Genomic DNA, 102,354 nt, shown 5'->3' with positions numbered 1-102,354 from the left:
GTCATTGTGTCACCTGTTAACTTCTGAGGTGATGATATCACCTCTAATCAGGTGGCCAAATTAACTATGCCACTACATCCTGAGCTTAACCCGATAGAGCAGGTATGGAGTTGGTTAAGACAACGCTGTTTAGCCAATCAAAGTTTCAGAGATTATGACGATATTGTTGATAAGGTTTGCGCGGCATGGAACCAATTTCTGCAATGCACTCAGCGAGTCAAAAAGATGTGCTCGCGGCAATGGATTGACCTGACCAGTTAATTTTCCAGAATGGTATGATACGCTGATGTCGGCGGCTGGAACGCCAGCCCGGTCGCTCCGTCATCCCCTGCCAAATATAAAGCCTCGTCATCAGGCGGGGTTTCTATGCCTCAATTTCACTCACAGGCCTATGTTAGGGCTTGGAGTGAACCTCACTTCCCTTTTAGACGCAATAGGCAATTCATCCGCCTATCCACGCTGAAGCAACTGAAATCCAACGAAGCAAGCAAATAGGCTCAGAGATAAGTTCAGCATAATATTTAAGCCAGCTTTGATATAGGCGCCTTGCTGGAGCAGTATCAGGTTATCCATCGAAAATGTGGAAAAAGTTGTTAAAGCACCCAGCATACCGATGCCAATCAATGGGCGCCAAGGTGTAGCTTCTATCATGCCCTGGTTAAGTGCTGAGCTCAGCATACCCATAATCAAAGAGCCTGTGATGTTGACGGCCAGTGTCCCGTACGGAAATCCCTTGCCTAATAAAATCACAGAGAGCTCGGCAATCAGGTAGCGTGAACAGGCCCCGAGCGCCCCGCCCATAGCAACATAGCCCAGAATAATCAGTTGGTTCATAGAAAGCCCTGATGGTGACAAAGTTATTACATGCTATTGTGAAAAAGGCATGAGTAAATCCTGCTGCCACAGAGTGACTTGCTTTTTCACGTGAAGGTTTACATTGTGCACTAATCCTAGCAGGAGTAGAGGTGATTATGGGTATGTACCATACCATTTTACTGGCAATCAACCCTGATGATTTGAATGTAAAACAGTTGGTTGCAAAAGCAGGCGTGATTGCAGAGCAAAATAATGCGGATCTGCATCTGGCATATGTAGAACCTGGTGTAGGGAATGTCAGCTTTCTGGATATCGATTTACAACTCGACGAGGCGCATAACGAGCAGGAGCTGAAAAGAATGGCTCAGTTGTCCGCTCTGGCAAAACACTCACCGCATCCGATTGCGGCTATCCATCTGGCCGATGGTGATGTTGCCAAACATCTGATTGCGCTGGGGAAGACGATCAAAGTCGATTTAGTGATCACGGGTAACTACAAACCCGGAATACATTGGCTGGGTGATTTACGTTATGAACTGGCGCAACACCTGAAGTGTGATGTGCTGATCTGCCAGCAGAAAACGCTGTAGTGATGTGGGGATGAAAAAGACGACTTGCTGAGAGGGTGATGCTTCCTTATACTCTTTGACTGAAACTTGTCGGAGTGCCAACTGGCTGAGACCGCATTGCGGGATCCGTTGAACCTGATCAGATTAGTATCTGCGAAGGGAACAAGAGTAAATCATCTGCCTAGCTGTACCATATTTGTACTGCTGCTGTATCAGACGATGCGACACGCCCTACATGTGTCCGCCTCTTGTTTACGCGCCCATCCGTCAAGCAACTTCCCTAACTTTGAAAAAGGAAATTGCTATGTCGAGTCGCAAACAAGCGAGACTGGAAGCGAAACAATTCATTGATTCACTCACCACCCAAGCCTACCCTAATTCACGGAAAGTCTATGTCACCGGCAGCCGGGATGATATCCGTGTTGGTATGCGTGAAATCGCTCAGGCCGATTCCCTGGTCGGTGGCGATAAGAACAACCCTATCTTTGAGCCTAATGAACCGATTCGCGTTTATGACACCTCAGGCTTTTATACCGATCCTGACCAATCTATTGATATCTATAACGGGTTGCCAAAACTGCGTGAAAGCTGGATCGAGGAGCGCGGCGATACCGAACTGCTTGATGAACTGAGCTCTGCCTATACCAAAGAGCGTCTGGCCGACGATACACTTGAAGATCTGCGTTTTGCTCACCGAGCCCGTGTACGCCGTGCTCAAGCTGGCCAATGTGTGACTCAGATGCACTATGCCCGGCAGGGCATTATCACCCCGGAAATGGAATATATCGCGATCCGGGAAAACATGGGCCGCGCTCAATACCGTGATGAGGTGCTAAACCAGCAGCACCCGGGACACAGCTTCGGTGCCAATCTGCCCAAAGACATCACAGCCGAGTTTGTGCGCAGGGAAGTGGCTGAAGGCCGCGCGATTATTCCGTCGAACATCAACCACCCGGAATCCGAGCCGATGATCATTGGCCGCAACTTCCTGGTGAAAGTGAATGCCAATATTGGTAACTCGGCCGTGAGCTCTTCAATTGAAGAAGAAGTAGAAAAACTGGTGTGGTCGACCCGCTGGGGCGGCGATACCGTGATGGATTTGTCGACGGGCCGAAATATTCATGAAACCCGCGAATGGATCATCCGCAACAGCCCGGTGCCCATCGGGACTGTCCCTATGTATCAGGCGCTGGAGAAGGTGAACGGTGTTGCTGAGAACCTGACCTGGGAAGTCTTTCGAGACACCTTGCTGGAGCAAGCGGAGCAGGGCGTTGACTATTTTACCATCCACGCCGGTGTGCTGCTGCGCTTTGTCCCTATGACCGCCAAGCGGGTAACCGGGATTGTTTCCCGCGGTGGTTCTATCATGGCGAAATGGTGCCTGGCGCACCACAAAGAAAGCTTTCTGTATGAGCATTTTCGCGAGATTTGCGAGATCTGTGCCCAATACGATATCTCCCTGTCGCTGGGTGACGGCCTGCGTCCCGGCTCGGTCGCTGATGCCAATGATGAAGCCCAGTTCAGTGAGCTGCGGACTTTAGGTGAACTGACCAAGGTAGCCTGGGAGTACGATGTCCAGGTGATGATTGAAGGCCCGGGACATGTGCCGATGCACCTGATCAAAGAGAACATGGATGAGCAGCTCAAGCACTGCCATGAAGCACCTTTTTATACCTTAGGCCCGCTGACCACCGACATTGCCCCTGGCTATGATCACATTACCTCAGGTATAGGCGCGGCGATGATTGGCTGGTTTGGCTGCGCCATGCTGTGCTATGTCACGCCGAAAGAGCATTTAGGTCTGCCGAACAAAGACGATGTTAAAACCGGTCTGATCACCTACAAGCTGTGTGCCCACGCCGCTGATCTGGCCAAAGGACATCCGGGCGCACAGGTGCGTGATAATGCCCTGTCCAAAGCCCGTTTCGAATTCCGCTGGGAAGATCAATTCAACCTGGGGCTGGACCCGGATACCGCTCGGGCTTTCCATGATGAAACCTTGCCACAGGAATCGGGCAAAGTAGCCCACTTCTGCTCAATGTGCGGACCGAAATTCTGTTCCATGAAGATCTCTCAGGAAGTGCGGGACTACGCTAAAGCGCAAGAAGACGCCCAGGTGATTCAAATGCTTGATGATCCGCTGGAAGGGATGCGCCAGAAAGCGGAGGAGTTTCGTGACAAGGGCAGCGAGCTCTACCATCAGGCAAAAAGCCATGAGGAAGAGCAGGCATGAGTGATGTGATGCAAGCGTCATTTCCTGTTATGGAGGGCGGCATCGGGCCGCTCTATCCTGTTGTTGACCATGTCCGCTGGATTGCCAGGTTGCTGCCACTGGGGGTGAAAACCGTTCAGCTGCGGATCAAAGATCCGGCCCATCCTGAGTTGGAAGCGCAGATTATTGAAGCGATTCGTCTGGGCCGGGAGCACAACGCCCAGGTGTTTATTAACGACTACTGGCAACTGGCACTCAGGCACGGTGCTTACGGCGTACATTTGGGGCAGGAAGATCTGGATATCGCGGATCTTGATGCGCTGCGCCAGGCCGATATCCGGCTGGGGGTGTCAACCCGAACAGCAGCTGAGCTGCAACGCGGTCTGGCACTGGCACCCAGCTATGTGGCGATCGGCCATATTTTCCCGACCCCAACCAAAGACATGCCGACTCCGCCACAGGGTGTCGCCCAGTTAAAAGAGCACCTGAATACTGTGGCTGGCCGTTACCCGACCGTTGCCATTGGTGGTATTGATCTCACCAATGTTGCGGATGTCTGGCAGACAGGCGTGTCCTGTGTGGCAGTGGTGCGTGCCGTTACAGCCGCTGAGGATACCGAGCAGGCACTGGCGGCATTTGCTGACAAGCTGGTGAGGTAGTCATGCTGACAGACGAGTCTTTTTTGCGCTATCAGCGCCAGGTACAGCTACCGGAAATCGGAGAGCAGGGCCAGCAGGCCCTGCAACAAGCCAGAGTGCTGATTATCGGTGCAGGCGGGCTTGGTGCGCCGGCGGCCTTATATCTGGCGGCGGCGGGCGTTGGCAGTCTGGTGATTGCCGATGGCGATCGTGTCGAGCGTTCTAACCTCCAGCGCCAGATTATCTACCGTGATGATAATCAGGGTGAGAGCAAAGCGCAGGCCGCCGTGGCGCAGGTCAAAGCGCTCAATCCGCTGATCCGTGCCCGCGCAGTGACGGCCAGACTGGTCAAGCTGCAACTGGCGATGGAAATCAGTCTGGCTGATGTGGTGCTTGATTGCACCGATAACTTTGTCAGCCGGCATGCCATTAATCAGGCCTGCTTTGAACACGGCAAGCGGCTGATCTCTGCCGCGGCGATTCGCTGGCAGGGACAGCTGATGAGCTTTGATTTTCGCGCACAGCAGGGGCCTTGCTACCACTGCTTATTTCCTCAGGGGGAAATGCAAGCACCGCAAAATTGCAGTGAGACAGGTATTGCCGGGCCTGTTGTCGGCATTATGGGAACCTTTCAGGCGCTGCAGGCGGTGAAAGCCATCACCGACAGCGGTGATCTCTGTGTCCGCCAGTTCCGCCAGTTCGACGGCCTCAGCCTGCAATGGCAGCAGTTTACCTTGCCAGCCAACCCTCAATGTCCTGTATGCAGTAAGGAATCTTTATGACCACAATAACCGTTCTGGTGAACGATAAAGCCATGCAGCTGGCGGCGGAAAGCTCGCTGCAACAGTTGCTGGAGCAACTGACCATGCCGCTGGATGCGACGGCCGTTGCACTCAATCAGGCCATTTTGGGTCGCGAGTTCTGGGCCGATCAGCGGCTCAATGACGGCGATGAAATCGCCTTGTTTCAAGCGATAGCAGGAGGCTGACATGCTGACCATTGCCGATAAAACCTTTTCATCCCGACTTTTTACCGGTACGGGCAAATATGCCGGCCGGGACATAATGGCACAGTCAATTCTAGCATCCGGTTCTGAGCTGGTGACCATGGCACTGAAACGGGTGGATATTGATAACCGTGATGACGACATTCTTGCCCCGCTGCGCGAAGCGGGGGTCAACCTGCTGCCAAATACTTCGGGGGCCAAGAATGCGAAAGAAGCGATCTTTGCCGCGCAGCTGGCCCGTGAAGCTTTGGGAACAAACTGGCTGAAACTGGAAATCCATCCAGACCCGAAATACCTGATGCCGGATCCTATTGAAACGCTGGCGGCAGCCGAAGCGCTCGTCAAACAAGGCTTCATTGTGCTGCCCTACTGCCATGCTGACCCTGTGTTGTGTAAGCGGCTGGAGGAAGTGGGCTGTGCAGCCGTGATGCCTCTTGGCGCACCGATAGGTTCAAATAAAGGACTGGCATCGCGTGATTTTCTCGACATCATTATCGATCAGGCCCGGGTGCCTGTGATTGTGGATGCCGGGATCGGCGCCCCTTCACATGCGGCTGAAGCCATGGAACGCGGTGCAGATGCTGTGCTGGTGAATACGGCGATTGCGGCAGCGGCGGATCCGGTTGCGATGGGGCTGGCCTTTAAACTGGCAGTGGAGAGCGGCCGGATGGCGTACGAAGCCGGCCTGGCCGGTAAAGTCAGCCATGCCGTGGCGTCCAGCCCGTTAACTGCGTTTTTAGACGCCAGCGCGTAAGGAGACGCCATGAGTTATGTGGATGTATGGCGGCAGCTGGACTGGGATGATGTCCGGATGTCTATCTACAGTAAAACAGCTGCAGATGTCGAGCGGGCACTCAGTAGACGAAAGCGCGATCTGGAAGATTTCAAAGCACTGATTTCGCCTGCGGCGGAACCGTATCTCGAGCAGATGGCGCAGCAGTCTGCCGCGCTGACGCGGCAGCGTTTTGGCCGGACAATCGGGTTTTATGTCCCTTTGTACCTGTCGAACCTCTGTGCCAACAGCTGCACCTATTGCGGTTTTACCATGGAAAACAAGATCAAGCGACGGACGTTAAATCTTGACGAGATTGAGCGGGAATGTGCAGCGATCAAGGCATTAAACTTCGATAATGTGCTGTTGGTCACCGGTGAGCACGAGCGCAAGGTCGGCATGGCCTATTTCCGCGAATGTGTACCGGCGATTAAACGCCACTTCAGTTATCTGTCGATGGAAGTCCAGCCGCTGGATCAGCACGAGTATGCTGAGCTGAAAACCCTGGGGCTGGATGCGGTCATGGTGTATCAGGAAACTTACAGTGCTCCGACGTACGCCAAGCATCATCTGCGCGGCAATAAAATGGATTTTGAATACAGGTTGGCAACGCCGGATCGGCTGGCACGCGCCGGGATCGACAAAATCGGTATTGGTGCCCTGATAGGCCTGGAGGAGTGGCGCACAGATTGCTTTTTTACCGCCAGTCATCTGGATTATCTCGAACGCACTTACTGGCAGAGCCGTTATTCGATTTCCTTTCCGCGCCTGCGCCCCTGCACGGGGGGGCTGGAGCCGAAGTCAGTGATGAGCGACCGCCAGCTGGTGCAGCTGATTTGTGCCTACCGGCTGTTTAATTCTGAAGTCGAGTTGTCCATGTCGACCCGGGAGTCGCCGCATTTTCGCGATAATGTGTTGCCACTAGGGATCACCAGTATGTCGGCGGGCTCCAAAACCCAGCCTGGCGGCTATGCCGATGATGAACCTGAGCTGGAGCAGTTTGCTATCAGTGATGAGCGTGCCGTGGCTGATGTTGCCGATGCAGTGAAACAGCACGGTTTTGAGGTGGTGTGGAAAGACTGGCATCACGCCTATTCCGGACTGCCGCTCTAAGTTGGCACTCGGGTTTGTGTTGATGACAAAATCAGGCTGATGAATGATATCAGCCTGATTTTTTACGTTACTTATTCAGTAAAGACAGCATTGACTTTGGCGTCATAGCGGGCGGTGATATTGGAGGAGTAATGACGGGCAGTCAGCTCCACCTTCAACTTCTGCACTTCAACCGGCTGGTCAAAAAAGACAGACAAATTCCCGGATGGATATTTCAGGTAACTGGGATAAATACGTTCATTGTTCTCGTTGTAGAAGAAGGCCACGACAGACTGATTACGCGCATTGGCTGTGGTATCTACGATCAATTCCAGTGACTTCACTTTTTTATTGTTGTAGGGCGTAATTTCCAGCCATTTGGTCACAGGTGTGCCAAAACTGGCATAGATTGAGGTGCCTGCGGTCAGTGTCTCATCAAAATCGATCACCGGATCGTGATCCGGGAAGCTGGCGGCATCGTTGGGTTTACTGTTACCGAAATATTCCTGCATCAGAGTGAAGCCGTCACCATCGTAGTCGGTATAGGCATCCAGCCCGACAACCTCATAGGTTTTTTTCCACCAGGTAGGCAGGCGATCATTGTCTATGCTGCTGCTTTCGCCAAAGTTAAAGCGGAAGTTACCGTCAAAGCGCTGGCTCGGCTTACTGAAGTTGGCGTTATAGAGGGAAATAACGGCGCGGTAGCCATTCTGATAATACTCGTTTGGCGTATCAAAATGTAATTCTCCCCAGCCCGGACGACAGTCGAGATAATGCAGTCTCTGGCTGGCGGCATTGTAAATACTGATTGTACAGTCCATAGCGCTGGGTTGATTGTTATCAAAACCCAGCGTGACCAGATGGCGTCGGTCAGCAGGCGGCAGGGAAAAGTTAACGGTAAAGTTGACACGCTGGCCTTTGCTTAATGTCTGGCTGACCGATTTGGTATAGCTTTCCAGGTGCGGATTAGTATTGGCGAAGGCGGCAAAAGATAAGCAGCCTAACGCATAGAGAACATATTTTTTCATAGCATAACCTTATGAATTCTAGTGAGTATAATTTCATTGGGGATGCTAACGGCATTATTATGTTGTGAAAACAATCAATAGTGGTGGTTGTTACTAGTGTTCTGGCTTTTATGTGTTTGATTAACTGAAGTGTGGGCCTGACAGTGATAAAAAAGCCCAGCGCATACATGGCCGGGCTGAGAGTGTGAAGATCAATAGATTTCAGTGTTAACGACTGAGCGGTGCCGTGGCTTGCTGCAGCCAGCTCAGATCCTCACCCTGCAGAGAAGGGCTGATGACATCGAACACGGTTTGATGGTAACGGTTCAGCCAGTCGAGCTCTGTCTCTGTCATCAAGCTGAGATCCACCAGGCGGCGGTCAATCGGGGCACGGGTCAGCGACTCGAAGCCCAGTACTGTCATGTCGCCCTCGGTTGCCACTTCTACCACCAGCTCCAGGTTTTCGATACGGATACCAAAAGCATCGGCACGGTAGTAACCCGGTTCGTTGGACAGCACCATACCCGGCAGCAGGGCGGTCGGATTCGGTGCTTTTGAAATACGCTGCGGCCCTTCATGCACGTTCAGGAAATGGCCGACACCGTGGCCGGTACCGTGGTCGAAATCAAAGCCATGGGCCCACAGGTGCTGGCGCGCCAGGGCATCGAGCTGAGATCCTGTCGTGCCGCGGGGAAAGCGGGCGGTCGCCAGAGCGATATGCCCCTTCAGAACCAGAGTGAAGGTTTGCTTCACTTCGGCATCAGGATTGCCAATGGCAATGGTGCGGGTGATATCTGTGGTGCCGTCGGGGTACTGACCGCCTGAATCGACCAGATAGACATTGTCCATTTGCAGAACGCCCGGCTCAGGCTGGTTGTTGTGGTTGTAGTGACACATGGCAGCGTTGCCGCCGGCCGCGGAAATGGTGTCAAAGCTGACGTCAGTGCAGCTCGGATCCTGGATGCGGAACTGCCACAACTGATCGGCCAGTGTTGCTTCGTCCAGCAGGTTGCCGGCCGCCACCTGACGGTCGACCCAGGCCAGGAATCTGGACACGGCGACACCATCGCGGATGTGACTGGCTTTCATACCGGCCACTTCGGTGAGGTTTTTCGCGGCTTTTGGCAGCATACAGGGATCAGCCCCTTCGATAATAACCGCGCCGGCGTCGCGCAGTGTCTGCCCAGCCCAGGCATTGCTGGTGGCCGGATCAAGCAGCACCCGCTTGCCGCTCAGGACTGTCAGGCTATTTTTCAGGGTTTCAGGGGCCTGAACGCGGACACCTTCACCAACATGCGCCGCAAACTCAGCAGGCAGGCGGGCCTGATCGATAAAGAAATCGACGCTGGCATCCTGATGCACAATCGCTGCTGACAGCAGTACCGGCAGGCAATGCACATCGCTGCCGCGCACGTTGAGCAGCCAGGCGATGCTGTCGAGCTGGGTCAGCAGTACGGCATCGGCTTTTTGTTTCTGCAGGCTGGTCGCAATGCCGGCACGTTTGTCCTGGCTGCTCTGGCCGACAAAATCCAGGCCCATCAGTCTGGCATCGGACAGAGTCGGGGCCGGACGGTCGTGCCACAGGTCGTCGATCGGATTACTGCTGATCAGCACCAGCTGCTGATCTTTGTCGAGATGTTGCTGGACGCGTGCCAGCCAGGCACCGCTGTGCAGCCGGGGATCAACTGCGATTTTACTGCCAGCAGGCAAATGCTCCTGCACCCAGTGCATTGGTGGCTCTTCGATCAGATGACGGTATTCAAACACATCGCCCGGCACTTGCTTGCGAACCTGAACCACATAGCGGCCATCGACGAACATAGCCGCTTTGTCACGGCCGATCACCGCTGCGCCGGCAGAACCGGTAAATCCGGTGGCCCATAACAGGCGCTCGTTGTGTTCGGGAATGTATTCGCCCAGGTATTCGTCTTCATGCGGAATCACCAGGGCGTCAAGCTGTTCCGCTTCCAGCCACTGGCGAATCTGTGCCACGCGTTGTGAGATCACTGATTGCATCTGTCTATATTCCTTTCTGTTGTTGTCATCCGAATGGGGATGCTCTAAACCTGCCCCTTGGTCACCCTGACGGCAGCAGCAGGCCGATCCGGTAACGGTAGCGCTTTTAATGAGAGGCTGCAATTATCGACTGGACAATTCGCGGCATCCGTTAATGATTATCTGGCGTAACCAGCAATGGCCAGGATCATTCTCTTGATGTTGTGGCCAGAACAGGGTGTAGGCCATTGCCGGCAGCGGTGTGGGCAGCGGCAGCACCACCAGGTTGAGCTGAGCGGCGACATAGTCGGCAAAATGGCTCGGTGCCGTAAAAATCAGATCCGTATGGGTACACAAGCTGGCGGCACTATTAAAGTCTGGCACATACATGGCGATGTCGCGCTGCAAGCCTTGTTCCGCCAGCTTGTAATCCAGCAGCCAGCGGTCATCGCGCCCGCAGCGCACCTGAATATGGCGCTGCAGCAGATAGTTGGCCTGAGTCCACTCGCCCTGCTCAATCAGCGCCAGCACTGGGTGGCCGGGGCGAACAATACAGCGCTGGGTATCGCGGTGAAGTTCCTGAAAAATGATCCCTTTGGGCGGCATCAGGGTGAGCTGGGCGTCGTGTGGATTGAGATCCTTGCCGGTAATGCCGAAGTCGATTTCCCCGCGCAGCATCTTGTCGAAGGTGTCCGGCTCCCAGGCATGGGTATCGAGCAGTATGTTGGGTCCCTGACTGAAGATTTCGCCGAGAAAACGCGGCATTAACAGCGGATAGGCACTCTCTACCAGCGACATTTTGAAGTGGCGGTGGCTGTTTTGCGGTACAAACTCAGTCGGTTCGGTCAGGTTTTCAATATCCTGAAGCAGTTTTTCCAGCACTGGCTGCAGCACTTTGGCGCGCGGGGTGGGCAGCAGGCCGTGGGCACTGCGGACAAACAGTGCGTCATCGAATTGCTCGCGCAGCCTGGCCAGGCTTTTGCTCACCGCCGACTGGCTGAGAAATAAACGCTGGGCTGCCCGGGTCACGCTGCATTCCTGCAGCAGGACATGGAGGCAAACCAGCAGGTTGAGATCGAGGCGGGCTAATTTATCAACAGTCATAATAAGTCCGTTACTTTAGCAGTGATATTCTGATATGGAATTTTAGTAGTGAATATAAACCATTTTGATTCATATCACTAAGGCCGTAGACTGGCGCCGTCTTCTGATAGGAAACCGAGTGAATGAAGCCTGAAACGACAACGTCTCACCGCCGTATTGTGGCGTTAATGGTCCTGCTGGTGCTGTTCAGCCCGCTGGCCATCGATATTTATCTGCCTGCTTTGCCTGCTATGGCTGACAGTTTTGCCGTCGACCCGACTCTGGTGCAGGATACCGTCACCTGGTTCATGTTCAGTTTAGGACTGGGACAGGTTTTTGCCGGGCCGCTGGCAGACCGTTTCGGCCGTCGCCCGATTGCGCTGATCGGTGTCACCGTGTACGCCTTCAGCTCGGCACTGGCTTATACCGCCCAGTCGCTGGATATCATGCTGCTCGCGCGTTTTCTGCAGGGCTTCGGCGCTTGCGCCACTTCAGTGGCAGCGTTTGCGGCAGCCCGTGACAGCTTTGGTCCTGAACGCAGTGGCCGGATGATCAGCTATCTGAACGGGGCGATTTGTTTTATTCCGGCACTGGCACCTTTATTGGGTTCCTGGCTGACCCATGAGTTTGGCTGGCGCGCTAACTTCAGCTTTATGGCCGGGTTTGCGCTGGTGGCCGGTGGCCTGCTGAGTGTGTTTTTCCGTGAAACCCGTCCGGCGGAGACCTTTGTCAGCGGCGCGATGTTCAGTCCGTCACGTTACTTTTCTGTCCTGCGTGAGCCGGTTTTTGTCTTCCATGCCTCAATGTCTATGCTGGCAATGGCGGTAATTCTGGCTTATGTGACCTCTGCGCCTATGTGGCTGATGGTGCATCTGGGTCTGGATATGGGACAGTTTACGGCCTGGTTTGGTGTCAATGCGGTGCTGAACATTATTGCCTGCATGGTAGCGCCGAAATGTATGGATAAGATGGGTACCCGCCGCACCCTGATGTCGGGGCTGGCGATGCTGGTGATCTCTGGCGTTATGATGCTGGCACTGAAAGATATCTCAGCGGCATGGGCCTTTATGGTGCCCATATTTATGAGCTCATTTGGTTTTGCCTTCGTGCTCGGTTCGGCGGCCGGTAAAGCGCTGGCACCATTCGGTGACAGAGCGGGTACCGCAGCGGCAATGCTGGGTCTGTTCCAGATGAGCGGTGCCGGCCTGATGGTCAGTCTGACCCAGCGGATGGAGTTGTCCCCGCCATTATTGCTGACCTTTCAGATGTTGCTGCTGTTACCCGGACTGCTGATTTTGTTATCACGTAAAGGCCGCCAGTGGCATCCGGCACCAGCGCAGGATTAACCGTATGCGTCAGATTTTTAGCTCATAACTAGACGCCTGAAAAAGGCGCTGGGTCTCGACAACCCTTTTGAACTCTCGCTTGGCCTGTCACTGCTGTGACAGGCTTTTTTTCGTTTGCAGATAATCAGCAGGAGGCGCTGGCGTCGTTGGCTTTGGCTTTGCCCCGCCATTGCTGGATCAGCAGGCCTATGATGATCATCACCAGCCCGACCAGGGTCGCCGGATGAATGGTTTCACCGATAATGGTTGCCAGCAGGATCAGCGAGATAAAAGGTGACAGGAAAATAAGATTGCTCAGTTTGGCGGTATTGCGAGTCAGCTTCATGGCATTGAGCCAGAGCACAAAGGTGATTCCCATTTCAAACAGGCCGACATAACTGACCGCCAGCCAGCCTTGCCACGGAATGGGCTGCCAGCCGCCCATGTACAAGCTCAAACCGATGGAGAAAGGCAGCGACAGCACGAAGCCCAGCAACACACTGACCACGGGATCGGCCTGGTTTTTGGTGTTGATAATCCAGAACAGCGCCCACAGCAGGGTGGACACCAGCGCCAGTGCCACACCCAGCGGGCTGTCGAACTGCAAGGCCATGATGTCGCCTTTGGTGGCAATCACCACCACACCCAGGTAACCGCATAAGCAGGCCACCCAGTCCTGCGGGCGAATTTTCTGGCCGAGGAACAGGGCGGCCATCAGTGTCAGCGTGATGGCCCAACTGTAGTTAAGCGGCTGGGCCTGAGAGGCCGGCAGTAAATCATAGGCTTTAAACAGCACCAGATAATAGATACAGGGATTGATCCATCCGAGCATCAGGTAATACAGCGGTCGGGTGCGCAGGGTAGGTAACAGCTGATTCAGTTTGCCCTGATAACCGGCGATGGCGAGCAAGGCGATGGCTGATACCGAACTGGCCGCCGCCACCATCTGGATCGGCGAAAAGTAATCGAGGGTAATCTTGAAGGCGGTGGCGACGGTCGACCATAAGAGCACGGCGGCGAGGCCGAACCCGATCGCTTTCTTTTCCTGCATACTGCGGCTTCCTGCTGCTGGTGTCAGTGTGACTGGCAGGGTGAAGCGCTGCCCGTCATAAAGGGGCCAGTTTATGCCATTTGCGCTTACTCAGCCAGTCTGAAATTCGGTATCAGCGTGCCTTAATTGATGACAATATCTGGACATTTATCCAGTATCTTTTTAGCCTTATTGTATAAATACAAAAGCATGCAGGAAACAGATCTATGATGGGTGAATGGCTCAGTGATAACGGCCAGTGGCTGGCGGCAGCGATTGCCGGTGCGACGACCGCCGGCGGTGCCACGGCCCTGTGGTTTCAGGGACGTTTACGGCAGCAGGCGGCGATCTGGCAGCAGCAATTGGCAGCAGAAACCCGGCTGGCCCAGCAGCAGGAGCTGCAACTCCGTCACGATCTGCAAGAGCAGCAACAGGAACTCGATAGCCTGGATGTCGAGCGTGATCGCCTCAGTAATGAACTGCGGCAGATGCACGCCCGGCTGGCGGCGGCGGTAGAAAAACTGCGTTACCTGGAAACGTTAAGGCAGGAAAACCTGAAACTGACTGAGCGCCTGGAGGCAACCCGCCAGGCGGAATCCGGCCTGGCTGCCGATTTGCGTGAGCTGCAAACCCGTTACCGTGAAGAGCAAAAGGCCGCGCAGGAAAAAATTACCCTGCTGGAAAATGCCGAGAACCGGCTTCAGCAGCAGTTTGAAAGTCTGGCCAACCGGCTGTTCGAACAAAAAAGCCGCAGCGTGGACGCGCAGAACAAGCTGAGTCTGGATGGCCTGCTCAGTCCGCTCAAGGAGCAACTGGAAGGTTTTCGCAAGCAGATCAACGACAGTTTCAGCAATGAGGCCAGAGAGCGGCATACGCTGGTCCATGAAATCAACAGTCTGAAGCAGCTGAATGAACAGATGGCTCGTGAGGCCGTCAATCTGACCCAAGCGCTGAAAGGTGATAACAAAGCGCAGGGTAACTGGGGCGAAGTGGTGCTGGCGCGGGTGCTGAGTGAGTCCGGTCTGCGGGAAGGCCACGAATACCACACTCAGGTGAATCTGGAAGACAACAGCGGTAAGCGCTATCAGCCGGATGTGGTAGTACACCTGCCGCAGGATAAAGACGTAGTGGTCGACGCCAAAATGTCGCTGGTCGCCTATGAGCGTTATTTTCATGCCCCAAGCCAGGAGGAGCGCGACAAGGCCCTCAGCGACCATCTGGTCTCTTTGCGCAGCCATATCCGTGGTCTGAGCCGCAAAGATTACCATCAACTGGACGGCGTCCGCAGTCTGGATTATGTGCTGATGTTCATACCGGTTGAGCCGGCGTTCCAGACCGCAGTAGAAGCTGACTCTACGCTTATCCGCGATGCCATGGACAGCAATATTATGCTGGTCAGTCCGACCACATTGCTGGTGGCTTTGCGCACCATCAATAACTTGTGGCGCAATGAAAGGCAAAATCAGAATGCCAAACAGATAGCGGAACGGGCCAGCAAGCTGTACGACAAGCTGAGGCTGTTTGTGGCCGACATGGACAATGTCGGCTCGGCGTTGGAGAAAGCCAGCCAGAGCTATCAGGGGGCAATGAACAAGCTGGCGACCGGACGGGGCAATATTATCCGTCAGGCTGAAAGCTTTAAGCAACTGGGCGTTGAAGTGAAACGGGATTTACCCCAGGCGCTGACCGAGCAGGCCCAGCGTGACAGTGATACTGCCCACAGGCTGACCGAGACGGTGAATGACACACCTTAGCGCTTCAAGTAAACTACGGCAATTAGATGAGAATTGATGGAACGAGCATGACTGAACCCACAAATACCACTGATTTTGGCTACCGCGAGGTCGCTAAAGATGAGAAAGCACAGCTGGTCGCGGAAGTGTTTCACTCGGTTGCGGACAAATACGATCTGATGAACGACCTGATGTCTATGGGTATCCATCGTATCTGGAAGCGTTTCACTGTGGACTGTAGCGGCGTACGCCGGGGTCAGCGGGTGCTGGATCTGGGTGGCGGTACTGGCGATTTGACGGCCAAGTTCTCGCGTATGGTCGGTGAAGACGGTCAGGTCGTGCTGGCTGACATCAATAACTCTATGCTCAAAGTGGGCCGCAGCAAGCTGCGCGATCGCGGTATCGTCGGTAACGTGGCCTATGTGCAGGCCAATGCCGAAGAGCTGCCGTTCCCGGATAACTACTTTGACTGCATTACCATCAGTTTCTGTCTGCGCAACGTCACCGACAAAGACAAAGCACTGCGTTCGATGTTTCGCGTGCTCAAGCCAGGCGGTCGCCTGCTGGTGCTGGAATTCTCCAAGCCAGTGATAGAGCCGCTGTCAAAAGTTTATGACGCCTATTCGTTCTATGTTTTGCCTCGAGTAGGAGAAATGGTAGTGGGTGATGCTGACAGCTACCGCTATCTGGCCGAATCTATCCGCATGCACCCGGATCAGGCCACACTGGAAACTATGATGCAGGAAGCCGGTTTCGAGCAAACCCGCTTCCATAACCTGACGGGCGGCATTGTTGCCCTGCACCGTGGTTATAAATTCTGAGGTCCGGATGCCAGTTGATGCTTTAGTCACCGCAGTGGTGGAAACCGCCCTGAATGCTTTGCTGAAAGATGAAGAGGCCAGTCAGCGTCGTCTGGCGCGTCTGCGTGGCAAAGTGATCAGCGTGCAGATAAATGATTTCGGCAAGCAGCTGTTCTTTGTGTTCAGTCAGCAAATAGATGTGCTGGCCGCCTATGAAGGCGAGGCGGACTGCCGCCTGGCCCTGAGTCTGGCCGCGCTGCCTGAACTGCGTGAGCAGGCCAATCTCACCCAGCTGATCAAAGCCGATAAACTGGCACTGGAAGGGGATATTCAGCTCGCCCAGCAGTTTTCCGCACTGCTCAGTGGCCTGAAGCCGGATGTGGCGGAACGTTTATCTCGTTACAGCGGGGATGTGGTTGCCCATACAGTCGTGAGCGGTGCCCGGCACAAGCTGGCGGGACTGCAGCACCTGCTGGGTGAGCGCCGCCGCGATCTGGGCGAAATCGTCACTGAAGAATGGCGACTGGCGCCGCCGGCGCTGGAAATTGCCCATTTTGCCGACCAGGTCGACGAAGCCGCCTCACAACTGGCCCGTCTCGAAGCCCGGATTCACAAGCTGGCTGAACGGCTGGCGCAACCCACTAGCCCGTCCTGATAGCCCATGAGCCGTTTTTCCGAAATTAAGCGCCTATACCAGATTACTGCCGTCCAGCTGCGATACGGGCTGGATGATTTATTGCCGGACGATCCGCGTACCCGGCTGCCGAAACTGATGCGAAAAAGCCTGTTCTGGATCCGTAACCAGCATCCGGACAAACCTTTGGGTGAGCGTTTGCGGCTGGCGTTACAAACGCTGGGGCCGGTGTGGGTGAAGTTCGGTCAGATGATGTCGACCCGACGTGACCTGTTTCCGCCGCACATTGCTGATCAGCTGGCGTTGCTGCAAGACAGGGTAGCCCCTTTTGACGGCGCCCTGGCCCGAAAGCAGATTGAAAAATCGTTAGGCGGGCCGCTGGATACCTGGTTTGCCGATTTCGACCAGACGCCGCTGGCCTCGGCATCCATTGCTCAGGTCCACACTGCTACACTGAAAGAGAGCGGCCGGGAAGTGGTGCTCAAGGTGATCCGCCCGGACATCCTGCCTGTGATTCAGGCCGACATCAAACTCATGTATCGCATGGCCCGTTTGCTGTCTCGCTTTATGCCCGAGGCGCGTCGCCTGCGACCGGTGGAAGTGATCCGGGAATATGAAAAAACCTTGCTCGATGAGTTGGATCTGATGCGTGAAGCGGCTAATGCCATTCAGCTAAGACGCAACTTCGAGGGCAGCGATTCACTCTATGTACCTGAAGTGTTTACCGATTATTCGCACAGTAATCTTCTTGTCATGGAACGTATCTATGGTATCCAGGTGTCTGATGTCGAGGCACTGAAAGCCAACGGCACAGACATGAAGCTGCTGTCGGAAAAAGCCGTGAATGTGTTCTTCACTCAGGTCTTTCGTGACAGTTTCTTTCATGCGGATATGCATCCGGGCAACATTTTTGTGTCGCACAAGAATCCGGTTGATCCACAGTGGATTGCGTTGGATTTTGGTATCGTGGGTACCCTGAATCGTGAAGATAAGCGCTATCTGGCGGAAAACCTGCTGGCGTTTTTTAACCGGGATTACCGCAAAGTGGCTGAGCTGCATGTGGATTCAGGCTGGGTGCCGCCCGATACCAATGTCGACGAATTTGAATTTGCGATTCGTACCGTGTGTGAGCCAATTTTCGAGAAACCGCTGGCAGATATCTCCTTTGGCCACGTGCTGCTGAACCTGTTCAATACGGCACGACGCTTTAATATGGAAGTCCAGCCTCAGCTGGTGCTGCTGCAAAAAACCTTGCTGTATGTTGAAGGGTTAGGAAGGCAGTTGTATCCGCAGCTGGATCTCTGGGATACCGCTAAGCCGTTTCTGGAAGACTGGATGTCGCGTCAGGTCGGGCCGCAGGCCATTATTGGTGCGGTACGGGACAAGGCGCCTTTCTGGGCCGAGAAATTACCTGAATTGCCGGAACTTCTATATGACAGTTTGCGCCAGGGCAAGGTGATGAATCAGCGGATTGATAAACTGTACGACAATTTCATGACCAGCCGTCGTCAGCAAGCCCAGGCCAGGTTCTGTTTTGGGGTTGGGGCGACGCTGATTATATGCTCTGCCATACTTTTTAGTAATCAGGTGGATGTTTATCCGGTCGTATCGGCCACAGCTGGTGCGATGTGCTGGCTGTTTGGCTGGCGGGCTTACACAAAATAACGGCTGTGCTGCTGTGTGGCACCGCGTTTTATGAATCTTATTGAGGAAAGGTAAACATGGGTGGAATCAGTATCTGGCAACTCTTAATCGTTGCCCTGATCATCGTCTTATTATTCGGGACCAAAAAGTTACGCTCAATGGGCGGTGACTTAGGGTCGGCGGTCAAAGGTTTTAAAAAAGCCCTGAGTGACGACGACGAAGCGAAAAATAAGGCCGATGCCGATTTTGAGCAAAAGTCGCTGGCGGATAAAAAAGAGGCCGCTGAGCCACAGAAAAACCCAAAAGATAAAGAGCAGGTTTAACGCGTGTTTGATATCGGGTTCTGGGAGCTGATATTAATTGCCATAGTCGGTCTGGTCGTTCTTGGACCGGAGCGGCTGCCTGTGGCGATACGTTCAGTCTCGCAGTGGGTCAATGCGGCCAGAAACATGGCCAGTGCGGTGAAGACTGAGCTGTCTCAGGAACTGAAAATTCACGAACTGCAGCAGGACTTGAAAAAGGCCGAGCAGGCGGGCATGAAAGATCTGTCTCCTGAGCTGCAAAAGTCAGTCGACGAGCTGAAAGAGGCCGCGGCATCGGTGCAACGCCCTTACGCTAAGGCGGACTCTGAGCCTCAGATCACGCCTGAAAGTGCGGCGGCAGATGACCGTCCGCCGGCGGATTATCATCAGGATGACCCGGTGCAGCCGCATCCAACTTCATCGCAAAAACAGGATTAATTACGCCTCATGTCGAGTGTGGAAGACACCCAGCCCTTGTTCAGTCATCTACTGGAACTGCGTAACCGGCTGCTCCGTTCTATCCTGAGTGTCCTGGTGGTGTTTCTCTGCCTGGTGTGGTTTGCCAATGACATTTACAGTCTGCTGGCGGCCCCGTTGGTGGAGAGACTGCCGGAAGGCACCAGCATGATTGCCACTGATGTGGCCTCTCCTTTCTTTACGCCGATCAAGCTGACGCTGGTCGCCTCTGTGTTTCTGGCCGTGCCTCTGATCCTGTATCAAATCTGGGCGTTTGTCGCGCCGGGTTTATACAAGCACGAGCGCCGGCTGGTAATGCCGCTGCTGTTTTCCAGCTCTCTGCTGTTCTATTGCGGTGTGGCCTTTGCGTATTTTGTGGTGTTCCCGCTGGTGTTCGGCTTTTTTACCAGCATAGCCCCGGAAGGGGTGCAGGTGGCGACCGATATCGCCAGTTACCTGGACTTTGTCCTGGCGCTGTTCCTGGCGTTTGGTATCGCCTTTGAAATTCCGGTGGCGATTATTCTGCTGTGCTGGACCGGCGCGACCGATCCGCAGAGCCTGCGCCAGAAGCGGCCCTATATCATAGTGGCGGCGTTTGTTGTGGGTATGCTGCTGACCCCGCCGGACATTATTTCCCAGACCTTGCTGGCGATTCCTATGTGCCTGCTGTTTGAGGTCGGCTTGTTCTTCTCGCGCTTCTATATTCGCGCCAATGAGCAGGCGCCGTCCGAAGAAGATTAAGTCGCTTTTTGCTGACTGATTGCTGAAAAACAGCCGCCCGGTGCGGCTGTTTTTGTTTCCGCGGTTTTTCTTTGTCACCACCCGGTGTGTAGAATGGGGTTCTTTTTCTGCGGATAGCACAGTGATGATAGATATTGGCGTCAACCTGACCAACAGCCGTTTTGATAAAGACAGGGAAGCTGTCATCGCCCGTTCGCAGCAGGCTGGTGTTACCGCCCTGATCCTGACCGGCACCAGTGAAGATGAGAGCCGGCAGGCGCTGGCGATGGCGCATCAGTGGCCGGGCTACTGCTTCAGTACCGCTGGTGTGCACCCGCACGATGCCAAATCGGTGTCGGACTTCTCTCTGCCCGCGATTCGCGAACTGGCGGCCGATCCGGCTGTGGTCGCGCTTGGCGAATGCGGTCTGGATTTCAACCGTGATTTTTCGCCCCGCCCACAGCAGGAAGCTGTTTTTGAGGCGCATTTGGTGCTGGCGGCTGAGCTGAAAAAGCCGGTGTTCATGCATTGCCGGGATGCTCATGAGCGCTTTCTGGCGATACTCAAACCCTGGCGCGATAAACTGCCGGCGGCGGTGCTGCATTGCTTTACCGGCAGTGAGCAGGAGCTGAAAGATTGCCTGGCGCTGGATCTGCACATTGGTATCACCGGCTGGATCTGCGACGAGCGCCGGGGCACCGAGTTGCGCAATATCGTGCGGCATATTCCGGGCAACCGGCTGATGATAGAAACGGACTGTCCTTATCTGCTGCCGCGCGATCTGCGGCCCAAGCCCAAGTCCAGCCGCAATGAACCGGCGTATTTACCCCATATCGCACAAGCGGTGGCAGCGTGCCGGCAACAGTCGCCCGAGGAGTGCATGGCGGCGGCTTTTTCAACAACCCGGGCATTTTTTCAGATCGAGCCAGCGTAAACCTTTGTTCGATGATAATATGAAGCGCAACTGTGATTGACTGCGGTACGCGTTGCCGCATAACCAACAAGGAGTGAGCAGTGTCTGTATCTATTCAGGGGGCATTTCCGGCCCGTCGTATGCGCCGTGTGCGCAAGCAAGATTTCAGCCGCCGACTGACGGCAGAAAATCAGATTTCAGTAAACGACCTGATCTATCCCATGTTTATCCTGCTGGGTAAAAACCGCCGTGAGCCGGTGGAATCCATGCCGGGTGTGGAGCGTCTGTCAATTGATCTGATGCTGCTGGAAGCTGAGTACCTGTCCAAGCTGGGTGTGCCGGCCATTGCCTTGTTCCCTGTGGTGTCGCAGGACTTCAAGAGTGTTTGCGCCGCCGAGGCCTATAACCCTGAAGGCCTGGTACAGCGCGCGGTGCGTCTGCTGAAAGAGCATGTACCCCAGATGGGAGTGATCACGGATGTGGCACTGGACCCGTTCACCACCCACGGTCAGGACGGCATCATTGATGACAACGGCTATGTGATCAACGATGAAACGACGCAAGTACTGGTCAAGCAGGCCTTGTCACACGCTGAAGCCGGTGCGGACGTCGTGGCACCGTCTGATATGATGGATGGCCGTATCGGCGCCATCCGCGAAGCGTTAGAAGAAGCCGGCTATATCCATACTCAAATCATGGCGTATTCAGCCAAGTACGCGTCTAACTATTACGGCCCGTTTCGTGATGCGGTCGGCTCGGCGAGCAACCTCAAAGGCGGCGATAAGAAAACCTACCAGATGGATCCGGCCAACATCGATGAAGCATTGCATGAAGTGGCGATGGATGTGCAGGAAGGAGCGGACATGGTGATGGTGAAACCAGGTATGCCTTATCTGGATGTGGTGCGTCGGGTGAAGACAGAACTGCAGGTGCCGACGTTTGCCTATCAGGTCTCAGGGGAGTATGCCATGCACATGGCGGCGATCCAGAATGGCTGGCTGAAAGAAAAAGAAACCGTGATGGAATCTCTGCTGTGCTTCAAGCGTGCCGGTGCTGACGGTATTCTGACTTACTTTGCCAAGTCGGTGGCCGAATGGCTGGCGGCGGAAGCTGCAGAACGTCAGGCCAGTGTGGCCGACAGAAAGTAAACGCCTCAGAAAAGCGAGCCCGGCTCGCTTTTTTCTTGCCTGATGATCAGGGCTTAACGTTGCGATTGATCGGGTTTTGCAGCGAGATCAGGGTTTCTGTCGATTGCACTTCATCAATGGCCTGGAGCTTGTCAATGAGCACATACTGCAGCTCTTCAATCGAGCGGCACATCAGCTTGACGAATATATTGTAGGCCCCTGTGGTGTAGTAGGCTTCCACCACTTCGTCGAGTTCATTGAGTTTTGCCAGAGCGGAATGATAATCTCTGGCCGCATTCAGATTGATACCAATAAAGCAGCAGACGTCATATCCCAGAAGCTTAGGGTTGATAATCACTTCAGTTCCAGTAATGATGTTGGCGGCGCGCATTTTTTCGACACGGACATGGACGGTGGCCGGGCTGACATTGAAGCGCTTGGCCATTTCGGCATACGGGATCCGGGCATCGTGCATCAGGGCATTCAGAATATCTCGGTCTAAATCATCAAGACGAGGTAGCGGGGTCATGGCATCTTTCCGTGGTAGTTCGCAACTACTGCATCATATACTGGCTCGACTCATGACGCACGGATTAGGATCGGATCACAATCACGGCATAAATAAAGGATATCACTGTCTCTTCATGCGCTTAGTTCTCTTGCTACTGGTACTTGTCATACCCAGATTGGCGCTGGCTGAAGCTAATGTGCTGGTGATTCATTCCTATCATCAAGGTATGCAATGGACGGATGCCCAACAGGCTGGGCTGGAAGCCGCCCTGCGTTCTGAATCGGTGCGTCTGCAGGTCGATTATATGGACAGCAAACGCTACCAGTCGCCCTGGTATCTGGATCAGCTGGTGGATGTATACCGTGCCAAACTCAGCAGTGAAAAGTTTGATGCCATCCTGGTGACCGACGATAACGCCTTGTGGCTGGTCAATCAGCTGTCAGATGAAATCGGCCCGACGCCTGTGCTGATGTCGGGCATCAATACCTACAAGCCCGCCAAGCATGCCAATCTGACCCGGATTGGTGGTGTACTGGAAGCCAATGATGTGTCGGCCAATATTAATTTAATTCAGACCATTCAGCCCGATGTCCGGCAGTATTATTTTATTACCGATCACACCGCAACCGGGCGTGAGCTCTGGCAGGATGCCCAGCGCTATCTCAGCCAGCATCCTGAGTTGGATTACACCTATCTCAGTCCGCAGTCGTTTGCCGACTTGTTTGAGGTAGTCGGCCAGTTACCGCCTGATTCTGCGATTATTTTCCTCAGTTATTTTGTTGATGGTAACGGGGTGTATATGTCGGGCCGTGAGCTGATGCAGACCCTGACCCGCAAGGCCAGCGTGCCTGTGTATGTGTCCTACCGTTTTCTGTTGGAGGACGGCGCACTGGGTGGGGTGGTCAGCCGCGGTTACGATCAGGGCATGATACTGGGGCAGTTGTTAAAGCAGGTGCTGAACGATACGAATACTCATTATCCAGTGTTCCGGAACAGTCCCCGCCAGGTAATGTTTAATTACCCGGCCATGCAACGCTGGAATGTGACTGTGGACAAGGAGCAGGTGTCGCTGGTGAACCGGCCGCTGAGCTGGTTTGACAAGTACGCCGGTCAGGTCAGGCTGTTCAGTCTGGTGCTGGCGGTGATGCTCTCGGTGATCCTGCTGCTGATTGTGATTATCCGGCGCCTGCGGCGCAGTGAAAGAAAACTGACCCAAAGCCGGACAATGTTCGAAGGGGTGTTTGACCAGAGTTTCCAGTTCATTGCCATCTTGCACCCGAGCGGTCAGCTGCAATCGGCCAATCTGGCGCTGCAGGATTTGCTCGGCCGCTCAGTGATCAAATATGACCGCCCATTCTGGGACTGGGGCTGCTGGGAGCGGACCAGCACAGAGCAGCTAAAACAGTCTTTCCTTTCGGCGACCAGCAGCCAGCTGGTGAGATTTGAAACCGGTATCAACAGCAGTGAAGACGGCACGCGGATACTGGATATCTCCATCAAACCCCTGCCCCATACTGACGGTGTCGAGGGGCAGTTACTGCTTGAAGCCCGGGATGTGACTTCCCGCCATCATATGGAAGAAAAACTGCGGGAACGGGAAATCAGCTACCGCCTGCTCTACGAACAGCAGCCGGTGATCTTGCTGGCGATCAATCAGCACGGCCGCATTCAGTCTGTGAATCAGTTTGCCACTGAGTTACTGGGCTACAGCAAGCGGGAAATGCTGGGCCATAAAGTGACCGACTTTTACCTGGACGATGAAGAGATCCCCCAGCATTTTATTTCGGCCCATCAGGGCAAAGATGACCAGAACGTCTGGCGGCGCCAGCTGCGCTATACCAGTGCCAGCGGCAAAGCGGTCTGGATTCGGGAAACCATACGATCTTCCGTATCTCAGCATCAGTTGCTGCTGGTCGGTGAAGACATTACCAGTACCCGCGAGCTGGAAGCCAAACTCGAATACCAGGCAAATCATGACTACCTGACCAGTTTGTTCAACCGCAGCTATTTCGAGCGCCAGCTTGACGTGTCGTTATCCGAAGCCAGAGACAAAGGTGCCCGTCATGCCATGCTCTATCTGGATCTCGATCAGTTTAAAGTCATTAATGATACGGCAGGCCACGAAGCCGGCGATGAAGCGCTCAAGCAAGTGGCCTGGCTGCTGCGGGGGATTATGCCGCATAAGGCGACGCTGGCACGGCTGGGCGGCGATGAATTTGCCATCATTCTCAGCCACTGTGAAGTGGAAGGAGCGCTGCGTCTGGGCGCGGAAATCCTGCATCTGCTGGAAGAAAGCGAGTTCTACTGGCAGAACACCCGTTTCAGCCTGAGTGCCTCGATCGGCATCCGGTTGATTGATGATACTGCCGGTTCCCCTCAGCAGGTGCATGCCCAGGCCGATACGGCGTGTTATGCCGCCAAAGATGAAGGCCGCAACCGCCTGCATTTGTACCGTCCGGATGATGAAGAATTGCAACGGCGCGAGCGGGAAATGGCGTACGTCAACCATATCCGGCGTGCGCTTGATGAACAGCGGTTTGAACTCTATGCTCAGGCGATTGCACCGCTGGCAACGGCGTCCGCCGGTCATCACTATGAAATTCTGATCCGGATGCGCAGCAGCGACGGGGCAATGGTACCGCCCGGGCTGTTTATGCCAGCAGCTGAACGCTACAACCTGGCACATCTGATCGACCGGTATGTGGTTAACGCGGTTCTCCTTTGGCTGGAAGCACACCCGGAAGCCGTTGCGTCGCTCAAGCTGTGTTCGGTTAACCTGTCCGGACAGTCGATGGGCAATCCTGATTTTGTCGATTTTCTGCTGGCGCGTATTAGCCAATCCAGTGTGCCGGCCAGTAAGCTGTGTCTGGAAATTACCGAAACCGCCGCGATCGGCAACATGAGTGAAGCCATTGAGTTATTCACTCAGCTGAAAGCGCTGGGGTGCCTGATTTCGCTGGATGATTTCGGCGCCGGTCTGTCATCCTTTGGTTACCTGAAACGCCTGCCCGTTGATCTGATCAAAATTGACGGTATGTTCGTCCGTGACATTGCCGATGATGAAGTCGATTTTGCCATGGTGAAAGCCATTAACGATCTGGCCAAGAAAATGGGTAAGCAGACAGTTGCTGAGTTTGTCGAAAACGAAGCCATTTTGCGGCGTCTGGAGCTGCTGGGGGTGGATTATGCGCAGGGTTACCAATTTGGTAAACCTATGCCTTTGGCCCGGCTGGTGGAGAGTTTAACCCTTTCTTCAGCAGCAGAGACGATCCTGTAAATCCCTCTTGATAGTTGGTATCGCGTGTTCAAGGGGAGTGCTACTTTATCCGCTGCCTTGTTGCCGCTTGTCTTCCTTGTCAAAAAGTAGACCAATAACCGATCCCGATTGGGTATAATCCGCCACAATATATGGATTCCTGTCTGCCAGCCCCGTGCCGGGCGGACATTGTTTTGCGGAGACACCCGTGCAAATCGCTTTACTTTGTGAGCAACCTGAACGTCACGCCGAGCTGGCTGAACTGGCTGCCCGTTGGGGACTGGAGCATAATGCTCAAGCGCAGTTTGCGCTGTCTTTGACGGCAGAGCGTCTGGAATTGCTCAAGCAGGATGAACCCAAGCTAGGGGCGGTTTTTGTCGATCTGGCCGGTGGCGCCGCCGCGCACAGACGCAAGTTTGGCGGCGGGCGTGGTCAGGCTATCGCCAAAGCCGTGGGCCTGAAAAGCGGTGTCACACCGACTGTACTGGATGCCACGGCGGGGCTGGGCCGTGATGCGTTTGTGCTGGCATCTCTGGGTTGCCGGGTACAGATGGTTGAGCGCCATCCTGTGGTGGCGGCATTGCTGGAAGACGGTTTGCGCCGCGCTTGCGCCGATGCGGAAATCGGCGGCTGGGTGAGTGAACGTATGAGCCTGTTACATGCTACCAGCCAGGATGCGCTCACTGGATTGGCGGCAGATCCTGACTATGTGTTACCGGATGTGGTGTATTTAGATCCTATGTTTCCCCACAAAAAGAAATCGGCTCTGGTAAAGAAAGAAATGCGCGTGTTCCAGAGTCTGGTCGGTGCTGATATGGATGCCGATCAGCTGTTGACGCCGGCGCTGACATTGGCGAACAAACGTGTAGTGGTCAAGCGTCCTGACTATGCCCCCTGGTTGGATGGTCAATCGCCGTCAACCGTGATCAATACCAAGAAGAACCGCTTTGATGTGTATGTCAAAGCGGCTATGAAGTAGCCGCTGACGGCTGTTGGCTGTTGCAGGTTGGAGAAAGCCGAAATGTCCAGGTCATTGTGCAAGTACCGTCGTTCAGAGATCAGCGAGAAGATTGCGTCAATTGCTGAGTTGGTGAGTGCGCCCCAGTATTTTTGCCGTAGCTGTGCCAGGGTCGCCAATGGTAAATCTTCTCTCTGCAAACCGGGTCGCTTACCCGTGCAGGGCCAGAAGAGGGTGCCAGCGACGATCCCATCGGTCACTGCGGCATCTGTGATGGCCCCGTCGCCTGTCTCAGGTCAGGAGCCGGCGTTGCCGCCTGTGGGTGAGCGATTGGAAAGCGGTGCCATGGTGGGGGTGCCGGTGGGTTTGCTGAGCGTGTCGGTCAAGAAACTGGATAAGAAGCTGCGCAAGCTGGCTAAAAAGAAACGTAAACGCCTCAAGAAAACCGACAAGTACCTGAAGAAGGCGGAAAAGTACCGGAAGAAATCTGAGCAGATACAGCGAAAATTCGACAAGCTGATCTATAAAGCCAGTGCCTGATCATTGCCTGCAGCCCGGTAAATAAAAGAAGCCTCCGTTAACGGAGGCTTCTTGGTTTCAGGGGGAACTGAATCAATCAGGATTCTTTAATCAGCACAGCTGTCATCAGGCAAGTGATTACCGCAACAATAATGCCAGAAACAATTAACCAAGGGAGCATAGCCTTACTTCCATCTATAGCGCTAAAAGAGGCCACATTGAATAGTTTTTAAATACTTCCATCAATAGCAAATATATATGATGAAATGGCTATTAACAGATGGATACAAAAGCGGATTAAATCTCGTTAATGCAATGTTAAATAGAACAAAAAAGCGCCTGTTACGGCGCTTTTTTACATTTGGTAACAGGTATGTCTGTCAGGTCAGATTTTGGCCGGCAGGGCCAGGGTTAAGCCTTCTTTTGATAAGCGGGCCGCGGCAGCTTTATCGTTCAGGGTTTCCAGTACCTCGACCAGGTAGCCGTAATCAGCGACAGTCGGGTGCAGTTCAATTGCCCGCTCAAGGTGCGTGCGGGCTTCTTTGGCTTTACCGTCACGCAGATACAATTGTCCCAGCGCACTGTGGGTGGCTGCATTGTTACTGTCGTATTTCAGCAAATCCTGCAGTGTCACAATGGCGGGGTGATAATCGGTCAGTTTCAGCGTCGGCATCAGGCTGATCAGACGGGAATCAACCTTCTTGCGCAGTGCTTCGCGTAGTATGGTATAGCCTTCGCTGTCGGCGTTGCGGGCACACATCTCACGGACAAAGCAGGCGACCAGCTCCGGATTCTGTTTGGCTTTACGGCTCAGGCTGTTCCAGTGTCCCATCAGGCCATCACTGCCACTGTGCAGGCTGATCTGCGCCATCAAGCCGCACTCGGCCTGTTCCTCTAATTTATCCAGCTGCTCGCCGCTCAGGCTGCCGTACTTTTTCAGCGGGGCAATAAGGCCCAGCAGAGCTGGCCAGTCTTCCAGCTGTACATAGCATTGCTTCAGCAGTTCCAGTAACAGCGGATTACGCGGATGGCTGCTTTTCATCTCCTGCAGAGTGGCGACAGCTTCTTCATATTGATGCTGCTGGCACTGCAGTCTGGCGCGGGTCAGTGCTACCGCCAGGCTGTCGTTGTCCTGTTCGGCCGCCAGACGCAGGTATTCGTCACGCTGATGCAACTGCCCCTGTCCCTGCGCGGCTTCCGCTGCGGCAAGATAGTTCAGTAACGGGGTTTCGCTGTGATTCGCCGATTTGACGACCAGCTTTTCCGCTTGTTTCCAGTCACCTTCCAGTACTTTGACCAGGCCGCTGGAAGTCAGCTCACGTGCTTTGCGGGTTTTACGGCCGGAGAACCAGCCGCGGGTGACACTGCTCAGTGACAGCAGCCACTTCAGCAGATGCTCAAGCAGAAAAAACGCACCGAAAAGTACAATAACCAGTAAGAGCAGCGTGGTCAGGCTCATTTCCAGTGTCTGGTTGGCGGCGGAGATCAGCACATAGCCCTGGTTGCCGGCCAGCATGGGACCGACAACGATGCCGGCAATCAGCGCGGCGACCAGCAGGAGAAGTTTAATCATGCCGGATCCTCCTCAGTCTTAATGGGAGCGATTTGTTGCCGCAGGCGCTGGTTCACCAGATCCGCTAACAGCGAGGGTGATTTCAGCTGCTCAGGGTAGCTGGCTTCAATATTCTGGCCGGCCATCTCATTGAGGCCTTTAATGAAGCTCTGCGTTTTAACATCGTCAGTGTTGTAGAACTGGCTGGCCCAGTCTTTGGCCATGGTCAGGGACTGGGTGTACAGCTCACCCTGTTCGCGATACACAGCTTTAATGGCGGTTTCCAGCTTGGATTTGATGTTTTCCTGCAGGTAGAAATCCTGTTCCGGGGACAAGAGCGGAATGACATTGCCATCGCGCTTACGGTAAGTCACAAAGTGTTCGCTGAACTGCTTCAGGGAAGTCATCAGGTTGGACTGCCAGTCGGACACCGACTCGCTGACCGTTTCACTTTGTGGCTGTTCCAGTGACTCAGGCACGATCGCGTTGGCCAGCGGCAAATTGGCGACCATCTGCTGCAGGCTGGTCAGGCGTAATACGATACCGTCACGGTCAACACGGGCCACGGCTTTGAGGCTGGCAATGTCGTCGTTCATGGCACTGCGCAGTGCCGTCAGGCTCGGATCATTGAGCTGGGCAAGGCGGTTATCGGCAGTTTCCAGTAATACGGTGGCACTGGCCACATCGTGCTCCAGCCAGAGTTTGCGCCCCGCCATACGGGTCAGGTAATCCGCTTCGGCCAGTAACCAGTCATTCGGGCGACGGCCTTTGACTTCCGACATCGCCAGCTGCAGGCCTTTAATGTCATTGTTCTGCTGCTCCAGCTTGCCTGAGGCGCTGAGTAAGCGCTGATCAACCTCACTTCTGACATCCTGGGTATTTTTAGCCAGCTCGCTTTTCAGGGTATTGAGCTGGGCTTGCAGCGCATTCACCTGTGCCAGCTGGTCACGGTTTTGCTGGTGGCCGTGATAATACAGGCCAGCACCCAACAGGATAACCAGAGCAATGGCGACCCAGCCGGTTTTGCTGCCTTTGCCTGACTCGGCGGGGGCAGCAGGCTGGCTGGCGGCAGACGACTTGGGTGGCGTGCCGGCAGTGTGTGGCGTTTCCTTGGCCTTGGAAGAGGCATCAGACTGCTTGTCTGTCTTAGGGGTATCGTTATTGGTTTTCTTCTCAGTCATCCGTTTATCCCGTTGTGCCTGTTGTACTTAGTGTAGCAAGCAGTGTGGCATTGCTGGCACTGCCCACAGTCGTTATATGGCAAAAGCCAATGTCCCTGGCTTGACGGGCAATTCGCTTGCTGGGTACCAGCAAGTGGCATGTCATCAGCCATGGCTTTGCCTGCGCCGGCATCAGTCGGTACAGGTATTCCAGTTGCTGACCACTGGTGACCACCAGTGAGTCCACACCCTGTTGTTGCCACTGCTGGCTCAAAACAGCGCCATTGAGTGCCAGCCAGTGTCGGGCATAAGTTTCACAGTAGGAAACATTGGCCTGACGTTCAGCCAGTGTCTCGAAAATCAGTTCGCGGCCGCCGTTGCCGCGCAGTATCAGTACATTGCGCCCTGCCGGTGTCATCAGTGCTGGCAGGGCCAGCAGCCCCTCACTGTCTTCCTGCTGCGGTGCATCGACATGCTGACCGCAGGCGTTTGCCAGTGTGGCGGCGGTTTGCTGGCCGACGGCGATATAATGAAGGCTATCGGGCCAGCAAATCTCTTTTTCGGTCAGGTAAGTATGTGCCATTTTTACCGCGTGGGGGCTGACAGCAATAAGACAATCGCCTTTTTTCAGTGTGGCGAGCTGATCACCCAGAGTCAGCAGGCCGGCACCGGGGGCTATGGTCAGCAGTGGCTGAACCAGTGCCTTGATGCCTTGAGCGGCCAATGCTTGTGCCAGTGCCTCGCCGTGCGGGGCCGGTCGGGTGATCAGGACTGTCATTCGGCCTCGTCGTACAGTCGGGTCAGTATCTCGCGAGCCCCGCGTTCGAGCAGCTCTTCGGCCAGTTGAGTGCCCAGGTTTTCCGCCTCCGCAATCGGTCCGCGAATTTCACCGGCGACAATTTTGCTGCCATCCGGCTCACCCACCAGAGCGCGTAACCAGATTTGATCGCCTTCCAGTTCAGCATAGCTGCCGATAGGCACCTGACAGCCGCCTTCCAGCCGGTTGTTCATCGCCCGCTCACATAAAACGCGGGTGGTGGTGGTGGTGTCACTTAAGGCCTCCAGCAAGCCGCGGATACGGGTATCGTCCAGACGGCATTCAATGCCTACGGCGCCCTGGCCGACAGCCGGCAGGCTGACTTCAGGGGCAAGGGCACAGCGGATGCGGTCGTCCATTTTCAGGCGCTTCAGACCGGCACAGGCCAGCACTATGGCGTCGTACTCGCCTTCATCCAATTTCCGCAGACGGGTCGCTACGTTGCCGCGCAGGGTTTTAATCTGCAGATCCGGGCGGCTGGCCAGCAGCTGGCACTGGCGACGCAGGCTGGAGGTGCCAACTATGGCGCCTTGTGGCAGCGCGTCCAGATCGGCGTAGTGATTGGACACGAACGCATCGCGCGGGTCTTCACGCTCACAGATAGTGACCAGTCCCAGACCGTCGGGGAATTCGACCGGCACATCTTTCATGGAGTGGACTGCAATATCAGCGCGACCTTCCAGCATCGCCTGTTCCAGCTCTTTGACAAACAAACCTTTACCACCCACTTTGGCCAGCGGGGTATCAAGAATGATGTCGCCTTTGGTGACCATAGGAACCAGTTCGACAATAATGCCTGGGTGGGCCTGCTCCAGTGCGGCCTTAACATATTCCGCCTGCCATAGGGCGAGTGGGCTTTTTCGGGTTGCGATCCGGATTGGCATCTCAGTCATAGCTTGGGGGTCCATCTAATTGCTCTAAATATACTAATCGTACCACTCCGATACGGGTAAGGTAATGTAGATGTTGTTGCCGGTGCGGTGAAGCGCATTTGTCCGGTTCTGTGATATCGCTTATGGGAGATATGTCACATTACTGAGTGTGATCTGGCTTCCAAAGTCCAAGGTGCTGGCGATTTCGAGTCATTGTACTATTTTGTGGTGATACAGAATGGAATTGAGCATCACGAAGCAGGTTTCCGCTTGATTGACCGTGCAGACTTTACGGAATGCCTGAAAACTGTTAGATTGATCACGTTTTTGCTCACGAATGGCTCACAGAGTCCCCTAACGATGACAAGATTCGGGCCGCTCTGGATGCTGGTAGCTCTTGGAAGAGTAATTTGCAAAATTATATTAATACCTTAATTGGCAGGTTGGATAAGCATAACCACCGTCGGGTTGAACGTGCGCGTCTTGCCATGAACGCACAATCTGAGCAGGTGTTCAGTGTGCTGCCTGTGCTGTTGCATGTTAACCATCCCGCATTGCCTGGCTACCAGGATGCCGAAGTACCGCAAGGTATTGCGTCATTTGTTCCTACATCACGTCAGTCGACGCTGATCCGTGAGCATTTTGCTTTCGATCTTCCCGCTTCTTTTTTTCATGACTCACCGGATGGTGACATTCTGGGTTTATACGCGATGGGCAGCACCTCGTCGCTGGGCCAGAGCCTGACCAGTGATCTGGATATCTGGGTTTGTATCCGCACCCGTATGCCGTTAGATGAGCGTGAAGCGCTGCTTACCAAGTGTAAAGCCGTGTCCGGCTGGGCGCAGACACAGGGCGTGGAAGCCAACTTTTTCCTGATCGATGATAACCGTTTCCGCCATAACCGTTCGGAAGCCCTGAGTGGCGATAACTGTGGTTCCAGTCAGCATTTGCTGTTGCTGGACGAGTTTTACCGCTCGGCCGTGCATTTGGCAGGACAGCGCTTCCTGTGGTATCTGGTACCGCCGGAAATGGAAGAGTGTTATGACGATTACGTCGCTTATCTGGCGGCCAATGGTTATATCAACCGCGATGAGTGGATTGATTTTGGCGGCCTGTGCCGCATTCCGGCTGAAGAATATTTCGGTTCCAGCCTGTGGCATCTGTACAAAAGTATCGACTCTCCCTATAAATCGGTGCTGAAAGCCATTTTGCTGGAAGCTTATTCCTGCGAGTATCCCCACACGCAACTCCTGAGCGTGGACGGCAAGCGGCGCTTTTTCTCCGAGCAGTCGTCGCACTACGCGATGGATGCCTACTACCTGATGCTGGAAAAAGTGACCCGTTATCTGGAGCGGATTAACGATCATCGCCGTCTGGATCTGGTGCGTCGCTGTTTCTATCTGAAAACCCACGAAAAACTGACTCGTGAGCCCGGTATTGGCTCAGTTGCCTGGCGTCGTGAGGTACTGGCTGAGCTGACCTCTGAGTGGCAATGGTCCCGTGAGGTCATTGAAGAGCTGGATAACCGCCGCAACTGGAAGGTGGAGCAGGTCAAGCGGGCTCACAACGAGCTGCTTGACGCCCTGATGCTCAGTTATCGAAACCTGATCCTGTTTGCGCGCCGTAACGACATTACCTCGTCCATCAGCCCGGAAGATATCAGTATTCTGGCCCGTAAGCTGTATGCGGCCTTTGAGGTACTGCCCGGCAAAGTGACCCTGCTCAACCCGCAGGTGTCGCCAGACTTGCACGAAGGGGATCTGACCTTTATTCAGGTGCCTGCCGGCCGGACTAACACCGCGGGCTGGTACCTGTACAAGCAGCCGCTGGATCCGTACGCCATTCTGGGCCAGCCGTCGTTAGAGCATAACCGCTACCTGAGCAAACTGGTGGCCTGGGCGTATTTCAACGGCCTGCTGACCGAAACGACCAACCTGCACACTGTGGTGCGCGATTCGGCCATGGATATCGACAAGCTGTACCAGATGGTGAGCGATATCCGCAATACCTTTTCGATCCGCCGTCCCAAGCCAGGCCTGAAAGCCCTGTCCAGCCCGTGTGAAATCCGCCAGTTAGGGATTTTCATCAATCTGGAGCAGGACCCGACGGAAGAAATGAAAAGCCGGGCGGTGAAGTTTGATTTCAAAAATACCGATATCTTCAGCTTTGGCCCTGAACAGACCTGTCTGGTCGGCAGCGTTGATCTGGTTTACCGTAACTCATGGAATGAAGTGCGTACCCTGAACTTCAAGGGTGAAAACGCCATGATGGATGCACTGAAAACCATTTTGAGCAAGATGCATCAGGATGCCATTTCGCCCGAATCGGTCGATGTGTTTTGCTACAGCAAACACATGCGCGGGATGATCCGCAACCTGGTGTATCAGCTGGTGGCCGAGTGTATTGAGATGCGTCTGATGCCGGTGGAGCAGCAGGAGAAGCAGCGCCGTTTTAAAGCGATCCGCATTGGCAGCCAGACACATGGTTTGTTCTTTGAGCGTCGCGGGGTCTCGGTGCAGAAGCTGGAAAACTCGGTCGACTTCTACCGCTGTATTTCCAGTAATAAGCTGCTGGGCAGTGCTAGCGTGGTGATGGGGAAAACCGATGAGCCGCATCCGCCGTCCATTGTCGATGCTTACGCCAGTGAAGGCCTGATCCAGTTCTTCTTTGAAGACTGTGAAAACCACGGTTTCAATATTTATATCCTGGACGAAACCAACCGGATTGAAGTTTATCGCCAGTGCAGCGGCAACATGGATGAAATGGTCCATGGCGTGAACCGTTTTTATACCTCGGCGCAGGACAGGTTCAGTTACAGTTCGAATTTCATCAATTTTAACCTGCCTCAGTTCTACCATATTGTGTATGGCCAGGAGGGTGAGTGTCAGGTGTTACCTTACAAGAGCGGGTATCAGGCTGAGCGTCGGCTGGCGGCCGATAACCAGGCCAATATGGATGAAGCCGGCAAAGGCGGGCAGATGAGTCTGTCTTAAAGCTGTTTTGTCATATTGGGTGCCAGATTGCCGGCGCAGCAGAGAGTGTTATCTGCTGCGCCGGCATTGTTTTTACCAGTCGACACTTTCTTGCGCGTGAACCGAGCACTCGCGCTTAATCAGTGAAATCAGCTCTTCGCCGCTGCGGGTGCAGAGCCAGATCCCGTCGTTATATTTGAAGTGATAGCCGCCTGATTTGGATGCCACCCAGATTTCATGCAGCGGTTCCTGACGGTTGATGACGATCTGGCTGCGGTTTTCAAACTCCAGTGTCAGCACGTTGCCTGTTGTCTCATATTCGATGTCTGCGCCGGACTGATCGATGCCTTCCTCGATATGCATAAGTACCTGATCAGCCAGTTTATGAAATTCAGTATCGTTCATCCTGTAAGTCCTATTGCTTTTCCTAGTGTGGGTGCGATTATAGAGGGCATTGCAATCATTATCACTGGCTTTAAAAATGCGTACAGGTTTAATAGCAACATTTATTCTGACAGTACTGACATTGGCAGGCTGCGGCCAGAGTGGTCCGCTGTATATGCCAGCCGATGACACCGAACAGACAGAGCAAACCGAATAACCGCGGCCATAACAGGGAAGAGACCACATTGGATTATTTTAATTATCAGCAAGACGGCCAGCTTTACGCTGAAGATATCGCAGTAACTGACCTGGCTGAACGTTTTGGCACGCCGCTCTATGTATACTCCCGCGCGACCCTGGAACGCCACTGGCGTGCGTTTGACAGTGCGGTAGCTGATCATCCGCATCTGATCTGCTACGCGGTGAAAGCAAACTCAAACCTCGGGGTACTGAATGTGCTGGCCCGACTGGGTTCAGGGTTTGATATTGTCTCTGTCGGCGAGCTGGAACGCGTTATTGCCGCAGGCGGTGATGCCGGGAAAGTTGTTTTCTCCGGTGTCGGTAAAACCGCCGCAGAAATGCGCCGGGCGCTTGAACTGGACATCAAGTGTTTTAATGTTGAATCAGAGCCTGAGCTGGAGCGCCTGAATCAGGTTGCCGCTGAGATGGGCAAAGTGGCGTCTGTGTCGCTGCGCATCAACCCGGATGTGGATGCCAAGACGCACCCGTATATTTCCACCGGCCTGCGTGACAACAAGTTCGGCATTGCCTTTGACCGTGCCCCGGAAGTGTACCGTCTGGCACACAGCCTGCCGAATCTCAATGTGATTGGCATGGACTGCCATATCGGTTCACAGCTGACAGAGCTGACGCCCTTCATTGATGCCACAGATCGCCTGCTGGCCCTGATTGATACCCTGAAAGCAGAAGGCATAGTGATCCGCCATCTGGATGTCGGCGGTGGTCTGGGTGTGACCTACAATGATGAGCAGCCGCCACTGCCATCTGATTACGCGAAAGCACTGCTGGAGCGTCTGGAAAATCACATGGATCTGGAGCTGATTTTTGAGCCGGGCCGTGCGATTGCCGCCAATGCCGGTGTACTGGTGACCCGTGTTGAGTACCTCAAGCATACTGAGCACAAAAACTTCGCCATCGTTGATGCCGCCATGAACGATCTGATCCGCCCGACCCTGTATCATGCCTGGCAGGCGATAGTGCCGGTTGTTCCGCGTGACGGCGAGCCGCTGGAATACGACTTTGTCGGCCCGATCTGTGAAACCGGCGACTACATTGGTAAAGAGCGCCTGCTGAAGCTGGAGCAGGGCGATCTGGTCGCCGTGCGTTCTGCCGGTGCCTACGGGTTTGTGATGTCATCCAACTACAACACCCGTCCGCGTGTGGCGGAAATCATGGTAGATGGCGATCAGGCTCACGTGGTGCGTGAACGTGAAACACTGAGTCAGTTGTGGCAGTCTGAGAGCCTGTTGCCTTAACCCATAAGCGAGAGAACGCCGATGCAGTTTCAATTTTCTAAGATGCATGGTTTGGGCAATGATTTCATGGTCGTCGACTGTGTGACCCAGAACATCTTCTTCTCCCCGGACGCCATCAGGCGTCTGGCGGATCGGCATCGCGGGGTGGGTTTTGATCAGCTTCTGGTCGTAGAGCCGCCTTATGATCCCGAGACGGATTTTCACTATCGCATTTTTAATGCCGATGGCAGCGAAGTGTCGCAGTGCGGTAACGGGGCCCGTTGTTTTGCCCGCTTTGTCTCTATGAAAGGGCTGACCAATAAGTACCGGATCGCGGTCAGTACCAAGTCAGGCAAGATGGTGCTGCAGCTGGAGAACGACAACCAGGTGACGGTCAACATGGGCATCCCTGAGTTCACGCCGGAAAAAATTCCGTTCAAGGCCAAACAGGAAGAAAAAACCTACATACTGCGCGCGGAAGATAGCACCGTATTCTGCGGTGCCGCCAGTATGGGCAATCCGCACTGTGTGACCGTGGTGGATAATGTGGATACGGCGGATGTCGAGACGCTCGGCCCGCTGCTGGAAAGCCATGAACGTTTTCCTGAGCGGGTTAATGTCGGCTTTATGCAGGTAGTGTCGCGCGCTGCCGTCCGCCTGCGGGTCTACGAACGCGGTGCGGGCGAAACCCAGGCGTGTGGCAGCGGAGCCTGCGCTGCTGTCGCTATCGGTCAGCGCCAGGGCTTGCTGGACAGCAATGTGACCGTCAGCCTGCCCGGTGGCGATCTGCATATTCGCTGGGCTGGCGATGGTCAGCCTCTGTATATGACCGGGCCTGTTGCTCATGTGTTCGATGGCCAAATCACGCTCTGAAGTGTGGCAAATGGCAAGTTGCCGGTGGGGCTGTCTGGCCCCATTGAGCCTAACCAAATCTGCAAGTGATGACTGAGATGACCCAACTGAACCAACGCCCTGCGGATGATGAGGGTGCAGCGCTCAACCCGCAGGCGATCGCGGCTTTTTTAACTGCCAATCCTGACTTTTTTATCCAGCAGCCCGAGCTGCTGGAGCAGCTCAGGCTGCCCCATACCGAGCGCGGATCGGTTTCGCTGGTGGAGCGCCAGATGGAGCGGCTGCGCCATAAAGTGGCGGAACTGGAAAAGCAGATCGATGGCATGATGTCTGTCGCGGCCAGTAACAGCGCGTTATTTGCTGCCTTTGCTCGTGCCCAGCAGCAATTGTTTCAGACTCACAATATTTACCAGGCGCTGAGTGTGCTGACTGCACTGGCGACGGAACTGGATTTACGGGTCAGTGTACGGTTGTTTGACAGCATGGACGCCGAACTGTCGCTGAGCCGGCAGGCGTTTGAAGGGTTTCGACGCGCCCGGCTCAACCCGCAGGATGTTTATCTTGGCCGACTGCGCAGTGCCGAAAGCGAAATGCTGTTCGAACAGCCCCCTCAGCTGGGCTCATTCATCGTGCTCAAGCTGGGTGAATCGGAACGGCCTGACGGTGTACTGTGTTTTGCCAGCCGGGATGGCGGCCATTTTCAACCCGGGATGGACACCCTGTTTGTGACTCAGTTGGCCGACGTGCTGGGACGCTTGATCCGCCACTGGGAATACAGCCGTGAGGTTATTGAATGAGTTTGCCGGCCAGTCTGACCCGCTCACTTGACCGCTTTTACGAGTATCTGCGCAGTGAGCGGGAGCTGAGTCTGCATACCCAGCAGAACTACAAGCGCCAGCTGACCACAGTGGCTGAGCAGTTGCTCGAACTGGGGGTCTCCGACTGGCACACCTTAGATGCTGCCTGGGTTCGTCAGGTGGCGAGCAAAGGCATGCGGGACGGCCTCAAGGCCAGCAGCCTGGCGATGCGATTATCCGCGTTGCGCAGCTTTCTGGATTATCTGGTCCATCAGGGAGAGCTGAAGGCCAATCCGGCCAAAGGGGTATCAGCACCGCGTAAATCCCGGCCTCTCCCCAAAAACCTCGATGTCGATGAGATGGATCAGCTGCTCAGTGTTGATGAGAATGATCCCTTGTCGGTCCGGGATCGCGCCATGATGGAACTTATGTATGGCGCGGGCCTGCGCTTGTCGGAACTGGTTGGGCTGAACGTGAAAGACATCAGCCTGAGCAAGGGCGATCTGCGGGTGATAGGTAAAGGCGACAAAGAACGCATTGTCCCTTTTGCCGGCCTGGCCCGGGAATGGGTGGGGATCTGGCTGAAAATGCGCGGACAACTGGCCGCTCCCGGTGAACCGGCATTGTTTGTGTCCAAGCTGGGCCAGCGCATCTCCAACCGTAACGTGCAGAAACGTATGGCGGAATGGGGACAAAAGCAAGCGGTGTCCAGTCATATTAATCCACACAAACTGCGTCACAGTTTTGCCACTCATATGCTGGAGTCCAGCGGTGATCTTCGCGCGGTGCAGGAGCTGCTGGGCCACGCCAATCTCAGTACCACACAAATCTACACCCATTTAGACTTTCAGCATTTAGCCAAGGTGTATGATCAGGCACATCCGCGTGCCAAGAAGACCAAATAAGGAGCCGGTATCATGCAGTTTTACCGCAGTTTTCGTTCTCCCAAAGCACTCACCTTTGATCTGGACGATACCCTGTACGATAACCATCCGGTGATTCTGCGTGCCGAGCAGGCGATGTATGACTGGCTGGCCGCCGCGCATCCGGCTTCACATGCATTGACGCCCGCAGATTGGCAGCGGCTCAAATACCAATTGGCAAAGGACAATCCTATGTTGCGCCACGATGTCACCGAGTGGCGCCGGGTTATGCTGCGTACCGGTCTGATCCGGCTCGGCTATTCGCAGACCCAGGCCGCTGAGGCGACGGAAGAAGGGCTGCACATAGTATTAACCGTCAGAAATCAGGTCGATGTGCCTGATATGACCCATGCCGTGCTCAGCGAACTGGCCACGCGGGTGCCGCTGCTGGCGATCACTAACGGCAATGTGGACGCGGATAAAATCGGCCTGGGCCAGTATTTCTCCCGGGTATTGGTGGCAGGCCGTGACGGCTTGTCCAAACCGGCGCCGGATTTATTTATCCAGGCTCAGGCACTGTTGGGAGTGTCAGCAGCGGATATTCTTCATGTCGGCGATCACCTGATCAGCGATGTGGCCGGCGCCCGTCGCAGCGGTTTTCAGGCCTGCTGGTTTAATGATCAGTCACGTCAGATGCATCAGGAGTCTAAAGCGACATGGCTGCCGGATGTTGAAATCCACACTCTGGATCAGCTGCTGTTATTGGTGTGAGCCTATTCCAGTAAGCGGCTGGGCCGTCGCGCCAGGCCGGACAGATGATCCAGCGACACCAGCCCCGCGCCCCAGAATACATTCACCAGCAGCATCATGCCCCACAGCTGGTGGTCAAAAAAGCCTTTCTCCCACAGCAGCGGATAGGACACCACGGCTATGATGTTGAAGACAAACAGTAGCAGTGCCATCGGCCGGGTCAGCAAGCCCAGTACCAGAAACACAGGCACTATCAGCTCAGTTGCCGTGCCCAGATAGGCCGCTATCCGCCAGGGCAGCAGCGGAACCTGATATTCATATTCAAACAGATACAGGGTGCTGTCCCAGCTCTGGTATTTGATCATACCTGAGTTGAAAAAGACCCAGGCCACCCACAAACGGGTGAATAACAACAGCAGGGGGATCAGCGGCGCCAGCAGACGGCTGAACCGGGTATCTGTGTCTTTAATAAGGTAGAGCATGTCAGCCTCCTGGACTGCAGGCGAGCCACTTTGATCGAGTAGTGAAACCAAAGTGGCAAAAAAGGTGATTACATCTCATCAGCATAGAGAATATCGCTAAAAACCTGTGCAGCAATCAGCTCCCCCAGCACCGCCAGCATGTCCTGGCTGGCTTGTCCCAGTGGTTGATGTTGGCGCGCCAGCTGCACCAGTGCGGTTCCCGCCTGAGTGGTGGCGATCACGGCCGGTCCGGGCAGCACTATGGCGGATTCACTCGTCCGGATGGTCAATCCGTCCAGCTGTTCATCGCGTATCGCCAGCCACAGCGACGCAACTGCATAGTCGCTGTCCAGCAACCAGCAGGCAGGCTGAGGGATCAATCTGGCTTCAGCCAGACGCTGCTCTGTCAGCCCCTGCAGTTTTTCCAGCGGAAACGCCGCCAGGGCCGCATTGCACATAGACGCCCGGTCGACCAGCCACTCTAAGGCCGCCAGATCGGCCAGATAAGGCACAGCATCGGTAAGTGTTGCCTGAGCACAAATCGTCTGGTCAAAACCGCCGCCATAATGGCTGACATCGCCCTGCTCCAATGGTGTGGTCAGAATATGCTGGCGGGCCAGCGCGGAAAAACACTCGTCACCCACCACGGCTTTGACTGCCGGATAGGTCGCTTCCAGCACTTCGCTCAGGCTGATCACAAAGTTGTTGCGGTAGATTTGCAGCCGCTGTTCGGCGCTGAAAAGGTTATCGGTGATCAGGCCGGCGACATCGCTTGGCCGGTATTGTAAGGCCTGGGCAAAACTCGTCTGCAGGGTGGCCAGATCAGGCGCATCATCTTTCATGATCGCCTCCGCCAGGGTGGGTGGCTCGCAGGATCTGCCGGGCCTTGTCGGCTTCGCCCAGCAGCACTGCCAGCGGGGGAATGTCGAGGTCCCATTCGATCAGGGTCGGCACTGAGCCGTGCGCTTGCACCCAGTCCCGGTACAGTTGCCAGACGGGATCACTGACCGGGCGGCTGTGAGTATCAATCCAGATTTCACCCTCATCAAGTTGTTTGACCGTAAAGCCAGCCAGGTGGATTTCTTTGACGGCGTTAGGGTTCAGCGCCGCCAGATAGGTGGCACAGTCAAAGCCGTGATTGAAACTGCTGACGTAGATGTTATTGAGATCCAGCAGCAGGCCGCAGCCGGTGCGCTGCTGGACAAGATCCAGAAAATCCCACTCGGTATACGTGGCATGGTGGAAGCTCAGGTAGCTGGACGGGTTCTCGAGCAGTAGCTGGCGTCCCAGCGTCTCCTGCACCTGACTGATTTTAGTGCAAACCACATTCAGTGCTTGTTCCGTGTAGGGAATGGGCAGCAGATCGTTGAAATACTGGCCGCTGATCGAACTCCAGCTTAAATGGTCGGATACGGCCAGGGGCTGAATGTCGTCGATCAGGCGTTTGAGCTGAGCCAGGTGGCGGACATCCAGCGGATCGGCAGAGCCCAGTGACAGGCCGATACCGTGGCAGCTGATGGGAGTATGGTCAGCGATGGTGTTGAGACTGCGGCGTGCCGGGCTGTCGGAGTTGAAATAGTTTTCGCTGTGAATCTCCAGCCAACCGACTTCAGGCGGGTTCATCGCGGCAAACAGACTCAGGTGGGGCGCACGCAGGCCAACCCCCACCTGTTCAAAGGCATGATCACGCATCATGATTAACTGCTTTGCGTGCTGCCGCCTGCCAGACGGTCACACAGACCTTTGGGCACCATGATAAAGGCGTCTTTCTGAGCATCGGTTTTGGCGGTACCGGCACAGGAGCCGGTTTTGGTGGCGCAGTCATTTTTACCGGCTTTGGCAACGCCGTAGCATTTTTCTTTGGCCTCGGCGGCAATAGCAGGTGCAGAAAGTGTACCGGCCAGAATTAACAGACCGGAGACGGCGGAGGCTAAGGCTAAGTGGCTCTTGTTCATTATCATTCCTCTTTCAGTAAACAGTGAGATGTTGCGGTGAACGAACGTCCGTCTTGCAGTACCTGGCCACCACTGAGTGGCTCATTTGCAGACTAGACCCTCTTATAAAGACTAGAAAGGCTGGCGGGCGGATAAATTTCAATCAGGTGTGATTTTTTGCTGAAAAGTGATTGTGGGTCGGTGACGGGGGCAGAAAGAAGCCGGCGACAGGGCAGGCATTCTCTGGCTGAGCTGTTATAATCACCGCCAGTGTATAAATAACCAGTAGAAAGGCGATGGACGTTTCACTCTTGTTAGATGGTCTTAATGACAAACAACGCGAAGCGGTGGCGGCACCGCTGGGGAATCACTTGGTACTGGCCGGCGCCGGCAGTGGTAAAACACGGGTGCTGGTGCACCGGATCGCCTGGTTGCTGCGGGTAGAAGAAGCCTCGCCTTTCTCACTGATGTCGGTGACATTCACCAACAAAGCTGCGGCAGAGATGCGCGGACGCATCAATGCGCTGATGCAGGGCAACTGTGCCGGGATGTGGAACGGCACCTTTCACGGCCTGAGCCACCGCATGCTGCGCGCCCATTATCTCGACGCCAAATTGCCGGAAGATTTCAACATCATCGATTCTGATGATCAGATGCGCCTGCTGCGCCGCCTGATCAAAGCCCAGAACCTGGATGAAAAGCAGTGGCCGGCCCGTCAGGCGGCCTGGTATATCAACGGCAAGAAAGATGAGGGGCTGCGCCCGGCGCATGTCGAAACCTTTAATGACCCGGTTGAACAGACCTGGCTCAGGCTCTATAGCGCCTATCAGGAAGCCTGCGATCGCGCCGGTCTGGTTGATTTTGCCGAATTGCTGCTGCGTGCTTTTGAGCTGCTGAAGTACAACAAGCATATCCGCGAGCACTACCAGGCGCGCTTCAAGCACATACTGGTGGATGAGTTTCAGGATACCAACAACATCCAGTTTGCCTGGCTGCGCCTGATGGCCGGCCCGGAATGCCATGTGATGATAGTCGGTGACGATGACCAGTCTATCTATGGCTGGCGGGGTGCCAAGGTTGAAAATATCCAGCGCTTCCTGCGCGAGTTTGCCAATACTTCCAGTATTTTTCTGGAGCAGAATTATCGCTCGACCGGCAACATTCTTCAGGCCGCCAACGCCCTGATTGCCCATAACAATGAACGTATGGGCAAGAATCTGTGGACCGACGGCAGCGAAGGGGAAAAGATTTCCGTTTACTCGGCCTTTAACGAGCTGGATGAAGCCCGTTTTGTGGTGGGTAAGATTAAAAGCTGGCAGGACAGCGGCGGCGCGCTTAATGACACGGCCATGCTGTATCGCAGCAATGCCCAGTCGCGGGTGCTGGAAGAAGCCCTGATCCAGGCCGGTATGCCGTACCGGATTTATGGCGGCATGCGTTTCTTCGAGCGTCAGGAAATCAAAGATGCGCTGTCGTACCTGCGTCTGATCTCGAACCGCAATGATGACGCCTCGTTTGAGCGGGTGGTCAATACCCCGGCCAGGGGCTTGGGTGAGCGCACTCTGGATACCATACGCATGGCGGCCCGCGATCGCGGTATCACTATGTGGCGGGCCAGTGTTGAACTGCTGGACGAAAAAGTCCTGGCAGGGCGCGCGGCCAATTCACTGCGCCGCTTTGTTGAGCTGGTGAATGCGCTGGAAGACGATACCCGCGACTTGCCGCTGTATCAGCAGACCGACGAGGCTATTCGTGCATCGGGTCTGCGGGCCATGTACGAGCAGGAAAAAGGCGAGAAAGCCCAGGCCAGGATTGAAAACCTGGAAGAGCTGGTGACCGCCACCCGTCAGTTTGAAGTGCCGGAAGAAGCCCAGGAAATGAGCCCGCTGGCAGCCTTTCTGTCGCATGCCGCGCTGGAGGCCGGCGAAGGCCAGGCCGATGAATACGATGATGCCGTTCAGCTGATGACCTTGCACAGCGCCAAAGGGCTGGAATTCCCTGTGGTCTTTATGGTGGGAGTCGAAGAAGGTATGTTCCCGAGCTTTCGCACCTCCGAAGAGCATGGCCGCCTCGAAGAAGAGCGCCGCCTGTGCTATGTGGGTATGACCCGGGCGATGGAAAAGCTGTTTATCACCCATGCCGAAATGCGGCGTTTGTACGGCAAAGACAATTTCCATAAAGTGTCGCGTTTTGTCCGGGAAATCCCGGAAGAGTTTATCGAAGAAGTGCGGATGAAAGCGCAGGTGTCGCGTCCGTCAACGGGCGGCCGTTTCAGCCAGACCCAGGTCAATGATAACTTTAATCAGACCGGTTTTAATCTGGGCCAGCGGGTACAGCATCCCAAATTCGGGGAAGGCACCATCATCAATTTTGAAGGCAGCGGCACCCAGAGCCGGGTTCAGGTGGCTTTCAACGGGGAAGGCATCAAGTGGCTGGTGACTCAGTACGCCAAGCTGGAAGCGATGTGAGTCATTGCTTACTTCGCTAATCAAAACGCGCCGTATCCGCCAGGTTACGGCGCGTTTGTATTGAATGTCTTACCAATTACCGGGCGACCACTTTCCCTTCACGGCGCGGGTCGGCGGCCCCATTGAGCTGACCACGGAACAGGCCGATTGCCTGGACCCCTGAGTTGAGCGGCTTGATCTGGACCTCAAACCCCAGTTTTTCCAGCTCCGGCGCCCAGTGCTCAGCACTGGTGCCCTGCTCCAGCTCGAACGGACCGAAGCGATTGTTCATGTTGGGCAGATCGATCGCTTGCTGCAGGCTCAATCCCCAGTCGAGGTGAGCGATCAGGGTTTTGGCGACATAACCGATGATCTGACTGCCACCTGGCGAGCCTATCGCCAGCACCGGCTGGTCATCTTTCAGCACTATGGTCGGCGCCATGGATGAACGCGGACGTTTGCCGGGTTCGACCCGGTTGGCAATCGGCATGCCATTGTCGTGGGTGCTGAATGAGAAGTCGGTCAGCTCATTGTTGAGCAGGAAACCGCGCACCATCAGGCGGGAGCCAAAACCGTTCTCTATGGTGGTGGTCATCGACAGCACGTTTCTGTCTTTATCGACAATCACCAGATGGCTGGTGGAAGGCAGTTCAAGCGCATTATCCTGACCGTAATTTACGGCGTGTGACCAGGGCGGCAGCCCCGCGCTGACTTCTTGCAATGCCTGACTGCTTTTCAGCAGGCCGGCACGCTGGCTGAGGTAATCTTTGTCTAGCAGCCCCGCGGTCGGCATAGGGACATAGTCGCTGTCCGCCATATAGCGGCCACGGTCAGCAAACGCCAACCGGGACGCATCGCCGATCAAATGCCAGCTCAGCGCTTTTTGCGGCCCCAGCTCTTTCATCGGAAAATGGCTCAGCATGCCCAGGATCTGACCCAGTGTCAGCGCCCCGGAACTGGGCGGCCCCATGCCACAGACTTCATACTGGCGATACGGCGCGCAGACCGCCGGACGTTCTTTGACCTGATAGGTAGCCAGATCCATGGTGTTGAGCACCCCGGGATTACCTTCGGCGCTGCGCACGGTTTTGACTATGTCTTTGGCAATATCACCGTGATAAAAGGCACTGGCGCCGCGCTCAGCAACTTGCTGCAGGGTATCGGTATAGGCCGGGTTTTTGAGCGTATCCCCGGCTTTCAGCGGCTGACCGTTGGGGAAAAAGTAGGCTTTGGTGGCTGGCCAGCGCTGCAGGCGTTCGCTGTCTTGCTGAACCAGTTGCGCCAGTCGCGGACTGACGGTAAAGCCGTCGCGTGCCAGCGTTATCGCGGGTTCAAACAGATCCTTCCAGGGGAGCTTGCCCAAACGCTGGTGGGTATGCCACATCAGTTTGACTGTGCCTGGGGTGCCGACAGAGCGACCACCGACCACGGCATCATAGAAAGACAGAGGCGTGCCCTTGTCGTCCTGGAATAATTGTGGCGTGACTTCGGCCGGGGCCGTTTCACGACCGTCGAAGGTGGTCAGGGCTGCTTCTTTGCTGTCCCAGTACACCAGAAATGCGCCCCCTCCCAAACCGGATGATTGCGGCTCGGTCAGGCCCAGCACCAGCTGCGCGGCAATCATGGCATCAATGGCATTACCGCCTTTGGCCAGAATGGCGGCCCCGGCATCACTGGCATACGGATTGGCGGTGGCAATCATCCACTCTTTGCCTGTGACCTGCGCGTTCCGCTGAAAGCCCGTTGCCCCTTCCGGGGCGATGAGATCTGTGGCTTGTTCGCTGTAGGCCGAGACGGAGAGCAATGCGCAGGTCAGAGCCAGCGCAAGGGAGGTCCTTTTCATGGCTTATCCTTCTGAAAATTGTTTTGAATCAGTCAATAAGATTAGGTGTTTTTAACACAGATTGCCCGCGAGTGTGAGCAATCTGTGTGCTGAGTAGCAAGGGGCGGGCAGTGTCAGGCGATTTGGGCTTTCTTGCGGCTCTGGCGGTGTCCCTTGATGCCATCGTAGCTGAACAACACCAGCGCGACCCAGATGCAGGCAAACGTCAGGCTCTTGTCGGCACTGAATTCTTCACCGTACACGGCGACGGCCAGCAGGAACATCAGGCTGGGACCTATGTACTGGAAAAAGCCCAGCGTCGACAGCTTGAGTTTGGTGGCCGCGCCGGTAAAGCACAGCAAGGGCAAGGTGGTGACTATCCCTGCCGCCATCAGCAGTAAGTTGGTGTCTATGCTGTTCAGCGTCCAGTCTGAGGTCGGGCTGCTGGCGAACAGCCACACATAACCCAGTGCCAATGGCAGCAGAATACTGGTTTCCATCAACAGGCCGGTCTGGGCATCCAGATTGACTTTTTTACGCAGCAGGCCGTAGACGCCAAAACTGGCGGCCAGTACCAGCGCGACCCAGGGCAGAGAGCCGAAATGAATTAACTGCACCAGTACGCCGCCAGCGGCCAGTGCCACGGCCAGCCACTGCAGCGGGCGCAGGCGCTCGCCCAGAAACACCATGCCCAGCAGCACGTTCAGCAGCGGATTGATGAAATAGCCCAGGCTGGCATCCAGCATGTAGTTGCTGTTGACCGCCCAGATAAAGATCAGCCAGTTAGCACCTATGATGACAGAGCTGGCCAGCAGCATCAGCAGAACTTTAGGCTGTTTGAGTACCTGTCGGACTTTGCCCCAGCCCTTGCCAATAAAGATTAATCCCGCCAGAAAAAAGAAAGACCAAATAATGCGGTGGCTGAGGATTTCCATCGGACTGACGCTTTGCAGCATCTTAAAATAAATTGGTGCAATACCCCACATGGTGTAGGCGGCGATAGCCAGTATGACCCCACGTTGGATCGTTTTTGCTTGCTCGTCCATGCTATTCCAGTACGTTATGGTAAATATTGAGAGGAAGGTATGGGCATTGCGCTAGATATGCCCGAATGGGCAGTATAATGCCAGCCTGTTCAAAATGACCAGCGACTTCTTTTGCTGATCCGGTTGCGGTGAGGCTGGCGCTCCCATCCGGGATCTGAATGGTATAGAATAGCCGGCTGTGTCAATCAAGAGTGAAGTCATGTCCGCCTCAACCCCTGATCTCAGCCGTGCCGTTTCATCCGCCAACAGTGAGCAGATTCTGCAGCAGGTGTTTGGCTATCAATCTTTCCGGCCCGGCCAACAGGCGGTTATCGAAGCTGTGGCGTCAGGTCGTGATTGCCTGGTGATTTTACCGACCGGTGGCGGCAAGTCGCTCTGTTATCAGATTCCCGCTCTCGTACGCGAAGGGCTGACACTGGTCATTTCCCCGTTGATCTCACTGATGAAAGATCAGGTCGACCAATTGCAAGCCAATGGTGTAGCGGCAGGTTGCCTCAATTCAACCATGCCACCGGAAGCGATACAGGCTACCTGGCAGGGGATGGCAGACGGAACCTTGAAGCTGGTTTACGTGTCGCCGGAGCGGGTGGTGAGCCGGGATTTCATTGACCGGCTCAGTGGTTTGCCGGTCAGCCTGCTGGCCGTGGATGAAGCGCACTGTGTGTCCCAGTGGGGGCACGATTTTCGGCCTGAGTATGCGTCTTTGGGTATGCTCAAGCAACACTTCCCCGCCATGCCTGTCATTGCTCTGACCGCCACGGCCGATGACACCACCCGGCAGGACATCATAAGCCGGCTGGCGCTGGATGACCCTTTTACCCACCTGGGCAGCTTTGACCGCCCCAATATCCGCTATACCCTGCAGGAAAAGTACAAGCCGATGGCGCAACTGGTGCGCTTTTTAGCCAGCGTGCGGGGCCAGAGCGGTATTATTTACTGCAACAGCCGCAAAAAAGTGGAGCAGGTGGCGGAGAAGCTCGCTGAGCAGGGGGTACGTGCGGCGGCCTACCATGCCGGGCTGGAACACGACGAGCGAATCCGGGTGCAGGAAGGGTTCCAGCGCGATGACATTCAGGTTGTTGCCGCTACTGTGGCCTTCGGTATGGGGATCAACAAACCCAATGTCCGCTTCGTGGTGCATTTTGATATTCCGCGCAATATCGAATCTTATTACCAGGAAACCGGCCGTGCCGGGCGTGATGGCCTGCCTGCCGAAGCCGTGATGTTTTACGATCCGGCGGATCTGGCCTGGTTGCGCCGCTGTCTGGATGAGAAAGAGGAAGGCCCGCAAAAGCAGGTCGAAAGCCATAAGCTCAATGCCATGGGGGCGTTTGCCGAGGCGCAGACCTGTCGCCGCCAGGTGCTGTTGCATTACTTTGGCGAGCACAGTGAACACGCCTGCGGCAACTGCGATATCTGTATTGATCCGCCTCAGCATTTTGAGGCACTGGAAATGGCGCAGAAGGCGCTGTCCTGTGTCTACCGGGTGAATCAGCGCTTTGGGGTTCACCATGTGGTTGATGTACTGCGCGGCCTGCAAAACGCCAAAGTCAGGGAGCAGGGGCATGACAAGCTCAGCACCTACGGTATTGGCCGTGAGCACAGCCATGAATTCTGGGTCAGTATTGTGCGCCAGCTGATCCACCGCGGCTTCCTGACTCAGAACATAGTCAACAGTTCCACCCTGCAGCTGACCGAGAAAGCGCGCTCTGTGCTGCGCGGTGAGATCAGCCTCCAGCTCGCGGTACCGCGGATTGACAGCAGCTCGCGCGGCAATGCCCGTCAGGACAACCGGCTTAAACGCCAGTACGACAAGAAGCTGTTTTCTAAACTGCGGATGGTACGTAAAGCGATTGCCGACGAAGAATCGCTGCCGCCTTATGTGGTGTTCAATGATGCCAGCCTGATGGAAATGGCCGAGCGTTTACCGACTTCTGAAGGTGAATTGCTGGCCGTCAACGGTGTGGGTCAGCGGAAGCTGGAAAAATACGGCAAGGTCTTTTTATCGGTGATCGAAGAGCATTTGCTGGCTGCTGCTGAGTATCAAGCGGGCTGAGCCGGAGGCAAAAAAATACCGGACAATCGTCGATTATCCGGCAGAGAGTGTAGCAGAAACAAAATCCAGGATTTTGTTTACTACAAAACAGCTTGCGTATTGGGGTGAGAATGCAATTCATCACCTCAGTGTTACCCGGCTAGGCCTCCTGGCCGTCAAGGCAACCGGGCGATAAGACCACGAATCCCCGTTCATTGCTATGCCTTGCTTATGCTTTGATACGTTAATACACACTTACTTACACCATAACTGCCCGGCAGCACCGGAGACTGGAAGGACACCCAATGACTTATCCGACTGACATCCGTTTTGGCGTTCGCGAACTGGACAACGCGCAAGGCTGTTTGCATCTGCAGACCCCGGATTTTGACTACGACAGCTTTGCCGATGTCGCGCAGGCACTGGTCACTGTGCTGGGGGCGAGCGTGGTAGAAAAAGAGGCCAATGCCGATTTACATATCTGGCTGATCGATTTTGAAGGCTGCCGGATGATGCTGAAAGGCGAGCATTACAGTTCAGCGATGTGGCTGGAATTACTCAGCCGGGATGACGGCGACACGCTGGCTTTTCTGGCTGGTTGGCTCAAAAACTTGACTCAGTAATCAATTTTTAACAGCAAACGTTTGCCAAACCCTGTGGTGTCTTGGCAGTCGGATTGGTTACTGTATAATCAGCGCCTTTGGTGACAGCACTGTACATAAAATGTGCTGTTGGTGTGTTTGGGTTCCCTCGCCCCCATTTGACAAAAAGGTCTGTTGATGACGACTTCTCCTTTCTCGCCGGCCCAGCAGCGTCAGGCTCTGTGGATTCTGGTCTTGTTCCACCTGGTGATCATTGCCTCCAGCAACTATCTGGTTCAGATCCCCTTCACCCTGTTTGGTGTCCACACCACCTGGGGCGCTTTTACCTTCCCGTTTATTTTTCTGGCCACTGATCTGACGGTACGTATTTACGGCGCCGCCATGGCGCGTAAGATCATTACCCGGGTCATGCTGCCGGCTCTGGCGGTGTCTTATCTCCTCTCCGTGGTTTTCTATCAGGGCGCTTTTCAGGGGCTCGCGCCGCTGGGTGAGTTCAACCTCTTTGTGGCCCGGATCGCGATAGCCAGCTTTATGGCTTATCTGCTGGGGCAGATTCTGGATGTTTCTGTGTTTAATCGCCTGCGCCAGTGCAAGCAGTGGTGGATAGCGCCAACCTGCTCGACGGTATTCGGTAATGCCCTTGATACTATTGCTTTTTTCGCCATCGCCTTTTATCAGAGCCCGGATGCCTTCATGGCCGAACACTGGGTGGAAATTGCCCTGGTGGATTATGGCGTCAAACTGATCATCAGCCTGGGCCTGTTTGTGCCTATGTACGGCGTATTGCTCAATTATCTGGTGAAGCGTCTGACTGGTATTCGTTCCCAGCTTGAGCCCTCGCAGGGGCTGTCATAAACTCAAAGCCGGCAAGCGCCGGCTTTTTTGTCGGCGGCATCTGAGTTGGGGGCTGTGATGAAAATACGTGAAGCCAGTCTGGCTGAGGCGGCCAGCGTGCTGGCCAGAATCAAAGAATTTGATCACCCTGAGACAGAGCACAGTCTGGCAACCAGAGTGCGTGGACGTTGTCCTTTGATTCTGGTAGCAGAAAAAGAAGGAAAGCTGGTGGGCGTGAAAATTGGCTACAGCCTGTCGGAAACCTGTTATTACAGCTGGCTTGGTGGCGTGGTCGCCGAAGGTCGTCACAATGGGGTGGCTCAGGCTCTGATGAGCACTCAGGAAGCCTGGGTAAAAGAGCAGGGCTATCTGGAGCTGAGAGTCAAATCCCGTAACCGTTACCCTTCGATGCTGAGATTGTTGTTGAGAAACGGTTATCAGATAGAGCATATGGAGAAGAAAGACGGCATAGAGGATTATCGGCTGCATTTCGTGAAAAGTTGGGATAAACAGGGTAAATGAAAATTATTCGCAAATAATGCTTGATCAATAAATGAGAATGGTTATTATTAACTTGCTTTCAGCGAGAAACGAACAGCAAGGCGTTTCTGGTCTGTCAGCACGACATTGCTCACATTGCTTCCAGTGTACTTTAGCGAAGGCAGATATTGAGTGTAGGGCTGAATATGTTGTCGACTTTTGCTTAGCGGTGCTTGTTTTCAAGCACCGCTTTTTCTTTTTTGTCTGTCAGAGAATGGGTAAAGCAAGCAATAAACAGGCGAAGGTATTGAATTTATTAATGAATGAAAATTATTATCAATTAACGCTTGCAAAGGTAATGAGAATGGTTATTATTAACTTGCACTCAGCGGGAAATAAGCAGTAACAGTTTCCGTATGAAGGCACGACATTGCTCACATTGCTTCCAGTAATACAGCTTGGTCAGGTTTTTGGTGTAGGGCTAAAAACAGTGACCACTTCTGCTGAGCGGCGCTTGTATAAAGCGCCGCTTTTTCTTTTTCAGGCCATTTTAACCAGTTGCTGTACCAGCTTGTTGATCCCGCTGGCAGCTTCTGAGATCGAGCCTGCCAGCATGTAAGCCGGAGTGCTTAACAGACAGCGTTCCTGATCCAGTACAAACTCATCGACAGGGCAGTCAATATGATCGCCGCCCATGGCGCGAAATGCACTGGCTACCTCTTTTTCATGCCCTATGGTGCCTTTTGCGCCCTTGCCATAAATCTGGGGGATCAATACCGGGGCAATACACAGATAAGCGGCCGGTTTCTGCGCCCGGGCAAATTCCTGGCAGGCACGCTTGACCTCGGGGTGGATCTGGCAGGATGCACCTTTGATGGCGAAGTCTGACAGGTTTTTCGCTGCCCCAAAGCCGCCCGGCAGCAGCAGGGCATCGAAGTCACGAGCGCTTAATTCAGCGACATCCTGGATCTGACCCCGGGCAATGCGCGCAGCTTCGATCAGCACATTGCGTGTTTCATTCATCGGCTCGCCGGTAATATGGTTAATCACATGGTGCTGATCCACGTTCGGGGCGAAACAGTGCCAGCTGGCACCTGCCTGCTCTATGGCATACAGCGCCAGCACAGCTTCATGGATCTCGCTGCCGTCAAAGACGCCGGAACCGCTTAATATCACTGCAACCTTTTTCATCTTGGCCTCCTTTTTGTTCAACCTTGGGGAATTTGGCATCGCTTTGACCGATTACACCGCCATCTGATAACTTTTTCCACACTTGATGATCTTTTCAGGATCAAGGGTTATTTTTGGTTATATGTTTTAAGTATATGATTTTTAAATTATTTAAATCATCTTTCTCAGGTTATTCAAAAAAAGATCATCAGGCTTATTCCAAAAACTCACAAACTTATCCACAGGTGGAGTGATCCAGGTAGGGAAAAACTTCTGTTAACACTCGGCACATCTCATGGCATCCTAAGACCCTGATCCTTTTATCTTCCAGATACAGACAATCCATTATGGCAACTATTCCAGAAAATCCACTGATCCTGATCGATGGTTCCTCGTATCTTTATCGCGCTTATCATGCCTCGCCCAATTTCACTAACTCAGATGGTGAACCAACCGGTGCTGTGTATGGCGTGGTAAATATGTTGCGTAGCATGCTGCGTCAATTTGCGACGGAACACATTGCTGTTGTCTTTGATGCCAAAGGCAAGACCTTCCGCGATGAGCTATATCCCGAGTATAAAGCGCATCGCCCGCCTATGCCGGATGATTTGCGTGCGCAGATAGAACCCTTGCACGCCATTATTAAAGCCATGGGTCTGCCACTGATATGCGAACCCGGGGTAGAGGCTGACGATGTCATCGGCACGCTGGCTTGTCAGGCTTCCCAGGCCGGGATGCCTGTGCTGATCAGCACAGGTGATAAAGACATGGCGCAGCTGGTGGATGAGAACGTTACCCTGATCAACACCATGACGGGTGTGGTGATGGATCCTGACGGGGTGCGGGAAAAGTTTGGTATCGGTCCGGAACTGATCATTGATTATCTGGCCCTGATGGGAGACAAGGTCGACAACATTCCCGGTGTGCCTGGCGTGGGTGACAAGACAGCAACGGCCCTGCTGACCGGGATTGGCGGCCTGAAAGATCTGTATGACAACCTGGATGCCATTGCGGCGCTGGGCTTTCGCGGCTCTAAAACCATGGCCAAGAAACTGGAAGAGAACCGCGAAGCGGCTTTGATGTCGTATGAGCTGGCGACCATCAAACTGGATGTCGAACTTGAATTCACTCCGCATGAGCTGCAAAAAGGCACCCCGGATATCGATGAGCTGACCCGGCTGTTCGGCAAACTGCAATTTCGTCGCTGGCTGGCAGAAATGCTCGACGGCAGCGATGGCCGCATTATTGCTGATGGCGCAGCCACCATTGCGACACAAGACAGTGAGCCGGCACAACCTGCAGCGCCAGCCCCTGTGATTGATCGTAGCGGTTATGAAGTGGTGCTGGATGAGGCCCGCTTTAGCGAGTGGCTGGCGATACTCAAGCAGTCTGATGTCTTTGCTTTTGATACCGAAACGGACAACCTGGATTACATGGTCGCTAATCTGGTCGGGCTGTCTTTTGCGGCGGAAGAAGGCAAAGCGGCTTATGTACCTGTGGCCCATGATTATCTGGATGCGCCGTCGCAGCTGGACCGCGACTGGGTGATCGCCCAGTTGAAACCTTTGCTGGAAGACCCGGAGCAGGCCAAAGTAGGCCAGAACCTGAAATATGACGCCAGCGTCCTGGCGCGTTATGGGGTTGCCATGCAGGGCATACGCTTCGACACCATGCTGGAGTCGTATGTGTACAACAGCGTGGTGGGCCGCCATGATATGGACAGCCTGTCTCTGCGTTATCTGGAACACAAAACCATCAGTTTCGAAGACATTGCCGGCAAAGGTAAGAAACAGCTGACTTTCAACCAGATCGATCTGGAGCAGGCCGGCCCTTATGCGGCGGAAGATGCGGATATCACCCTGCGTCTGCACAACCTGCTGATCGGCAAGCTCAATGCGGATCCTAAACTGAAAAGCGTGCTGGAAGACATCGAAATGCCGCTGGTGCCAGTACTGTCTCGCATGGAGCGCACTGGTGTGCTGCTCGATGCCGGTAAGCTGACCGCGCAGTCGCAGGAAATTGCGGTGCGGTTAGATGAGATCCAGGCGAAAGCCTACGAAGTGGCTGGTGAGGAGTTTAACCTCAGCTCGCCAAAACAGCTGCAGGCGATTCTGTTTGAGAAAATGGGCTTGCCTGTGGTCAAGAAAACCCCTTCCGGTACCCCATCGACCAATGAAGAAGTGCTGCAGGAGCTGGCGCTGGATTACCCGCTGCCTAAGCTGCTGCTGGAACATCGCGGGCTGGCGAAACTCAAATCTACCTACACTGACAAACTGCCGCGCATGATTAACCCGGCCACCAAACGGGTACATACGTCATATCATCAAGCCGTTGCGGCCACGGGACGTCTGTCGTCGACCGATCCGAATCTGCAGAACATTCCTATCCGCAACGAAGAAGGCCGCCGGATCCGCCAAGCCTTTACAGCACCGGAAGGCTACAAGATTCTGGCGGTCGACTACTCTCAGATTGAACTGAGGATCATGGCCCATCTGTCCGGCGACAAGGCGCTGCTTGATGCCTTCCGTCACGGCAAAGATATCCATGCCGCGACTGCGGCCGAGATCCTCGGCCTGCCAATTGAAGAGGTCAGCAGTGAGCAGCGCCGGCGTGCCAAAGCCATCAACTTTGGTTTGATTTACGGCATGAGTGCCTTTGGTCTGGCAAAACAGCTGGGGATGGGCCGGAACGAGGCGCAGCAATACATGAATGTGTACTTTGAGCGCTACCCGGGTGTGCTGGAATATATGGAAAGCACCCGTACCCAGGCCAGCGAGCAAGGGTATGTCGAAACTCTGTTTGGCCGTCGTCTCTATCTGCCGGACATTAAATCGCGCAATGCCATTCGCCGCAAAGCGGCGGAGCGGGCGGCGATCAATGCCCCGATGCAGGGCACGGCGGCGGATATCATCAAACGTGCCATGGTGGCCGTCGATAACTGGATTCAGACACAAGACAGCGAGCGTGTCCGTTTGCTGATGCAGGTACACGATGAGCTGGTGTTTGAAGTGAAAGAATCAGAGCTGGAGAGTGTGGCGAAATCGGTGTGCGAGCTGATGGAAGCCGCTGCCGAGCTGGATGTGCCACTTATCGCGGATGCAGGCAGCGGTGACAACTGGGATCAGGCGCATTAATCCTCCTCAGCGTGAACCGTGAAACATGTAATAAAATCGTCAAAAACCGGCCAGCAGGCCGGTTTTTTTCAATCTGAGTCAGGGTTTATCAAATTTTTTTATAATTTAATTACGTCTCATATGAAAAAAAACTACGAAAAGGGCTTTTTTTCTCTGCACACTTGATATACAGTTATCGGCGTAGGGTACAGAGGTAAGATGTTCTATCTTTCAGACCTTTTGTTTCACGTTATTGGATTTGGCTTTTTTTAGCCGCCCTGGTCATTTGGCCAGGGCGTTTTTATTTGTGGCCGGCCCAATCATTATCCGTTTTCATCTCCCGACTGTTGCTCATCCTCTCCCGCATAAGCTATCGCTCTTCTGGCAGTATTTGCTGATACTTTACGCATCTTTGCCCGGAATCGCGGCTAATCTGGCTCCTCAGCCCGGTGTCACTGATGTTGTGGTTTCTCTGCCGGATGACCCGACGGATAATAATTAGAGTAATTACTTTAATTGTGTTAATGAGGCGTTTATAATGAAGCCTGCTTCTTGTTCATATTTGTCGGACTGAGTGAATACATCGCCAGCCGACCTATCCATGATCCGGCCACCCGTTTTTGGGTGGCTTTTTTTTGTCATTTTGCCATGTTTCTGTAATTTAGTTCCAAATTGAGCGGTTCAGGTAAATCAGGGGATGACTTAATTTGCAGAATGAAACAATTGGCTGAGCTTTTGGCCTGAGTCGGGCAAAAGTGAATGTTATGTCAGAGGGGAGCTATGGAAAATCAGGAATCAGAGGGGAACAAACGCCCAGATTTCGTATAAAAAACTTGCGTTGGCTGGTTAAATCATTAATCCTTTCTGAACAAATATAAAAACCTCCTATTTCTCTCCCGTTGCCCCATCGTTCCGGTGGGGACATTTTTATCTGGCGTTCGTCAATGGTCTGACCGGTGCGAAAGTGAGAAAAATGGCGGGTTGATGCCTGATCGGGCGATCAGGCATATTGATAGAGGTTATTCTGCGTCCGGCTCCATACCGTCCTGTTCAATATTCTCTGCCTCCAGCAAGGCCTGCTGACGGGCCAGTTCCGGGGCAAACCAGGTATCGAGTTTGCGGCGGACCTGATCAACACCTATGCCTTTCAGGGCAGAAAAATTCTCGACTTCCACATCGCCACCAAAGGCCAGCGCGGCTTCGCGAATTTTCAGCAACTGCGCTTTACGGGCACCGCTTTTGAGTTTGTCCGCTTTGGTCAGCAGGACCAGTACCGGCAAATGGCTTTCCACTGCCCAGTAAATCATTTGCTGGTCGAGATCTTTCATCGGATGGCGGATATCCATTAACACCACCAGTCCCTGCAGGCATTCGCGTTTTTGCAGGTATTCACCCAGTGCGGCCTGCCATTTCTTCTTCATCTCAAGCGGCACCTGAGCATAACCATAGCCTGGCAGGTCAATCAGGTTACAGCCGGTTCTGACTTCAAACATGTTGATCAACTGGGTACGACCTGGGGTCTTTGAGGTACGTGCCAGGCCTTTCTGATCAGTCAGACGATTTAAAGCACTTGATTTACCAGCATTAGATCGGCCAGCAAATGCAATCTCAACGCCTTTATCCAAAGGAAGGTGGCGGATGTCCGGAGCACTGGTAATAAAATGGGTTTGTCTGTAGTTGAGAGGGGAATTCACTGTTAACTCCGTCAAGTCTTCTGGTCGTCGACTAATTACTTTTATGCGAAAGTGTGTAAAATGTACCACTAACCCTGCTTGGTTAGTGGTGCATTGTATACCATGTTGCTAAGCAATACTTGTGGTACTGGAAGCTCAATAATTATAAACGGAATGTCATGAAGAAATTAGCATTGATATTTACACTTCTTGCCAGTTGCACAAGCTGGGCCCAGGGAGATGTTGAAGCTGGAAAAGCAAAAGCAGCGACATGTGCAGCATGCCATGGCGCTGATGGAAAAGGTATCACAGGACAATACCCCAACCTTGCGGGTCAGCACCCACGTTATCTGGAGAAGCAGCTGAAGGAATTCAAGCTGGCGATGACGACTGGTGGTGAACAAGGGCGTAATGATCCTGTGATGGGCGGCATGGCGATGCCATTGTCTGAACAAGACATGGCGGATCTGGCGGCTTACTTCAGTTCCCTGCCTGCGATTGAAGGCACTACCACTGAGAGCTCGATCGAAATCGGTCAGCAGCTTTATCGTGTGGGTGATGCCGACCGTGGAATTGCGGCCTGTACGGCGTGCCACGGTCCGCGGGGTAATGGCACCAGCCTGTCTGGTTTCCCGGATATTTCCGGACAGCCTGCGGAATACATCAAGAAACAGTTGACCATGTTCCGCGAAGGCCAGCGCAGCAATGATATGAACGCTATGATGCGTTCAGTTGCAGCGAAACTGAGTGATAAGGAAATCGACGCCTTGTCACAGTACGTTGGCGGTCTTCACTGATCACACACTCAGTATCGCAAGCTTCGCAGTGTAATAAAGGCAGCTCAGGCTGCCTTTTTTACTGGCTGGGATTCACCGCGCTGTCCGTTTCTCAATCGGCGCAGGTCTGCTATCATACGCGGCTTGATTTTGACCGCGCCGGAAATCCTGGCTCAAGGAGATGCTGATGACGGTTTGTACCTTATGCGACAGCGCAACCATTCAGGTTTATCATCAAGATAATCGGCGGGCATATTTTCAATGCCGGGCCTGCAGTCTGGTGTTTGCGGACCCGGCCTCGCATCTGACACCTGAGCAGGAAAAAGCGGTCTACGATCAGCATGAAAACCATGTTGAAGATGAAGGGTATCGCCGCTTCCTCAGCCGGCTGGCCGCACCGCTTAGTGCGCGTTTGCCGCCAGGGCCGCTGGATGGCCTGGATTTCGGCTGCGGGCCTGGACCTGCTCTGGCAAGCATGCTTCGTGAGCAGGGACATCAGGTTGCTGTTTATGACCCCTATTTTGCCCCGGATACCGGTGCGCTGGTATCTCAGTATGACTTTGTCACCTGTACCGAGGCGATTGAACATTTTTATACCCCGGCCCGTGAATGGCAGTTGCTGCTGTCATTGGTCAAGCCGGGCGGCTGGCTGGGATTGATGACTAAGCTGGCAACCGATGCCGAGGCATTTAGCCGCTGGCATTACAAGAATGATCCCACCCACGTCAGCTTTTTCAGCCAAGAGACGTTCCGTTATCTGGCACAGCGAGATGGGCTGACGGTGGAATTTATTGGTAACGATGTAATTATGCTGAGGAAAAATCAGTCATGACCCGTAAGAAAAGAGGCCGTAAACCTGGCTCTGAAGGCCCGGCGCAGTTCGTAGAAAAGAGTGTCAGCCAGCAAGACCTGGATGGCCGTGCCCGTCAGAAAGCCCGTAAGCGTAAAGGCTTGAAAGCGGGCAGCCGCCACTCAGATGCTGATGCTCAGAATGCGCATCGTCAGGGGCAGGCGAAAGATCCTCGCCACGGCAGTAAAAAACCTGTGCCACTGATTGTTGAGCCAAAAGCCACCAAGCAGGCGCGCCGCATGAGTGCCGAGCAGGAACTGGCAATGCTGGAGAATGATCCGCAGCTGATGGCACTGTTGGACCGTCTCGATGCCGGCGAAAAACTGGGTGCCGGCCTGCAGAAGCAGGTTGACCAGAAACTGGACCGTATTGAGCAGCTGATGAAACAGCTGGGTCTGTACGAAGAAGAACAGGATGAAGCCGAGGATCAAATCGCCGCCGGGGATGCCCGCAGCGAAGAAGATCTGCTCGATGACTTTGAAAATACCCGTTGGGACGATTTCGATAAGGAGTAAGCCTTGCAGGATCTGAAACTCTGGTTGTTAGTGGCAGGAAGCCTGATTGTTGTGGCACTGGCGGCCTACGCCGGTTATCTGCTCTACCAGCTGTATTTACAAAAGCAGCGCCATAAGGCTTTTATTGCCCGCGCAGAGCAGCAACAGAGCGAGGCAATTGCGCAGCGAAATAGCAATATTCTGGAAAGTGTCTACATCATTGCGCAAGCCGGACGGCAGGAGCAGTGTGACATGTCGGAAATTGCCATTCGCCTGTACAAGCTGATGACAGTCCTGCAGGCCGAGCGCAGCGTCAACTTTTCCGCCCAGTATCCGGCTTTGTTTGAGCTGTATAAAGTGGTTGAAGAGATGCCGCGTGGTGATGAACGCAAAGCCCTGGCTAAGCAGGAGCGGATGAAAGACGATCTGCTGCGCATGAAAGCCGAGTCACGGCTGTTTGATGCGATACAGTCGGAACTGACTCAGATCCTGGCGCAAAAGGCCTGACCCAGAGCCTGCGAGTGAAATGAAAAACCCAGTGGCTGGCCACTGGGTTTTTTTGTATGCCGGTCGGCCTAATCCGAGCTGTTTTTGTTATCGATCAATAATCGGGCGGCGGCCTCATGCTAGCTTGGCGGATTGACTTGGCAGAACGTCTGTGAGGTAACGCCGCGATGACAGAGCAATCCATGATTTGGGATCAGGCACTGATCGAAAAATATAACTATTCAGGCCCCCGCTACACCTCGTATCCAACGGCCCTGGAGTTTCAGCCCGACTTTACCGCCGCGGCGTTTTCCGCCGCCTGCCAGCGTTATCCCGAGCGCCGTTTGTCGCTCTATATCCACATTCCGTTCTGTCACACCCTTTGCTATTACTGCGGCTGTAATAAAGTCATTACCCGGCATGCGCATAAGGCCGATATCTATCTGGCGGCACTGGACATTGAGATTCGCCAGCGTGCAGCGCTGATGCGTGGCCGGGAAGTCAGTCAGCTGCACCTGGGCGGCGGGACGCCCACTTTTCTGACCAAGCCGCAACTTACCCGGCTGATGGCACAGCTGCGCGCCTCCTTCACCCTGCTGCCGGATGCGGAAATCAGCATAGAAGTCGACCCGCGCCGGATAGAGCTGGATGTGCTGGATCATCTGCGGGCGGAAGGCTTTAACCGCCTGAGTATCGGTGTGCAGGATTTCGATAAAGAGGTTCAGCAGCTGGTTAACCGCGAGCAGGACAGCGATTTTATTGAAGCTTTGGTCAATCGAGCCAGGGAATTGGGTTTTCGCTCGACCAATCTGGATCTGATATACGGTTTGCCGAAACAGAACAATGCCCGTTTCGTTAACACTCTGGAGCAGGTGCTGGCGATGAAACCGGGGCGCTTGTCTGTGTTTAACTATGCCCACATGCCGTCACTGTTTGCCGCCCAGCGAAAAATCAAAGACGCCGATTTACCGGCGCCGTCAGAAAAGCTGGCGATGCTGCACAGCACCATTGAGACCCTGACCGCTGGCGGTTATCAATTTATCGGTATGGACCATTTTGCCCTGCCGGAAGACGAACTGGCCGTGGCCCAGCGCGAAGGCAAGCTGCACCGCAATTTTCAGGGCTACACCACCCAGGGGGATTGCGATTTGCTGGGACTCGGGGTGTCTGCGATTTCGATGATTGGCGACTGCTATGGCCAGAACCAGAAAGAGCTGAACGCTTACTATGCCGACATTGAATCGCACCAGCATGCCCTGTGGAAAGGGGTGAACCTGACCGCCGATGATTTGCTGCGCCGTGAGGTGATTAAAACCCTGATTTGTCAGTTTGAGTTATCGATAACGGATATTGAGCAGCGCTATGGCATTAGCTTTGCGGACTATTTTGCCCAAGATTTGTCGCTGCTGCAGACGTTTATCGATGACGGTCTGGTTGCTGTGACAGGTGAGCGGATTGCAGTCGCCGCCAAAGGGCGGTTGCTGATCCGCAATATCTGTATGTGCTTTGATATCTATCTGCGCCAGCGCGCCCGCCAGCAGCAGTTTTCACGGGTGATCTGACCCTGGCGCTGATCAGGCTAACCCGAAAAAAAACGCCCCGCTTGCGATCTCAAGCGGGGCGTTTTTGTTGCGCAGGCGATGGCGGGATTAACGCTTGGCCGCCATCTCGCGCAGGGCGTTCTTCTCGCTGTCAGACAGGAAAGCCAGTTCCAGGCCGTTGATTTGCGCCTGGCGGATTTGCTCCGGCGTCAGACCTGCCTTAGGCGCAGCCACTTCGTACTCGTAAGGCAGCTCAATGCCTTCAACGGCCGGGTCATCGGTATTCAGACAGGCCAGAATGCCGTGATCGAGAAACTGCTTGAGCGGGTGACCGGCCAGGCTGGCGACAGTGCTGGTCTGGATATTCGAGGTCAGGCAGGACTCAATACCGATGTTGTGCTCAGCCAGATAATCCATCAGTCTGGCATCTTCCACCGCTTTCACACCGTGGCCGATACGCATTGCCCCCAGCTCCTCAATCGCTTGCCACATGCTTTCCGGGCCTGCGGCTTCACCGGCATGCACTGTGACCTGCAGCCCGGCATCGCGCACCTGTCTGAAGTGGCCGACAAACTGGTTACCCGGCTGGCCCAGTTCATCGCCGGCCAGATCAACGGCAACAAGGTGGTCTTTCTGGCTCAGCAGGGCGTCCAGCTCCTGCTGGCAGGCCTGGGTGCCGAAAGTCCGGCTCATGATACCGATCAGGTTCGCTTTGATACCAAAATCGCGACAACCGGCTTGAACGCCGTCGACAACAGCTTCGACCACACCGGCAACTGGCAGGTTGTGTTTCATCGCCATGTAATAGGGTGAGAACCGCAGCTCAGCATAGTCAATTTGCGCGTTGAGGGCATCTTCGACATTTTCGTAGGCTACGCGGCGGCAGGCCTCCAGATCGCCCAGCACCGCGACGCCCCAGTCCAGTTTGGACAGGAAAGCCACCAGGCTGGGCTCGGCTTCCACGATTTGAACGTGCGGACGCAGTGACTCAAGGTCGTTGGCAGGCAGTGCCATGCCAAACTGCTGGCCCAGCTCAAGAATGGTCTGAATACGGATGTTGCCGTCCAGGTGACGGTGCAAATCGGTCAGTGGCAGGTGTTTGCTAATCATGATCATGGTATCCCGGAAAAACTGTAGCCTCAGTATAAGCAAAGATATCAAGACAATCATTACACTCAGGGTGAGGATCTGGCCCGATCATCAAGATCGGGCTGATGTTTACTTCCGCTGTTGAAAAAATCACCAATCCTGCTCACCGACAGTGGCAGGGCTGTCAGTCACTGGCCATGTTGAGCTCTTTGAGTTTCCGGGTCAGGGTGTTGCGTCCCCAGCCGAGCAGCTTGGCGGCTTCCTGCTTGTGACCGTGGGTAAATTCCAGGGCGGTATCAAGCAGAATACGTTCAAATTCCGGCATGGCTTCCCCCAGCAGATTCTGGTTGCCCTGCTGCAATGCCTGGCGGGCCCAGTGCTGCAGCGATTGTTGCCAGTACGGTTCGCTGCCGTCGCCTTTCGGCTGGCTGTCGACGGCGGTCAGTTCGGGCGGCAGATCCGACGGCAGGATTTCGTTGCCGCTGGCCATCACTGTCAGCCAGCGACAGGTATTTTCCAGCTGGCGAACATTACCCGGCCATGCCAGGCTGGTGAGCAGGGTTTCTGTGTCCGGGTGCAGGGATTTGATTTCCACTCCCAGTTCATCTGACGCCCGCTTTAAGAAATGGCGGGTCAGTTGCGGGATATCCTGCCGGCGGTCTTTCAGAGCGGGCAGATGCACCCGGATGACATTCAGGCGGTGGAACAGGTCTTCCCGGAAATCCCCTTTGGCCACCAGCCGTTCCAGATTCTGGTGCGTGGCGGCTATGATGCGGACATCGACATTGATGGGTGAATGTCCGCCAACGCGATAGAACTGACCGTCAGCCAGTACCCGTAGCAGCCGGGTCTGAATATCCAGTGGCATATCGCCGATTTCATCCAGAAACAGGGTGCCGCCATTGGCCTGCTCAAAACGTCCCTGACGGATGTTGTTGGCGCCGGTGAACGCCCCTTTTTCATGGCCAAACAGTTCAGATTCAATCAGATCTTTGGGAATGGCTGCCATGTTGAGGGCGATAAATTCGCTCTCCCGTCTCGGGCTGTGGCGGTGCAGCGCCTGAGCAACCAGCTCTTTACCTGTGCCGGATTCGCCATTGATCAGCACGGAAATCGAGGAACGGGACAGGCGGCCGATGGCACGAAACACTTCCTGCATTGCCGGTGCTTCGCCGATGATCTCCGGGGCCTGCTTGGTGATTTCCTCCGGCTGCTGCTGGCGCTTTTGCTCCTGGCTGTGGGTGACTGCCCGCTCCACCAGGCTCACGGCTTCGTCGATATCAAACGGCTTGGGCAGGTATTCAAACGCCCCTTCCTGATAGGCGTTAACGGCCGCATCCAGATCTGAGTGCGCCGTCATGATAATGACCGGCAGGGTGGGGTAATCATGATGCAGGTTGCGCAGCAGTGTCAGGCCATCTGTGCCCGGCATCCGGATATCAGATACCAGGACATCCGGCACGCTGCGCTCCAGTGCTTCTACGACGCTGTCGGCATCGGCGAAGGTTTCGCAGCGCAGTCCGGCTGCATTCAGGGTGCGCTCCAGTACCCAGCGTATGGAGCTGTCATCGTCGACAACCCAGATTAGTCCTTTGCTCATCGCATGCCCTCCGTTGTGTCCTTTGTGTGCATGCCGGGCGTGATGGCGGAAATGCTAACAGGCCCGGCTGCTTTGTTATTCTGTTGATTGAATCGGTAGATAAATGGAAAATTTTGTCTGTCCTGGCCAGCTCGACACTTCAATTTTGCCGTGGTGCTGATCAATTAAATTCTGGGCGATGGACAGGCCGAGTCCGTTACCGCCTTCGCGGCCCGTGACCATAGGATAAAACAGGGTGTCCTGTATGTCGGCCGGAATGCCGGGCCCGTTGTCTATGATGTCGATCTTGGCCGCGATTCTGTGTCGCTGACCGTGAATTAAAGCCTGGTGTGCGGTGCGTGTCTGCAGGGTGATTACCCCTTCGCCCGACTGCTGGCTCAGTGCCAGGGCGGCATTACTGACAATATTGAGGATGGCCTGCTCCAGCTGCTCCGGGTCCATGCTGAAATCCGGCAGACTGGGGTCATAATCGCGCTGGATGCGCAGTTGTTGCTCTCTGTGATCCAGCGACACCAGCTGGCGAACTTTCTCCAGCACCACATGGATATTGCCTACCGTTCTGATGCCGGGTTTTTGCGGCCCTAACAGGCGGTCGACCAGATTTCGCAACCGGTCGGCCTGTTCAATGATCATTTGGGTGTACTCGGTATAGCTGGGATCCGGCAGGGCTTTTTCCAGCAATTGCGCGGCCCCGCGTAATCCCCCCAGCGGGTTTTTGATCTCATGGGCCAGCCCGCGGACCAGCTCTTTGGCGGCTTGTTGCTGCGCGTGCTGGCTGATTTCCTGGCTGATCCGGCGCTGCTGATCTATGGGTTTGAGCTCGAGCAGAATCAGCACCTCTTTTTGCCAGCTTACCGGGCTGGCATTGATTTCCAGGGTATGGTGGCGGCCATCGATCACCAGGGTTACTTCGCCGTCGGTTAGTCCTTGTCCGCTTTGCACTGTCGACTGAATCAGGCCCAGATCGAGCGAGCTGTGCTGGAGCAGATCCGGAAAGCGACTGCCCAGCAATCGCCGCTGGCTGCAGGACATCAATTGCTCTGCGGCCGGATTGACGTAGCGAATTTTCAGCAGCTCATCGAGCAGTATCACCGCAGTGACCAGGTTGTTCAGGATCAATGGCGTAAAAGCGGCAGTCACAGTCTCATCCTTGTGGTTATGGCCAGTGTGCCCGCTTGCGGAGCAAACACCTCTGGTGCATTGCACTGTTTTGGTGCATTACAGTGTAGCCCGTCTTTTGTTACTTGTGCAGCACTAAGTGAGCGAGTCCAGCCTTTTTAGGCTGTTGGTGACAGCAACCGCTTTGAGACTGACTTTTGGCAACGCATACAGACGGTGAACGTTGAATAATGCAATAACCTTGCCGTCTTTTCCGGCCCAATCACCTCTGTGAGCCTGTAAAGCGTGCCAGCTGTGGGAAACGGGATGAGTCGTTTTGGTGAAAGTGGGTGCGCCAGCCTGGGTGCTGAGAATGTTTGCCCAACCTTGGTGAGCCAGATAAAGAAAAGGCCTGCATGCGCAGGCCTTGAACAGTGAATCGCGGTGTTCAGACTTATACAGAGTAGTACAGGTCGAATTCCAGAGGGTGAGTCGCCATGTTGATGCGCTCAACATCTTTTGATTTCAGTGCGATGTAAGAATCGATGAAATCGTCAGAGAACACGCCGCCAGCGGTTAAGAACTCACGGTCCTCATCCAGTGCTTTCAGTGCGATCTCCAGTGACTCTGCCACTTTTGGAATCTCTGCCGCTTCTTCTGCTGGCAGATCGTACAGGTCTTTGTCCATCGCTTCGCCTGGGTGGATCTTGTTCTTGATGCCGTCAAGACCAGCCATCAGCAGACAGGCAAATGCCAGGTACGGGTTAGCCGCTGGATCCGGGAAGCGAGCTTCGATACGGCGCGCTTTCGGGCTTGGTACCACAGGGATACGGATAGACGCAGAGCGGTTACGTGCTGAGTACGCCAGCATAACAGGGGCTTCGAAACCAGGAACCAGACGCTTGTACGAGTTGGTTGACGGGTTAGCGAACGCATTGATGGCGCGTGCGTGCTTGATGATACCGCCGATGTAGTACAGTGCCATTTCAGACAGGCCGCCGTACTTGTCGCCCGCAAACAGGTTCTGACCGTCTTTGGCCAGAGACTGGTGCACGTGCATACCGCTGCCGTTGTCGCCAACCAGAGGCTTAGGCATGAAGGTTGCTGTTTTACCGAAAGCGTGCGCGACGTTATGAACCACGTATTTGTAGATCTGGATTTCGTCCGCTTTTGACGTCAGGGTGTTGAAACGGGTTGCGATTTCGTTCTGACCTGCAGTCGCCACTTCATGGTGGTGTGCTTCAACAACCAGACCCATTTCTTCCATGATCAGACACATGGCAGAACGGATATCTTGTGATGAGTCAACCGGTGCAACCGGGAAGTAACCGCCTTTCACGCCCGGACGGTGACCTTTGTTACCGCCTTCAACGGTAGAACCTGTGTTCCATGCCGCTTCGATATCGTCAACCTTGAAGAAAGAACCTGACATATCAGTGGCGAACTTCACGTCGTCGAACAGGAAGAACTCAGGCTCAGGACCTACCAGCACTGTGTCTGCGATGCCGGTGCTGCGCATGTACTCTTCCGCACGCTTGGCGATAGAGCGCGGGTCACGGTCATAGCCTTGCATGGTGGCAGGCTCAAGGATGTCACAGCGAATGTTCAGCGTGGCATCTTCGGTAAATGGGTCCAGCACAGCGGTAGATGCATCTGGCATCATCACCATGTCTGATTCGTTGATTCCTTTCCAGCCAGCGACCGAAGAACCATCAAACATCTTACCGTCTTCGAAGAAGTCTGCGTCAATCTGGTGAGCGGGGATAGAGATGTGTTGCTCTTTACCTTTGGTATCGGTAAAGCGTAGGTCAACAAATTTAACTTCGTTTTCCTGGATCAACGCGAGTACGTTTTCTACTGACATCTTAAGTAACCTCCGGTGTTAGATTTGGGCAACTGGCCGCAAAAAATTTTGGAAAGGAACAAGCATGTGCTCCGATACAGTAAGCTTTGCGAAATCCATGCCAACTTTTTAAATCCCCAAAATTGCCATATTTACGCCCTGTTATGGCGCTCAGTGCAAATAATCATGGGCTCCATTGCACTGATATGGTGATTTTGCGCACCACAATGGTGCAAGCGGGGATTATCTCCCTCTTTGTCACTCCGTTTCACCCGAATGCAAAGACATCGGCTATATTTAGCCCACGCTGATCAATTGTCAATCGTCTGCGCGACGGATTGCATTCACTTTATTGCACCAAAAAAAGCCCGTTGCGCGCTCTTGTTTTTAATTGACTGTTTTTATTGATTTTTTACGCTTTATTCTTGCTATTGCTATCAGTTTCGTTCCGACGTGATGATATAAATCACATATTTGCTGGGTTTTGACGTAAAATCTGGTAGATTATGAGCCGTTTTTTTAATCAGTGGCTGCCTGTTTTTCAGGGGGTCGCAACATCTGAGTGAATGCCAAATCCATGTCTAATCCACAGATCGATAAATTACGTAATATCGCAATCATTGCGCACGTAGACCACGGTAAAACCACCCTGGTTGATAAACTGCTGCAGCAATCAGGTACCTTGGACTCCCGTGGCGGCGTTGAAGAACGCGTGATGGACTCCAACGATATCGAGAAAGAGCGTGGCATTACCATCCTGGCGAAAAACACCGCTATCAACTGGAATGATTACCGCATCAATATCGTGGACACCCCAGGGCACGCCGACTTCGGTGGTGAAGTAGAGCGTATTATGTCGATGGTGGATTCTGTTCTGCTGATCGTTGACGCAGTTGACGGCCCGATGCCGCAAACTCGTTTCGTGACCCAGAAAGCGTTCGCTCACGGTTTGAAGCCAATTGTTGTTATCAACAAAATCGACCGTCCGGGCGCTCGTCCTGACTGGGTGATGGATCAGGTATTCGATCTGTTTGACAATCTGGGTGCGTCCGACGAACAGCTGGACTTCCAGGTGGTTTACGCATCAGCACTGAATGGCTGGGCAACACGCGAAGAAGGCGAGACTGGCGAGAACATGGAACCACTGTTCCAGGCAATCGTAGACAATGTTGCACCACCTGCGGTCGACGTTGACGGCCCGCTGCAGATGCAAATCTCTCAGCTGGACTACAGCTCTTACGTCGGTGTTATCGGTGTTGCCCGTGTGACCCGTGGTTCTGTAAAACCAAACCAGCAAGTGACCATTATTGGTGCAGACGGTAAAACCCGTAACGGTAAAGTCGGTACTGTCATGGGCTACCTGGGTCTGGAGCGCCACGATATCGATCGCGCGACTGCCGGTGATATCATCGCGATCACTGGTCTGGGTGAGCTGAAAATCTCTGACACCATCTGTGATGTCAACGCGGTTGAAGCACTGCCAGCGCTGAGCGTCGATGAGCCAACTGTAACCATGACTTTCCAGGTGAACACCTCTCCGTTTGCCGGTAAAGAAGGTAAGTTCGTGACCTCTCGTAACATTCTGGAGCGTCTGCAGAAAGAGCTGGTTCATAACGTTGCGCTGCGCGTTGAAGAAACAGAAGACCCGGACAAATTCCGCGTGTCAGGTCGTGGTGAACTGCACCTGTCGATTCTGATTGAAAACATGCGCCGTGAAGGCTTCGAGCTGGCGGTATCACGTCCTGAAGTTATCATCAAAGAAGAAAACGGCCAGTTGATGGAACCGTTTGAAACTGTGACCATTGATGTCATGGAAGAACACCAGGGCGGCATCATGGAGAAAATCGGCCTGCGTAAAGGTGAGCTGAAAGACATGGCGCCGGATGGTAAAGGTCGTGTGCGTATGGATTTCGTTATGCCATCACGTGGCCTGATCGGTTTCCAGACTGAGTTCATGACCCTGACCTCAGGCTCTGGTCTGATTTACCACACGTTTGATCATTACGGTCCGCACAAAGGTGGCGAGATCGGCCAGCGCGTCAATGGCGTGCTGATTGCAAACGCCGCGGGTAAAGCACTGACCAATGCCCTGTTTAACCTGCAGGAGCGTGGTCGTCTGTTCATCGGTCACGGTGTCGAAGTCTACGAAGGCATGGTGATTGGTATTCACAGCCGTGATAATGACCTGACGGTTAATGCCCTGAAAGGTAAGCAGCTGACCAACGTCCGTGCATCAGGAACCGATGATGCGCAGGTGCTGACCACGCCAATTAAGTACACCCTGGAGCAGGCGCTGGAATTCATCGATGACGATGAGCTGGTGGAAGTGACGCCGGAAAGCATTCGTATCCGTAAGAAACTGCTGACGGAAACGGATCGTAAGCGTGCGAGCCGTGGTGCGAAGTAACAACTGATTCTGTGCGCCCTTTGGGGGCACAGTAAAAAATCCCCCGTTCCGGTTATCCCGGCGGGGGATTTTTTTATTCAGGCCGACACCAGATTAACTGCGGTTCAGCTGGGCCACAAAGCGCTCAGATTCACTGATAGCGGCGCGCATATCGCTGATCGCCCGCTGGATATCGCGTTCAAGCGAGCGGAACTCGCCTTGCAGAGAGCCGATTGCTGCAGCATTGAGGTTGTGCTTCAGGTACAGGCTGTTATCCCGCAACGTATCCAGCACAGGTGCCATTTTGCCTTCTGCCCTGTGCATGGCAGCAATCATCTTGCTGTAAGAAGCGCGGGTGGCTTTGAGTTTGGCTTCGCTGTCGCGGCGCAGCGCTGAGCTGGAATACAGGCTCAGCTCCTCTTGCCATTCATCGAACAAGGCTTGTGAGACATTTTCAATCGCTGCGATGCGGTCGCTGACTTTATCGGCGGCATCGGCACTGGCTTCATACTGCGCATTCACCCGGTTGTAGGTCTCTTCCAGCGTACCGCCTTCAAAGCGGGTCAGTGACTGTAAAGCGGCCAGCGCTGAGGTAAACTGTTCCTGGGCGTCTTTCTGCGCCTCAGTGGCATCTTCGACGCGATCGACCATGATATCGCGTTTATGAACACCGACCGATTCCATGGCAGAATAGTAGGCGCTCTGGCAGCCCGACAGCAGTGTCAGGCTCAGTATCAGGGCAAAAGCATATGGCATAAAAGCTCCTGGCTGGCGACCTGGCTGGTTGTTATTCCCATCCGGACGCACTATGTTGTTGATATACCCCAATATCCATGACACGGCTGTTCAGAGCCAGAATGCGGCATATTTGAAAGGGCTGAGGTTAACTCTGTCGCGAGTAGGGTCGTTTCGTAGTTGAACGATAAACAACAAAGATTAATTCAATATGGCTGATATGAAAATAACGTCCAGGCCGGGTTTGCGCCAGGCGGTCACAGAACTTTGGCAATTCGTACAGTATTTGTACCGTCGCATCGATCATGATCGCCTGACCGTCACGGCCGGCTCTATGGCCTATGTGACGCTGCTGTCGCTGGTGCCCATGATCACTGTGGTGCTGTCAGCACTGTCGAGTTTTCCCGTGTTTGCTTCTCTGGGCGATCAGCTGCAGGCCTTTGTGTTTGAAAATTTTGTGCCGACAGCAGGGGACGTGGTGCAAAACTACCTCAATCAGTTTGTCGCTAACGCTGGCAAAATGACGGCTGTGGGGATCGGGGCCTTGTTTGTGGTCGCCATTCTGCTGATATCCGCCATTGATAAGTCACTGAATTATATTTTCCGGGTTCGCCAGCACCGCCGTGTGGTGATCTCCTTTTCGATTTACTGGATGGTACTGACCTTGGGCCCGATACTGGTCGGCTCCAGTCTGGCGATCAGCTCCTACCTGGCTTCACTGAATATCTTGGGCAGCGAAACCGTGAACGGCTTTGTACAGCAGCTGTTGCGCGGTCTGCCTGTTCTGATGTCCACCCTGGCCTTTCTGGGCCTGTATATGCTGGTGCCTAACACTAAAGTCCGGTTGCGTAATGCGCTGATAGGTGCTCTGATCGCCAGTGCCCTGTTTGAGCTGAGCAAAAAAGTCTTTGCGCTCTACATCACTAATTTCCCGTCTTACCAGCTGATATACGGCGCACTGGCTGTGGTACCTATTTTGTTTGTGTGGGTGTACCTGTGCTGGTGTATTGTGTTGCTGGGCGCAGAAATCACCGCCAGCTTGTGTGAAGAGCAGCATTGGCGTCAGCGGGCAAAAACACCGCACGGCTCAGGTGAGGGTGAAAAACAGCCTCTGGCCTCAGTGGATGCCGGGCATCAGGGAGCACAGGCATCCGGTGCTGAGCAAACGAAGAACAGCAACAAACCGTGAAGACGTACAAGGATACAAAATGATTGCGCTGATACAACGAGTGAGTGAAGCCAGTGTTGCCGTCGATGGCAAAGTGACCGGTGCTATTGGCAAGGGGTTACTGGTTTTACTCGGGGTAGAGAAAGGTGACGATGAAGCGAAAGCTCGCCGGCTGCGCGATAAAGTGCTGGGCTACCGGGTGTTTGAGGATGATGCCGGAAAAATGAACCTCAATGTGCAGCAGGCGGGGGGCAGTGTGCTGGTCGTCTCGCAGTTCACGCTGGCCGCCGATACCAACAGCGGTATGCGTCCGAGCTTTTCGACCGGGGCACACCCGGCGGACGCTGAGCGCTTGTACGATTACTTTGTGTCAGCCTGCCAGGAAAGCGCTGTCCGCACCGAAACGGGTATCTTTGCCGCCGATATGAAAGTGGCGCTTCTTAATGATGGTCCTGTCACTTTCTGGCTGCAGTGCTAGCCTTCATGCTATAGCGTGAACAAGGTGGTTATCTGAATAACCACGGCCGTTTGCGCAGGTAAGCAGACCAACAGGCGGAGCGTGTGAGTGCGCAAATGGAATTGAATGACTGGAGAAGGACGCTATGTTTCGATTGATCACCCCGCAAACTGAGGCGGAACTGGCCCGCTATTTTGACTTTCGCTGGCGGATGTTACGCCAGCCCTGGCATATGCCGGCGGGATCAGAACGCGATGCCTATGACGCCCTGAGCTGCCATCGAATGATAGTCGATGATGACGGTCAGCCGGTGGCGATTGGCCGGCTGTATATGACGCCGGAAAATGACGGTCAGATCCGCTATATGGCTGTCGATCCCAATTACCGCAATAAAGGCATGGGCGGCTTGCTGCTGATGGCGCTGGAATCGCTGGCCCGGCAGGAGGGTGCTAAGCGGCTGGTCTGTAATGCCCGCGAAGAAGCCATTCGCTTTTATCAGATCAACGGTTTTGCCAATCAGGGTGAGTTAAGCGAGGAACGCGGGCCGGTTCGTCATCAGCAGATGCTGAAATATCTGGATCCGTTAACTGAAGTGGTGCGCCATCCCGACTGGTGCCAGGAGCTGCAGGATGTCTGGCAGTCTCATATTCCGATCAGTGAAAAAATGGGCGTCAAAATCAGCCAGTACACAGGTTACCGGTTTGAAGTCAGTGCGGTACTGAACGCCAACCTCAACCCGAGGGCGACCATGTTTGCCGGCAGTATTTTTACCATGGCGACGCTGGCTGGCTGGGGATTCCTCTGGATGTTGCTGAAGGAGCGCCAGCTTCAGGCTGATATCATGCTGGTTGATAGCCGCATTCGTTACTCCGCGCCGGTGAAATCGCGCCCTCGCGCCGTCACGGGTGTGGAGACCCTCACCGGCGATCTGGACCGGATCGCCAATGGCCGTAAAGGGCGCATGGTGGTGGAAGTGCAGGTATTCAGCGATGAATCCCATGCTGCAACCTTCACCGGAACCTATATGCTGTTTCGCTCGCAAGACAGCACGGATATGTCCTGCTGATGGTTATGCCAGCGTTTGCTGAGCTGTTGGCAGCCATTGCTGGCGTTGAGCTGGATTTCGCGTTCGGACGGGATCGCCAGATCCCACTCTCCCTGTAGCTCCGCTGTTAACTGCTGGCCTTGCAGGCTCAGCGGCTGTATGGCAATGCGTCCCCGATCAGCCCGCAACTTTAGCGGACTCAGCGTGACTGGCGAGCGGACTGGATTGTTACCACTACTGAGTGGGGTAACGGCCAGTGTTTCGCTATTCTGCCAGCTCTGCAGCAGCGAGGCTTCGCTCTGGGTCAGAGACTGTTGGCGGAATGCCGCGTTGAGATGACCATTCAAACTGTAAGCCAGCCCGCGGTGAAACTGCCCCAGACCACTTGCCTGGGCGCTGATATCCATCTTTCCCTGCAGCGGGAGCGGCAGTCCTAACCAGTGGTGCAGCATCTGTGACGGTAAACTGTCACCGGCCAGAGACAGTGTCCATGGCCAGCCTGCTTCGTTGAGCTGGATATCGGCGCTGCCTTCTAACAAGCCTTCTTCAATTGGCAGATTTAACCGTGTGATTTGCCAGTGTCCTGCCTGGCTGCTCATGGTCAGCAGCGGATCGTGGATGGTGATTTGGCGAATATGGGTGAAACCGGCGCTGGCATTGAGTTCACCTTGCCACAGTCCGGGTTGTCCCTGACGCAGCAACACCAGCCCTGTGCCGTCCAGATTGATATCGCTGATCTGAAAAGGCAGTGGCGCATAGGTGCCGGTCAGCTGACTGTAGCCGACAGAGAGCTGATCCACGGTCAGAGTATCCAGCTGGCGCCACCACTGATCGACCTGAGCCTGCAGAGGCGTTTGCGGGGCGCTGTCGTGCATCAGCCAGGCCTGAATGGCTTCGGGCAGTACCCAGCGAATACCCTTTAACTCCAGCTGATGCAGCAACATGGCTTCGGGCGTCAGGGTCGCCTCAGCGCGCAGGTAGCCTTCAAGCATACGGGCCGAAAAGCCGTTCAGGCTGATCTGCTCCGGGGTGAAGTGCAGTTCGGTAAGGGGAGAGTCCAGCAGCAGGTCATGCCAGCGCAGCGTATCGGCCCCCAGCGACAGACGGGCATCCTGCTGTTGCCACAGCGTGCCGGGCCAGCGCCAGTTTTCCAGGGCCAGATTCGCATGACTGGTACTGTATTCTTCGTGTTCCAGACTGCTGTCCAGGATATCCAGACGGCGTAAATCTACGCTCAGCCCGGACTCGTTCGCCTGTGCGCTCAGATCCAATAAGGTTTGGATCGGGAAATCTTGGTCTATCTTCAGGCCGCTGGCGCTGAGCTGGTGGATGATCAGGTTATGCTCGTCAGTCTGATATTCGGCCTGGCCGTGGAAGCGGGCACCTTGCCAGTTCAATGACAAACCATACACAGTCCAGGTTCGGGCATCGCGCTCCCCGTCAATAAGCACCTGCTGCAGTGAGTGATCGTGCCAGGTGGCCTGCTCGGCCGAAAGGCGGAAGTCCCCGTTGAAGTCTCCCCAGTCTTGTGCGCGGTTTTGCCAGTTGTCGAGTTCGAGGCGCGCGTTATCTAGCTGCAATCCGGGCACAGAAACAGTCAGTTTGGTCACAGCCAGCCGGCGGGCGTTGAGCTGCCCGTTTTCCAGCCCGATAACCGGTAGCCGGTCGAGATTAACGCCTTGGATTAACAGGCTGTCAAAATGCCAGCCCCGCTGGTAGAAAGAGGCGGGAGACAGCCAGAGATCAAGCTGCTCAGCGGCTAAGGCGGGCGCATCTTGCCTTTGCCAGCGTGGCTGGCTTAGTCGTAAATGCAGCGGGTCGCTCTGCAGTGAATATTGCACACCGGTAACCTGAGCGCCGCTGTAGCCGGCTCCCTTTAAAAAAGTGTTCACCAGGGCAGCGCTGTAGCGGGTATGCAGCAGGATGACAATAATGGTTGCTGCCATCAGCAGCAGAATCATCAGGGTAGCCAGTATTTTTGTGAAGAAACGCATGCCGAACTCCATATCAGCCGCCAAACCATGTTTAGGCCGCTGCCGGGTAATCGGGCGGTGATGAAAGTCTTGGGAAAAAGGCATGGTAAGGCCAGTGTCAAAAGAGTGAAGGAAATGCGACTACTTGGCAAGGAATGCGGCGGGTTTTTGTTGGCTATTTAGTGTTTAGCTAAGGTTGTTGCACGAGTGTGCGATTGGTTCAGAGACAAGGAAGCCCTGCGGTGCAGGGCTTTTTTCAGTTTCACTCAAATCAGTCCAGCTGAGGGCCAGCGGCAACCAGAGCGGCACCTTGTTCGTTATCTGTGTATTTATCGAAGTTGCTAATGAAGAGTTTAGCCAGATCGTTGGCTTTGGTTTCCCATTCCGCTTCACTGGTATAGGTATCGCGCGGATCCAGAATGTCGGGATTCACACCCGGCAAGGCTGTCGGCACGGTCAGATTGAAAATGGGCACTTGCTTGGTTTCAGCGTTTTCGATCGAACCGTCGAGAATGGCATCAATAATGGCGCGGGTATCTTTGATTGAGATACGTTTACCGCTGCCGTTCCAGCCAGTGTTGACCAGATAGGCTTCAGCGCCTGCCGCTTCCATGCGTTTGACCAGCACTTCCGCATATTTAGTCGGGTGCAGACTTAGGAATGCATTACCAAAACAGGCCGAGAAGGTCGGTGTCGGCTCTGTGATGCCACGCTCGGTGCCAGCCAGTTTCGCCGTAAAGCCAGACAAAAAGTGGTACTTGGTCTGCTCGGGCGTCAGCTTGGACACCGGAGGCAGTACACCGAAGGCGTCAGCCGACAGGAAAATCACTTTATTGGCATGACCACCGCGGGATACCGGCTTCACTATGTTCTCAATGTGGTACAGCGGGTAGGACACACGGGTGTTTTCGGTTTTAGAACCGTCGTCAAAATCTATGGTGCCGTCATCGCGAACGGTCACGTTTTCCAGCAGGGCGTCACGACGGATCGCCTGATAGATGTCCGGTTCGGCTTCTTTCGACAGTTTAATGGTTTTGGCGTAGCAGCCCCCTTCGAAGTTGAAGACACCGTTGTCATCCCAGCCATGCTCGTCATCACCAATCAATTTACGCTTAGGATCGGTAGACAGGGTGGTTTTACCTGTGCCGGACAGGCCAAAGAACACGGCAACATCGCCATTTTCTCCCTGATTAGCTGAACAGTGCATAGAGGCAATGTCCTGCAGCGGCAGGAAGTAGTTCATCATAGAGAACATGCCCTTTTTCATCTCGCCGCCGTACCAGGTACCCCCGATCAGTTGCATGCGCTCTGTCAGGTTGAACACGGTGAAGTTTTCAGAGTGCATGCCGTGTTGCTGCCACTGGTCATTGGTGCATTTGGCACCGTTCATCACCACAAAGTCGGGTTTGAAGGTGGCCAGCTCTTCGTCACTCGGACGGATGAACATGTTCTTCACAAAGTGTGCCTGCCAGGCCACTTCAGTGATCACCCGAATACATAAGCGGGTGTCCGGGTTTGCACCACAGTAGCCGTCGATCACAAACAGACGTTTGCCGGATAGCTGATTGGCGACCAGCGCTTTCAGATCGCTCCAGACCTCTGAACTCAGTGGTTTGTTGTCGTTGCTGCCTTGATCTGACCACCACAGAGTATCGCGAGTGGTGTCGTCTTTGACTATGTACTTATCTTTTGGAGAACGACCGGTAAAAATGCCAGTGTCTACAGAGACAGCTCCCAGCTCTGTCACTACGCCTTTTTCATAACCTTCCAGACCGGGTCTGGTTTCTTCCTCAAAAAGGACTTCGTAGGAAGGATTACGAAGGACTTCTTTTACGTTATGGATACCATACTGAGACAAATTCAGCTGTTGGTTGACCTTTTTATCTTCGGCGTGCATGACTGTCATTAGCGACTCCTGGGGGGTAAGAGGTAGTTAGGCTGTCTTTTTTTACCCTGCGTACAGGGAGGTAGCTTTTGTCGTAACCACATACAAAGTATGGTTACTTTCTAGTGTTTTTATCTGTACCTAGCCTAATTTTACCCTGTCTGGAAAGGTTTATGCCAGTGTAAGTGATTAATATTCCTTGCCAATTAAGCATGAATAAGCTGTGCTTGCATTTCAGAAAGCAGCATAAAAGTGTGGAGGAGTTAAAAAAAAAGCCAGCATGTAGCTGGCTTATGTAATTTACTTTCAGTCTTAATAATGGATGAAAATTAATGCAGCTGCGAATCGTCGGCTTCGGAGCCGGTTTCGAACAGGCTGGTAATATCAAAACTGTCGAAATCGTAGCTGGTGCCACAGTAGTCGCAATGCAGTGAGACTTTACCCTCTTCCTGCAAAATACGTTCAACTTCATTACGATCCAGTAACTTAATGGCACCGGCGCTGCGCTCGCGAGAGCAGCCGCAGTGGAAAATCACCGGTTGCGGATCAAAGAGTTTTACTTTCTCCTGGTGGTACAGGCGGTATAACACGTCCTGAGCAGGCAGACCGAACAGCTCTTCATTCTTCACTGTCTCTGTTAATTGCTCCAGGTGCTCAAAATCACTGGCATCGCCTTTACCATCTGGCAGGATCTGCAGCAGCATGCCTGCGGCTTTAGTCTGGCCGTCGGCCTCACCGGTGCGCAGCCAGATGCGGGTCGCCAATTGCTCTGAGTTAGCAAAGTAGCTTTCCAGACACGCGGCAAGCGTGTCGCCTTCCAGGCCGACCACGCCCTGGTAGCGTTCACCCTGGTTCGGTGTGATGGTAATGATCATATGGCCTTTGCCCATTAGATCGTGGATGTTGCCGTCCGCAGCCAGTTCGCCGTCCCAACGTGCGACACCACGCATCTGCTGGTTGTGATCACCATTAATCACAGCCAGTTTCACAGGACCGTCACCTTGCAGTTGTACCGTGATGGACCCCTCGAATTTCAGAGTGGCCGTCAGCAGGCTGGTGGCAACCAGCAATTCGCCCAGTAGTGTCTGCAAAGGCGCAGGGTAGTCCTTGCTGGCAATAATGTGCTGATAGGTATCGGTGAGTTGTACGAGTTCACCGCGAACAGACACATCGTCAAACAGGTAACGGTAAAGATTATCGCTGGTCATGATTTGGTTTTCTCCGGCACTCACTGTCAGTGATTGCTTTTAAACTTAAGTATATCGCGTCGCTGCTTTTTATCCGGGCGCTTGTCCGGGTGCGGATTGTGCGAATTGAGCTTGCGCATCTGTGCCTGTTGCTCGCGCTGAGTCAGGCTGGCTGCTGTTTCCTGATAAAGGGTTTGGGCCTCCGGGGCGCCACGACGCGTACCGGACACTTTGAGGATAGTGACTGTTTTTTCCTCATTACCCTGCCGAAGTTTGATTTCAGCCCCCAGCTCGACAAGCTTGCTGGGTTTGGACCGCTGGCCGTTATAGTGCACTTTTCCGCCGTCGATCATGTTTCGCGCGATCGAGCGGGTTTTGTAAAAGCGGGCAGCCCACAGCCATTTGTCCAGACGCACTTCTGTTGTATCGGATTCGGAGGGTTGCCGACTCATAAAATAGGCTCCTTACCCAAATGGGCGCTAAAAATATCACAATGGAAATGCTGCGTCAGCTGCATAGCCTGATTCCCTGCCGGATTGTCTCTGAGCCAAGGTGATAGCGATCCGGGTAAGTCACAGATCACCAGTGTCACATTTTGGCTAACGACCCGAAAAGCCAAGGAAAAATACCGTTCGTTTTGGCTTGATCTGACACAGCGCATTCACAGTGTTTGGGTTTACTGTAATGCGAAGATAGTCTTAGACCTTGTTTCGTTGCACAAAAAGTCAGCGTTACAGGTACACAGTAGTTATTAAATGGTGATGCCGGATCGCAAATTCAACAATGAATGGGAATTTCCTCACACGAAATAACACACTGCTAAATGAGTAGTATTTTTTCAGTGAGTGGGTTTGCTATATTAACCTGTCATGCAACAAGATGAGCGTCGGGATTGCGGCAAGCAAAAATCCGCTTGAAATAACTGGAACTCAATCCGGGCTTTTCTTGTCATATTATTGATTACAAAGAGTCATGAGGCAGAAAACAGCAAATGGATGTAGCTAGGGTAACAATGCACTGGCGTCAGGCAGTGACGGGAAAACGTATGCCCTCAATGCAGTCTCTGACCCGAATCGTGACCTGGTGTCTGGTGGTTGTTCTGGCCTGGATGCTGGGGCGTCTTGTGTGGTCGGCATTACAACCAGTGGAAGCGCCGCCGGCCTGGCAGGCACCCAGCATCAAGTCTGGCGGGGCTAATCAGCAGGGGCTGCAAGTATCTGAATTGCTGACGTTGGAGCTGTTCGGCCGCTATCGGGCGGATGCCCCTAAGGCAATTCCTCAGCAACCTGTTAAACAGGATGCACCAGAGACTAAACTTAACCTGACACTGGTTGGGGTGGTGGCGAGTAACAACCCGCAAACCACTCTGGCTGTGATCACCAATCGGGGTAAGCAGAATACCTATGGTTTGAATGAAGCGATAGACGGCACGCGCGCGACCTTGCAGGGGGTGTTTGTTGACCGGGTCATTATCCGTAACAACGGGCGCGATGAGACACTGATGCTGGACGGACAAAAGTTTGGCCAGAATGGGTCTCAGGTGTCAGCCCCTTCTACTGCACCGGCTGCACGGCAGGCACCCGAGCCGACAGTGCAGCCCGATTCTACCGAGTCCGAGGGAGCCGGTGACGAGTTGGCGCAGATAAAACAAGAGATCATGGACAAGCCACAAAACCTCTTCTCATACATTCGTTTATCTCAGGTAAAGCAGGATGATGAGCTGATAGGTTATCGGGTTAATCCAGGGAAAAACCGTGTGCTTTTTGATGCCGTTGGGCTGCAGCCGGAAGATCTGGCAGTGAGTCTTAACGGCAATGATTTGAAGGACCCGACCGTGATGGCACGGTTGTGGACTGAGCTGTCCTCTGCCACTGAACTGACATTAACAGTAGAGCGTGACGGGCAGTTACATGACATATTGATAGAGCTGCAATAGCGGCACGAATACATTGCGTATATACGCAGGAGTTTTTTGTGAAAAAATGGATGGGTAAGGGCACCCTGTGGCTGGCGGCCAGCTTGCTGTCGACTCCCCTGATGGCAAGTGAATTCAGCGCCAGTTTCAAAGGAACTGATATTCAAGAGTTTATCAACATTGTTGGACGTAATCTGCAGAAAACTATCATTGTGGATCCCTCTGTCAGAGGGCAGGTTAATGTCCGCAGCTATGATCTGCTGAACGACGAACAGTATTACCAGTTTTTCCTCAACGTACTGGAAGTGTACGGGTTTGCCGTCGTCGAAATGGAAAACGGCATACTGAAAGTTATCCGTGATAAAGACGCGAAAATTTCTTCTATTCCTGTCGTTGACAGCAAAACCCAGGCGCAGGGTGATGAAGTGGTGACCCGGGTGGTGGCGGTACGCAATGTCTCCGTCAGAGAGCTGTCTCCTCTGCTGCGTCAGCTGAACGATAACGCAGGTGCGGGTAACGTGGTGCACTACGACCCGGCGAACATCATCATGATCACCGGCCGTGCGGCCGTCGTTAATCGTCTGGCGGATATCATTGAGCGGGTTGACCGTGCCGGTGATAAAGAGATCGACGTGGTTGAGCTCAATAATGCCTCTGCCGCAGAGATGGTGCGCATTGTCGATGCCCTGAACAAGTCGGCTGATGCCAAGTCGACGCCAGAGTTTCTGCAACCTAAATTAGTCGCGGATGAGCGCACCAATTCTGTGCTGCTGTCCGGCGATCCTAAAGTGCGTGAGCGCCTTAAACGTCTGATACGCCAGTTAGATAAAGAAATGGCGAGCTCGGGCAATAACCGTGTCGTTTACCTCAAATACGCCAATGCCGAAGAGCTGGTCGATGTACTGAAAGGGGTATCCGATAACTTGCAGGCCGAAAAACAAGGCAATGGTCAGGCCGCTGCTGTTGCTAAGAAAAATGATGTGATGATAGCCGCGCACGCCGACACCAATGCCCTGATCCTGACGGCACCGCCGGATATCATGCGCGCGCTGGAAAACATCATTGCCCAGCTCGACATCCGCCGTGCTCAGGTGCTGATTGAGGCGATGATTGTTGAATTGTCTGAAGGGGCCGGTATCAACTTCGGTATTCAGTACGGTTCGAAAGAAAACGGGATAGTGCAGTTTAACAACTCTAATGTGCCTGTCGGTCAGTATCTGATTGGTCTGGAAGAGGCGAAGGATACTACCCGGACCGAGCAGCGCTTTGACAATAATAACAATCTGGTTGACGTGGAAGTTACCGAAAGCGGCGATTTTTCGACTCTGGGCCAGGTGCTGTCAGGTGCCAATGGTGCGGTACTGGGCTTGATCATGGGTGACTGGACCATGCTGGTCAATGCGGTGGCCACAGACCGTGAATCTAACATCCTGTCTTCACCCAGTATTACCGTGATGGACAATGGCGAAGCTTCGTTTATTGTCGGTGAGGAAGTACCTGTGGTGACTGGCTCAACGGCCAGCTCTAATAACGATAACCCATTCCAGACCGTCGAACGCAAAGAAGTGGGTATCAAGCTCAAAGTGACCCCGCAAATTAACGAAGGGGATTCTGTGCAGCTCAAGATTGAGCAAGAGGTCTCTAACGTTCTGGGTGCCAACGGCGCGGTTGACGTGCGTTTCTCCAAGCGACAGCTTACCACCTCTGTGCTGATTCAGGACGGACAGATGATTGCCCTGGGCGGCCTGATCCAGGACGAGACCAACGAAAATGAATCCAAGATCCCGATTCTTGGCGATATTCCTATCCTGGGCCACCTGTTTAAATCCAACAATACCAGTAAGGGCAGAACCAACCTGATGGTATTTATTAAGCCGACCATTATCCGTGATGGCGTGACGGCAGATGGTATTACCCAGCGTAAGTACAACTATATCCGGGCTGAGCAGCTGTATAAGGCCGATGAAGGCCTGCGTCTGATGCCGGAGACCAAAACCCCGGTATTGCCGAGATATGGCGAAGATATTTCTCTGCCCCCTGAAGTACGGGCATTTGTCTCCCGTCTGGAGGAGAAGTGATGGACACGCTGCGCCCGGCCGATCTGGTGCAGTTCCGTTTGCCGTTTTCTTTCGCCAAGCGTCATAAAGTGGTGCTTGAAACGGGTGAACACGGCAGGGTGCTTTATCATGACGGACCGCTAAAAGCTGTGGTGCTGGCGGAAGTGCGCCGGGTGTCTGGCCGCAGTTTTCGCGTTGAAGCGCTGGAGCCGCATGCTTTTGAACAACGCCTCACCGATGCCTATCAGCGTGATTCGTCGGAAGCGCGTCAGTTGATGGAAGATCTGGGCTCTGACAGCGATGACTTTTTCTCGCTGGCTGAAGAGTTGCCTCAAACCGAAGACTTGCTGGAATCGGAAGATGACGCGCCAATCATCAAGCTGATCAATGCCATGCTGGCTGAAGCGATCAAGGAAGGAGCCTCGGATATCCATATCGAGACCTTTGAGAAAACCTTGTCGATTCGTTTTCGTGTCGATGGCGTGCTGCGCGAGGTGCTGACCCCGAGCCGCAAGCTGGCACCGCTTCTGGTCTCCCGGATCAAAGTCATGGCCCGGCTGGATATCGCCGAGAAACGCGTGCCTCAGGATGGCCGGATCTCTCTGCGCATCGGTGGCCGGGCGGTAGACGTGCGGGTGTCAACCATGCCGTCCTCGCACGGCGAGCGTGTCGTATTGCGTTTGCTGGATAAAAATGCGACCCGGCTGGATTTACACAGCCTGGGCATGACGCCCCGTATTCACAAAAGTTTCCAGTACCTGATTGCCCGTCCGCACGGCATCATACTGGTGACAGGGCCGACTGGCTCGGGTAAATCGACCACCTTATATGCCGGCCTGCAGGAGCTGAACAGCCATGAGCGAAATATCCTGACAGTCGAAGATCCGATTGAATTTGATATCGATGGCATAGGTCAGACACAGGTGAATACCAAAGTGGACATGACCTTTGCCCGTGGGCTGCGGGCGATTCTGCGTCAGGATCCGGATGTGGTGATGGTCGGTGAGATCCGTGACCTGGAAACCGCTTCCATTGCCGTGCAGGCCTCCCTGACCGGTCATATGGTGATGTCGACCCTGCACACCAACACAGCGATTGGTGCCGTGACCCGTTTGCGCGATATGGGTATCGAGCCTTTCCTGGTCTCTTCTTCTTTGTTGGGGGTACTGGCGCAACGTCTGGTACGGACGCTGTGTCCCCATTGCCGCGATCCCTATCAGGCTGACAGTGAGCAGAAAAAGCTGTTCGATGTACCGGAATATGAGTCCTTGACCCTCTACCATGCCGTCGGTTGCGAGCACTGCAATAACAAAGGCTATCGTGGCCGGACCGGGATTCACGAACTGCTGCTGGTGGATGAACAGGTACAGGAGCTGATCCATGCCGATGCCGGCGAGCAGGCGATAGAAAGAGTGATCCGCCAGCACACCCCGAGTATCCGTGATGATGGTCTTGCCAAAGTCCGCCAGGGTATTACCACGCTTGAAGAAGTGATGCGAGTGACCAGGGAGGGCTGATGGCAGCATTTGAATATAAGGCCCTGGATACCAAAGGACGCCAGAAAAAAGGCGTCATGGAAGCCGACACGGCCCGTCAGCTTCGCCAGCAACTGCGCGAGCAGGGATTGATCCCGGTTGAAGTCAGCCAGAGTCATGAGCGTGAAAAGCGCAAGGCGGGCGGGCGGATTGCGTTTCGCCGCGGGATCAGCACCAATGAACTGTCCCTGCTGACCCGCCAGCTGGCCACCTTGGTCCAGGCGGGGATGCCGTTAGAAGAGTGCCTGCGCGCGGTGGCCGAGCAGAGCGAAAAAGTCCGTCTGAAAAACATGATGCTGGCGGTGCGCTCTAGAGTAGTTGAAGGCTACACCCTGGCAGACAGCATGGCAGAATTCCCTCATATCTTTGACCAGCTCTTTCGGGCCATGGTCTCGGCAGGGGAAAAATCCGGCCATCTGGATACCGTGCTCAACCGTCTGGCCGATTACACTGAAAACCGGCAGAAAATGCGCAGTAAGCTGCAGCAAGCGCTGATTTACCCGACCATGCTGACTCTGGTTGCCGTGTCTGTGGTGGCTTTTTTGCTGGCCACTGTGGTGCCGAAAATTGTGGATCAGTTTGTCCATATGGGGCAGGAATTGCCGCAGATCACTCAGGTGCTGCTGGCCGCCAGTAATTTTGTTCAGCACTGGGGACTGGCCGTTGTGCTGGTCATCATACTGCTGATTGCGGGTATCCGGATGGCGTTGCGTCGTCCGGACCTGCGGCTGCGCTGGGACAGGCGGATGATGGGCGTTCCTGTTATCGGTAAAGTGGCGCGTGGCCTGAATACATCCCGTTTTGCCCGCACGCTGTCGATTTGTACCTCCAGTGCCATCCCTTTGCTTGATGGAATGAAGGTGGCCTCTCAGGTCATGACCAATACCTGGGTGAATCAGGAAATCCTTGAGGCAGCCGATAAGGTCAGGGAAGGCGCCAGTCTTCGCGTCTCACTGGAACAAACTAAGCTGTTTCCGCCCATGATGCTCCACATGATAGCCAGTGGTGAGCGCAGTGGCGAGCTGGAGCAGATGCTGACCCGGGCGGCCGATAATCAGGACAGAGATTTCGAATCTTTGGTCAACATGGCACTGGGGGTGTTTGAACCCCTTTTGATTGTAGTAATGGCTGGGGTGGTGATGTTTATCGTTATCGCGACTCTGATGCCAATCATTGCCCTGAATAACATGGTGGGCATGTAGTTTTCCCTTTTGGAGGTGTGTCAATGCAACGTCAACAACGCGGTTTTACCCTGCTGGAAGTCATGGTGGTTATCGTGATTCTGGGCGTACTGGCCAGTCTGGTCGTCCCGAACTTGCTGGGTAATAAAGAAAAGGCCGATCAGCAGAAAGTCGTGACCGATATTGGTGCGCTGGAGCAGGCATTGGATATGTATAAGCTGGATAACAGTGTTTATCCAACCACAGATCAAGGTCTGGATGCGCTGGTGACTGAGCCTTCGTCAAGCCCTGAACCACGTAATTACCGTAACGGTGGCTATATCAAGCGTCTGCCTAAAGACCCTTGGGGTAACGACTATAACTACGTGATGCCTGGTGAACATGGTCCGGTGGATGTCTTCAGCCTGGGTGCTGACGGCCAGGAAGGCGGTGAAGAGGTCAATACCGATATCGGTAACTGGAATATGCTGGATTACCGTTAATTCAAACTATGAAACGTGCAGCTGCCGGATTTACGCTGATTGAACTGATGCTGGTGCTGGTACTGCTGGCCACCAGCGCCGTAGCCGTTGTGATGACACTGCCGGCGCCTAAAAATGAGGTGCTGAAAGAAGAATCACAGCGATTTTATTATCTGGTGCAACTGCTGGGTGAAGATGCCATGCTGAATGGCCGTGATTACGGTGTCCGGGTTGACAGGCAGGGCTACCAGTTTTTTGAGCTGGACCCGAAAGGCTGGCAACCCCTCAAGGATTCACGTTACTTCAGCGAAGTCACTTTGCCCGATACGCTCGGCATGGAAGTCAAGGTTGGCAGCGACGCCTGGCAGGACGAGGATCGTTTGTTCGAACCCGGTTCGCTGTTTGACGAGGATCTTTTTGCCAGTGAAGAAGATGAAAAAGCCAAACCGCCGCAGATTATCGTGATGTCCAGTGGTGAGTATACGCCTTTTACTGTGTCGTTTGATGCCAGTGGAGAAGGTGATATCTGGACAGTCGAAGCCGATGAAGTCGGACAATTGCACCTGCTTGAACCGGGAGCCACCCGAGAGGAGTCAGGCCAATGAGTTCCCGGCGGAAATTATCTTCTCAAACGGGTTTCACGTTACTGGAAGTGCTGGTTGCCATGGCCATTTTTGCGACGGCCGCCTTGAGTGTGATGAAGGCGGTCGGACAGCACATCAACGCTATGGGCTACCTGGAGCAGAAAACCTTTGCCACCATGGTAGCGGATAATGAGCTGGCCCGAATTCGCATTGCAGGCGAGCGGCTGACCGCCGAGAAGAAAGGCAAATCTGAGCTCGCCGGACGGCAATGGTACTGGTCAATCAAAAGCACCGCCACAGCGGATGGCTACCTCCGAGCTCTGGATATCGTTGTCGCTACCGATGAGGCACTGAAAGACAGGGTGGCGACCTTAAGGACTTACATTGAGAACTGAGCATCGTCAGCCATTATCGCGACATGCGGGATTTACACTGCTCGAAGTACTGGTGGCTATTGCGGTGTTTGCTATGTTCAGCCTGTCGGCCTATCAGGTCATGAACGGGGTGCAGCGCAGCGATGAACAGTCGCGGGAGCATAACCAACGGTTACAGGAAATTCAGCGGGCCATGCTGATGCTGGACAACGATTTTCGTCAGATTATCGGCCGTCAGGTCAGGCAGCAGGGCAATAACGAGAGTGCCCCTTTGTTGCAGAGCGGCGAATACCTGCTTGATTCCGCCAGTCACGGCATTATTTTTACCCGCGATGGCTGGCAGAACCCACAGCAAATGTTTCCCCGCAGCGAGATTCTCCGGGTGGGCTATCGCATTATTGATGACAAACTCGAGCGGGTGTGGTTTCGCTATCCCGACACTGTGGTAGGTACTGAGCCTTTGGTGCGTAAGGTGCTGCAAGGGGTGACGGCTTTGTCATTCAGCTACTACGGTGCGCAAGGCTGGCAGGAAGCCTGGTCAGATAATACCAGATTGCCCAAAGGCATTGCTGTCACCCTGACACTGGAAGATCTGGGTAAGATAGAGCGCGTTTATATGCTGCCGGAAGCGGTATTGCCGGACGCAGAAAAGCCAGATGAGGAGACCGCCTCATGAGACAGTCCCCCGCCAGACAGCAAGGGGTAGCCTTAATTGTGGCCCTGCTGCTGTTAGCCATAATGACATTGCTGGCGGTTCAGATGACAGATCGTCTGCAACTGAATTTCTACCGGGTTGAGAATCAGGTTTTTAACCAGCAGGCCTATTGGTACAGCCAGGGGATGGAGCAGTTGGCCAAAGTGGCGATAGAACAGAGTCTGGCGGACAGTGACACTGTTAACTTAAGCCAGGTCTGGGCAACCGAAGGCCAGAGCTATCCGCTGGATAATGGCGAAGTGCAGGGAAATATCTATGATCTGCAGGCGTGCTATAACCTGAATGCCTTGTCGGGTCAGGCACCTGAGCAGGATCGCAGCCAGAAGCCGTTTCGGGTACGTTTTCTGCAGGCTCTGTTAGAAGAGGCGGGAGCGGAAAGCTATGAAGCAGAAGTGGCGGCGGATTCGGTGTGGGAGTACGTCGATCCCGACGAGACAGTGTACAGCGCCTACGGTGCAGGCGACAGCAGCTATGAAGGTTTTTCACCGGCATACCTGCCGCCCAGAAATCTGATGGCAGATGTGAGTGAGTTTCGCGCGGTGAATGGCGTGAGTGCCACCATGTATCAGCAGGCTCGCCCTTTATTATGTGCCTTACCGTCGACCGATCTGCTGATCAATGTCAATACGATCCAGCCAGCTCAGGCAGCGTTGCTGGTCGGCGTATTCAGCCCGGAGCTGAGCCTGGATGATGCCCGTCAGTTGATAGAGAACCGCCCTTATGACGGCTGGCAGGATGTGGATGCCTTTCTGGCCGAAGGGGCCGTTAACCGGCTGACTGAAGCGGCGCGCAAGCAGGCGAAATCTTACCTGGCCGTAAAAAGTGATTTTTTTGAGCTCGATGCGGAAGTGACAGTGGATCGTACGCGATTGCGAATATTAGCCCTGCTCAAACGAGACGGGGAGAACAAGGTGACTGTCGTACGTCGCCGTTATGGAGGAATGAGTGAGCGAGTTTCTGACGATAAGGCTGAGTAGCCGTCCTGACGGGCCGGTACATTGGCTGGTCTGGTCGCCACAGCAACAGGAAGTGATTGCCTCGGGTGAACTGGCTGACACTGATCAGCTGGGCGAGCTGGCGGCATACGGGGAAAACCGGCCTGTGTATCTGCTGGTATCAGGCAGCGATGTGCTGTTGAGCCAGGTATCGATCCCATCCGGGTCCGGGCGTCAACTGGCACAGGTACTGCCGTATCTGCTGGAAGAAGAGCTGGCGCAGGATGTTGATGACCTGCACATTCATATGCTTAAGCGGGAAGCCGATAAGGCGGATGTTGCTGTTGTCGGACATCAGCGGATGCAGCACTGGTTGTCGTTATGTGACGATGCCGGGCTGGTGGTACGAAAAATCATTCCAGACTGTCTCTGTTTGCCGGCCTTTGACAATAGTTACAGTGCCGCCGAGATTGATGGTCAGTGGCTATTGCGCCAGTCGGCGACTCAGGGCATTTGCGCCGACACCGAATGGCTGGCGAGCTGGATGATGGCACAACAGGTGCCATTAATCAGCCAGGTGCTGGAAGAGGAATCCCCAGAAGCGCAGAGCGCCGATGCGCAAACCGCGGCCGAGGCGTTAACGGACGACACAGAAGATTCGGTCAGTCAGCACCGGATTCGTCATTTCACCCCAGCACCATCCGGCATGCCGGGACACTGGCAGGCCGAAGCGCCTGAGCTTGTGATGGCCTTGTTGGCGAAAGGGGCTGATGACAGCAAAGTCAATTTACTGTCCGGTCCTTATAAACTGCAACCGACCTGGCACAAAGCGCTTAAGCCCTGGCGAAAAGTGGGCATTGCCGCTGTGCTGGTACTGGGCGTGCTGGTAGCTGAATATGTGGTGCGTGTGCAGGGTATGGAAAATCAGGCGCTGGCCTATAAAACCGAGAGTGAGCGTATCTTTCGTCAGGTACTGCCGCAATTTAACAATATTCCCACCAGCAGTTACCTGAAACGCCAGATGAATCAGGAGCTGTCACGCCTCGGCGGTGCGGAATCGGGTCAGGGGGTTTTGCCCTGGCTGATTGAGCTGCGTCCGGCGTTACTGAAAGTGCCGCAGATCTCGGTGCAGAATCTGAAATACGATCACAACCGCCATGAATTGAGGTTGCAGGCGGTGGCGGCTGAATTCCAGCATTTCGAACAGCTCAGGGTTTTGCTGGTGGAAGGATTTGAAGTTGAACAGGGCCAGCTTAACCGTGACGGCCAGCAGGTAAGTGGTGCGCTGGTGCTGAGGAGACGTTCGTGAATCAGTGGTTTAAAGCATTAAGCGGGCGAGAGCAGCGTCTGGTGATTGGCGGCGCAATCGCACTGGTGATTGCCGTATTATACTGGGGCATTTGGCAGCCGATGGCACAAAGGGCTGACTCTGCCGAGCAAAATCTGCAAACAGAGCGTCAGCTACTGAGCTGGGTCAGCGAGAAGGCCGACGATATTACCGCGTTGCGGGCTAAAACCGGCGCAACTGGCAGTGTCAGCCCCCAGGGGCTGAATCAGGTCGTCAATGAAACCACGCGCCGGTTTCGCATTGAATTGATCAGAATGCAGCCGCGTGACGAAGCCGTTCAGGTTTGGGTGCAGCCTTTGCCCTTTAATACATTAGTTAACTGGCTGGCTTTTCTGCGTGAAGAACACGGTATTGAAGCGCAGTTTCTGGATGTATCAAAAACCAATCAGGCAGGGCTGGTAGAAGTGAACCGTTTACAGCTGGGACGAGGCTAAGCGTGAGGTACAAAATATTGTTAGGGGTGAGTTTTGCGCTGGCCCTGATTGTAAGTCTGCTGGTGCATTTGCCGGCGAGCTGGGTGTGGCAGTATGTGCCCAAGGTGCCCGGACTGTCGGTGACCGGCATCAGCGGAACGCCCTGGCAAGGGGCCGCGAGTCAGGTGCGTTGGCAGCAGTGGAACCTGGGGCAGGTTTACTGGGAACTCAGTCCGTGGAAGCTGCTGAGTGCCAATGCTGAATTTGCGGTGCGACTGGGCCAGGGCAGTGATCTGGGGCTGAGAGGACGAGGTTTGATGGGCGCGGATCTCAGTGGTTTGTATGCGCAGAACTTGCTGTTATCCCTGCCTGCCCAGCAGGCGATTCAGTATGCACGCCTTCCGGTGCCTCTGAATCTGGGCGGTAACTTCGAACTCACCGTTCGTGACTACAGGTTTGCGGTGCCTTACTGCCAGTCGCTGGACGGCGGACTGGTGTGGAGTGGAGCCAGCATAGGCACACCGCTGGGTGACGTCGATCCCGGTCAGGTACTGGCGGAACTGAGCTGTAATGACGGGCAACTGGCGGCGACGGCCAATCAGGCTTCGGCCCAGGTAAGCAGCGAATGGCAAGCGGGCTTAACCACGGATCAGCGTTATAACCTGAATGGCTGGTTTAAACCGGGCGCCGAGCTGCCATCAGGCTTACAGGAACAGATGAAATGGCTGGGCAACCCGGATGCCGATGGCCGTTATCCTATTCGTTATACCGGTCGCCTGTAGGCCACAGGCTGCGCAGCGACACCTGGTCTGGCGGGGTGAGGAAAATCAAATATGTCTGAATACGCATTTTCCTTTATTTCATGACCGCCATGCCATTTAATAGCAGACAGACCAAGTGACAGGGAAATATGATGGCGGCAGAGAATAAGAAACCGACAATTCTGGCAACCGAGGTGGTGGCACAATCCCGCCTGTTTAAAATAGAGTCTTTGGATCTCCGTTTCAGTAACGGTGAAACCCGTACTTATGAGCGAATGAAACCCAGCGGCCGGCATGCTGTGATGATGGTGCCTGTGACGGCAGAGGGCGATCTCTTATTGGTGCGTGAGTATTCGGCAGGAACGGATCGCTATGAACTCGGCTTTCCCAAGGGTTTGATAGACCACGGCGAAACGGCCGACGAAGCCGCTAACCGGGAATTGAAAGAAGAAATTGGTTTTGGTGCCAGACAGTTAGTGCCAATGAAAGAAGTGGTGCTGGCGCCGTCTTATTTTTCCAGCAGGATGACGCTGTTTCTCGCGCAGGATTTATTTCCCGAGAAACTGATCGGCGATGAACCTGAGCCGCTGGATATTGTGCGCTGGCCATTGTCACAGGCTGAAGAGTTACTGAGCCATCTTGATTTTGCTGAAGCCAGAAGCATTACCGCCTTGTTCCTGGCATTGAAGTACTTATCCTAGCAGGAGTGTGAGATGGAGCTGTCGATGTTAATTCCATCCGTGATAGAAATTGCCCGGGAATCGGGACAGGTGATCCTTGATATTTATCAGCGTGGTCAGTTCGAAAAACAGATCAAGACTGACAATACGCCTGTGACCAGCGCAGATCTGGCCGCCCACAAACTGGTGCTGGAAAGGTTAACCGAGCTGACTCCGGATATTCCTGTATTGTCTGAAGAAGATGCAACTATTCCGCTGGAAGAGCGCCAGCAGTGGGAGCGTTACTGGTTGGTCGATCCTCTCGACGGTACGCAAGAGTTCATCGCTGGCAGTGGCGACTTTGCCACAATCATCGCCCTGGTTGAGAACAATCACCCTGTGATGGGTGTGGTGTATGCGCCGGTATCAGGTGTCGTTTACTACGCTAGCCGCCGGCAGGGGGCCTGGAAAATTACCCCCGAAGGTGAAACTGTCTCCATCTCGACCCATAAGCACGAAGGGCCGACCCAGTCGATAGCTGTGGCTATCAGTCGCCGCCAGGATATCCGGGCGATCACCAACCGGCTGGATCCGGCGCTGAATTACGACTTAGTCCCGCTGGGGTCAGCGGCCCTGAAATCCTGTCTGGTGGCAGAAGGGGCAGTCGATTGTTACCTGCGTTTAGGCCCCACAGGCGAGTGGGACACAGCGGCGACACAGTGCATTGTGGAAGAAGCGGGCGGACGTATTCTCAATACCCACCTGACACCTCTGTCTTACAATGAGCGCCACACGCTGGAGAACCCGAACTTTATTACGCTGGGCGATGAAAGCCTGCCCTGGGCAGATATCCTGACCCCGGACAACCGGATGATGGAAGCCAGCTAAGTGGGCTGACTTGGCCTCTTTTGACAGAAAGAGGCCGTGGTACGTTGTCAGCCGCTCGGGAAAAACCGCCTCAGACTTCATGTTCAAAGATGCGATCGCAAGTACTGATCAGTCGCTCTGCCAGGGTTTTGCTCAGCGCCGACAGCTTATCCTGGGTATGCAGGGTCACTTCCATATCCTGCACCGGCGGCAGTCCGTCATCTTGATCCAGAATTCTGTGGTGCTCGGTCACCAGCCTTCTAGGTAGCAGCGAAATACCCAGCCCGGCCTCGACGGCACAGCAAACCCCCGACAAACTGGTGCTTACGTAGGCCAGGCGCCAGCTTCTGCCCAGGCTGTCAAACGTATGGGCCATTTCATTGCGATACAGGCCGCCAATAGGAAAAGACACCAGGGGTACCGGCTGCCTGTCGAGGTTATTGCTGTGTAAGCTATCAATCCAGCACAAAGGCTCCGGCCAGCTGGCTAACCCCGGCAGGCTGCCCTGCCGCTGCTTGACCAGGGCTAAATCCAGCTCGTTACTCTGAAATTTCCGCCATATATCGCTGCATAAGCCACTTTTCACTTCCAACCGGATGCCCGGAAACTCAGTTGAGAAAGCATGCAGCGTGGGCATGATGGCGTGAGTGGCAAAGTCCTCCGGCACCCCAAGCCGGATCTTTTGCTGTTCGGCGCTGACACTGGTCTGCACGACCGCTTCGTTCATCAATTGCAGGATACGGCGGGCATAATTGAGCACCCGCTCGCCTTCCAGCGTCGCAGTGACATAGCGGCCTTTGCGGTGCAACAGTTCGCAGCCGAGCTGAGACTCAAGTTTGCGGACCTGCTGGCTGACCGTCGACTGAGTGAGGTGAGTACTGTCGGCGGCTCGGGTAAAGCTGCCGGAATCGACCACGGCGACAAAGCTGCGCAGCAGCACCGGGTCTAACGTCTTGTTCTGATTCATAATCCGTTACCAGTGGAAATCCCACTACTTGGCATTAAGTTATTTAATTTATAAATCAAATTGCCATGATCTACAATCAACACAATTCAGAATTGAAACAGCAGCCTCGTCAAGACTCTGCTTATCCATTGGCGCAGTAATACTGCTATACATGAAAGGACATATGTAATGGCCCGGAATACTTATTATGCCCCCACAGGTGGCCTGCCACCGCAAACACAGATTCTCTCTGACCGCGCGGTTTTTACCGAAGCCTATGCCATCATTCCTAAGGGCGTGATGAGTGATATCGTGACCAGCTTTCTGCCGTTCTGGGACAATACCCGGCTGTGGGTGATTGCCCGGCCAATGAGTGGTTTTTCTGAAACTTTCTCCCATTACATCATGGAAGTCTCCCCGCAGGGCGGCAGCGACAAACCCGAACTGGATGCGGGTGCGGAAGGTGTGCTGTTTGTGGTAGAAGGCGAGATGACCCTGACGCTGGAAGGCGAGCAATATCAGATGGAAACCGGCGGTTATGCCTATCTGCCGCCATCAGCCAAGTGGAGCCTGAAAAACAATGGCGATGCGCCGGTGCGTTTCCACTGGATCCGCAAGGCCTATGAATTTGTTGAAGGTATTGAGGTGCCTGACGCCTTTGTAACCAATGAGAATGACATCGAGCCAACGCCGATGCCTGACACCAACGATGCCTGGGCAACAACCCGCTTTGTTGATTCTGAAGATATGCGTCACGACATGCAAGTGAACATAGTGACTTTCCAGCCCGGCGGGATCATTCCGTTTGATGAGACTCATGTGATGGAACATGGTCTGTACGTACTGGAAGGTAAAGCGGTTTATCATTTGAATCAGGACTGGGTGGAAGTGGAAGCCGGTGACTATATGTGGTTACGCGCTTTCTGCCCGCAGGCATGCTATGCCGGTGGTCCGGGTCGTTTCCGCTACCTGCTGTTTAAAGACATCAACCGTCACATGGTACTTAACCCATCACCGGCTTATCGCGGTAACCGCCGATAAGCAAAGCCCCAATCGCAAAAGTCCCAATCGTAAAACGGCGCCTAGAGCGCCGTTTTTTTATGGTGTGTACCGCTCCACAGCATTGGCTGCGGAGTGGTGCTTTCAAAACAGGCGGTTCAGTCCATTCAGTGCGGCCACCCGGTAGGCTTCAGCCATGGTCGGGTAATTAAAGGTGGTATTGACGAAGTAATCTATGCTGTTACCGCCGTTTTTCTGTTCCATGATCGCCTGACCAATGTGAATGATCTCAGACGCCCGCTCACCGAAGCAGTGGATCCCTAAGATCTCTTTGGTTTCGCGGTGGAACAGTATCTTCAGGCTGCCGACATCGGTACCGGCTATCTGAGCGCGGGCCAGGTGTTTGAATTGCGCCCGTCCCACCTCATAAGGGACTTTTTCCGCAGTCAGCTGCTGCTCTGTTTTACCCACAGAGCTGATTTCAGGAATGGTGTAGATACCGGTTGGGATGTGATCGATCAACTGGCCCTGAGCCTGACCGGTTGCTATGGCCTGCGCCACGAAGCGGCCCTGATCATAGGCGGCGCTCGCCAGACTCGGATAGCCAATCACATCACCCACCGCATAAATGTTATCGGCCTCGGTACAGTAGTTTTGGTCGACGGACAGCTGGCCGCGTGAGTCTGGTGTCAGTCCGACCACCTCCAGGTTGAGGCGATCTGTGTTACCTGTCCGGCCGTTGGCGTACAGCAGGCAGTCGGCTTTCATTTTCTTGCCGGATTCCAGATGCAGGATCACACCGTCTTCTGTGCCTTCAATCTTGTTGTAGGCCTCCCCGCTGCGGATCATCACACCGTTGTTCCACAGGTGGTAAGACAGCGAGTCAGAGATCTCGTTATCGAGAAATTCCAGCAGCCGCTGGCGGGTGTTGATGAGGTCAACTTTTACCCCCAGGCCGCGGAAGATAGAGGCATATTCACTGCCGATCACCCCGGCCCCGTAAATAATAATGTGGCGCGGGTCGTGCTGCAGACGCAGCACGGAGTCACTGTCGTAGATGCGCTGGTGGGTGAAGTCGACATCTTGGGGCTGGTAAGGACGTGAGCCGGTGGCAATCACGAATTTATCGGCGGTATAGGTGTCATGACTGCCGTCAGGGTGGCGAACACGTATGGTGTGTTGGTCGACAAAACTGGCTTCACCGGCAATGATGGGGCAACTGTTGCGATCATAAAAGCCCTGGCGCATTCTCGTTTGCTTACTGACCACTGTCTGCGCGTGACCAAGAATCTGGCTGAAAGTACTGTGCAGTGTGGTGGTGTTTTTGCTGTAGAGCGGGTTTTTATTGAATTCGATAATACGGCTGACCGCGTGACGCAGTGCTTTAGAGGGGATAGTGCCCCAATGGGTACAGCCGCCGCCGACACGGCTTTCACGTTCAATAATAGCGACGCTGAAACCTGCTTTGGTCAGTCCCATGGCGGCCCCTTCGCCTCCGGGTCCGCTGCCGATAATAATCACATCATAGTGAGAAGGAGTCGTGGGGTGTTGAGTGCTCATGGGCCGCCTTATTTATCCGATTGTTTCTGTGGTGCGGAGTGTAACGCTTTCCAATCGAAGGGAAAATCGCGACTCCCCGATAGAGCGCGTAGGATCACGTTGTGGCAGAAGAAACCCCCATTTTTATCGCTGGCAGACAGCAGTTTGTGAGCCGACAGGGAAAATGACGTTTGTGATTTTGCTTCCACCTGACAGGGCCGTTAGTATTCCCACCGGCAAAGTGTGGATTGGCGCTGATCAAGTGGCTGAAAGCGGGTATAGTGAGACTCAAACTGGCAACTTAACAGAAGCAGGAACCCATGGGGATCAGGGCCCAACAAAAAGAAAAAACCCGGCGTTCACTGATTAACGCAGCCTTTAACCAGCTCAGTGCTGAGCGCAGTTTTTCCAATCTCAGTTTGCGCGAAGTTGCGCGTGAAGCTGGTATAGCACCCACATCTTTTTATCGTCACTTCAAAGATATGGATGAACTTGGACTAACATTGGTTGATGAAGGTGGCTTACTGCTTCGCCAGCTGATGCGTCAGGCTCGCCAGCGCATTGCTGAAGAAGGCAGTGTTATCCGCACTTCTGTTGAAACCTTCATGGAATTTATTGAAAGCAGCCCGAACGTTTTTCGTTTGCTGTTACGGGAACGCTCCGGCACCTCGCCGGCATTCCGTGCTGCTGTGGCGAGAGAAATTCAGCACTTCGTGGCGGAACTCACTGAGTATCTGGAAGCTAAAGGCGGGAGCCGGCACGAAGAAGCTTATATCCAGGCTGAAGCGTTAGTCACTTTGGTGTTCAGCTCAGGAGCCGATGCACTGGATCTGGACAGTCAGTCGCGGGCAGAACATGCAGAGCGCTTAATCATGCAACTGCGAATGATAGCCAAAGGAGCTTACTGGTATCGTAAAGAGCGTGAGCGCAACACGCTGGCGCATAAACCTTAATTGAGTATGTTGGTGAAGATATGGACAAGCAACAAGTTAAAGCAGAACGCAAGACCTTAATCCTGTCACTGTTAGCAGGACTGTGCGGTAACGCCACGCTGGCAGTATTTACCTCCAGTGCTGTCGCTTTTTCTATTTTTCCGGTGATTGCTTTTGTGATGACTGTGTATTGCATGTATCAGGACTACCTGACACGCCCGATGGCGGAAGGGACCCCGGCCATTGCCTTTGCTTTGTTTCTGGTCGGCGCCTTTGGCTATTCTGCCTTTCTGCGCGCGCAGGCACCGGATATGGGATCTAACTTCCTGCCGTTGATGATTTGTTTAGCGTTGCTGTTGTGGGTCGCTTACCGCATGGGTGTGATGAAGCCGAAATCGAAATCCAAAGCTCAGGATGATGCATAATCTCTCAGCATGAAAGACAGAAAAGGCGCCTGAGGCGCCTTTTTCGTTTTTGCCGTTTTCGCTTGGATTATTTACGTTCCAGCATTACACCCGCTTCCATGTGGTGGGTGTAAGGGAACTGATCAAACAGCGCAAACCGGGTAATGCGATGGGTGTGACCCAGAATCTCCAGGTTAGCTTTTAAGGTGTCCGGGTTACAGGAGATATAGACAATACGCTCATAGGCCTGAACCATGCGACAGGTATCCTCGTCCATGCCTGAGCGGGGCGGATCAACAAAAATGGTGTTGCAGTTGTAGCTGCTGAGATCAATGTTATTGTCTTTCAGGCGGCGAAACTCGCGCTGCCCTTCCATCGCCTGAGTAAATTCTTCAGCAGACATACGTATGATCTGCACATTGTCTATCTTGTTCGCTGCAATGTTGTACTGTGCCGATTCCACCGACGGCTTGGCCAGTTCTGTGGCCAGCACACGGTCAAAATTCTTTGCCAGTGCCAGCGAGAAGTTGCCGTTGCCGCAATACAGCTCCAGCAGATCGCCTTCGCTGTCCTGAGTACAGTCTACTGCCCACTCCAGCATCTTTTGCGCCACTTCGCCGTTAGGCTGGGTAAAACTGTTTTCAACCTGCTGATAGGTCAGTGTTTGATCGTGAATCGTCAGTTTCTCAATCACATAGTCCTGATCCAGCACGATTTTCTGTTTACGTGCACGACCTATCAGATTGAGGTTGAACCCTTCATCATTCAGCCTTTGCTTCAGGGCTTTGGCTTCTGCGACCCACAGATCATCCAGTTGACGGTGATATAGCAGGGAAACCAGAATCTCTCCGCTCAGCGTGGACAGGAAATCGACCTGGAACAGCTTATGACGCAGTGCCCGGTTCGGCTTCATGGCATCTACCAGCAACGGCATCAAATCATTGATCAGACGGCTGGCTTGCGGAAACTGATCGACCCGGTACTTCTCGCGGGTTTCCTGATTGAACATGATGTAATACAGGTCTTCACCTTCATGCCAGACACGAAACTCAGCACGCATACGGTAGTGTTGAGCAGGAGAAGCGAACACCTCCAACTCCGGGGTGTCTACGTCAGCAAACAGCGCCTGCATACGCTCGGCCTTTTCGTCCAGTTGTGCTTGGTAGGTGGCGGGGTTGATTGGGGTTGCTGCCATGGTGTTGCCTCAAAACTGCTCAAAATAAGAGCGCAGATTTTATTGCATTGTTGACTGATGTCCAGAGAAAGGGAGGAGAAAAGTGCAGGCCAGATAGATTTGTCATGACTAATAGCAAACTAAACTAGACAATTCCGACCGGTAAAACTAGCATTCCGCTGCGCTGGTTTGCCTGTTCGCAGGCGGGGAATACGGTGAGAATCCGTAACTGACGCGCAGCGGTAAGAGAGAACGAAAGACACAAGGCAGATAGCCAGACACTGTTTCATCAGGCAAGCGCAACGCCGGCCAGATGAAATGGGAAGTCGTTGTCCTAGGCGGTTGTTCAACCATGCTCTCAAGTCCGAAGACCGACCAGCGAGACAGGCAGTATGGAGACTGCCCAGATTTCAACGCGATTTAAGGTATCCATGACAATGAAAAAAACGCTTTTAGCCGTGGCGTTGGCACCTTTGTGTCTGCAATCCTCGCTCGTTTCCGCCCAGAACACCACCGATGAGACCATGGTGGTGACCGCCAACCGTTTTGAGCAATCTGCCAAGAATACGATTGCATCTGTTTCTGTTGTTACCAAAGAAGAAATTGATGCTATTCAGGCCAAATCCCTAACAGAAGTACTGCGTCGCTTACCAGGAGTGCAGGTTGTTGCTGGCGGTTATGGTCAGACAACTGAAGTTTTTGTGCGAGGGACTAAGTCCGCTCATTTGCTGGTACTGATTAATGGTGTGCGCATCGGTAGTGCGACATTGGGAGCGGTTGATTTCAGCCAAATACCATTAACCGGTGTTGAACGGGTTGAACTTGTACGAGGTACACGTGCTGCGCAATACGGCTCTGATGCTATCGGTGGTGTACTTAATATCATTACGGCTTACCAGCAGGGAGAGAGTCTTGCTCAGGCCACTATAGGTGGAGGCAGTAACGGCTTCTACGAATTGGGTGCTTCTTTTGCTGGTGAAATTGGAAATGCATCATGGGGCAAAGTAGCGATTAAAACGAATGGTGCAGATGGTTTTTCGGCGCGTAAAGACCCTTACGAATCAGACAATGATGGCTTCGAGCAGAGTAATGCTGTCGCTGAAATTGGTACCCACATTGATGATAACTGGACAGTCAGCTTACAAGGCTACTTTCAGGACGGCGAATCCGAGTATGACGATGGATCTTCCAAATCTGGCGCTGAGGCCGACAACTCGCTCTATAACCTTGCCAGCCACCTAAAGTATTCAGATGATCGCTTCAACAGTGAGGTCATTTTGGCTTATAACGAAGATGAATCCGAGAATAAATTTGATTTATCTTCTGGAAGTCAAATTGCCACAGACAGAACGGTTGCAGCTTGGCAAAATCATTACCAGCTGAATTCAAATGTTGATTTTGGTGGTGGCCTGGAATGGAATCGTGAAAAAGTGTCGAACTCGTTAAGCCGGTACACGGATGACAAGCGAGACAATATGGCTTTGTATGTCACGTCAATCTACCATGATGAACGTTGGTTATTTGAGGGTAGTGCCCGAACAGATGACAGCGATAGTTATGGGCGAAACAATACTTGGCAGTTGGGTGCCGCTTATCATGTAACCTCTCAAGTCCAACTTTCTGCTAATCTCGGAACTGCGTTTAAAGCACCGTCTTTTAATGATCTATATTGGCCTGGACAAGGAAATCCAGATCTTGAGCCTGAAGAGGCGCAGTCAGCAGAGTTTACGTTGCAGGGGCAGCACGAACTCTTTAATTGGGGTGTCACCTGGTATCAGAATGATGTTGATAAGTTGATCGCTTGGGCTCCTGATGCATTAGGCAACTGGATGCCTTCCAATATCAATCAAGCTGAACTGAAAGGTCTTGAGGCTATTGTAGGATTTGATACTGGCCCTATCCGTCATGATTTGAGTTATGACTTCTTAGATTCTGAAGATAAAGAAACGAAAAAGGAGCTGGCTCGTCGGTCACGTCATAGTGGTAAGTGGAACATGTCTTACTTAGCTGAACAATGGCAATTTGACTTAAGCGCCATTTACAAAGGCACAAGTTATGAGGATGCGATCAATACTCAAAAATTGGGTGCTTTTACGCTGTTTGATTTAGGTGCCAGCTATTATTTATCAGAAAATCTGACCCTGAGAGGGCGTATCGATAACCTGTTTGATGCGGATTATGAGGTGAAATCTTCATACAACGTTCAGGAAAGAAGCTATTACGCTTCTGTGACCTACCAGTTCTAACCCTCAGCCGCCTTCGGGCGGCTTTTTCGTGAGGCGACAATGAAACCAAAGAAAGTGATAGTCAGTTGGTCATCCGGTAAAGATTCAACACTGACGCTGTTGCGCTTATTAGAAAGCCCTGCCTTTGACGTTGTGGGGCTGTTTACCACTTATGTCGGTACCGAGGTGCCGTTTCAGGCAACACCAATCGCTGTGGTACGGGCGCAGGCCCGGCTGACAGGGCTCCCCTTGGTTGAGATACCGCTGCCTGACGTGTTTCCTCCGAATGACGTATATCAGTCGCTGGTGGTGGAAGCCATTCGCAATAGCGGATTGGCCGTTGAAGCCGTGGCATTTGGCGATATGTTTTGTAATGGTATTGAAACCTATCGGCGCAGTTATATCGAGCCGGCCGGCTGGCAATGTGTTTTTCCTTTGCTGGGGGAGGACAGCCAGCTGCTGGCCGAGGAAATGCTGCAACGAGGGATAAAAACGATTCTGACCACTGTGGATACCAGCCAGCTCAGCGGTGAGTTCTGCGGTAAATGGTTTAATCACTCATTACTCGCACGGTTGCCTGATGAGGTGGACCCTTGCGGAGAAGACGGCGAATTTCATACTCTGGTGGTCCATGCCCCATGTTTTTCAGGGCAGTTAGCGCTTGAACCTCTGCATATAGACAACCAAGGCCGGTTTCACCATCTTCGCTATCGGATCTCAGTACCAGAGTCACAGTAAACTGATGTGTGATAGTTGGCTTTTATCTGTCAGCCAGTATGATGAGAGCTTCTATCTTGGAGCAGTCAGAAAGACGTTGTGAAAACCATCCTTATTTTTGATTCTGGTGTGGGCGGCCTCTCCGTCTATCAGGAGATATACCGCCAGCTGCCACATTATCAATACATCTACGCATTTGATGATGCGGCTTTCCCTTATGGTGAGTTGGACGAGGCGGTATTGGTTGAGCGTACCCTGCACATTGTGTCGTCTCTGGTCATAAAACATAAAGCAGATCTGGTTGTGATTGCCTGTAATACCGCCAGCACTATCGTCTTGCCTCCTCTGCGGGCTGCGCTGAGTTTGCCTGTGGTTGGGGTTGTGCCTGCTATCAAGCCTGCAGCATTACTGAGTAAAACGAAAAGCCTGGGCGTGTTAGCCACACCGGCTACGGTTAAACGCCAATATACTCAGGCTTTGATCCAGGAGTTTGCTTCAGATTGCGAGGTTCATTTGCTGGGCAACACGCGTCTGGTTGAAATGGCAGAGATGAAACTACGGGGAGCTAAGGTTGATCTGGACGAGCTGACCGGGATATTGCAGCCTTGGTTTCACACGGCAATCGATACGGTTGTGCTCGGATGCACTCACTTTCCGCTGATAAAAGATGAAATCAGTAAGGTGTTTGTTCAGGCTACGAATGTGATTGACTCCGGCAGCGCGATCGCTAGCCGGGTCAATTCACTGTTGGGAGACATGGCCACAGGAAGGTCACCGCAATGGCAGAACTTGACCTATCATTCTGGTGAGAATTCCAATGTTGTGATTTTAAATCACAGTCTATTAGCCATGAACTTGGGCCGGGTAATCAGCCTTAACTATCCTCATTCTTAGGGTCGTTGGCTTCACGTACTTTTAATGTACGCTGACCAAATTCTTTCTCATTTAGCTTGCTGACAGCATAGTCAGCATCTTTGCTGCTCATAACCACAAAGCCGAAGCCCCGCCTTTTTCCTGTTCGTTTATCTTTCATCAAGCGAACAGCAAAGACCTCCCCGTACTCTGAGAATAAATCTTTAACTTCACTTTCGTTAGCACGATAGGGAAGGTTTCCGACATAGAGCGTTTTACTGCTCTGGTTTTCATCGCCCATCATATTTTCATCCTGATTCGTGTTCAGGTAATGATTGGCAAATCCGGATAAGACGGCGCCCAGTGCGAAGGCTATCGCAGCGGTAGAAGAAATGAAGCTAAATATGATGGCACCAATAAGAGTTATCAGCGCAATGATCATAGTGTGTGAGTTGGAAAATTTCATAGGCAAGCTACAGTGTCATCGATTGAAAAGTTAGAAGGCGATTTATTTAACAAATTAATCACAATTATAGTACGTGCATAGTTTTACGATTACCAGAAAGTGAATGTATTGATCGTATAATGTTGACTTAAGGCGCATATTTTTACATTAGTTGAAATTATGACCGGTTAAACATTTTTTATTAAGAAAAGGGTTGTCAGTCTTTTCCAAGTCTCTATAATGCCGCCTCACCAAGACGGGAACGGATGAAAACATCAGTTCGGTTTTGATGAAAGGCGGCACAAAGAAAGCAAATAAAAAATTGTTTGACTACTTTGTTTGATTCGTTAGAATGGCCGCCCTGTCCACGACAAGCCAATGGCAAGTCTGGCAACGCTCTTTAACAATTTGACCATGCAATCTGTGTGGGCACTCGACAATGATACAGTCATAAAAGATTTATCAGTGAACTGA

Annotated in this window: 95 protein-coding genes and 2 riboswitches; of the genes, 63 read left to right on the top strand and 32 right to left on the bottom strand. The window is 53.8% G+C overall.

Features of this window, described 5'->3' with window-relative positions; all coding sequences use genetic code 11:
- Positions 1–450: 450 nt before the first annotated feature.
- Positions 451–834, bottom strand: a complete 384-nt coding sequence (crcB, locus tag Q4491_RS14195) for a fluoride efflux transporter CrcB (RefSeq protein WP_192017378.1) — start codon at positions 832–834, stop codon at positions 451–453.
- A gap of 137 nt (positions 835–971) precedes the next feature.
- On the opposite strand from crcB, the gene Q4491_RS14190 reads away from it, so the two are divergent.
- From Q4491_RS14190 to thiH, 7 genes are all read left to right on the top strand, one after another.
- On the top strand, positions 972–1,406 hold the full coding sequence (locus Q4491_RS14190) for a universal stress protein (RefSeq protein ID WP_192017460.1): 435 nt from the start codon (positions 972–974) through the stop codon (positions 1,404–1,406).
- A gap of 60 nt (positions 1,407–1,466) precedes the next feature.
- Positions 1,467–1,564, top strand: a riboswitch (TPP riboswitch).
- 125 nt (positions 1,565–1,689) lie between these two features.
- Positions 1,690–3,618, top strand: coding sequence for a phosphomethylpyrimidine synthase ThiC (gene thiC, locus Q4491_RS14185; protein WP_192017379.1), 1,929 nt, complete (start codon positions 1,690–1,692; stop codon positions 3,616–3,618).
- Complete coding sequence (gene thiE / locus Q4491_RS14180; RefSeq protein WP_218386325.1) at positions 3,615–4,256, top strand: thiamine phosphate synthase; 642 nt, start codon at positions 3,615–3,617, stop codon at positions 4,254–4,256. Before thiC ends, thiE begins: the two co-directional genes overlap by 4 nt.
- 2 nt (positions 4,257–4,258) lie before the next feature.
- Positions 4,259–5,017: a HesA/MoeB/ThiF family protein gene (locus Q4491_RS14175; RefSeq protein WP_192017380.1), complete on the top strand. Its 759-nt coding sequence runs from the start codon at positions 4,259–4,261 to the stop codon at positions 5,015–5,017.
- Positions 5,014–5,223 carry a sulfur carrier protein ThiS gene (gene thiS, locus Q4491_RS14170; protein WP_218386323.1) on the top strand — a complete coding sequence of 70 codons (210 nt, stop codon included), beginning with the start codon at positions 5,014–5,016 and terminating at the stop codon, positions 5,221–5,223. The genes Q4491_RS14175 and thiS overlap by 4 nt, the downstream gene beginning before the upstream one ends.
- A gap of 1 nt (position 5,224) precedes the next feature.
- A complete protein-coding gene (locus tag Q4491_RS14165) occupies positions 5,225–5,995 on the top strand; it encodes a thiazole synthase (protein WP_192017381.1) in 771 nt (256 codons plus the stop codon).
- A gap of 9 nt (positions 5,996–6,004) precedes the next feature.
- On the top strand, positions 6,005–7,126 hold the full coding sequence (gene thiH, locus Q4491_RS14160) for a 2-iminoacetate synthase ThiH (protein WP_303458300.1): 1,122 nt from the start codon (positions 6,005–6,007) through the stop codon (positions 7,124–7,126).
- Positions 7,127–7,197: 71 nt separating this feature from the next.
- Here thiH and Q4491_RS14155 read toward each other — a convergent pair whose 3' ends face one another.
- The 3 genes from Q4491_RS14155 to Q4491_RS14145 form a co-directional block, all read right to left on the bottom strand.
- Entirely contained in the window at positions 7,198–8,133 is a 936-nt protein-coding gene (locus Q4491_RS14155) for a hypothetical protein (protein WP_303458299.1), read from the bottom strand.
- Between the two features lie 207 nt (positions 8,134–8,340).
- The gene (locus tag Q4491_RS14150) at positions 8,341–10,128 is read right to left on the bottom strand and encodes an aminopeptidase P family protein (RefSeq protein WP_303458296.1); all 1,788 of its coding nucleotides are present in this window, start codon (positions 10,126–10,128) and stop codon (positions 8,341–8,343) included.
- 123 nt (positions 10,129–10,251) lie between these two features.
- Entirely contained in the window at positions 10,252–11,211 is a 960-nt protein-coding gene (locus Q4491_RS14145) for a LysR substrate-binding domain-containing protein (protein ID WP_303458294.1), read from the bottom strand.
- 122 nt (positions 11,212–11,333) lie between these two features.
- On the opposite strand from Q4491_RS14145, the gene Q4491_RS14140 reads away from it, so the two are divergent.
- Positions 11,334–12,536, top strand: a complete 1,203-nt coding sequence (locus Q4491_RS14140; RefSeq protein ID WP_192017386.1) for a multidrug effflux MFS transporter — start codon at positions 11,334–11,336, stop codon at positions 12,534–12,536.
- 124 nt (positions 12,537–12,660) lie between these two features.
- On the opposite strand, the gene Q4491_RS14135 is transcribed toward Q4491_RS14140, so the two are convergent.
- Positions 12,661–13,566, bottom strand: coding sequence for a DMT family transporter (locus tag Q4491_RS14135; protein WP_303458292.1), 906 nt, complete (start codon positions 13,564–13,566; stop codon positions 12,661–12,663).
- Between the two features lie 206 nt (positions 13,567–13,772).
- On the opposite strand from Q4491_RS14135, the gene rmuC reads away from it, so the two are divergent.
- The 9 genes from rmuC to hemB all read left to right on the top strand — a co-directional run bounded on the left by rmuC (position 13,773) and on the right by hemB (position 21,895).
- Positions 13,773–15,299 carry a DNA recombination protein RmuC gene (gene rmuC / locus Q4491_RS14130; RefSeq protein ID WP_303458291.1) on the top strand — a complete coding sequence of 509 codons (1,527 nt, stop codon included), beginning with the start codon at positions 13,773–13,775 and terminating at the stop codon, positions 15,297–15,299.
- Between the two features lie 47 nt (positions 15,300–15,346).
- Positions 15,347–16,099, top strand: coding sequence for a bifunctional demethylmenaquinone methyltransferase/2-methoxy-6-polyprenyl-1,4-benzoquinol methylase UbiE (gene ubiE / locus Q4491_RS14125; protein WP_192017389.1), 753 nt, complete (start codon positions 15,347–15,349; stop codon positions 16,097–16,099).
- Positions 16,100–16,106: 7 nt separating this feature from the next.
- Positions 16,107–16,733, top strand: a complete 627-nt coding sequence (locus Q4491_RS14120) for an SCP2 domain-containing protein (protein ID WP_218386313.1) — start codon at positions 16,107–16,109, stop codon at positions 16,731–16,733.
- A 6-nt stretch (positions 16,734–16,739) separates the two neighbouring features.
- The gene (gene ubiB / locus Q4491_RS14115; RefSeq protein WP_303458289.1) at positions 16,740–18,377 is read left to right on the top strand and encodes a ubiquinone biosynthesis regulatory protein kinase UbiB; all 1,638 of its coding nucleotides are present in this window, start codon (positions 16,740–16,742) and stop codon (positions 18,375–18,377) included.
- 56 nt (positions 18,378–18,433) lie between these two features.
- Positions 18,434–18,679 (top strand): Sec-independent protein translocase subunit TatA, encoded by a 246-nt coding sequence (gene tatA / locus Q4491_RS14110; protein ID WP_027251474.1) that lies wholly within the window; start codon positions 18,434–18,436, stop codon positions 18,677–18,679.
- Between the two features lie 3 nt (positions 18,680–18,682).
- Complete coding sequence (gene tatB, locus Q4491_RS14105; RefSeq protein ID WP_192017392.1) at positions 18,683–19,096, top strand: Sec-independent protein translocase protein TatB; 414 nt, start codon at positions 18,683–18,685, stop codon at positions 19,094–19,096.
- 9 nt (positions 19,097–19,105) lie between these two features.
- Positions 19,106–19,855 carry a Sec-independent protein translocase subunit TatC gene (tatC, locus tag Q4491_RS14100; protein ID WP_046221825.1) on the top strand — a complete coding sequence of 250 codons (750 nt, stop codon included), beginning with the start codon at positions 19,106–19,108 and terminating at the stop codon, positions 19,853–19,855.
- A 124-nt stretch (positions 19,856–19,979) separates the two neighbouring features.
- Positions 19,980–20,768 carry a TatD family hydrolase gene (locus tag Q4491_RS14095; protein ID WP_303458311.1) on the top strand — a complete coding sequence of 263 codons (789 nt, stop codon included), beginning with the start codon at positions 19,980–19,982 and terminating at the stop codon, positions 20,766–20,768.
- Between the two features lie 80 nt (positions 20,769–20,848).
- Positions 20,849–21,895, top strand: a complete 1,047-nt coding sequence (gene hemB, locus Q4491_RS14090) for a porphobilinogen synthase (protein WP_192017393.1) — start codon at positions 20,849–20,851, stop codon at positions 21,893–21,895.
- Between the two features lie 46 nt (positions 21,896–21,941).
- On the opposite strand, the gene asnC is transcribed toward hemB, so the two are convergent.
- Positions 21,942–22,403, bottom strand: coding sequence for a transcriptional regulator AsnC (gene asnC, locus Q4491_RS14085; RefSeq protein ID WP_027251479.1), 462 nt, complete (start codon positions 22,401–22,403; stop codon positions 21,942–21,944).
- A 115-nt stretch (positions 22,404–22,518) separates the two neighbouring features.
- Between asnC and Q4491_RS14080 the strand changes: the two genes are divergently transcribed.
- The 3 genes from Q4491_RS14080 (at position 22,519) to Q4491_RS14070 (ending at position 27,139) form a co-directional block, all read left to right on the top strand.
- Positions 22,519–25,662: an EAL domain-containing protein gene (locus tag Q4491_RS14080; protein ID WP_303458283.1), complete on the top strand. Its 3,144-nt coding sequence runs from the start codon at positions 22,519–22,521 to the stop codon at positions 25,660–25,662.
- A 187-nt stretch (positions 25,663–25,849) separates the two neighbouring features.
- On the top strand, positions 25,850–26,620 hold the full coding sequence (locus Q4491_RS14075) for a class I SAM-dependent methyltransferase (RefSeq protein WP_218386308.1): 771 nt from the start codon (positions 25,850–25,852) through the stop codon (positions 26,618–26,620).
- A 42-nt stretch (positions 26,621–26,662) separates the two neighbouring features.
- Positions 26,663–27,139, top strand: a complete 477-nt coding sequence (locus tag Q4491_RS14070; RefSeq protein WP_192017396.1) for a hypothetical protein — start codon at positions 26,663–26,665, stop codon at positions 27,137–27,139.
- Positions 27,140–27,503: 364 nt separating this feature from the next.
- On the opposite strand, the gene Q4491_RS14065 is transcribed toward Q4491_RS14070, so the two are convergent.
- Genes Q4491_RS14065 through hemC form a run of 4 tightly spaced genes read right to left on the bottom strand, consistent with a single transcriptional unit; the run spans position 27,504 to position 31,540 of the window.
- Positions 27,504–28,691, bottom strand: coding sequence for a heme biosynthesis protein HemY (locus Q4491_RS14065; RefSeq protein ID WP_303458281.1), 1,188 nt, complete (start codon positions 28,689–28,691; stop codon positions 27,504–27,506).
- Positions 28,688–29,851, bottom strand: a complete 1,164-nt coding sequence (locus Q4491_RS14060; RefSeq protein WP_303458279.1) for a uroporphyrinogen-III C-methyltransferase — start codon at positions 29,849–29,851, stop codon at positions 28,688–28,690. Before Q4491_RS14060 ends, Q4491_RS14065 begins: the two co-directional genes overlap by 4 nt.
- Before the next feature lie 4 nt (positions 29,852–29,855).
- The gene (locus Q4491_RS14055) at positions 29,856–30,608 is read right to left on the bottom strand and encodes a uroporphyrinogen-III synthase (RefSeq protein ID WP_192017399.1); all 753 of its coding nucleotides are present in this window, start codon (positions 30,606–30,608) and stop codon (positions 29,856–29,858) included.
- Positions 30,605–31,540 (bottom strand): hydroxymethylbilane synthase, encoded by a 936-nt coding sequence (hemC, locus tag Q4491_RS14050; protein WP_237795788.1) that lies wholly within the window; start codon positions 31,538–31,540, stop codon positions 30,605–30,607. The genes Q4491_RS14055 and hemC overlap by 4 nt, the downstream gene beginning before the upstream one ends.
- Positions 31,541–31,929: 389 nt before the next feature.
- On the opposite strand from hemC, the gene Q4491_RS14045 reads away from it, so the two are divergent.
- Positions 31,930–34,512, top strand: a complete 2,583-nt coding sequence (locus tag Q4491_RS14045; RefSeq protein WP_192017401.1) for a class I adenylate cyclase — start codon at positions 31,930–31,932, stop codon at positions 34,510–34,512.
- 72 nt (positions 34,513–34,584) lie between these two features.
- Here Q4491_RS14045 and cyaY read toward each other — a convergent pair whose 3' ends face one another.
- The gene (cyaY, locus tag Q4491_RS14040) at positions 34,585–34,896 is read right to left on the bottom strand and encodes an iron donor protein CyaY (RefSeq protein ID WP_192017402.1); all 312 of its coding nucleotides are present in this window, start codon (positions 34,894–34,896) and stop codon (positions 34,585–34,587) included.
- 76 nt (positions 34,897–34,972) lie between these two features.
- Between cyaY and Q4491_RS14035 the strand changes: the two genes are divergently transcribed.
- The 6 genes from Q4491_RS14035 (at position 34,973) to yigB (ending at position 39,633) form a co-directional block, all read left to right on the top strand.
- Positions 34,973–35,092: a lipoprotein gene (locus tag Q4491_RS14035; protein WP_192017403.1), complete on the top strand. Its 120-nt coding sequence runs from the start codon at positions 34,973–34,975 to the stop codon at positions 35,090–35,092.
- Positions 35,093–35,120: 28 nt separating this feature from the next.
- Entirely contained in the window at positions 35,121–36,371 is a 1,251-nt protein-coding gene (gene lysA, locus Q4491_RS14030; protein ID WP_303458274.1) for a diaminopimelate decarboxylase, read from the top strand.
- 21 nt (positions 36,372–36,392) lie between these two features.
- Positions 36,393–37,223 (top strand): diaminopimelate epimerase, encoded by an 831-nt coding sequence (gene dapF, locus Q4491_RS14025; protein WP_303458271.1) that lies wholly within the window; start codon positions 36,393–36,395, stop codon positions 37,221–37,223.
- 77 nt (positions 37,224–37,300) lie between these two features.
- Complete coding sequence (locus tag Q4491_RS14020) at positions 37,301–37,999, top strand: DUF484 family protein (RefSeq protein WP_225445338.1); 699 nt, start codon at positions 37,301–37,303, stop codon at positions 37,997–37,999.
- Entirely contained in the window at positions 37,996–38,904 is a 909-nt protein-coding gene (gene xerC / locus Q4491_RS14015; protein WP_027251490.1) for a tyrosine recombinase XerC, read from the top strand. Before Q4491_RS14020 ends, xerC begins: the two co-directional genes overlap by 4 nt.
- 12 nt (positions 38,905–38,916) lie before the next feature.
- Positions 38,917–39,633 (top strand): 5-amino-6-(5-phospho-D-ribitylamino)uracil phosphatase YigB, encoded by a 717-nt coding sequence (gene yigB / locus Q4491_RS14010; protein ID WP_192017407.1) that lies wholly within the window; start codon positions 38,917–38,919, stop codon positions 39,631–39,633.
- A 2-nt stretch (positions 39,634–39,635) separates the two neighbouring features.
- Here the strand turns inward: yigB and Q4491_RS14005 are convergent, their stop codons facing one another.
- The 4 genes from Q4491_RS14005 to Q4491_RS13990 form a co-directional block, all read right to left on the bottom strand.
- Complete coding sequence (locus tag Q4491_RS14005) at positions 39,636–40,094, bottom strand: DoxX family protein (RefSeq protein ID WP_192017408.1); 459 nt, start codon at positions 40,092–40,094, stop codon at positions 39,636–39,638.
- A 68-nt stretch (positions 40,095–40,162) separates the two neighbouring features.
- Positions 40,163–40,915: a DNA-binding domain-containing protein gene (locus Q4491_RS14000; RefSeq protein ID WP_303458267.1), complete on the bottom strand. Its 753-nt coding sequence runs from the start codon at positions 40,913–40,915 to the stop codon at positions 40,163–40,165.
- Entirely contained in the window at positions 40,905–41,765 is an 861-nt protein-coding gene (locus Q4491_RS13995; RefSeq protein WP_303458309.1) for a DUF692 domain-containing protein, read from the bottom strand. The genes Q4491_RS14000 and Q4491_RS13995 overlap by 11 nt, the downstream gene beginning before the upstream one ends.
- A 5-nt stretch (positions 41,766–41,770) precedes the next feature.
- Positions 41,771–42,028 (bottom strand): DUF2282 domain-containing protein, encoded by a 258-nt coding sequence (locus tag Q4491_RS13990; RefSeq protein WP_218386297.1) that lies wholly within the window; start codon positions 42,026–42,028, stop codon positions 41,771–41,773.
- 275 nt (positions 42,029–42,303) lie between these two features.
- Between Q4491_RS13990 and uvrD the strand changes: the two genes are divergently transcribed.
- Positions 42,304–44,475: a DNA helicase II gene (uvrD, locus tag Q4491_RS13985; protein WP_303458266.1), complete on the top strand. Its 2,172-nt coding sequence runs from the start codon at positions 42,304–42,306 to the stop codon at positions 44,473–44,475.
- 76 nt (positions 44,476–44,551) lie between these two features.
- Here uvrD and ggt read toward each other — a convergent pair whose 3' ends face one another.
- Both ggt and rarD read right to left on the bottom strand, forming a co-directional pair.
- Complete coding sequence (ggt, locus tag Q4491_RS13980; protein WP_303458264.1) at positions 44,552–46,297, bottom strand: gamma-glutamyltransferase; 1,746 nt, start codon at positions 46,295–46,297, stop codon at positions 44,552–44,554.
- A gap of 113 nt (positions 46,298–46,410) precedes the next feature.
- Positions 46,411–47,322 carry an EamA family transporter RarD gene (gene rarD, locus Q4491_RS13975; RefSeq protein ID WP_192017413.1) on the bottom strand — a complete coding sequence of 304 codons (912 nt, stop codon included), beginning with the start codon at positions 47,320–47,322 and terminating at the stop codon, positions 46,411–46,413.
- Between the two features lie 199 nt (positions 47,323–47,521).
- Here rarD and recQ point away from each other — a divergent pair, with 199 nt between their 5' ends.
- The 5 genes from recQ (at position 47,522) to Q4491_RS13950 (ending at position 51,679) form a co-directional block, all read left to right on the top strand.
- Positions 47,522–49,378: an ATP-dependent DNA helicase RecQ gene (gene recQ, locus Q4491_RS13970; RefSeq protein ID WP_218386289.1), complete on the top strand. Its 1,857-nt coding sequence runs from the start codon at positions 47,522–47,524 to the stop codon at positions 49,376–49,378.
- Positions 49,379–49,662: 284 nt separating this feature from the next.
- A complete protein-coding gene (locus Q4491_RS13965; protein WP_218386288.1) occupies positions 49,663–49,980 on the top strand; it encodes a DUF3630 family protein in 318 nt (105 codons plus the stop codon).
- 156 nt (positions 49,981–50,136) lie between these two features.
- The gene (locus Q4491_RS13960) at positions 50,137–50,814 is read left to right on the top strand and encodes a 7-cyano-7-deazaguanine/7-aminomethyl-7-deazaguanine transporter (protein WP_192017416.1); all 678 of its coding nucleotides are present in this window, start codon (positions 50,137–50,139) and stop codon (positions 50,812–50,814) included.
- 57 nt (positions 50,815–50,871) lie between these two features.
- Positions 50,872–51,315, top strand: coding sequence for a GNAT family N-acetyltransferase (locus Q4491_RS13955; protein WP_192017417.1), 444 nt, complete (start codon positions 50,872–50,874; stop codon positions 51,313–51,315).
- Between the two features lie 31 nt (positions 51,316–51,346).
- Positions 51,347–51,679, top strand: coding sequence for a hypothetical protein (locus tag Q4491_RS13950; protein WP_218386286.1), 333 nt, complete (start codon positions 51,347–51,349; stop codon positions 51,677–51,679).
- A gap of 134 nt (positions 51,680–51,813) precedes the next feature.
- Here Q4491_RS13950 and elbB read toward each other — a convergent pair whose 3' ends face one another.
- Entirely contained in the window at positions 51,814–52,464 is a 651-nt protein-coding gene (gene elbB / locus Q4491_RS13945) for an isoprenoid biosynthesis glyoxalase ElbB (RefSeq protein ID WP_218386284.1), read from the bottom strand.
- A 326-nt stretch (positions 52,465–52,790) separates the two neighbouring features.
- Here elbB and polA point away from each other — a divergent pair, with 326 nt between their 5' ends.
- Positions 52,791–55,577 (top strand): DNA polymerase I, encoded by a 2,787-nt coding sequence (gene polA / locus Q4491_RS13940; protein ID WP_303458256.1) that lies wholly within the window; start codon positions 52,791–52,793, stop codon positions 55,575–55,577.
- Positions 55,578–56,575: 998 nt separating this feature from the next.
- Here the strand turns inward: polA and yihA are convergent.
- Positions 56,576–57,250, bottom strand: coding sequence for a ribosome biogenesis GTP-binding protein YihA/YsxC (gene yihA, locus Q4491_RS13935; protein WP_237795779.1), 675 nt, complete (start codon positions 57,248–57,250; stop codon positions 56,576–56,578).
- Positions 57,251–57,408: 158 nt separating this feature from the next.
- Here yihA and Q4491_RS13930 point away from each other — a divergent pair, with 158 nt between their 5' ends.
- The 5 genes from Q4491_RS13930 (at position 57,409) to hemN (ending at position 61,397) form a co-directional block, all read left to right on the top strand.
- Positions 57,409–58,026, top strand: a complete 618-nt coding sequence (locus Q4491_RS13930) for a cytochrome c (protein WP_027251506.1) — start codon at positions 57,409–57,411, stop codon at positions 58,024–58,026.
- A 166-nt stretch (positions 58,027–58,192) separates the two neighbouring features.
- The gene (locus Q4491_RS13925; protein ID WP_303458253.1) at positions 58,193–58,837 is read left to right on the top strand and encodes a class I SAM-dependent methyltransferase; all 645 of its coding nucleotides are present in this window, start codon (positions 58,193–58,195) and stop codon (positions 58,835–58,837) included.
- Entirely contained in the window at positions 58,834–59,370 is a 537-nt protein-coding gene (yihI, locus tag Q4491_RS13920; RefSeq protein WP_192017424.1) for a Der GTPase-activating protein YihI, read from the top strand. The genes Q4491_RS13925 and yihI overlap by 4 nt, the downstream gene beginning before the upstream one ends.
- Before the next feature lie 12 nt (positions 59,371–59,382).
- On the top strand, positions 59,383–59,856 hold the full coding sequence (locus tag Q4491_RS13915) for a DUF2489 domain-containing protein (RefSeq protein ID WP_218386329.1): 474 nt from the start codon (positions 59,383–59,385) through the stop codon (positions 59,854–59,856).
- Positions 59,857–60,023: 167 nt separating this feature from the next.
- Positions 60,024–61,397: an oxygen-independent coproporphyrinogen III oxidase gene (gene hemN / locus Q4491_RS13910; protein WP_303458250.1), complete on the top strand. Its 1,374-nt coding sequence runs from the start codon at positions 60,024–60,026 to the stop codon at positions 61,395–61,397.
- Between the two features lie 87 nt (positions 61,398–61,484).
- On the opposite strand, the gene add is transcribed toward hemN, so the two are convergent.
- The 4 genes from add to glnA form a co-directional block, all read right to left on the bottom strand.
- A complete protein-coding gene (gene add, locus Q4491_RS13905; RefSeq protein ID WP_303458248.1) occupies positions 61,485–62,486 on the bottom strand; it encodes an adenosine deaminase in 1,002 nt (333 codons plus the stop codon).
- A gap of 163 nt (positions 62,487–62,649) precedes the next feature.
- A complete protein-coding gene (gene glnG, locus Q4491_RS13900) occupies positions 62,650–64,065 on the bottom strand; it encodes a nitrogen regulation protein NR(I) (RefSeq protein ID WP_303458246.1) in 1,416 nt (471 codons plus the stop codon).
- A 75-nt stretch (positions 64,066–64,140) separates the two neighbouring features.
- Positions 64,141–65,205 carry a nitrogen regulation protein NR(II) gene (glnL, locus tag Q4491_RS13895; RefSeq protein WP_192017428.1) on the bottom strand — a complete coding sequence of 355 codons (1,065 nt, stop codon included), beginning with the start codon at positions 65,203–65,205 and terminating at the stop codon, positions 64,141–64,143.
- A 412-nt stretch (positions 65,206–65,617) separates the two neighbouring features.
- Positions 65,618–67,027: a glutamate--ammonia ligase gene (glnA, locus tag Q4491_RS13890; RefSeq protein ID WP_192017429.1), complete on the bottom strand. Its 1,410-nt coding sequence runs from the start codon at positions 67,025–67,027 to the stop codon at positions 65,618–65,620.
- Positions 67,028–67,583: 556 nt separating this feature from the next.
- On the opposite strand from glnA, the gene typA reads away from it, so the two are divergent.
- On the top strand, positions 67,584–69,413 hold the full coding sequence (gene typA / locus Q4491_RS13885; RefSeq protein ID WP_192017430.1) for a translational GTPase TypA: 1,830 nt from the start codon (positions 67,584–67,586) through the stop codon (positions 69,411–69,413).
- 93 nt (positions 69,414–69,506) lie between these two features.
- Here typA and Q4491_RS13880 read toward each other — a convergent pair whose 3' ends face one another.
- Positions 69,507–70,148, bottom strand: coding sequence for a DUF2959 domain-containing protein (locus tag Q4491_RS13880; RefSeq protein WP_192017431.1), 642 nt, complete (start codon positions 70,146–70,148; stop codon positions 69,507–69,509).
- Positions 70,149–70,338: 190 nt separating this feature from the next.
- Here Q4491_RS13880 and Q4491_RS13875 point away from each other — a divergent pair, with 190 nt between their 5' ends.
- The 3 genes from Q4491_RS13875 to Q4491_RS13865 all read left to right on the top strand — a co-directional run bounded on the left by Q4491_RS13875 (position 70,339) and on the right by Q4491_RS13865 (position 72,818).
- Positions 70,339–71,316: a virulence factor BrkB family protein gene (locus Q4491_RS13875; protein WP_218386270.1), complete on the top strand. Its 978-nt coding sequence runs from the start codon at positions 70,339–70,341 to the stop codon at positions 71,314–71,316.
- A 19-nt stretch (positions 71,317–71,335) separates the two neighbouring features.
- Positions 71,336–71,773, top strand: coding sequence for a D-aminoacyl-tRNA deacylase (gene dtd / locus Q4491_RS13870; RefSeq protein ID WP_192017433.1), 438 nt, complete (start codon positions 71,336–71,338; stop codon positions 71,771–71,773).
- 124 nt (positions 71,774–71,897) lie between these two features.
- A complete protein-coding gene (locus Q4491_RS13865; RefSeq protein WP_218386268.1) occupies positions 71,898–72,818 on the top strand; it encodes a bifunctional GNAT family N-acetyltransferase/hotdog fold thioesterase in 921 nt (306 codons plus the stop codon).
- Here the strand turns inward: Q4491_RS13865 and Q4491_RS13860 are convergent.
- From Q4491_RS13860 to hslR, 4 genes are all read right to left on the bottom strand, one after another.
- Positions 72,773–74,791 carry an AsmA family protein gene (locus Q4491_RS13860; protein WP_237795774.1) on the bottom strand — a complete coding sequence of 673 codons (2,019 nt, stop codon included), beginning with the start codon at positions 74,789–74,791 and terminating at the stop codon, positions 72,773–72,775. The two genes, Q4491_RS13865 and Q4491_RS13860, sit on opposite strands and share 46 nt — an antisense overlap.
- A 250-nt stretch (positions 74,792–75,041) precedes the next feature.
- Positions 75,042–76,676: a phosphoenolpyruvate carboxykinase (ATP) gene (gene pckA, locus Q4491_RS13855; RefSeq protein WP_192017436.1), complete on the bottom strand. Its 1,635-nt coding sequence runs from the start codon at positions 76,674–76,676 to the stop codon at positions 75,042–75,044.
- Positions 76,677–76,984: 308 nt separating this feature from the next.
- Positions 76,985–77,863 (bottom strand): Hsp33 family molecular chaperone HslO, encoded by an 879-nt coding sequence (gene hslO, locus Q4491_RS13850; protein WP_192017437.1) that lies wholly within the window; start codon positions 77,861–77,863, stop codon positions 76,985–76,987.
- Positions 77,864–77,889: 26 nt separating this feature from the next.
- A complete protein-coding gene (gene hslR / locus Q4491_RS13845; RefSeq protein ID WP_192017438.1) occupies positions 77,890–78,294 on the bottom strand; it encodes a ribosome-associated heat shock protein Hsp15 in 405 nt (134 codons plus the stop codon).
- Between the two features lie 539 nt (positions 78,295–78,833).
- Between hslR and gspC the strand changes: the two genes are divergently transcribed.
- The 14 genes from gspC (at position 78,834) to cysQ (ending at position 91,668) form a co-directional block, all read left to right on the top strand.
- Entirely contained in the window at positions 78,834–79,778 is a 945-nt protein-coding gene (gspC, locus tag Q4491_RS13840; protein WP_225445341.1) for a type II secretion system protein GspC, read from the top strand.
- A 38-nt stretch (positions 79,779–79,816) separates the two neighbouring features.
- A complete protein-coding gene (gene gspD / locus Q4491_RS13835; RefSeq protein ID WP_192017439.1) occupies positions 79,817–81,835 on the top strand; it encodes a type II secretion system secretin GspD in 2,019 nt (672 codons plus the stop codon).
- Entirely contained in the window at positions 81,832–83,331 is a 1,500-nt protein-coding gene (gspE, locus tag Q4491_RS13830) for a type II secretion system ATPase GspE (protein WP_303458234.1), read from the top strand. The genes gspD and gspE overlap by 4 nt, the downstream gene beginning before the upstream one ends.
- Positions 83,331–84,551, top strand: a complete 1,221-nt coding sequence (gspF, locus tag Q4491_RS13825; RefSeq protein WP_192017441.1) for a type II secretion system inner membrane protein GspF — start codon at positions 83,331–83,333, stop codon at positions 84,549–84,551. The genes gspE and gspF overlap by 1 nt, the downstream gene beginning before the upstream one ends.
- A gap of 23 nt (positions 84,552–84,574) precedes the next feature.
- Positions 84,575–85,012, top strand: coding sequence for a type II secretion system major pseudopilin GspG (gene gspG, locus Q4491_RS13820; protein ID WP_218386264.1), 438 nt, complete (start codon positions 84,575–84,577; stop codon positions 85,010–85,012).
- An 8-nt stretch (positions 85,013–85,020) separates the two neighbouring features.
- Positions 85,021–85,596: a type II secretion system minor pseudopilin GspH gene (gene gspH, locus Q4491_RS13815; protein WP_192017443.1), complete on the top strand. Its 576-nt coding sequence runs from the start codon at positions 85,021–85,023 to the stop codon at positions 85,594–85,596.
- Positions 85,593–85,970 carry a type II secretion system minor pseudopilin GspI gene (gene gspI, locus Q4491_RS13810; protein WP_192017444.1) on the top strand — a complete coding sequence of 126 codons (378 nt, stop codon included), beginning with the start codon at positions 85,593–85,595 and terminating at the stop codon, positions 85,968–85,970. Before gspH ends, gspI begins: the two co-directional genes overlap by 4 nt.
- A complete protein-coding gene (gene gspJ / locus Q4491_RS13805; protein WP_303458229.1) occupies positions 85,960–86,625 on the top strand; it encodes a type II secretion system minor pseudopilin GspJ in 666 nt (221 codons plus the stop codon). The genes gspI and gspJ overlap by 11 nt, the downstream gene beginning before the upstream one ends.
- A complete protein-coding gene (gene gspK / locus Q4491_RS13800) occupies positions 86,622–87,641 on the top strand; it encodes a type II secretion system minor pseudopilin GspK (RefSeq protein WP_303458227.1) in 1,020 nt (339 codons plus the stop codon). Before gspJ ends, gspK begins: the two co-directional genes overlap by 4 nt.
- Positions 87,610–88,908 (top strand): type II secretion system protein GspL, encoded by a 1,299-nt coding sequence (gspL, locus tag Q4491_RS13795; RefSeq protein WP_303458225.1) that lies wholly within the window; start codon positions 87,610–87,612, stop codon positions 88,906–88,908. The genes gspK and gspL overlap by 32 nt, the downstream gene beginning before the upstream one ends.
- Positions 88,905–89,381, top strand: coding sequence for a type II secretion system protein M (locus tag Q4491_RS13790; RefSeq protein ID WP_303458223.1), 477 nt, complete (start codon positions 88,905–88,907; stop codon positions 89,379–89,381). The genes gspL and Q4491_RS13790 overlap by 4 nt, the downstream gene beginning before the upstream one ends.
- Before the next feature lie 2 nt (positions 89,382–89,383).
- Entirely contained in the window at positions 89,384–90,142 is a 759-nt protein-coding gene (locus tag Q4491_RS13785; protein WP_303458221.1) for a type II secretion system protein N, read from the top strand.
- Between the two features lie 131 nt (positions 90,143–90,273).
- Positions 90,274–90,822: an ADP compounds hydrolase NudE gene (gene nudE, locus Q4491_RS13780; protein ID WP_218386327.1), complete on the top strand. Its 549-nt coding sequence runs from the start codon at positions 90,274–90,276 to the stop codon at positions 90,820–90,822.
- A gap of 12 nt (positions 90,823–90,834) precedes the next feature.
- Positions 90,835–91,668: a 3'(2'),5'-bisphosphate nucleotidase CysQ gene (gene cysQ / locus Q4491_RS13775; RefSeq protein ID WP_218386253.1), complete on the top strand. Its 834-nt coding sequence runs from the start codon at positions 90,835–90,837 to the stop codon at positions 91,666–91,668.
- Between the two features lie 70 nt (positions 91,669–91,738).
- Here the strand turns inward: cysQ and Q4491_RS13770 are convergent, their stop codons facing one another.
- Positions 91,739–92,614, bottom strand: coding sequence for a LysR substrate-binding domain-containing protein (locus Q4491_RS13770; protein ID WP_303458219.1), 876 nt, complete (start codon positions 92,612–92,614; stop codon positions 91,739–91,741).
- Positions 92,615–92,782: 168 nt separating this feature from the next.
- On the opposite strand from Q4491_RS13770, the gene Q4491_RS13765 reads away from it, so the two are divergent.
- Positions 92,783–93,634 carry a bifunctional allantoicase/(S)-ureidoglycine aminohydrolase gene (locus tag Q4491_RS13765; RefSeq protein ID WP_192017453.1) on the top strand — a complete coding sequence of 284 codons (852 nt, stop codon included), beginning with the start codon at positions 92,783–92,785 and terminating at the stop codon, positions 93,632–93,634.
- A gap of 102 nt (positions 93,635–93,736) precedes the next feature.
- Here the strand turns inward: Q4491_RS13765 and sthA are convergent, their stop codons facing one another.
- Positions 93,737–95,152, bottom strand: a complete 1,416-nt coding sequence (gene sthA, locus Q4491_RS13760; RefSeq protein ID WP_303458216.1) for a Si-specific NAD(P)(+) transhydrogenase — start codon at positions 95,150–95,152, stop codon at positions 93,737–93,739.
- A gap of 299 nt (positions 95,153–95,451) precedes the next feature.
- Here sthA and fabR point away from each other — a divergent pair, with 299 nt between their 5' ends.
- Positions 95,452–96,084 carry an HTH-type transcriptional repressor FabR gene (gene fabR / locus Q4491_RS13755; protein ID WP_027251541.1) on the top strand — a complete coding sequence of 211 codons (633 nt, stop codon included), beginning with the start codon at positions 95,452–95,454 and terminating at the stop codon, positions 96,082–96,084.
- A 20-nt stretch (positions 96,085–96,104) separates the two neighbouring features.
- Positions 96,105–96,488, top strand: a complete 384-nt coding sequence (locus Q4491_RS13750; RefSeq protein ID WP_218386248.1) for a YijD family membrane protein — start codon at positions 96,105–96,107, stop codon at positions 96,486–96,488.
- 67 nt (positions 96,489–96,555) lie between these two features.
- Here the strand turns inward: Q4491_RS13750 and trmA are convergent, their stop codons facing one another.
- Positions 96,556–97,662: a tRNA (uridine(54)-C5)-methyltransferase TrmA gene (gene trmA / locus Q4491_RS13745; protein ID WP_218386245.1), complete on the bottom strand. Its 1,107-nt coding sequence runs from the start codon at positions 97,660–97,662 to the stop codon at positions 96,556–96,558.
- A gap of 147 nt (positions 97,663–97,809) precedes the next feature.
- A riboswitch (cobalamin riboswitch) is annotated at positions 97,810–98,036 on the top strand.
- Positions 98,037–98,078: 42 nt separating this feature from the next.
- Here trmA and Q4491_RS13740 point away from each other — a divergent pair.
- The 3 genes from Q4491_RS13740 (at position 98,079) to murI (ending at position 101,477) form a co-directional block, all read left to right on the top strand.
- A complete protein-coding gene (locus Q4491_RS13740) occupies positions 98,079–99,887 on the top strand; it encodes a TonB-dependent receptor (RefSeq protein WP_303458212.1) in 1,809 nt (602 codons plus the stop codon).
- 39 nt (positions 99,888–99,926) lie between these two features.
- Positions 99,927–100,604: an adenine nucleotide alpha hydrolase gene (locus Q4491_RS13735; protein ID WP_218386240.1), complete on the top strand. Its 678-nt coding sequence runs from the start codon at positions 99,927–99,929 to the stop codon at positions 100,602–100,604.
- A 78-nt stretch (positions 100,605–100,682) separates the two neighbouring features.
- Positions 100,683–101,477, top strand: a complete 795-nt coding sequence (murI, locus tag Q4491_RS13730) for a glutamate racemase (RefSeq protein ID WP_192017459.1) — start codon at positions 100,683–100,685, stop codon at positions 101,475–101,477.
- On the opposite strand, the gene Q4491_RS13725 is transcribed toward murI, so the two are convergent.
- The gene (locus tag Q4491_RS13725) at positions 101,458–101,901 is read right to left on the bottom strand and encodes an RNA-binding protein (RefSeq protein WP_027251547.1); all 444 of its coding nucleotides are present in this window, start codon (positions 101,899–101,901) and stop codon (positions 101,458–101,460) included. The two genes, murI and Q4491_RS13725, sit on opposite strands and share 20 nt — an antisense overlap.
- Between the last annotated feature and the right edge of the window lie 453 nt (positions 101,902–102,354).

It is taken from the genome of Photobacterium sp. 2_MG-2023, assembly GCF_030547675.1.
GTDB classification, from domain to species: domain Bacteria; phylum Pseudomonadota; class Gammaproteobacteria; order Enterobacterales; family Vibrionaceae; genus Photobacterium; species Photobacterium arenosum.
This window is presented reverse-complemented; position numbering and strand designations above follow the sequence as displayed.

Bases quoted from the DNA above. Each gene is read 5' to 3' on its own strand.
- crcB (WP_192017378.1), bottom strand. From the start codon at position 834: ATGAACCAACTGATTATTCTGGGCTATGTTGCTATGGGCGGGGCGCTC.
- Q4491_RS14190 (WP_192017460.1), top strand. From the start codon at position 972: ATGGGTATGTACCATACCATTTTACTGGCAATCAACCCTGATGATTTG.
- thiC (WP_192017379.1), top strand. From the start codon at position 1,690: ATGTCGAGTCGCAAACAAGCGAGACTGGAAGCGAAACAATTCATTGAT.
- thiE (WP_218386325.1), top strand. From the start codon at position 3,615: ATGAGTGATGTGATGCAAGCGTCATTTCCTGTTATGGAGGGCGGCATC.
- Q4491_RS14175 (WP_192017380.1), top strand. From the start codon at position 4,259: ATGCTGACAGACGAGTCTTTTTTGCGCTATCAGCGCCAGGTACAGCTA.
- thiS (WP_218386323.1), top strand. From the start codon at position 5,014: ATGACCACAATAACCGTTCTGGTGAACGATAAAGCCATGCAGCTGGCG.
- Q4491_RS14165 (WP_192017381.1), top strand. From the start codon at position 5,225: ATGCTGACCATTGCCGATAAAACCTTTTCATCCCGACTTTTTACCGGT.
- thiH (WP_303458300.1), top strand. From the start codon at position 6,005: ATGAGTTATGTGGATGTATGGCGGCAGCTGGACTGGGATGATGTCCGG.
- Q4491_RS14155 (WP_303458299.1), bottom strand. From the start codon at position 8,133: ATGAAAAAATATGTTCTCTATGCGTTAGGCTGCTTATCTTTTGCCGCC.
- Q4491_RS14150 (WP_303458296.1), bottom strand. From the start codon at position 10,128: ATGCAATCAGTGATCTCACAACGCGTGGCACAGATTCGCCAGTGGCTG.
- Q4491_RS14145 (WP_303458294.1), bottom strand. From the start codon at position 11,211: ATGACTGTTGATAAATTAGCCCGCCTCGATCTCAACCTGCTGGTTTGC.
- Q4491_RS14140 (WP_192017386.1), top strand. From the start codon at position 11,334: ATGAAGCCTGAAACGACAACGTCTCACCGCCGTATTGTGGCGTTAATG.
- Q4491_RS14135 (WP_303458292.1), bottom strand. From the start codon at position 13,566: ATGCAGGAAAAGAAAGCGATCGGGTTCGGCCTCGCCGCCGTGCTCTTA.
- rmuC (WP_303458291.1), top strand. From the start codon at position 13,773: ATGATGGGTGAATGGCTCAGTGATAACGGCCAGTGGCTGGCGGCAGCG.
- ubiE (WP_192017389.1), top strand. From the start codon at position 15,347: ATGACTGAACCCACAAATACCACTGATTTTGGCTACCGCGAGGTCGCT.
- Q4491_RS14120 (WP_218386313.1), top strand. From the start codon at position 16,107: ATGCCAGTTGATGCTTTAGTCACCGCAGTGGTGGAAACCGCCCTGAAT.
- ubiB (WP_303458289.1), top strand. From the start codon at position 16,740: ATGAGCCGTTTTTCCGAAATTAAGCGCCTATACCAGATTACTGCCGTC.
- tatA (WP_027251474.1), top strand. From the start codon at position 18,434: ATGGGTGGAATCAGTATCTGGCAACTCTTAATCGTTGCCCTGATCATC.
- tatC (WP_046221825.1), top strand. From the start codon at position 19,106: ATGTCGAGTGTGGAAGACACCCAGCCCTTGTTCAGTCATCTACTGGAA.
- Q4491_RS14095 (WP_303458311.1), top strand. From the start codon at position 19,980: ATGATAGATATTGGCGTCAACCTGACCAACAGCCGTTTTGATAAAGAC.
- asnC (WP_027251479.1), bottom strand. From the start codon at position 22,403: ATGACCCCGCTACCTCGTCTTGATGATTTAGACCGAGATATTCTGAAT.
- Q4491_RS14080 (WP_303458283.1), top strand. From the start codon at position 22,519: ATGCGCTTAGTTCTCTTGCTACTGGTACTTGTCATACCCAGATTGGCG.
- Q4491_RS14070 (WP_192017396.1), top strand. From the start codon at position 26,663: ATGTCCAGGTCATTGTGCAAGTACCGTCGTTCAGAGATCAGCGAGAAG.
- Q4491_RS14065 (WP_303458281.1), bottom strand. From the start codon at position 28,691: ATGATTAAACTTCTCCTGCTGGTCGCCGCGCTGATTGCCGGCATCGTT.
- Q4491_RS14060 (WP_303458279.1), bottom strand. From the start codon at position 29,851: ATGACTGAGAAGAAAACCAATAACGATACCCCTAAGACAGACAAGCAG.
- Q4491_RS14055 (WP_192017399.1), bottom strand. From the start codon at position 30,608: ATGACAGTCCTGATCACCCGACCGGCCCCGCACGGCGAGGCACTGGCA.
- hemC (WP_237795788.1), bottom strand. From the start codon at position 31,540: ATGACTGAGATGCCAATCCGGATCGCAACCCGAAAAAGCCCACTCGCC.
- cyaY (WP_192017402.1), bottom strand. From the start codon at position 34,896: ATGAACGATACTGAATTTCATAAACTGGCTGATCAGGTACTTATGCAT.
- Q4491_RS14035 (WP_192017403.1), top strand. From the start codon at position 34,973: ATGCGTACAGGTTTAATAGCAACATTTATTCTGACAGTACTGACATTG.
- dapF (WP_303458271.1), top strand. From the start codon at position 36,393: ATGCAGTTTCAATTTTCTAAGATGCATGGTTTGGGCAATGATTTCATG.
- Q4491_RS14020 (WP_225445338.1), top strand. From the start codon at position 37,301: ATGACCCAACTGAACCAACGCCCTGCGGATGATGAGGGTGCAGCGCTC.
- xerC (WP_027251490.1), top strand. From the start codon at position 37,996: ATGAGTTTGCCGGCCAGTCTGACCCGCTCACTTGACCGCTTTTACGAG.
- yigB (WP_192017407.1), top strand. From the start codon at position 38,917: ATGCAGTTTTACCGCAGTTTTCGTTCTCCCAAAGCACTCACCTTTGAT.
- Q4491_RS14005 (WP_192017408.1), bottom strand. From the start codon at position 40,094: ATGCTCTACCTTATTAAAGACACAGATACCCGGTTCAGCCGTCTGCTG.
- Q4491_RS14000 (WP_303458267.1), bottom strand. From the start codon at position 40,915: ATGAAAGATGATGCGCCTGATCTGGCCACCCTGCAGACGAGTTTTGCC.
- Q4491_RS13995 (WP_303458309.1), bottom strand. From the start codon at position 41,765: ATGCGTGATCATGCCTTTGAACAGGTGGGGGTTGGCCTGCGTGCGCCC.
- Q4491_RS13990 (WP_218386297.1), bottom strand. From the start codon at position 42,028: ATGAACAAGAGCCACTTAGCCTTAGCCTCCGCCGTCTCCGGTCTGTTA.
- uvrD (WP_303458266.1), top strand. From the start codon at position 42,304: ATGGACGTTTCACTCTTGTTAGATGGTCTTAATGACAAACAACGCGAA.
- ggt (WP_303458264.1), bottom strand. From the start codon at position 46,297: ATGAAAAGGACCTCCCTTGCGCTGGCTCTGACCTGCGCATTGCTCTCC.
- rarD (WP_192017413.1), bottom strand. From the start codon at position 47,322: ATGGACGAGCAAGCAAAAACGATCCAACGTGGGGTCATACTGGCTATC.
- recQ (WP_218386289.1), top strand. From the start codon at position 47,522: ATGTCCGCCTCAACCCCTGATCTCAGCCGTGCCGTTTCATCCGCCAAC.
- Q4491_RS13965 (WP_218386288.1), top strand. From the start codon at position 49,663: ATGACTTATCCGACTGACATCCGTTTTGGCGTTCGCGAACTGGACAAC.
- Q4491_RS13960 (WP_192017416.1), top strand. From the start codon at position 50,137: ATGACGACTTCTCCTTTCTCGCCGGCCCAGCAGCGTCAGGCTCTGTGG.
- Q4491_RS13955 (WP_192017417.1), top strand. From the start codon at position 50,872: ATGAAAATACGTGAAGCCAGTCTGGCTGAGGCGGCCAGCGTGCTGGCC.
- Q4491_RS13950 (WP_218386286.1), top strand. From the start codon at position 51,347: ATGAGAATGGTTATTATTAACTTGCTTTCAGCGAGAAACGAACAGCAA.
- elbB (WP_218386284.1), bottom strand. From the start codon at position 52,464: ATGAAAAAGGTTGCAGTGATATTAAGCGGTTCCGGCGTCTTTGACGGC.
- polA (WP_303458256.1), top strand. From the start codon at position 52,791: ATGGCAACTATTCCAGAAAATCCACTGATCCTGATCGATGGTTCCTCG.
- Q4491_RS13930 (WP_027251506.1), top strand. From the start codon at position 57,409: ATGAAGAAATTAGCATTGATATTTACACTTCTTGCCAGTTGCACAAGC.
- Q4491_RS13925 (WP_303458253.1), top strand. From the start codon at position 58,193: ATGACGGTTTGTACCTTATGCGACAGCGCAACCATTCAGGTTTATCAT.
- yihI (WP_192017424.1), top strand. From the start codon at position 58,834: ATGACCCGTAAGAAAAGAGGCCGTAAACCTGGCTCTGAAGGCCCGGCG.
- hemN (WP_303458250.1), top strand. From the start codon at position 60,024: ATGACAGAGCAATCCATGATTTGGGATCAGGCACTGATCGAAAAATAT.
- add (WP_303458248.1), bottom strand. From the start codon at position 62,486: ATGATTAGCAAACACCTGCCACTGACCGATTTGCACCGTCACCTGGAC.
- glnG (WP_303458246.1), bottom strand. From the start codon at position 64,065: ATGAGCAAAGGACTAATCTGGGTTGTCGACGATGACAGCTCCATACGC.
- glnA (WP_192017429.1), bottom strand. From the start codon at position 67,027: ATGTCAGTAGAAAACGTACTCGCGTTGATCCAGGAAAACGAAGTTAAA.
- typA (WP_192017430.1), top strand. From the start codon at position 67,584: ATGTCTAATCCACAGATCGATAAATTACGTAATATCGCAATCATTGCG.
- Q4491_RS13880 (WP_192017431.1), bottom strand. From the start codon at position 70,148: ATGCCATATGCTTTTGCCCTGATACTGAGCCTGACACTGCTGTCGGGC.
- Q4491_RS13875 (WP_218386270.1), top strand. From the start codon at position 70,339: ATGGCTGATATGAAAATAACGTCCAGGCCGGGTTTGCGCCAGGCGGTC.
- dtd (WP_192017433.1), top strand. From the start codon at position 71,336: ATGATTGCGCTGATACAACGAGTGAGTGAAGCCAGTGTTGCCGTCGAT.
- Q4491_RS13865 (WP_218386268.1), top strand. From the start codon at position 71,898: ATGTTTCGATTGATCACCCCGCAAACTGAGGCGGAACTGGCCCGCTAT.
- Q4491_RS13860 (WP_237795774.1), bottom strand. From the start codon at position 74,791: ATGCGTTTCTTCACAAAAATACTGGCTACCCTGATGATTCTGCTGCTG.
- pckA (WP_192017436.1), bottom strand. From the start codon at position 76,676: ATGACAGTCATGCACGCCGAAGATAAAAAGGTCAACCAACAGCTGAAT.
- hslO (WP_192017437.1), bottom strand. From the start codon at position 77,863: ATGACCAGCGATAATCTTTACCGTTACCTGTTTGACGATGTGTCTGTT.
- hslR (WP_192017438.1), bottom strand. From the start codon at position 78,294: ATGAGTCGGCAACCCTCCGAATCCGATACAACAGAAGTGCGTCTGGAC.
- gspC (WP_225445341.1), top strand. From the start codon at position 78,834: ATGGATGTAGCTAGGGTAACAATGCACTGGCGTCAGGCAGTGACGGGA.
- gspF (WP_192017441.1), top strand. From the start codon at position 83,331: ATGGCAGCATTTGAATATAAGGCCCTGGATACCAAAGGACGCCAGAAA.
- gspG (WP_218386264.1), top strand. From the start codon at position 84,575: ATGCAACGTCAACAACGCGGTTTTACCCTGCTGGAAGTCATGGTGGTT.
- gspH (WP_192017443.1), top strand. From the start codon at position 85,021: ATGAAACGTGCAGCTGCCGGATTTACGCTGATTGAACTGATGCTGGTG.
- gspI (WP_192017444.1), top strand. From the start codon at position 85,593: ATGAGTTCCCGGCGGAAATTATCTTCTCAAACGGGTTTCACGTTACTG.
- gspK (WP_303458227.1), top strand. From the start codon at position 86,622: ATGAGACAGTCCCCCGCCAGACAGCAAGGGGTAGCCTTAATTGTGGCC.
- nudE (WP_218386327.1), top strand. From the start codon at position 90,274: ATGGCGGCAGAGAATAAGAAACCGACAATTCTGGCAACCGAGGTGGTG.
- cysQ (WP_218386253.1), top strand. From the start codon at position 90,835: ATGGAGCTGTCGATGTTAATTCCATCCGTGATAGAAATTGCCCGGGAA.
- Q4491_RS13770 (WP_303458219.1), bottom strand. From the start codon at position 92,614: ATGAATCAGAACAAGACGTTAGACCCGGTGCTGCTGCGCAGCTTTGTC.
- Q4491_RS13765 (WP_192017453.1), top strand. From the start codon at position 92,783: ATGGCCCGGAATACTTATTATGCCCCCACAGGTGGCCTGCCACCGCAA.
- sthA (WP_303458216.1), bottom strand. From the start codon at position 95,152: ATGAGCACTCAACACCCCACGACTCCTTCTCACTATGATGTGATTATT.
- fabR (WP_027251541.1), top strand. From the start codon at position 95,452: ATGGGGATCAGGGCCCAACAAAAAGAAAAAACCCGGCGTTCACTGATT.
- Q4491_RS13750 (WP_218386248.1), top strand. From the start codon at position 96,105: ATGGACAAGCAACAAGTTAAAGCAGAACGCAAGACCTTAATCCTGTCA.
- trmA (WP_218386245.1), bottom strand. From the start codon at position 97,662: ATGGCAGCAACCCCAATCAACCCCGCCACCTACCAAGCACAACTGGAC.
- Q4491_RS13740 (WP_303458212.1), top strand. From the start codon at position 98,079: ATGAAAAAAACGCTTTTAGCCGTGGCGTTGGCACCTTTGTGTCTGCAA.
- Q4491_RS13735 (WP_218386240.1), top strand. From the start codon at position 99,927: ATGAAACCAAAGAAAGTGATAGTCAGTTGGTCATCCGGTAAAGATTCA.
- Q4491_RS13725 (WP_027251547.1), bottom strand. From the start codon at position 101,901: ATGAAATTTTCCAACTCACACACTATGATCATTGCGCTGATAACTCTT.